Annotated in this window: 97 protein-coding genes and 11 pseudogenes (1 of these 108 running past the window's edge); 51 read left to right on the top strand and 57 right to left on the bottom strand. The window is 65.4% G+C overall.

What is annotated here, in order from left to right; translation table 11 throughout:
- A protein-coding gene (locus tag AB0J29_RS12475) for an ABC transporter permease (protein WP_364783650.1) crosses the window boundary here: on the bottom strand, window positions 1-104 show its 5' portion. 673 nt of this gene lie to the left of the window's left edge; only the first 104 of its 777 coding nucleotides appear in the window; the start codon lies at window positions 102-104; the stop codon falls past the left edge of the window.
- 222 nt (window positions 105-326) lie between these two features.
- Entirely contained in the window at window positions 327-1,367 is a 1,041-nt protein-coding gene (locus tag AB0J29_RS12470; protein WP_364783647.1) for a LacI family DNA-binding transcriptional regulator, read from the bottom strand.
- Between the two features lie 176 nt (window positions 1,368-1,543).
- On the opposite strand from AB0J29_RS12470, the gene AB0J29_RS12465 reads away from it, so the two are divergent.
- The 3 genes from AB0J29_RS12465 to AB0J29_RS12455 are packed head-to-tail and all read left to right on the top strand — an operon-like array spanning window position 1,544 to window position 4,763.
- Complete coding sequence (locus tag AB0J29_RS12465; protein WP_364783644.1) at window positions 1,544-2,707, top strand: Gfo/Idh/MocA family oxidoreductase; 1,164 nt, start codon at window positions 1,544-1,546, stop codon at window positions 2,705-2,707.
- Window positions 2,704-3,894: a dihydrodipicolinate synthase family protein gene (locus AB0J29_RS12460; RefSeq protein WP_364783641.1), complete on the top strand. Its 1,191-nt coding sequence runs from the start codon at window positions 2,704-2,706 to the stop codon at window positions 3,892-3,894. The genes AB0J29_RS12465 and AB0J29_RS12460 overlap by 4 nt, the downstream gene beginning before the upstream one ends.
- On the top strand, window positions 3,891-4,763 hold the full coding sequence (locus AB0J29_RS12455; protein WP_364783638.1) for a sugar phosphate isomerase/epimerase family protein: 873 nt from the start codon (window positions 3,891-3,893) through the stop codon (window positions 4,761-4,763). Before AB0J29_RS12460 ends, AB0J29_RS12455 begins: the two co-directional genes overlap by 4 nt.
- A 116-nt stretch (window positions 4,764-4,879) precedes the next feature.
- Here the strand turns inward: AB0J29_RS12455 and AB0J29_RS12450 are convergent, their stop codons facing one another.
- The 3 genes from AB0J29_RS12450 to AB0J29_RS12440 are packed head-to-tail and all read right to left on the bottom strand — an operon-like array spanning window position 4,880 to window position 7,524.
- Entirely contained in the window at window positions 4,880-5,743 is an 864-nt protein-coding gene (locus AB0J29_RS12450) for a hypothetical protein (protein WP_364783635.1), read from the bottom strand.
- On the bottom strand, window positions 5,740-6,540 hold the full coding sequence (locus AB0J29_RS12445; RefSeq protein ID WP_364783632.1) for a MerR family transcriptional regulator: 801 nt from the start codon (window positions 6,538-6,540) through the stop codon (window positions 5,740-5,742). The genes AB0J29_RS12450 and AB0J29_RS12445 overlap by 4 nt, the downstream gene beginning before the upstream one ends.
- Before the next feature lie 33 nt (window positions 6,541-6,573).
- Window positions 6,574-7,524 (bottom strand): Lrp/AsnC family transcriptional regulator, encoded by a 951-nt coding sequence (locus AB0J29_RS12440; RefSeq protein ID WP_364783629.1) that lies wholly within the window; start codon window positions 7,522-7,524, stop codon window positions 6,574-6,576.
- A gap of 81 nt (window positions 7,525-7,605) precedes the next feature.
- On the opposite strand from AB0J29_RS12440, the gene AB0J29_RS12435 reads away from it, so the two are divergent.
- The 3 genes from AB0J29_RS12435 to AB0J29_RS12425 all read left to right on the top strand — a co-directional run bounded on the left by AB0J29_RS12435 (window position 7,606) and on the right by AB0J29_RS12425 (window position 11,061).
- A complete protein-coding gene (locus AB0J29_RS12435; protein ID WP_364783626.1) occupies window positions 7,606-8,250 on the top strand; it encodes a class I SAM-dependent methyltransferase in 645 nt (214 codons plus the stop codon).
- A 668-nt stretch (window positions 8,251-8,918) separates the two neighbouring features.
- Window positions 8,919-10,169, top strand: coding sequence for an alpha/beta hydrolase-fold protein (locus AB0J29_RS12430; protein WP_364783623.1), 1,251 nt, complete (start codon window positions 8,919-8,921; stop codon window positions 10,167-10,169).
- Window positions 10,170-10,437: 268 nt separating this feature from the next.
- Complete coding sequence (locus AB0J29_RS12425; RefSeq protein ID WP_364783620.1) at window positions 10,438-11,061, top strand: TetR/AcrR family transcriptional regulator; 624 nt, start codon at window positions 10,438-10,440, stop codon at window positions 11,059-11,061.
- Between the two features lie 42 nt (window positions 11,062-11,103).
- On the opposite strand, the pseudogene AB0J29_RS12420 reads toward AB0J29_RS12425, so the two are convergent.
- Together AB0J29_RS12420 and AB0J29_RS12415 are read right to left on the bottom strand one after the other, a co-directional pair.
- A pseudogene (locus tag AB0J29_RS12420) lies at window positions 11,104-11,259 on the bottom strand (hydroxylase); the annotation flags it as partial.
- Between the two features lie 315 nt (window positions 11,260-11,574).
- On the bottom strand, window positions 11,575-12,366 hold the full coding sequence (locus AB0J29_RS12415; protein ID WP_364783617.1) for an SDR family NAD(P)-dependent oxidoreductase: 792 nt from the start codon (window positions 12,364-12,366) through the stop codon (window positions 11,575-11,577).
- A 154-nt stretch (window positions 12,367-12,520) separates the two neighbouring features.
- Here AB0J29_RS12415 and AB0J29_RS12410 point away from each other — a divergent pair, with 154 nt between their 5' ends.
- A complete protein-coding gene (locus tag AB0J29_RS12410; protein WP_364783614.1) occupies window positions 12,521-13,321 on the top strand; it encodes an SDR family NAD(P)-dependent oxidoreductase in 801 nt (266 codons plus the stop codon).
- A 236-nt stretch (window positions 13,322-13,557) separates the two neighbouring features.
- Here the strand turns inward: AB0J29_RS12410 and AB0J29_RS12405 are convergent.
- The 6 genes and pseudogenes from AB0J29_RS12405 to AB0J29_RS12380 all read right to left on the bottom strand — a co-directional run.
- Window positions 13,558-13,723 (bottom strand): annotated as a pseudogene (locus tag AB0J29_RS12405) (LUD domain-containing protein); the annotation flags it as partial.
- 77 nt (window positions 13,724-13,800) lie between these two features.
- Complete coding sequence (locus AB0J29_RS12400) at window positions 13,801-15,333, bottom strand: fatty acyl-CoA synthetase (protein ID WP_364783611.1); 1,533 nt, start codon at window positions 15,331-15,333, stop codon at window positions 13,801-13,803.
- Window positions 15,334-15,595: 262 nt separating this feature from the next.
- Window positions 15,596-16,711, bottom strand: a complete 1,116-nt coding sequence (locus AB0J29_RS12395; protein WP_364783608.1) for a crosslink repair DNA glycosylase YcaQ family protein — start codon at window positions 16,709-16,711, stop codon at window positions 15,596-15,598.
- Window positions 16,712-16,801: 90 nt separating this feature from the next.
- Window positions 16,802-17,053, bottom strand: a complete 252-nt coding sequence (locus tag AB0J29_RS12390) for a RidA family protein (RefSeq protein WP_364783605.1) — start codon at window positions 17,051-17,053, stop codon at window positions 16,802-16,804.
- Window positions 17,029-17,205, bottom strand: a complete 177-nt coding sequence (locus tag AB0J29_RS12385; protein WP_364783602.1) for a hypothetical protein — start codon at window positions 17,203-17,205, stop codon at window positions 17,029-17,031. The genes AB0J29_RS12390 and AB0J29_RS12385 overlap by 25 nt, the downstream gene beginning before the upstream one ends.
- Entirely contained in the window at window positions 17,202-17,789 is a 588-nt protein-coding gene (locus AB0J29_RS12380; protein ID WP_364783599.1) for a DinB family protein, read from the bottom strand. The genes AB0J29_RS12385 and AB0J29_RS12380 overlap by 4 nt, the downstream gene beginning before the upstream one ends.
- 62 nt (window positions 17,790-17,851) lie before the next feature.
- Between AB0J29_RS12380 and AB0J29_RS12375 the strand changes: the two genes are divergently transcribed.
- A complete protein-coding gene (locus AB0J29_RS12375) occupies window positions 17,852-18,832 on the top strand; it encodes a YafY family protein (protein WP_364783595.1) in 981 nt (326 codons plus the stop codon).
- A 187-nt stretch (window positions 18,833-19,019) separates the two neighbouring features.
- Complete coding sequence (locus AB0J29_RS12370; RefSeq protein ID WP_364783592.1) at window positions 19,020-19,616, top strand: hypothetical protein; 597 nt, start codon at window positions 19,020-19,022, stop codon at window positions 19,614-19,616.
- 12 nt (window positions 19,617-19,628) lie between these two features.
- On the opposite strand, the gene AB0J29_RS12365 is transcribed toward AB0J29_RS12370, so the two are convergent.
- Window positions 19,629-20,375, bottom strand: a complete 747-nt coding sequence (locus tag AB0J29_RS12365; protein WP_364783589.1) for a transposase — start codon at window positions 20,373-20,375, stop codon at window positions 19,629-19,631.
- Between the two features lie 401 nt (window positions 20,376-20,776).
- Between AB0J29_RS12365 and AB0J29_RS12360 the strand changes: the two genes are divergently transcribed.
- From AB0J29_RS12360 to AB0J29_RS12335, 6 genes are all read left to right on the top strand, one after another.
- Window positions 20,777-21,169: a hypothetical protein gene (locus tag AB0J29_RS12360; RefSeq protein WP_364783586.1), complete on the top strand. Its 393-nt coding sequence runs from the start codon at window positions 20,777-20,779 to the stop codon at window positions 21,167-21,169.
- A 289-nt stretch (window positions 21,170-21,458) separates the two neighbouring features.
- On the top strand, window positions 21,459-21,908 hold the full coding sequence (locus tag AB0J29_RS12355) for a DUF4279 domain-containing protein (RefSeq protein WP_364783583.1): 450 nt from the start codon (window positions 21,459-21,461) through the stop codon (window positions 21,906-21,908).
- 252 nt (window positions 21,909-22,160) lie between these two features.
- Window positions 22,161-23,027, top strand: coding sequence for a sugar ABC transporter permease (locus AB0J29_RS12350; RefSeq protein ID WP_364783580.1), 867 nt, complete (start codon window positions 22,161-22,163; stop codon window positions 23,025-23,027).
- Window positions 23,017-23,895, top strand: a complete 879-nt coding sequence (locus tag AB0J29_RS12345; RefSeq protein ID WP_364783577.1) for a carbohydrate ABC transporter permease — start codon at window positions 23,017-23,019, stop codon at window positions 23,893-23,895. Before AB0J29_RS12350 ends, AB0J29_RS12345 begins: the two co-directional genes overlap by 11 nt.
- A 44-nt stretch (window positions 23,896-23,939) precedes the next feature.
- Window positions 23,940-25,193, top strand: a complete 1,254-nt coding sequence (locus AB0J29_RS12340) for a sugar ABC transporter substrate-binding protein (protein ID WP_364783574.1) — start codon at window positions 23,940-23,942, stop codon at window positions 25,191-25,193.
- A 588-nt stretch (window positions 25,194-25,781) separates the two neighbouring features.
- Window positions 25,782-27,596 carry an ATP-binding cassette domain-containing protein gene (locus tag AB0J29_RS12335; protein WP_364783571.1) on the top strand — a complete coding sequence of 605 codons (1,815 nt, stop codon included), beginning with the start codon at window positions 25,782-25,784 and terminating at the stop codon, window positions 27,594-27,596.
- 76 nt (window positions 27,597-27,672) lie between these two features.
- Here AB0J29_RS12335 and AB0J29_RS12330 read toward each other — a convergent pair whose 3' ends face one another.
- Window positions 27,673-29,265: an HD domain-containing phosphohydrolase gene (locus AB0J29_RS12330; RefSeq protein WP_364783568.1), complete on the bottom strand. Its 1,593-nt coding sequence runs from the start codon at window positions 29,263-29,265 to the stop codon at window positions 27,673-27,675.
- A gap of 274 nt (window positions 29,266-29,539) precedes the next feature.
- Between AB0J29_RS12330 and AB0J29_RS12325 the strand changes: the two genes are divergently transcribed.
- Together AB0J29_RS12325 and AB0J29_RS12320 are read left to right on the top strand one after the other, a co-directional pair.
- On the top strand, window positions 29,540-29,668 hold the full coding sequence (locus AB0J29_RS12325; RefSeq protein ID WP_364783565.1) for a hypothetical protein: 129 nt from the start codon (window positions 29,540-29,542) through the stop codon (window positions 29,666-29,668).
- 435 nt (window positions 29,669-30,103) lie between these two features.
- Window positions 30,104-31,048: an NADP-dependent oxidoreductase gene (locus AB0J29_RS12320; RefSeq protein ID WP_364783562.1), complete on the top strand. Its 945-nt coding sequence runs from the start codon at window positions 30,104-30,106 to the stop codon at window positions 31,046-31,048.
- Between the two features lie 100 nt (window positions 31,049-31,148).
- On the opposite strand, the gene AB0J29_RS12315 is transcribed toward AB0J29_RS12320, so the two are convergent.
- From AB0J29_RS12315 to AB0J29_RS12300, 4 genes are all read right to left on the bottom strand, one after another.
- Window positions 31,149-31,376 (bottom strand): hypothetical protein, encoded by a 228-nt coding sequence (locus tag AB0J29_RS12315; RefSeq protein ID WP_364783559.1) that lies wholly within the window; start codon window positions 31,374-31,376, stop codon window positions 31,149-31,151.
- Window positions 31,373-31,675, bottom strand: a complete 303-nt coding sequence (locus AB0J29_RS12310; RefSeq protein ID WP_364783556.1) for a hypothetical protein — start codon at window positions 31,673-31,675, stop codon at window positions 31,373-31,375. The genes AB0J29_RS12315 and AB0J29_RS12310 overlap by 4 nt, the downstream gene beginning before the upstream one ends.
- A 147-nt stretch (window positions 31,676-31,822) precedes the next feature.
- The gene (locus AB0J29_RS12305) at window positions 31,823-33,235 is read right to left on the bottom strand and encodes a carboxylesterase family protein (RefSeq protein ID WP_364783553.1); all 1,413 of its coding nucleotides are present in this window, start codon (window positions 33,233-33,235) and stop codon (window positions 31,823-31,825) included.
- A gap of 41 nt (window positions 33,236-33,276) precedes the next feature.
- The gene (locus tag AB0J29_RS12300) at window positions 33,277-34,179 is read right to left on the bottom strand and encodes an MBL fold metallo-hydrolase (RefSeq protein ID WP_364783550.1); all 903 of its coding nucleotides are present in this window, start codon (window positions 34,177-34,179) and stop codon (window positions 33,277-33,279) included.
- A gap of 130 nt (window positions 34,180-34,309) precedes the next feature.
- Between AB0J29_RS12300 and AB0J29_RS12295 the strand changes: the two genes are divergently transcribed.
- Complete coding sequence (locus AB0J29_RS12295; protein WP_364783547.1) at window positions 34,310-35,191, top strand: helix-turn-helix transcriptional regulator; 882 nt, start codon at window positions 34,310-34,312, stop codon at window positions 35,189-35,191.
- Between the two features lie 69 nt (window positions 35,192-35,260).
- Here AB0J29_RS12295 and AB0J29_RS12290 read toward each other — a convergent pair whose 3' ends face one another.
- Window positions 35,261-36,130: a LysR substrate-binding domain-containing protein gene (locus AB0J29_RS12290; protein ID WP_364783544.1), complete on the bottom strand. Its 870-nt coding sequence runs from the start codon at window positions 36,128-36,130 to the stop codon at window positions 35,261-35,263.
- An 80-nt stretch (window positions 36,131-36,210) separates the two neighbouring features.
- Between AB0J29_RS12290 and AB0J29_RS12285 the strand changes: the two genes are divergently transcribed.
- The gene (locus AB0J29_RS12285; RefSeq protein WP_364783541.1) at window positions 36,211-36,705 is read left to right on the top strand and encodes a cupin domain-containing protein; all 495 of its coding nucleotides are present in this window, start codon (window positions 36,211-36,213) and stop codon (window positions 36,703-36,705) included.
- Between the two features lie 60 nt (window positions 36,706-36,765).
- Window positions 36,766-37,128 (top strand): DoxX family protein, encoded by a 363-nt coding sequence (locus AB0J29_RS12280; protein WP_364783538.1) that lies wholly within the window; start codon window positions 36,766-36,768, stop codon window positions 37,126-37,128.
- Between the two features lie 153 nt (window positions 37,129-37,281).
- Here the strand turns inward: AB0J29_RS12280 and AB0J29_RS12275 are convergent, their stop codons facing one another.
- From AB0J29_RS12275 to AB0J29_RS12265, 3 genes are all read right to left on the bottom strand, one after another.
- Complete coding sequence (locus AB0J29_RS12275; protein ID WP_364783845.1) at window positions 37,282-48,069, bottom strand: amino acid adenylation domain-containing protein; 10,788 nt, start codon at window positions 48,067-48,069, stop codon at window positions 37,282-37,284.
- Between the two features lie 602 nt (window positions 48,070-48,671).
- The gene (locus AB0J29_RS12270; RefSeq protein ID WP_364783535.1) at window positions 48,672-49,061 is read right to left on the bottom strand and encodes a hypothetical protein; all 390 of its coding nucleotides are present in this window, start codon (window positions 49,059-49,061) and stop codon (window positions 48,672-48,674) included.
- A 3-nt stretch (window positions 49,062-49,064) separates the two neighbouring features.
- Window positions 49,065-49,718 carry a hypothetical protein gene (locus AB0J29_RS12265; protein ID WP_364783532.1) on the bottom strand — a complete coding sequence of 218 codons (654 nt, stop codon included), beginning with the start codon at window positions 49,716-49,718 and terminating at the stop codon, window positions 49,065-49,067.
- Between the two features lie 835 nt (window positions 49,719-50,553).
- On the opposite strand from AB0J29_RS12265, the gene AB0J29_RS12260 reads away from it, so the two are divergent.
- Entirely contained in the window at window positions 50,554-51,597 is a 1,044-nt protein-coding gene (locus tag AB0J29_RS12260) for a CPBP family intramembrane glutamic endopeptidase (RefSeq protein WP_364783529.1), read from the top strand.
- Here AB0J29_RS12260 and AB0J29_RS12255 read toward each other — a convergent pair.
- Together AB0J29_RS12255 and AB0J29_RS12250 are read right to left on the bottom strand one after the other, a co-directional pair.
- Window positions 51,569-51,997, bottom strand: coding sequence for a bifunctional DNA primase/polymerase (locus AB0J29_RS12255; protein WP_364783842.1), 429 nt, complete (start codon window positions 51,995-51,997; stop codon window positions 51,569-51,571). The genes AB0J29_RS12260 and AB0J29_RS12255 overlap by 29 nt on opposite strands.
- Window positions 51,998-52,062: 65 nt before the next feature.
- Entirely contained in the window at window positions 52,063-53,238 is a 1,176-nt protein-coding gene (locus tag AB0J29_RS12250; RefSeq protein ID WP_364783526.1) for an ROK family transcriptional regulator, read from the bottom strand.
- A 175-nt stretch (window positions 53,239-53,413) separates the two neighbouring features.
- On the opposite strand from AB0J29_RS12250, the gene AB0J29_RS12245 reads away from it, so the two are divergent.
- The 7 genes from AB0J29_RS12245 to AB0J29_RS12215 all read left to right on the top strand — a co-directional run bounded on the left by AB0J29_RS12245 (window position 53,414) and on the right by AB0J29_RS12215 (window position 61,293).
- A complete protein-coding gene (locus AB0J29_RS12245) occupies window positions 53,414-54,265 on the top strand; it encodes a sugar phosphate isomerase/epimerase family protein (RefSeq protein WP_364783523.1) in 852 nt (283 codons plus the stop codon).
- A 71-nt stretch (window positions 54,266-54,336) separates the two neighbouring features.
- A complete protein-coding gene (locus tag AB0J29_RS12240) occupies window positions 54,337-55,476 on the top strand; it encodes a Gfo/Idh/MocA family oxidoreductase (RefSeq protein WP_364783520.1) in 1,140 nt (379 codons plus the stop codon).
- A gap of 76 nt (window positions 55,477-55,552) precedes the next feature.
- Complete coding sequence (locus AB0J29_RS12235; RefSeq protein ID WP_364783517.1) at window positions 55,553-57,040, top strand: sugar ABC transporter ATP-binding protein; 1,488 nt, start codon at window positions 55,553-55,555, stop codon at window positions 57,038-57,040.
- A complete protein-coding gene (locus AB0J29_RS12230) occupies window positions 57,037-58,047 on the top strand; it encodes an ABC transporter permease (protein WP_364783514.1) in 1,011 nt (336 codons plus the stop codon). The genes AB0J29_RS12235 and AB0J29_RS12230 overlap by 4 nt, the downstream gene beginning before the upstream one ends.
- A complete protein-coding gene (locus AB0J29_RS12225; protein WP_364783511.1) occupies window positions 58,044-59,039 on the top strand; it encodes an ABC transporter permease in 996 nt (331 codons plus the stop codon). Before AB0J29_RS12230 ends, AB0J29_RS12225 begins: the two co-directional genes overlap by 4 nt.
- Window positions 59,040-59,072: 33 nt before the next feature.
- Complete coding sequence (locus AB0J29_RS12220; RefSeq protein WP_364783508.1) at window positions 59,073-60,254, top strand: substrate-binding domain-containing protein; 1,182 nt, start codon at window positions 59,073-59,075, stop codon at window positions 60,252-60,254.
- A 28-nt stretch (window positions 60,255-60,282) separates the two neighbouring features.
- On the top strand, window positions 60,283-61,293 hold the full coding sequence (locus AB0J29_RS12215; protein ID WP_364783505.1) for a sugar phosphate isomerase/epimerase family protein: 1,011 nt from the start codon (window positions 60,283-60,285) through the stop codon (window positions 61,291-61,293).
- Between the two features lie 298 nt (window positions 61,294-61,591).
- On the opposite strand, the gene AB0J29_RS12210 is transcribed toward AB0J29_RS12215, so the two are convergent.
- From AB0J29_RS12210 to AB0J29_RS12165, 10 genes are all read right to left on the bottom strand, one after another.
- Window positions 61,592-62,041: a VOC family protein gene (locus AB0J29_RS12210; RefSeq protein ID WP_364783502.1), complete on the bottom strand. Its 450-nt coding sequence runs from the start codon at window positions 62,039-62,041 to the stop codon at window positions 61,592-61,594.
- An 88-nt stretch (window positions 62,042-62,129) separates the two neighbouring features.
- Window positions 62,130-62,999, bottom strand: coding sequence for an ABC transporter substrate-binding protein (locus tag AB0J29_RS12205; protein ID WP_364783499.1), 870 nt, complete (start codon window positions 62,997-62,999; stop codon window positions 62,130-62,132).
- Between the two features lie 23 nt (window positions 63,000-63,022).
- Window positions 63,023-63,778 carry an SDR family oxidoreductase gene (locus AB0J29_RS12200; RefSeq protein ID WP_364783496.1) on the bottom strand — a complete coding sequence of 252 codons (756 nt, stop codon included), beginning with the start codon at window positions 63,776-63,778 and terminating at the stop codon, window positions 63,023-63,025.
- 575 nt (window positions 63,779-64,353) lie between these two features.
- Window positions 64,354-65,823, bottom strand: a complete 1,470-nt coding sequence (locus tag AB0J29_RS12195) for an NAD-dependent succinate-semialdehyde dehydrogenase (protein ID WP_364783493.1) — start codon at window positions 65,821-65,823, stop codon at window positions 64,354-64,356.
- 41 nt (window positions 65,824-65,864) lie between these two features.
- Window positions 65,865-67,055: an iron-containing alcohol dehydrogenase gene (locus AB0J29_RS12190; RefSeq protein WP_364783490.1), complete on the bottom strand. Its 1,191-nt coding sequence runs from the start codon at window positions 67,053-67,055 to the stop codon at window positions 65,865-65,867.
- The gene (locus tag AB0J29_RS12185; protein ID WP_364783487.1) at window positions 67,052-67,996 is read right to left on the bottom strand and encodes an NAD(P)-dependent oxidoreductase; all 945 of its coding nucleotides are present in this window, start codon (window positions 67,994-67,996) and stop codon (window positions 67,052-67,054) included. Before AB0J29_RS12185 ends, AB0J29_RS12190 begins: the two co-directional genes overlap by 4 nt.
- Window positions 67,993-69,480, bottom strand: coding sequence for an aldehyde dehydrogenase (locus tag AB0J29_RS12180; protein ID WP_364783484.1), 1,488 nt, complete (start codon window positions 69,478-69,480; stop codon window positions 67,993-67,995). The genes AB0J29_RS12185 and AB0J29_RS12180 overlap by 4 nt, the downstream gene beginning before the upstream one ends.
- Window positions 69,468-70,574 carry a mandelate racemase/muconate lactonizing enzyme family protein gene (locus tag AB0J29_RS12175; RefSeq protein ID WP_364783481.1) on the bottom strand — a complete coding sequence of 369 codons (1,107 nt, stop codon included), beginning with the start codon at window positions 70,572-70,574 and terminating at the stop codon, window positions 69,468-69,470. Before AB0J29_RS12175 ends, AB0J29_RS12180 begins: the two co-directional genes overlap by 13 nt.
- Entirely contained in the window at window positions 70,571-71,128 is a 558-nt protein-coding gene (fae, locus tag AB0J29_RS12170; protein ID WP_364783478.1) for a formaldehyde-activating enzyme, read from the bottom strand. Before fae ends, AB0J29_RS12175 begins: the two co-directional genes overlap by 4 nt.
- Window positions 71,129-71,165: 37 nt before the next feature.
- Window positions 71,166-72,572, bottom strand: a complete 1,407-nt coding sequence (locus tag AB0J29_RS12165) for an MFS transporter (protein WP_364783475.1) — start codon at window positions 72,570-72,572, stop codon at window positions 71,166-71,168.
- Between the two features lie 206 nt (window positions 72,573-72,778).
- On the opposite strand from AB0J29_RS12165, the gene AB0J29_RS12160 reads away from it, so the two are divergent.
- Both AB0J29_RS12160 and AB0J29_RS12155 read left to right on the top strand, forming a co-directional pair.
- On the top strand, window positions 72,779-73,612 hold the full coding sequence (locus AB0J29_RS12160; RefSeq protein WP_364783472.1) for an IclR family transcriptional regulator: 834 nt from the start codon (window positions 72,779-72,781) through the stop codon (window positions 73,610-73,612).
- Window positions 73,613-73,909: 297 nt separating this feature from the next.
- Window positions 73,910-74,773: a LysR family transcriptional regulator gene (locus AB0J29_RS12155; RefSeq protein ID WP_364783469.1), complete on the top strand. Its 864-nt coding sequence runs from the start codon at window positions 73,910-73,912 to the stop codon at window positions 74,771-74,773.
- Between the two features lie 9 nt (window positions 74,774-74,782).
- Here AB0J29_RS12155 and AB0J29_RS12150 read toward each other — a convergent pair whose 3' ends face one another.
- The 3 genes from AB0J29_RS12150 to AB0J29_RS12140 all read right to left on the bottom strand — a co-directional run bounded on the left by AB0J29_RS12150 (window position 74,783) and on the right by AB0J29_RS12140 (window position 76,380).
- Entirely contained in the window at window positions 74,783-75,028 is a 246-nt protein-coding gene (locus AB0J29_RS12150) for a hypothetical protein (RefSeq protein ID WP_364783466.1), read from the bottom strand.
- A gap of 168 nt (window positions 75,029-75,196) precedes the next feature.
- Window positions 75,197-76,036 carry a GNAT family protein gene (locus AB0J29_RS12145; RefSeq protein WP_364783463.1) on the bottom strand — a complete coding sequence of 280 codons (840 nt, stop codon included), beginning with the start codon at window positions 76,034-76,036 and terminating at the stop codon, window positions 75,197-75,199.
- 116 nt (window positions 76,037-76,152) lie between these two features.
- Window positions 76,153-76,380, bottom strand: a complete 228-nt coding sequence (locus AB0J29_RS12140; RefSeq protein ID WP_364783460.1) for a hypothetical protein — start codon at window positions 76,378-76,380, stop codon at window positions 76,153-76,155.
- Here AB0J29_RS12140 and AB0J29_RS12135 point away from each other — a divergent pair.
- Window positions 76,364-76,837: a TetR/AcrR family transcriptional regulator gene (locus AB0J29_RS12135; protein ID WP_364783457.1), complete on the top strand. Its 474-nt coding sequence runs from the start codon at window positions 76,364-76,366 to the stop codon at window positions 76,835-76,837. The genes AB0J29_RS12140 and AB0J29_RS12135 overlap by 17 nt on opposite strands.
- Window positions 76,838-77,164: 327 nt before the next feature.
- A complete protein-coding gene (locus tag AB0J29_RS12130) occupies window positions 77,165-77,515 on the top strand; it encodes a hypothetical protein (RefSeq protein ID WP_364783454.1) in 351 nt (116 codons plus the stop codon).
- A gap of 345 nt (window positions 77,516-77,860) precedes the next feature.
- Here AB0J29_RS12130 and AB0J29_RS12125 read toward each other — a convergent pair whose 3' ends face one another.
- Window positions 77,861-78,763 carry a LysR family transcriptional regulator gene (locus tag AB0J29_RS12125; RefSeq protein WP_364783451.1) on the bottom strand — a complete coding sequence of 301 codons (903 nt, stop codon included), beginning with the start codon at window positions 78,761-78,763 and terminating at the stop codon, window positions 77,861-77,863.
- 150 nt (window positions 78,764-78,913) lie between these two features.
- Here AB0J29_RS12125 and AB0J29_RS12120 point away from each other — a divergent pair, with 150 nt between their 5' ends.
- A complete protein-coding gene (locus AB0J29_RS12120) occupies window positions 78,914-79,225 on the top strand; it encodes an EthD family reductase (RefSeq protein WP_364783448.1) in 312 nt (103 codons plus the stop codon).
- Window positions 79,226-79,802: 577 nt separating this feature from the next.
- On the opposite strand, the gene AB0J29_RS12115 is transcribed toward AB0J29_RS12120, so the two are convergent.
- Window positions 79,803-80,870, bottom strand: coding sequence for a hypothetical protein (locus AB0J29_RS12115; protein WP_364783445.1), 1,068 nt, complete (start codon window positions 80,868-80,870; stop codon window positions 79,803-79,805).
- Window positions 80,871-81,205: 335 nt separating this feature from the next.
- Between AB0J29_RS12115 and AB0J29_RS12110 the strand changes: the two genes are divergently transcribed.
- Window positions 81,206-81,520: a recombinase family protein gene (locus tag AB0J29_RS12110; RefSeq protein ID WP_364783442.1), complete on the top strand. Its 315-nt coding sequence runs from the start codon at window positions 81,206-81,208 to the stop codon at window positions 81,518-81,520.
- Here AB0J29_RS12110 and AB0J29_RS12105 read toward each other — a convergent pair.
- Together AB0J29_RS12105 and AB0J29_RS12100 are read right to left on the bottom strand one after the other, a co-directional pair.
- Window positions 81,421-81,687 (bottom strand): hypothetical protein, encoded by a 267-nt coding sequence (locus tag AB0J29_RS12105; RefSeq protein ID WP_364783439.1) that lies wholly within the window; start codon window positions 81,685-81,687, stop codon window positions 81,421-81,423. The genes AB0J29_RS12110 and AB0J29_RS12105 overlap by 100 nt on opposite strands.
- Window positions 81,678-82,478, bottom strand: a complete 801-nt coding sequence (locus AB0J29_RS12100; protein WP_364783436.1) for a methyltransferase domain-containing protein — start codon at window positions 82,476-82,478, stop codon at window positions 81,678-81,680. Before AB0J29_RS12100 ends, AB0J29_RS12105 begins: the two co-directional genes overlap by 10 nt.
- 802 nt (window positions 82,479-83,280) lie before the next feature.
- On the opposite strand from AB0J29_RS12100, the pseudogene AB0J29_RS12095 reads away from it, so the two are divergent.
- Window positions 83,281-83,981 (top strand): annotated as a pseudogene (locus AB0J29_RS12095) (integrase core domain-containing protein); the annotation flags it as partial.
- 114 nt (window positions 83,982-84,095) lie between these two features.
- On the opposite strand, the gene AB0J29_RS12090 reads toward AB0J29_RS12095, so the two are convergent.
- The gene (locus AB0J29_RS12090; RefSeq protein WP_364783433.1) at window positions 84,096-85,166 is read right to left on the bottom strand and encodes an acyl-CoA dehydrogenase family protein; all 1,071 of its coding nucleotides are present in this window, start codon (window positions 85,164-85,166) and stop codon (window positions 84,096-84,098) included.
- Window positions 85,167-85,712: 546 nt separating this feature from the next.
- Between AB0J29_RS12090 and AB0J29_RS12085 the strand changes: the two genes are divergently transcribed.
- Window positions 85,713-86,165, top strand: coding sequence for a hypothetical protein (locus tag AB0J29_RS12085; protein ID WP_364783430.1), 453 nt, complete (start codon window positions 85,713-85,715; stop codon window positions 86,163-86,165).
- Window positions 86,162-86,905 carry a class I SAM-dependent methyltransferase gene (locus AB0J29_RS12080; protein ID WP_364783427.1) on the top strand — a complete coding sequence of 248 codons (744 nt, stop codon included), beginning with the start codon at window positions 86,162-86,164 and terminating at the stop codon, window positions 86,903-86,905. Before AB0J29_RS12085 ends, AB0J29_RS12080 begins: the two co-directional genes overlap by 4 nt.
- Here AB0J29_RS12080 and AB0J29_RS12075 read toward each other — a convergent pair.
- Complete coding sequence (locus AB0J29_RS12075) at window positions 86,851-87,504, bottom strand: FAD-dependent oxidoreductase (RefSeq protein WP_364783424.1); 654 nt, start codon at window positions 87,502-87,504, stop codon at window positions 86,851-86,853. The two genes, AB0J29_RS12080 and AB0J29_RS12075, sit on opposite strands and share 55 nt — an antisense overlap.
- A gap of 126 nt (window positions 87,505-87,630) precedes the next feature.
- On the bottom strand, window positions 87,631-88,485 hold the full coding sequence (locus AB0J29_RS12070) for a helix-turn-helix transcriptional regulator (protein ID WP_364783421.1): 855 nt from the start codon (window positions 88,483-88,485) through the stop codon (window positions 87,631-87,633).
- Between the two features lie 137 nt (window positions 88,486-88,622).
- On the opposite strand from AB0J29_RS12070, the gene AB0J29_RS12065 reads away from it, so the two are divergent.
- Window positions 88,623-89,543, top strand: coding sequence for an SDR family NAD(P)-dependent oxidoreductase (locus AB0J29_RS12065; protein ID WP_364783418.1), 921 nt, complete (start codon window positions 88,623-88,625; stop codon window positions 89,541-89,543).
- Between the two features lie 118 nt (window positions 89,544-89,661).
- Here the strand turns inward: AB0J29_RS12065 and AB0J29_RS12060 are convergent, their stop codons facing one another.
- From AB0J29_RS12060 to AB0J29_RS12045, 4 genes are all read right to left on the bottom strand, one after another.
- On the bottom strand, window positions 89,662-90,567 hold the full coding sequence (locus tag AB0J29_RS12060) for a proline iminopeptidase-family hydrolase (protein WP_364783415.1): 906 nt from the start codon (window positions 90,565-90,567) through the stop codon (window positions 89,662-89,664).
- 2 nt (window positions 90,568-90,569) lie between these two features.
- A complete protein-coding gene (locus AB0J29_RS12055; protein WP_364783412.1) occupies window positions 90,570-90,890 on the bottom strand; it encodes a hypothetical protein in 321 nt (106 codons plus the stop codon).
- Between the two features lie 848 nt (window positions 90,891-91,738).
- Entirely contained in the window at window positions 91,739-92,539 is an 801-nt protein-coding gene (locus tag AB0J29_RS12050) for an alpha/beta hydrolase (RefSeq protein ID WP_364783409.1), read from the bottom strand.
- An 81-nt stretch (window positions 92,540-92,620) separates the two neighbouring features.
- Complete coding sequence (locus AB0J29_RS12045) at window positions 92,621-93,445, bottom strand: alpha/beta hydrolase (RefSeq protein WP_364783406.1); 825 nt, start codon at window positions 93,443-93,445, stop codon at window positions 92,621-92,623.
- 165 nt (window positions 93,446-93,610) lie between these two features.
- Here AB0J29_RS12045 and AB0J29_RS12040 point away from each other — a divergent pair, with 165 nt between their 5' ends.
- The 3 genes and pseudogenes from AB0J29_RS12040 to AB0J29_RS12030 form a co-directional block, all read left to right on the top strand.
- Complete coding sequence (locus AB0J29_RS12040) at window positions 93,611-96,400, top strand: AAA family ATPase (protein ID WP_364783403.1); 2,790 nt, start codon at window positions 93,611-93,613, stop codon at window positions 96,398-96,400.
- 115 nt (window positions 96,401-96,515) lie between these two features.
- Window positions 96,516-96,794 (top strand): annotated as a pseudogene (locus AB0J29_RS12035) (transposase); the annotation flags it as partial.
- 207 nt (window positions 96,795-97,001) lie between these two features.
- Window positions 97,002-97,180, top strand: a pseudogene (locus tag AB0J29_RS12030) (transposase); the annotation flags it as partial.
- Between the two features lie 32 nt (window positions 97,181-97,212).
- Here AB0J29_RS12030 and AB0J29_RS12025 read toward each other — a convergent pair.
- Window positions 97,213-97,448: pseudogene (locus AB0J29_RS12025) on the bottom strand (transposase family protein); the annotation flags it as partial.
- Here AB0J29_RS12025 and AB0J29_RS12020 point away from each other — a divergent pair.
- Window positions 97,332-97,982 (top strand): hypothetical protein, encoded by a 651-nt coding sequence (locus AB0J29_RS12020; protein ID WP_364783864.1) that lies wholly within the window; start codon window positions 97,332-97,334, stop codon window positions 97,980-97,982. The pseudogene AB0J29_RS12025 and the gene AB0J29_RS12020 sit on opposite strands and share 117 nt — an antisense overlap.
- 318 nt (window positions 97,983-98,300) lie before the next feature.
- Window positions 98,301-98,738, top strand: coding sequence for a hypothetical protein (locus tag AB0J29_RS12015; RefSeq protein ID WP_364783400.1), 438 nt, complete (start codon window positions 98,301-98,303; stop codon window positions 98,736-98,738).
- Between the two features lie 482 nt (window positions 98,739-99,220).
- Here AB0J29_RS12015 and AB0J29_RS12010 read toward each other — a convergent pair whose 3' ends face one another.
- The gene (locus AB0J29_RS12010) at window positions 99,221-100,447 is read right to left on the bottom strand and encodes a cytochrome P450 (RefSeq protein WP_364783397.1); all 1,227 of its coding nucleotides are present in this window, start codon (window positions 100,445-100,447) and stop codon (window positions 99,221-99,223) included.
- A 288-nt stretch (window positions 100,448-100,735) separates the two neighbouring features.
- Between AB0J29_RS12010 and AB0J29_RS12005 the strand changes: the two genes are divergently transcribed.
- From AB0J29_RS12005 to AB0J29_RS11985, 5 genes and pseudogenes are all read left to right on the top strand, one after another.
- Window positions 100,736-101,107 carry a TauD/TfdA family dioxygenase gene (locus AB0J29_RS12005; protein ID WP_364783394.1) on the top strand — a complete coding sequence of 124 codons (372 nt, stop codon included), beginning with the start codon at window positions 100,736-100,738 and terminating at the stop codon, window positions 101,105-101,107.
- A pseudogene (locus AB0J29_RS12000) lies at window positions 101,104-101,196 on the top strand (hypothetical protein); the annotation flags it as partial. The gene AB0J29_RS12005 and the pseudogene AB0J29_RS12000, both read left to right, overlap by 4 nt.
- A gap of 171 nt (window positions 101,197-101,367) precedes the next feature.
- On the top strand, window positions 101,368-102,036 hold the full coding sequence (locus AB0J29_RS11995; RefSeq protein WP_364783839.1) for a DUF6875 domain-containing protein: 669 nt from the start codon (window positions 101,368-101,370) through the stop codon (window positions 102,034-102,036).
- 1 nt (window position 102,037) lies between these two features.
- Window positions 102,038-109,051 carry an amino acid adenylation domain-containing protein gene (locus AB0J29_RS11990; RefSeq protein WP_364783391.1) on the top strand — a complete coding sequence of 2,338 codons (7,014 nt, stop codon included), beginning with the start codon at window positions 102,038-102,040 and terminating at the stop codon, window positions 109,049-109,051.
- 254 nt (window positions 109,052-109,305) lie between these two features.
- Window positions 109,306-109,857: a transposase gene (locus AB0J29_RS11985; RefSeq protein WP_364783388.1), complete on the top strand. Its 552-nt coding sequence runs from the start codon at window positions 109,306-109,308 to the stop codon at window positions 109,855-109,857.
- Here AB0J29_RS11985 and AB0J29_RS11980 read toward each other — a convergent pair whose 3' ends face one another.
- Window positions 109,858-110,841 carry a DUF2332 domain-containing protein gene (locus AB0J29_RS11980; protein WP_364783385.1) on the bottom strand — a complete coding sequence of 328 codons (984 nt, stop codon included), beginning with the start codon at window positions 110,839-110,841 and terminating at the stop codon, window positions 109,858-109,860.
- A 268-nt stretch (window positions 110,842-111,109) separates the two neighbouring features.
- Window positions 111,110-111,535, bottom strand: coding sequence for a hypothetical protein (locus tag AB0J29_RS11975; protein ID WP_364783382.1), 426 nt, complete (start codon window positions 111,533-111,535; stop codon window positions 111,110-111,112).
- A 156-nt stretch (window positions 111,536-111,691) separates the two neighbouring features.
- On the opposite strand from AB0J29_RS11975, the pseudogene AB0J29_RS11970 reads away from it, so the two are divergent.
- Together AB0J29_RS11970 and AB0J29_RS11965 are read left to right on the top strand one after the other, a co-directional pair.
- Window positions 111,692-112,012: pseudogene (locus AB0J29_RS11970) on the top strand (integrase core domain-containing protein); the annotation flags it as partial.
- A pseudogene (locus tag AB0J29_RS11965) lies at window positions 112,006-112,222 on the top strand (transposase); the annotation flags it as partial. The pseudogenes AB0J29_RS11970 and AB0J29_RS11965, both read left to right, overlap by 7 nt.
- A gap of 54 nt (window positions 112,223-112,276) precedes the next feature.
- Here the strand turns inward: AB0J29_RS11965 and AB0J29_RS11960 are convergent.
- Together AB0J29_RS11960 and AB0J29_RS11955 are read right to left on the bottom strand one after the other, a co-directional pair.
- Window positions 112,277-112,573 carry a hypothetical protein gene (locus AB0J29_RS11960; RefSeq protein ID WP_364783379.1) on the bottom strand — a complete coding sequence of 99 codons (297 nt, stop codon included), beginning with the start codon at window positions 112,571-112,573 and terminating at the stop codon, window positions 112,277-112,279.
- A 141-nt stretch (window positions 112,574-112,714) separates the two neighbouring features.
- Window positions 112,715-113,023, bottom strand: a pseudogene (locus AB0J29_RS11955) (ATP-binding protein); the annotation flags it as partial.
- Window positions 113,024-113,187: 164 nt separating this feature from the next.
- Here AB0J29_RS11955 and AB0J29_RS11950 point away from each other — a divergent pair.
- A pseudogene (locus AB0J29_RS11950) lies at window positions 113,188-113,328 on the top strand (AAA family ATPase); the annotation flags it as partial.
- Between the two features lie 31 nt (window positions 113,329-113,359).
- Here the strand turns inward: AB0J29_RS11950 and AB0J29_RS11945 are convergent.
- Window positions 113,360-113,803, bottom strand: a complete 444-nt coding sequence (locus AB0J29_RS11945; protein WP_364783376.1) for a hypothetical protein — start codon at window positions 113,801-113,803, stop codon at window positions 113,360-113,362.
- A gap of 726 nt (window positions 113,804-114,529) precedes the next feature.
- Window positions 114,530-114,988 (bottom strand): hypothetical protein, encoded by a 459-nt coding sequence (locus AB0J29_RS11940; RefSeq protein WP_364783861.1) that lies wholly within the window; start codon window positions 114,986-114,988, stop codon window positions 114,530-114,532.
- Window positions 114,989-115,343: the final 355 nt, after the last annotated feature.

The following is a 115,343-nucleotide window of genomic DNA, read 5'->3' as shown; positions in this document are numbered from 1 at the left end:
GGCGGCAGAATGTAAGGCTCGACGAGCCCGAACTCGGTGACGGCCCACCATGCGACGACGAGCACCGCCACCAGGGTGAGCGGCCGCCAAATGGTCGACCACATGTTGGATAGAGATGGGAGCTTCCGGCGCCGAGTGCGAACGGGTTGCGTCGCTTTCGGTGCGGAGGAACTGGCCTCGACGGACGTGACTACCGCCATCTGGGGTCCTAAAGCTAGTAGTGGAGCGGGGTTCGCACTACACCCGCCGGGAATGCGCTTTCCGAAGCTGAGACCGAGGCTAGTGTGACCGGACCCACAGTGTCAAGGGTTTCGAATTGTCGCAGGTCAGACCTGTCGCAAAACGCTGCTGTCGCGCAGAATCACGCGGCCGGGCACGAATTCGTGGGTATGCGAGGCCGTGGCGGAGTCGTCGAGCGCGAGCCGAACGGCGCGCTCGCCGATATCGACCAGCGGCAGCGCTACCGTCGAAAGACCAGGTACATGGTCACGCAGCGTCGGGATATCGTCGAACCCGGCGACGCAGACATCGTCGGGGACCGCGAGGCCGAGCTCACGCCAAGCCGCGATCGCCCCTATCGCCATCACGTCGCTCACGGCGAAAACGCAGGGCACGACGTTGCTGGTCTGTCCGGGATGCAGGTCCAACGCGGCGGAAAGGCGACGAGCGGCGCTGAAACCACCGTCACGGGAGAAGTCCCCCGCGATCTCCATCAGCGGTGTCACGCTCTGCGCCGCGAGAGCCTCGACGAAGCCGTTGCGCCGGTCGACAGCGGTCCTGATATTGCCCGGCCCGCCGATGACGGCGAAATCCCGGTGCCCCTGCTCGAGCAGGGCATACGCCAATTGCGCTGACGATGCATGGTTTTCGGGCTCCACGGCGGCACCGAAGGACAGCGGCTGTCCTATCACGACAACCTTGCCGCTATTGTCCAGATACCGCGCGCATTCCTTCTCGAGATCGCGGTCGAGATCCCCGCTCTGGCGTGAACCCGCCAGGATGATCGCATCGGCGCGGTGCGAGATGAAGGTGCTCACGGATTCGCGTTCGATATCGAAATCACGTTGCGTACTGGCCAGCAGGACGAGTTTGCCCGCCCTGCGCGCCGCCGCCTGGACACCCTGCACGATCGAGGAGAAGTAGGGATCGGCTATATCGTGCACGACGAGTCCGATGAGTCCGGTCGAAGACCGCGCGAGGGCCTGGGCCTGGGCATTCGCCACATATCCCAATTCGGCGGCGGCGGCGCGAACCCGGTCGGCGACGCCTTCGCCGGGAACTCGTGACGATCCGTTGAGCACGCGTGACGCGGTTGCCTGGGAGACGCCCGCACGGGTCGCGACGTCTTGCAGTCTCACAGCCGCCATGGCTTCCTGCCTCGTTCTCTCGATACACGTGGGGGTTGACCGAACTTCGTGCCTAGCATAGCTTGGAAAGCGCATTCCGACGCTGACTTGTCCACTCGCCGTGTGCGGGTCCATCCACACCGTCCACGACCCATTCTGCGGTCGTCGGCCACGCAAATCAGAAGAGGCACAATCCAATGCCCGATTCCGTACCCCCGCGCACGCTCCGCATCGCCATGAACGGCGTCACCGGTCGCATGGGCTACCGCCAGCACCTGATGCGATCGATCCTGCCGATCCGCGACGGCGGTGGGTTGCTCCTCCCGGACGGCACCCGCGTTCTGGTGGAGCCGATCCTGGTCGGCCGCAATGCCGCCAAGCTCGCCGAACTCGCCGAACAACACGGCATCGCCGAATGGAGCACCGACGCCGCCGCCGTCATAGCCGATCCGTCCATCGATATCTACTTCGACGCACAGGTCACCTCACGTCGCGCCGAGGCACTCGCGGCGGCGATGAAGGCGGGTAAACACGTCTTCACCGAGAAGCCGACCGCCGAAACGCTGGCCGAGGCAGTCGAACTCGCCAGAGTGGCCGCGAACGCCGGCGTCACCGCCGGAGTCGTGCACGACAAGCTCTACCTGCCCGGCCTGGTGAAGTTGCGCAGGCTCGTCGACGAAGGCTTCTTCGGCCGGATCCTCTCGCTGCGCGGCGAATTCGGTTACTGGGTCTTCGAGGGCGACGGTCAACCCGCCCAGCGACCCAGCTGGAACTACCGGGCCGAAGACGGGGGCGGCATCGTCGTGGACATGTTCTGTCACTGGAACTACGTGCTCGAGGGCCTGCTCGGCAAGGTCGAGGCGGTAACCGCGAAGGCGACAACCCACATCCCCACTCGATGGGACGAACAGGGGAAGCCATATCCGGCCACCGCCGATGATGCTGCCTATGGGATCTTCGAGATGGAGAACGGCGTTGTCGCACAGATCAACTCGTCGTGGGCGGTACGTGTGTACCGCGATGAGCTCGTCGAGTTCCAGATCGACGGAACGCACGGCTCTGCCGTCGCCGGCTTGCGCAAATGCGTTGCGCAGCATCGCTCGCATACGCCCAAGCCGGTCTGGAATCCGGATCTCCCGGTCACCGAGCCGTTCCGTGATCAATGGTTGGAAGTGCCCGCGAACGCGGACTTGGACAACGGATTCAAGTTGCAGTGGGAGGAGTTCCTCACCGACGTGGTGAACGAACGGCCGCACCGCTACGGGCTGCTCTCCGCCGCACGCGGTGTTCAGCTGGCCGAACTGGGACTGCGCAGCTCCGCCGAAGGGCGTCGGATCGAGATCCCGGAGGTCACGCTGTGACCGCGACATCCACGGGTGTGTCGATCATGCTGCCCGTCGACGGCCGACTCGAACCGTACGCTCTCGGTGCCCCGGGCGCTTGGACGCGGCCAACGCAACCGATCACTTCGCGCGTGGCTTTCGCTGCTGCGCATGTGATTCCGCGTGTGACGGCGGACAACACACCCCGTGCGCCCGCAGCTGTCGACTGGGACGCCACGCTGGCCTACCGGCGCGAATTGTGGTCCTACGGGCTCGGTGTCGCCGATGCCATGGACACCGCACAGCGCGGAATGGGTCTCGATTGGCAAGCGACAGCGGAATTGATCCGGCGATCCGGCGCCGAGGCGGCATCGGTCGGTGGCAGGCTCGCCTGCGGAGCCGGAACCGATCAGCTCGATCTCGCCGGACTCCTCTCCGGATCGGCCGGACTCGACAGGATCGTCGATGCCTATCGCGAGCAGATCGACGTGGTGACCGACGCCGGAGCGCAGGTGATTCTGATGGCCTCGCGGGCACTCGTGCAGGTCGCCCGTTCGGCCGCCGACTACGTGTACGTCTACGAGAAATTGCTGGCCGGCGTGGATCGACCGGTGATCCTGCACTGGCTCGGCACCATGTTCGATCCTGCGCTGCACGGATATTGGGGCAGTCCCGATATCGATACCGCCACCGAGACGTTCCGCACGCTCATCGAGAACAACAGATCGAAGATCGACGGAGTCAAGGTCTCGCTCCTCGACGCAGCACACGAGATCGCACTGCGACGCGCGCTGCCCGACGGGGTAAGGCTGTATACGGGCGACGATTTCAACTATCCCGGGCTGATCATCGGTGACGCACAAGGGCATTCGGATGCACTGCTGGGTATATTCGCGGCGATCTACCCAGCCGCGTCGACCGCGCTACAGGAACTCGACACCGGGAATATTGCGCGCGCGTCGGAAATCCTCAGTACCACTCAGGAACTCGGGCGGCACATCTTCGCGGCACCGACGTACTACTACAAAACCGGTATCGCTTTCCTGTCCTGGCTCAATGGCAAGCAGCCCGGCTTCTCGATGGTCGCGGGCCTGTCCACCGGCCGTTCTGTGCCGCATATGGTCGAACTGTTCCGGCTTGCGGACAAAGCCGGACTGCTATCCGATCCGGAACTCGCGGCGCACCGCATGCGGGTCTACCTCGAACTGAACGGATTGAGCTCATGACTTCGGTTGCGGCACAGAAGACGCCATTCGATCTCGCCGATCCGTACCGGTCGCTGTCGCTGAATACGGCAACGACCAAAATGTGGACGCTCGCCGAGGCGGTAGATGGCGCTGCCCGCGCGGGGCTCGGTGCGGTGGGCCTGTGGCGCGATCGGGTCGACGAGGTCGGTGCCGCCACCGCGGCGAAGATCGTCGCCGATGCGGGGTTGCGTGTCTCCAGTCTGTGCCGCGGCGGCTTCCTGACCGAGCCGGGCGACGGGCAAGCAGCGCTCGCGGACAACCGCCGTGCCATCGACGACGCGGCGACACTGGCCACGCGGGAACTGGTGATGGTGGTGGGCGGTATGCCGGACCGGGACCTCGCCGCCGCGCGGGAGCGGGTGGACGAGCGGCTCGCACTGCTGGTCCCGTATGCGGCCGAGCGCGGTGTCCGCCTTGCCCTGGAGCCGCTGCACCCGATGTTCTGTGCCGACCGTGCGGTGATCTCCACACTGGCACAGGCATTGTCGATGGCGCAGCCGTATCCGGCGGAGACCGTGGGTGTCGTGGTCGACACCTTCCATATCTGGTGGGATCCAACCTTGGAAGAACAGATCGCACAGGCCGGTGCATCCGGACGGATCAGCTCGTATCAGGTGTGTGACTGGCTGAACCCGATGACCGCCGATCCGCTGCTGTCGCGGGGCATGATGGGCGACGGCGTCATCGACTTCGCGACTATCGGCCAGTGGGTTCGCACCGCCGGTTACCGCGGCGACGTCGAGGTCGAAATTTTCAATGCCGCACTGTGGTCGAGCGACGGCCACGAAGTGATCGAGACGATGAAGCAGCGCTACCGAGATCTGGTCCTTCCGTCCCTCGTGGACTGAACCGCACAGAGCAGCCCGGCCCAGGAGCGAACGGTCCAACCGGAATCGGGCGATCTGCTGAACCCCCGGACTCACCGGGGATTCATATCGGAGCCGACGACCCGGTTGATGGACGTCTAATTCCGCTTATTCGACATTGCCCGCACGTCTATTTGTCGTGTGCCCCGGATAGCATCCGCAAGCTTCGACGGCTCATCCACATAGAGGAATATCGTGGTGATCGACCCTGAGCTGCGCCATTTCTCGAGCAAGGCGGGCACAGCAGCATCGCTTCGCTGGTTCAGTGCAAGCTCGATGTTCGTGCCCTCATGATTCGGGAGGTGCAGACTGCTGCCCTCGATCTCGGGTTGCGTTCGAGAGTACCGGCGGATGCTCACGACACGCGATATGTCGCTGACCGGAACCTTGACGACGACTTTCCCGGAGCGACGAAGGACGAGGACGCCCTCCGACAGGTAGTGCGGATGTACGACGTCGTTGGCGACGAACGCGGCAAGCAGTACGAGAGACCACAGAGATATCGCTGCCAGAACGATTTTCAGCCAAAACCACGGAAGCACCAGATGCAGGACCACCACCTCGATCAGTGTGGCGGCCCCGAAAGCGGCGGGCATCGTGAGCACACCCGCCGACGCCGTGAATACCAGCCCACGATCCGGATCAGTCTTGCCCCGTATCCACATCCACACCGACCGATACGCCCCGAACTCTGACCGAGCGACTCGATAGATCGGCGACTCGGACAAAGCAGCGTGGACAGCGTCGCCGACACTGACATCATCACGCCGAACAGCGACTCGTACTCGCCATCCGAATAGGGCGACAGTGATCGCGAGGATCGGCAATTCCACAGCGAGCCATAATCCGACTGCCGTGCCCGTGATTATCACACCACTGCCGGCCAGGGCCATATTGGTGCCGATCATGGCCACTGTCAGCACCTGTGCCACACCCGCCAGCAGCCGAGTACTGACCGTCATGAAGTCACCGACCCAGGGTGCGTCGACAGGATCTCGAGAGTGCGCAACACCGCCTGGCGCTGAGCAACGTCAGGAACGCATTCGTCGAGCCGGAGACCACCGATTGTGTCGTAATCGGAAGCAGACAGAGCCGTCTCGAAAGGAAACGAGGTTCTCAGCTGACTGGCGAGCTCGCTCGCCGCGAGGTCGATCTGTTCGCCAGCATCCACGACCCGCTGCCCCTCGAGCTTTCCCCACGCCTTTATGAGCCGCCGATATGCGACACGCGTATCAGCGGCACTCAACATCTGGGCGAACCACGTGAAGACCTGGTCGGGCAGCTCGCTCGAAATCGCAAGGACCTCCAGGAGGTCCCGCTCGCGGTCGAGCGTTCGAATCTCCGCCGCACAGCGCGCTTCTGATCGGACCGCGTCGAACGCCGTAACCAAATCTGCCGGAAGGGCGGTCAGCTCCTCGCCCTGGACTGCCGATTCCAGCAATCGTGTCAACCGCTGTCGTTTCAGCTCGAGCACAGCGATCTCGCGCTCGCAGCTCGAAATAAGCGCATGCAGATCGTCACGTAGATCATCGGCGCCGGTGGTCGATTGCTTCTCGGTCAGAACCGTTGCTACGGAACCAAGTGGTAAACCGTTCTCGGCGAGCCAGCGAATACGCATCAGTCGTGCAAGGTCCTTCAGCGAGTAGTCGCGATAGCCGTTCGCGCTACGCGCGGGCTCCGCGAGTAGGCCGAGCCGGTGATAGTGCCGCACCGCACGAGGTGTCGTGCCGGCTGCTCTCGCGAGTTCGCTAGTTCTCATGCGACGAGTCAAAACTATGACGCTACGTCATGCTCAAGTCGTGCCGGTGCGTTTGAGGGTGCGGATCACCGGTGCTGTTTCCAGGTGGCCGATGGCGTCCAGCGGGCCGATCCGGTCGGTGAGGTACCGGTAGAGGTCACGGGAGTCCCGGCAGGCGATGGCGGCGAGCATGTTGGTCGGGCCGGTGGTGACGGCGGCGAACTGTACCTCGGGATGTCCGGCGAGTATCTGCCCGACCGAGGTCAGCGCCGAGGGCCGCACCGACAGCCATAGCCGGGCCAGCGCTCGGTAGCCGAGCGCCTCGGGTACCACGTCGACCTGGAACTCGAGCGTGCCGGTGCGCCGCAGATGCTCCATCCGCCGGCGCACGGTCGATTCCGACCACCCCGTGTGTGCCGCTAACTCGGCGTATCCGGCGCGGCCGTCGGTGGACAGTGCGGTCAGCAAGGCGTGGTCGGCCTCGCCCAGCACCAACGATTCCCGGTCCGGCTCCGGCGGATTCGGCCGCAGGCGGTCGGCTTGATGCGGGGTGAGCCAGGCCAGCCCGCCCCAGCCTTGTGGATTGACGAACCCGTGCAGCAGCCAGTGCCCGGACACGGCCAGAATCCGGTTGGCACGCGGCAGCTTCTCCACCAGCACCTCGGGTGTCGCGGCACGGGTAGCGCAAGAGATCTCGGTACCGCCGGAGAGGATGTGCACCCAGTAGGTGTCGGTGCGGCGGGCCAGCGCCTCGCCGATCGTCCGTGCCGCGTCCGGTGTGCACCGCATCCGCAGGACCCAGGTCGTATATCCCAGCCGGGTGCCGTCCACCGCGCCGACTACCCGCAGCACTCCGGCCGACCGCAGCCGCCGGTATCGGCGCGCGACGGTGTTCTCGGAGGTGCCGAGCACCTCGGCGATCCGGCTGAACGGCGCCCGCCCATCGATCTGCAGCGCGTGCGCCAGTCCCCGATCCAGATCGTCGAACATGACGGATTCCATCATCAGACCATATTGGATGACGGATTCAGCGAGAAGCGACTTACTCACTGGCGGTTGGTTATCCGGCCGAGTGACGCTGGAACCGTGAACCTCGATTTCGATGACCTGTACACAACCACCACGGTGCCCTGGGACCTCGGCGAGCCTCAACCGGCCGTCGTCGCGTTCGAGCGGGCGGGACGGATATCCGGCGCGGTGCTCGATGTCGGCTGCGGCCTTGGCGACAACGCCATCTACCTGGCCGGTCGGGGATATCGGGTGACCGCGATCGATGCCGCCGCGCCGGCGATCGAACAGGCGCGACGGCGTGCGGCGGCGCGCGGGGTGGACGTCGAATTCGCCGTCGCCGACGCTACCGGGCTCACCGACTTCGACAGCCGGTTCGACACCGTGCTGGACAGTGCGCTCTACCACTGCCTCACCGACGAGCAGCGCCCGCAATACATCGCGGCCGTGCATCGCGCCACGAAACCGGGCGCCCTGCTGAGCATGCTGTGCTTCTCCGACCAGACGATCGGCGGGTTACCTGCCCCGTTTCCCGTGTCCGAGCACAACATTCGCGACACGCTGAGCGCCGGTGGCTGGGCGATCACCGATCTGAGCCCCGGCGAGCTGACGGCGGTAACCGCCTCCGCCCGCGAGTTCGTGACGCAGTACCCGGACGCGGTGAGCGACGACAAGGGACGGGTGCTGATGCCGATCTGGATCGTCCAGGCACAGCGGGTCTGAACCTCGATCAACTGTGGTGTGACATACGGAGATCCAGGTTGAGTTGTTTTCGGGGTCGTCGCAGATCACCGGCGTAGACAGCTCCGGATGTCCTTATCTCGGCGGGTCGATGGTCCCGGTCGTCGATAACGACCGGATCGGACGGTGCCGAAAGTCCCGAGATCAAGAGACCCGCGTCCTGAACGTGTCCGACGTTGCTCCCTTCCTATCGATGGAACTATCGGCGATTCTCGACATAGACCAGTTCGCTTGCCGGGCTGGGAACCAGAACCGCCCCTGTCTCTATGGCCTGAAATGAACAGCGACGCAGGCGAGACCACGTCAGGAGTTCGGATGCCGATGGCGCGGAACTTTCTCCGGCCGTTCCGGTCTGCCGGAGTTTCGCCGCCGCGCACTCGCGGGCATGCCTGCCGATCGAATCCGCCCGACGCTGCAACCGAACTGGCGCCGCTTGCACAGGACCGTCCTCGTTTACCCGCACACCATCGCCCTGCCCGGCAGGTACACCCGGCTTATCTACGATCCGCACGCCGTTGGCGAACTCATCACCAATGTGATCCGCGAACCAGTCGTAGGACGCGTCGGCGGAATTGCCGACCGCGAGTACCCCGATCGTGGGCTTGTTCTGCCGCACGCCACTCGCCGGGGCCAGATCGACACCACGCGAGATGGCCGGAATGATGGTGTCACTATTGGACGGTTGGTTTCCCTGGACGCTGCGGATCACGGCGGCGATCCTGATCGTGGTCGCCACGGGGTGGCGGAATCGCCGATGGCGAGCGCGGTGGTTGCCGATTGCTGCGGGCACCGCGATAGCGGGGGCCGTTGGGGCGTGGGTCGCGGTCCCAGCGGCGCTGGCCTTGGCCGATCCCATACCGACCGAGGCGTGGGTCTGGTTCGCAGTGCTGCTGTTCGCGGCGTTCGTGCTGATCCTCGGCTGGCGCGGCGACCGGTGGTGGCGCCGCGGAGTTGCGCTGCTCGCCGTCATGCTTACCACCGTGACGTTGGTCAACGGCGTCAACGCCGCAATCGGCTATTACCCCACGATCCGCGACGCGTGGCGCACGGTATCCCATGCACCGATGCCGGCCGCGGTCGACCCCGCCCAGCTCGGCGCCGTGCCACCCGCAACGTCGTCTGGCCAGATCGTCGCCGTCAGTATTCCGGATACCCTCAGCCACTTCCGGCACCGCCGGGAATTCGTCTACCTGCCCCCGGCCTGGTTTCGCCAGCCTCGACCACACCTGCCGGTACTGGAACTGATCGGCGGAGTGTTCGCCGCCCCGGACGACTGGATCCGCGCGGGCCACGCGGTGGAAACCGCCAACGTCTACGCTCAGCAGCACAGCGGGCTCGCACCCATCCTCGCATTCACCGACGCCACCGGCGACGTCACCACCGACACCGAATGCGTCGGCGGCAACGCCGAAGACCACCTCGTCAAGGAGATCCCGGCCTACATCGTGTCCACCTTCGATGCCGCGCCGTCACCCCGCGACTGGAGTGTGGCCGGTTGGTCCATGGGCGGTACCTGCGCCGTCGACCTGGTCGTCGAGCACCCCGAGACCTTCGATCACTTCGTCGACATCTCCGGCGACCTCGGCCCGAACCTGGGCAGCAAGCAGGACACGATCAGCAAACTGTTCAATGGCGACTCCGCTGCGTGGGCCGCGCATGACCCGCTCACCGTGCTCGCCCACCGCGGCCCGTACCACGACGTGACGGGGCTGTTCATCTGCGGCACCGCCGAGCCGGCACACGTCCGCCAGGCCGGCCAACTCTCCACCGCTGCACGCCAAGCCGGTATCCCCACCGAACTTACGATCCTGCCGGGCGACCACACCTGGAAGTTCGCCGCTCGAGCCTTCGCTGCAGCCCTGCCTCGGCTTGCCGCCCAATTCGACCTGGAACCGCCGTAAATACCAACCTGCATCCGAAGATCGTCGAACGGGACACGCATTCGCATCACGGGGCGTTGTCGGGTTCACCACAGTGTCCGACAATCGCGGGTCGCGCGCGTTCCAGCTCGATGGCAGCATCCCACCGCCCAGCAACCCGCCGGACTGTCACACCAGTAAGTCTCCGGACTCACCGGGGCGATTCACGGTCTCCGGCGGCACGCTGTGGGGCAGCTGGTCGATCCGCCGAGCCCGGCTGGGCAACCGGCCGCGAGTGTTAGGGTTTCCCGTGAGTGCGCGCCGGACCACATTGCGTGATGAACAGAAGCGGTTGACCCGCACCCGGCTACTCGAGGCAGCCGAACGGCTCTTCGTCGAGCAGGGCTACGGTGCGGTTCGGATCGACGATATAACTGCCGCCGTCGGGTGCAGCCGTGCAACGTTTTATCTGCACTTCACCGGTAAGGGTGATGTACTGCGCAGCATCGGCGCCGAAGGGACCGCGCCCAGTAGTCAGCGGTTCTACCAGGACCTCGACCGGATACTCGAGTCCGGTTCTCGGACCGAGTTCGTCGGATGGGTCTCGCGTGCCATCGATTGGTTCCAGCACAATAAGGACCTGCTTCCGGCCTGGGACGAGGCGACTGTCCTGGAACCGGAATTCCGGGAAGTGGCCCGGCAGGGGCTGGTCGACACCGCCGCCGTCATGACGTCCTATCTGTCGCGCTGGCCCGAAGAGCGCCGTGACGAGGCGACGCTGCGGGTGGAACTGCTGATCGCCCAGCTGGAGCGTTTCTTCACGCGATGGGCGCAGGGCACCATCGAGGTCTCGGCCGCCAAGGCGGCCGAGGTGCTGGCCGACATCTGGTTCCCGGCGCTCCGAACTCCCGCGCCGAATGCCGGGCGTTCCTAGCTCGATCGCGGACGGCAACGAACATCCGCAAACCCAATTTCGGTCCCGGCGCACGATATTGCCGCCGGACCGCGCGAAGATGGTGTCCACCGCCGTGACGGCGCGCCATGCGCACCGAACCTGGTTGCGCCGCACCAGCGCCCGATCCTCGAAGCTGATGTCACGACCCGCGTCGACCAGGTCGTAGAGGCGGCTGATCCCGCCGACGCCACAGACCCAGCCGGTCGAGCCGCACGATGCGGCCGTCGCCATCACCGCCTCGGCGAAGTGACGCGGATGCGCGGCACAGCCGCCGAAGTCGCTCGGATTCCTCCGCGGTCGCGGCCAACCGCACTGCGAACTCCTCCATTCGACGCACCACGTCGTGCGGCATCCGCGTACCTCCCACCAGATTCGATGACAATGCGTCCGGCACTATCCGTTGCCGATGCCGCGACGGTAGGGGCCGAGCCGCGTTCTGCACACGGCGCGTTCCCACTGGGCGGAAGTTGCCTGGGGCGCCTCCGCGGTGGATCACATGTGGGTGCCGCCGTCGATGCGCACCTCGGTGCCGGTGATGAACCGGCCGTCGTCGGAGGCGAGCATCGCCACCAGCGCCGCGACGGTGTCCGGGCCCGCGAAGCCGTCACCGATGGCCGGCAGTAGTTTGGCGAACAGCGACATGTCCGCGTCTTCGGGTATGCCGGGACCCATGTTGGTGTGGCTGGTGCCGGACGCGTCGGTCATGCCGCTGGCGATGGATCCGGGGCACACCGACACCGCGCGCAACCCCCGCTTGGCGAATTCGAGGGCGATGGCGTGGGTGAACGATTGGATGCCGCCCTTGCTGGCAGCGTAGGCCGCCATGTACGGGTGCGCGAAGGTGGCAGAGGTCGAGCTGAAGTTCACCACCACTCCGTTCCCGGACTCCAGCAGGGCGGGCAGTGACTGCCGGGTCATCAGGAATGTTCCGGTCAGATTCACCCCGATGATCTGGTTCCAGACATCGAGCGACATCGACTCGGTATGGACCGAGCGCAGTACGCCGGCCGCGTTCACCAACACGTCCAGACCGCCCAGCAGGTCCACGGCCGAGGACACCGCTACTCGCACCGATTCCTCGTTCGCGATATCGACCGGCAGGGTGTGCAGCCGGTCGTGGTGCCCGGCCGCCGCTGCCAGCTCGACGGTAGCGCGCAGGCCGCCCTCATCGACGTCCGCCGCGACGACAGTGCCCGCTTCGGCCAGAATCCGGGCAACGGTCGCCTGCCCGATTCCGGATCCACCGCCGGTGATCAGCACCCGGCGTCCATCGAACCGTTCCATAAGGGGCCTCCTTGCTCCTGTGTCAACTGTTCACTCTTCTGTTCGGCAGGTTGTGCGCCCCTGGTTCCGACGAAGATTTGCACTTACTCGCTAGACTATATGTCTAGTGAGTAATACTGTGTCCACTGAATCTGTCCGAAGAACTGGAGTGGACATGACCGAAATGCGATTCGCGGGCAAGACAGCGGTGGTGACCGGCGCGGCATCTGGGATCGGAGCGGCCATCGCCGTGCGGCTGGTGGCCGAGGGTGCGAATGTGGTCGGCCTCGACATCGCCACGGCGGGCCTGGACAAGCTGGCCGCGGATTTGGGTGCAGCTTTCGTCCCGGCGCGAGCCGACGTCACCGACGAAGCACAGGTCGAAGCGAGCGTTGCGCTGGCCGTGCAACAGTTCGGGCAACTCGACCTGGCCTTCAATGTAGCCGGCGCCGCCCGCGTCGGCCAGATCACCGACCTCGCCCTGGAGGACTGGAACTACACCATCGACCTGGTGCAGAAGGGCGTCTTCCTGAGCACCAAGCACGAGGCCCGGCACATCCGCGCCAGCGGCCGCGGCGGCGCGATCGTGAACGTCGCCTCACTCAACGCGCACGTGCCGAGTTTCGCGGGCAGCCCGTACTCCACCGCAAAGGCCGGCGTGGAAATGTTCAGCAAGAACGCCGCGCTCGAGCTGGCCCGCTATGACATTCGGGTGAACGCGGTATTGCCCGGACTGGTGGACACACCACTGGTCGCGCCGGTGCTCAACTATCCGGCTGCGCGGGCGATGTACCTCGAGCGGATTCCGATGGGTGCGCCCGCGACACCGGAGCAGGTAGCCGGGCCCTGCCTGTACCTGGCCTCCGAGGACGCCTCGTATATCACTGGGACGAGCCTGATGGTGGACGGCGGCTGGGAGATCAGCAACTACCCGGACCTGACCCGACTGGCCAACGACGAAAACGGCTGGGTCTAGTACCGACGCCGTGCAACTGAGCCGTTATCCCGCCGGTGCCGACCCGTCGTGTGCGGCTCTCGCGCGCGGCACCGCGCCTGACCCCGCGACCTACTGCTCTCGTGTTCGAATGCAATCCGAACTCGACTCCTGCGGGTCAGGCCGGTTGTTCGTTCGCTACCAGTCGATCACACCGAATCGACACGGCCGCTTCCCGGGCGTGTTCGCCCTGGTCAACGGCCTGGCGAAGTCACGGCTTGCCATCGTGGCAGCATCTTCTCGATGCCCATCACGGTGATCAGGATTTCGGGCAGAGTCAGAACACATCCGGCCATTGCCCTCGGATTCCACGACCAGCGCCGAACCGGTCTCGGCGACACCGAAATTCGCGCTGTTGACCGCGCCGCGGGTGATGAGGAACTTCTCCCACAGGGGGAATTACGTTCTAGCACTTCTGTTTTCGGGGCCGACACTCTTTCGAGTGGCGGCCTCGAAATCGTCTATGGCGTTGTGAATGGTTTCCGTAGTTCGCGTTTGAGTAGTTTGCCGCTCTGATTCCGGGGCAGTGAGCCGAGGAATTGGATCTTCTTGGGAACTTTGAACGGCGCTATCAGATCCTTGGTGTGCCCTATCAATTCGTCCGCGCTTGCCGTGTGCCCGTCGCGGAGCACCACGACGGCGGTGACGGCCTCGATCCATTTCTCATCGTGTGTGCCGATGACCGCGACCTCGGCGACAGCCGGGTGGGTGTACAGAGCGTCTTCGACCTCGCGGGAGGCGACCAGGATGCCGCCGGTATTGATGACGTCCTTGATCCGGTCGACCACGGTGATGAACCCCTGCGCATCGCGCGTGACGAGGTCGCCGGAGTGAAACCAGCCGTCGCGGAACGCTTCTGCGGTCGCCTCCGGATTGTCCCAATAGCCCCGGCACAGCTGCGGTGATCGGTAGAGGACTTCGCCGGACTCGCCGTCGGCAACGTCGTGGCCCTCGGTATCGACGACTCTGGTCTCCACGAAGAACACCGGGTGCCCGCACGACGAGGGCCGATCGGCATGTTCCTCGGGGCGCAGCACGGTGGCCAGGGGGCCGATTTCGGATTGCCCGAAACAGTTGTAGAAACCCAGATCGGGGTAGCGTTCCCGAAGTCTGTTCAGCACCGTCACCGGCATGATCGAGGCACCGTACTGGGCTTTGCGCAGCGAGGACAGGTCGCGGAGGGCGAGATCGGGGTGATTCGACAGTGGCACCCACACCGTGGGAGCGAGGAACAGCGATCCGATTCGGTCGTCCTCGATCCGGCGCAGAATTTCCGGAATATCCGGTGCGGCCATCAGATTCACGGTCGCGCCCACTGATAGGTAGGGGAGTGTGAACACATGCATGCCGGCCGAGTGATATAGGGGCATGGCGATGAGGGGATTGTCGTCGGCGGTGAGGTCCAGCGCGATGACCGAGGAGACGTATTCGTGGATAAGCGCCTCATGGGTCATCATGGCGCCCTTGGGTTTCGACGTCGTACCCGAGGTGTAGAGCAACTGGACCAGGTCGGATCCGGTCGCATGCTGCGCCGGATCGGGCACCGCCCCGGTCGCGGAGACCGCGAGCAGGGCGTCCTCGGTGTCGCGCAGCGTTACCACGTGCTCGAGCGCGGTGAGATCGGCCCGCACCGCATCGAGATTCGAGGTGAGAGCCGGGTCGACCAGTACCGCGCGGGCACCGGACTGGGACAGCATGTAGGTGAGCTCGTCGCCGCGCAGCGCGTAGTTCACCGGTACGTGCACCAAACCCGCACGGGCACAGGCCAGAAAGCCGATCACATAGGCGTCGGAATTGGTGCCGTAGGCCGCGACCCGATCACCGGCGGCCAGGCCCAGCGCGAGCAGATGGGCAGCCGCCCGGCTCACCGCGGCGTCGAGTTCGCGGTAGGTGTGTGACCTGCCTTCGAACGTTACGGCGGCACGGTCGGGGACCTTCGTCGCCGAGCGGCGCAGGACACCGTCGATGGTGTTGGTGCGGGGATCGAGAATCATGCACGTCAGACTATCGGACATCAAACTATTTCGAAAGGCATTGCCCTTCCGAATGTTCACCGATGATTTCTTTTCTGCCACCGCATTTCGGATGCAAATAGCGCAACACTTTCCCCGGTCGATGCGAATAGCGCAACTCGTCTGCGCGTCTCCGTCGCAGCTGCATCGAAATCGTTCACCGCCCGGGCCGTGCTGGACACCCCCGCGGACCTGATCAGCGTCAAGATCGGCATCAACATCGTCAACTTGCTGTGAAGTCCGATCAATCGGTTATCCGGACCGACAGCGCGTTCAGCCCCCTTGCACGCGCGACGTGCAGAGCTTCCGCCTCCAGCTGTTTCAGTGGCATGCGGGCGCTGCCGGGGAACGCAGTGACAACGATCTCTTGGTCGAGGATCTGCCACACTCCGACGACTCGGCCGTTCACCACGACGATCGGGGAGATCCACCCGGCGGCGCGGCTCACCAATCCCCGATGCCTGGCCGGGATCAACACGTCGTCCGTGGTCCCAGGCCCGAGAATGTACTGATCGAAACCGCCGAGCAGCCGTAGGCCCTTCCATGCGGCGATGTCAGCGAGCTCGTCGACGTGTTCGGTCAACATCAACGCCTTGCGCCCTTCGACGTCGACTTCGGTCACTTTGTCGCCTATGTCTGCGAACCACCGACGCAATCTCGGCTTGCTCGTACTACCACGGGACAACCAGCGGTCGAACACCTCGGCAGTCGCAGGACTATAGGCACCCAGGTATGCCGAAATCACCACCGGTGCAGCCTCATCGGGCGCAGGCATCGTTCCCCAGGTCGGGTACTGGCTCGCTGGCGAAGTGAACGTGATCTGGTTACCCTGCGGCGCACCGTGGCACAGCACACCCCGCCATGCCAGCGGCTTGAGCACCTGACCCCACCCCGACCGCAGCGACTCCTCCATGCTCTTGAATCCCGTGTCCGCCATGAGCCGGGTGACCAGCTGGTCGCGGGTCAGCACCGCGCCGTCGAGAATGCCCGCCACCTTCTCGGTCAACGCGTCGACTTGTCGCGGTGTGACGCCGGAGACCCGCTGCCAGGAGGGTTTGAGCCAGAAGCCCGTAGTCTCCATGAGTGACAGGTAGGCAGGTGCCTGGCTCGGCGGCAGCAGATGCAGGGCTCCCCGCATGGCCCAGGTCTTCATCAGCGACCGATCGGCGAAGTCTCGATCGACGCTGTCCGGGGCGGGTGTCGACTGCCGTAACGCGACGGCCAGCTCGGCGGCATTCCACACCTGCGCCTGCACACCGCACAGCCTGCCGACGATCGCGCTTGCCCCCTGTGTCGTTCGTGGGTCGAGGTATTGGCGCCGCATCCGCCATGCATAAACGTGATCCCAGCTGACCTTCACACCGCTTCCTCTCCGGGGCCGAGGCTACGGACTCCCTATCTTCACAGGGTCCGGCGAGATGACCCCGCCGGACGGCGCTCGTGGCTGCGCTCACCTCACCACGACCGCGATCGCGGACACTTCGACCAGCGCACCGGGCACTCCGAGGCCGGACACCATCACAGCGGTGACCAGCGGCGGCGTGACGGTGGCGAGACCTTCCGCAGCGGCACGGTAGCCCGCGGCCACGTCGACACCGTCGACGAGCAGCACGAACACCTGCACCAGATGCTCGACCCCTACTCCAGCCGCCGCGAGCGCAGTCGCGAGGTTGGTCATCACCTGACGGGTCTGGGCGGCCACATCATCGCCGCCCACGAGCCTGCCAGCGGCGTCGACGGCATTCTGCCCACCGACATATACACCGTGGTGGCACCAGGCGGGACGATGGCGACATGGCTGAAGGCATCGGATTTGACCAGCCCCTCGGGGCGCAGCAGCGTGTGGCGGCTCATCGGGTTGCTCCGTTCGTGGCGGCTTTCGTGTGCAGGTAGAGGTCGCGCAGCAGGCAGACCTCGGACAGGTGGTGGATCAGCTCGCGGTGGATGTGCAGCACCAGATCGACCATGGGCAACTCGGGGAAGGGCTCCTTCGCGCCGATCGGGACCCGGAGTTCAGCCTCGCCGAGGCCGCGCACCCCGGCCAGCCAGACGTCGAGCTGGGCCTCGAGTTGGTCGAGCGCAGTGGCCGCATTGGGCGCGTACTCCCAGGTCTCGTACGACGCCGCCGGTGCGCCGAAATGCGAGGCGTTACGCGCCGCGAGCACGCCGACGATGACATGACCGAGTCGCCAGGCGATTGTGGTGAAGGCCGCTGGGACCGGCTGGGGGAAGGCGTAGTCGATCGTGAAGTCCCCAGCACCGAACGGCATGGGCATCGTCGAGCTGCCGCGTGGCCGCACGCTCCAGGCGTCCGGCACCGGCGACCAGAAGTACTCGTCGTCGGTGAGGCCGTCGAGCCGGGCTCGGATCTGATGGTTCCAATGGAACTCCCACTGCTCGCGCAGCGTCCGGTTCCAGTCGAGTTCGTGTGCATCCATGGAGCTACCCTGACACGCCTAGCGGACAGAATCGGTCCGCTATTTCTGGCAGGGTGGGGGACATGGCAAGCGGCGACAAGCGGGGCACGACGGGGCGGGTGCTCACCCTGCTCGGGCTACTACAACGCCAGGTCCGGACCGGTCCCGAACTCGCCGACCGGCTCGGGGTCACGCCGCGCACGGTACGACGCGATATCGAGCGGCTGCGCGCGCTCGGCTATCCGGTGCGTGCCGGCCAAGGGGTCGGCGGCGGCTACCAGCTCGGCGCGGGGCAGGACCTGCCCCCGCTACTGTTCGACGACGAGGAGGCGATCGTGACCGCGGTCTCGCTACTCGCCGGCGCGGGTGGCGCGGTCGCCAGCGCAGGCGACGCAGCACTGCGGGCGCTGACCAAGCTCGACCGGGTGCTGCCCGCCCGCTTGCGGCACGAGGTGCGAGCGCTCTCCGGCTCGGTCGAATCCTTCGACGGCGGCCGTACGCCGGTCGCCCCCGAGGTGCTCATGACGCTGGCCAGAGCCTGCCGCGATGAGGTCGAGGCCGGCTTCGACTACCCGTGCGGGAACGAGGTGCGACGGCGGCAGGTCGAGCCCTACCGTCTGGTCGCCTCCGACCGGCGCTGGTACCTGCTCGCCTACGACCTCGATCGCGACGACTGGCGCAGCTTCCGCGTCGACAAGATGACCGAGGTGTCGGCACGGACCTGGCGCTTCCGCCCGCGCCCGGCGCCCGACGCGGCGACGTACGTGCAGGAGGGTGTGGCGAGCCGGGTCTACCCGCACCAGGCGCGCTTCCTCGTGCACGCCTCGGCCGACACCGTTCGTGCGCAGATTTCAGCGTCAGCGGCCGCCGTACGACCGCGAGGGAAGCAGCGCTGCGAGGTACTCAGTGGCGCCGAAAACCTCGACGCTGTGCTCATGCACATACTCCTACTGGGGCACGACTTCGAGGTACTCGACCCGCCAGAGCTCGGGAGGCGCTGTCGCGCGCTGGCACAGCGACTGCTGTTGGCCGGTGCAACAATGCGGGACATGGAGGACTCATGAGCCGCGACCATCGCCAAGATAGGTGCAGCACAAGGCAATGCAGTATCGCGCCACCGGCTTGGGCCCGACCACGATCGCAATAGCAACCACGAGCGACCACCACTGATCCGCTCATCGGCATAGTCCAGTCCTGGGCACCATCACCACACGGTCCGCAGCCGCAAAGCGGCGAGACCGACCGGAAGGGATGAAGACCGTGATACAGCGCCGCTACAGCAGCGACACAGCCGATCAATGGGCAGGATGGTCGTACTACGGTGCGGCCCACCGATACGACATCCACGGCACACCCGAGGCCACCTCGGCCTGCACACAGGCAATGGACCGGCTCGAAACAGCCGCTGATGAGGCACGGTTGCGCGAACTCGCCTACGACGACGGCGACCGCTGCGCTTTCATCCGGTTGATCGAGATCATGGTGGACGCAGACCGCGTCGATGACCTACGGCTCCTGGCACGCGGCGGTGATGACCGCGCGCTCACGACACTCATGGAATATCTGGTCCGAACCAACAGCATCGACCGGCTGCGCGCGCAGGCACCCGAGTTCGCCAGCGCCCGACTCTGGCTGGCGCAACTACACTTCCACCGTGGTGAGGACGAGGCCGGGCTCGCCGAGCTAGAAGCCATGGAAAGCGATCCCGACAACGGCTTGTACGCCCACTCCGAACGAATAGCGCAGTTGATCCGGCTGGACCGGATAGCTGAAGTCCGCACGATGGCCGAGGCCGGCGACCGGACAGCCAAGCGACATCTGCGGCGGATATCCGCCGCACCGGATTGACCAACAAGCCGATCATGGGTCACCATCACCAACACGGCCCGCGACCAGAACAACACGGTCCCATACCCGCGGTGGCAACGACGTATCGTCGGGCAGTTTCCGATCGATATCGAGTTCTTTGGCGATCGTGCGTAATCCCTTGCCCTGGGCATGTAGCCGATGGACCGCGTCGTAGCGTTCGGCGGCGCGGGCGCGCAGCCGCGTGCACTTGCCGCGATCGCTGTCGGGCGGTCGTTTCGCATCCTCGGCGGTCTCGCCGAGGCCGACCACAGCGGCAGGTTGGGTAGTTTCAACGGAATCGACAGTCGCAGCGAAGGATTCGGTGAGGCAGCTGCGGTGTTTGATGACCGTCTTCTCCACCGCCTGGCCCAGGTTGTTCCAGAGGTGCCACCTGTCCGCGCATTGGGTAGCCTGCGGTGCGCCACGGCGAGCGCCCTCGGCATAGGCGCCGGCCCGATCTCGAGTAATCACCTCGATTTCCGGATGCCCTGCCAGCCAGGCGGCCAGCGAATCGGCCTCGCGGCCGTCGAGGATATCGATCGGCCGGTGGATAGCCATGTCCAGCAGGATCGTTGCATACCTGCGGCCGCGTTTGACGGCGAAATCGTCGACGCCCAAGATCTTTACGGGACCGACCGGCGGATCCGGCAACCCACGGATCAGCCGCAACAAGCTGTCCCGGCTGGCCAGGAGTCCCAACCGGCTCGCCAGCCGCGCACCAGCCCGCCCGGCCAGGGCCACTCCGATCGCGGTCAGCATCGACGTCAACTGGTTCGTCCGCCGTGGGCCGTCGAGGCGGCGACGGCCGCCTCCACGACCACGGCATCGCCTTCGGAACAGACGTCGCCGATCACCAAATCCCCCAAGTGCGGCAACAACTTTCGAACCAGATCAACGCACGCCCACCACCATCACCCATGCAGAACCAGATCCGACGCCAACACGCCGAACAGCGCGATCACACTGTTTGCGCCAGAACCCCGCCGAGGGACCGCAGCGTTGCCAGTTGTGGGACCGCCGACGACAGCCCGTAAGCGATCACACGCCGACCCGTTCGGTAAGCGCGATCAGGGGCAGATGAGTGTGTTTTAGGTCATTTGTCCGATGCCGATGCCGCCCACTCGGCATGGCTGGTAGTTTCTGGCGGTATGCTGCGCCGATTGACAGCCCTGTTGGGCATCACCAGCCCGTTGTTCGCGATTGTCGTCGGTGTTGCCGCACCGCAGGCCGCCGCGGCGGATACGGTCGTGCTGGCTCCGTGGGTCTCGTGCACCGGCTTCTGGTGCCGCAACGAAACTGACGACACCTATCGCGTGGACGTGATTCTCGACTGCGGTCGAGAAAGCGAGCGCGTAATCCGTGCCTATCTTCCGGCCCGCAGGACTTCGGTCGTGGGCGGTGATTGTGGTAGCCACCGCAAGCGCTGTCCGAACGACCGCGACCGCTGGTGCGACGAGGACAATCCGATCCTCGGGATTCGGTACGGCAATGTGGCGGTCGACAACGGGCCGATTCCGCCGTGGCCCTTCGGCGGCACGGGCTCTTCGTACTGAACGTGGAATAGCGCGTTCAGTTTGGGGGACAAGGTATCTGCGAGGACGGCCAGGACCAGGGCGCAGCCGGTGTCGAGGGTCAGGGTGGCGAGGTCGTGGCCGCGGGTGTGACCGCGGTTGAGGATACAGTGCCTCAACAGATTTCCGCAGATCAGAACGCTAGAAAGCCAAAATGAGCAGCCTGTTCACAGGCACTTAGCTCCCGGAAGGACACACGAGATCAAGAGCCTTCCTTGACTACCTGATAAATGGATTCGCGTTCTTCAGAGCAGTCTGCGAGGGTGACCGCGTGTCAGAGGACGTAGAGGTGCAGCCGCAGCCAGAAGACAGGAAATGGTCAGCAGGGTCGGTTCGCCTCGCAAGTCAGACGGTTACTGCGAGCGAGATCTCCGCTCGTCTGGGGATTGTGGCGGACAAGCAGTTTGAACAAGGCAGCCTGATGAGTCCCCGGAATTCGGCTAGTGCTCGACGCAAGAACAGTCTCTGGCTCCGGCATAGCGGGCTGCCCAATGACAGCGACCTCGCCGACCACGTCCGCGCGCTGGTCGACCTGCTGGACGAATGTCGCGAGGGGCTGGCCAGCCTGTCCGGCGATTGCGAAATGGAGCTGTTCCTGGGCTTCGGCAGCGACCACGGTCAGGGCGGCTGCGCGCTGCCGGCGGACCTGCTTGCCGATGTCGCCGCGTTGGGACTTGACATCGTGCTCGACCTGTATCCGCCCGGGCCACCGGAGGATTGATAGGCCGGGCACTGATCGTCGTTCACGCCAACAGGCTGATCCGTTCTGCCCGACGCGAGTCAGGATTCCGGGGCCGTGCCAGTGGCGTCTTCCGCTAATCGGCTACCTAGCAATCGCATCTCTCCCGATGACGATCAAATACGAGAGCCTGTCATGCTTTTCGACTCGGCTTGGCCGGGAGCTGAGAAATCCGCGGCACCTTCCGTGGGGCGTGCCGCACCGAAATCGGTTGCCCGGGTAGGTTCGCACAGCATGAAACGACGTGCACTTCGTCGTGCCCTGACCAGTTATGCACTGTTGCTCCCGAGCCTGGTGGGAGTCGGCTGTTTTCTGCTGCTGCCGATAGTGGTGGTGGCCTGGCTGAGCGTGTACAGCTGGAATCTGCTGGGGCCCATGCACTTCGTGGGCCTGCAGAACTGGCGCTCGGTGCTGACGGACCCGGTGTTCGGGCACGCGCTGCTGGTGACGCTGGTGCTGGCGGTGATCGTGGTCCCGGCCCAGACGCTGCTCGGTTTCGCGGTCGCCGCGCCGCTGGCCCGGCGCCGCGGCGGGACGGCGCTGCGGGTGATCTACGCGCTGCCGTGGATGTGCGCGCCGGTCGCGGTGGGTGTGGTGTGGCAGTGGCTGTTCGCGCCAACCGGCGGCGCGATCAACGCCGTGCTCGGGCACCGCACCGAGTGGCTCGCCGATCCGGTGCTTGCGCTGCCTTCCGTTGCGGTGGTGAGTATCTGGTCGAACTTCGGGTATGTCGCGCTGTTCTTCGTCGCCGGTCTGCGGGCGATTCCGCAGGAAATCCTGGACGCAGGTGCGCTCGACGGGGCGAGCGGGTGGCGGCGCACGCGCTGGCTGCTGCTGCCGATGCTGCGCCCGACCATGTTCTTCGTGCTCGCCACCGGGATCATCACCGCGTTCCAGACCTTCGACACGGTGTACGCACTGACCAGGGGCGGGCCCGGCAACCGCACGGATGTCGTTGCGATGCGGATCTTTTCCGAGGCGTTCGTTGCGGCCAGGCCCGGCCGCGCGGCGGCGATGGCGATGACAATGTTCGCGGTGATGCTCGTGATAACGCTCGTGCAGCACCGCTACTTCCGGAACCGGACGGCCTATGAGTACTGATACCGCATACCGCGGCACCGCGGCGGATTTCGTACGGAAGCCGCGACACACCACCGCCCTGCTGCGCGGGGGCATCGTCTATCTGCTGCTCGTCGCCGGGGCGCTGCTGACCGTGGCACCGCTGGTGCTCAGCGCCCTGACCTCGATCAAGACACCCGAACAGTTCGCGAGCGGATCGCCACTAACGCTGCCGAATCCGGTGACGGGCCAGAACTTCGACACCGTGCTGCACCAGGGCCTGGGCCGGGCGGTGCTGGTGACTGCGCTGATGACAGCGTTCATCACCGGCGGCCAGCTGATCACCTCCATCCTCGCCGCCTATGCGTTCGCCCGCACCGAATTCCCCGGCCGCGACGTGCTGTTCTGGATCTACCTGGGGACCATGATGGTGCCCTCGATGGTCACGCTGATACCGCTGTATCTGATGTTCGCGAAGCTGGGCTGGCTGAATACCTTCTGGGCGTTGATACTCCCGTTCGTGTTCGCCTCTCCGTACGCGATCTTCCTTCTGCGCCAGTACTTCCGGTCGATACCAAGCGAATTGCTCGGGGCGGCACGACTGGACGGCGCGAATACACTCGACATCCTGGTCCACGTGGTGGTGCCGATGAGTCGACCGATCCTGGCCACCCTGACGCTGATCACAGTCGTCACCCAGTGGAACAACTTCATGTGGCCGCTGGTGGCCAGCAGTGGCCGGACCTGGCAGGTGCTGACCGCGTCGACCGCGACGCTACAGACCGAATATAATGCGCAGTGGACTCTGGTGATGGCCGCGACAACCTTGGCAATCGTGCCGCTGGTGCTGCTGTTCATCGTGTTCCAGCGTCAGGTGCTGCGGTCGATCGCCTGGACCGGTCTCAAATGAGGCCCGCACAACGGCGTTTCACGGCCCCGAATACTTCCACCTCGGTGCTGCTGGCCATCGTGCTCAGCGTCGTGTTGCTGATCGCGGCGGCGCTGTGGCTCGGCCGCATTGGCAACGAATCGGGCCGCACCGTGCTGCATATGCGTATCTGGGACCAGAGTTTCGTCCCGGCCTATCGGGCCTCGCTCGATGCGTTCGAGCGGGCGAACCCCGATCTCGAGGTGCGGATCACGGTGGTGCCGTGGGCCTCCTACCAGCAGAAACTGCGGCTGGACGTGGCCGGCGGCACCGCGGACGACGTATTCTGGACAAACCTGTACGAGGACTACGCCGACACGGGCCGGCTACTGGACATCGGCCGGCTCCTTGGATTCGACGCCGCGCGAGCCTGGGATCCCTCGGCGGTGTCGCAGTACACGCGCCATGGGCATCTGTGGGCGGTACCGCAATTCGTCGACGGCGGTACGGCCGTGTACTACAACCGGGATCTACTCTCCGCCGCGCACGTCGATCCGGCCGAGCTGTCCACGGCGCGGTGGGGGCCGGGCGCGGATACCTTCGAACCACTGCTGCGCCGGCTCGCCGCGGTCTCGCCGTGGGCATTCAACGCTGGCAACGATTTCCAATCGATCGAGTTACCCTTCCTCGGATCGGCCGGCGGGCGGCTGCAAGGCCCGGACGAACAGTTCGTCTTCGACAGCCCACAGGGCGCCGAGGCGTTCGGCTATCTCGTGCGCCTGATCACGGACCGGCTTGCTCCGTCGGCGGCAGATACCAACGGCAACACCGACTTCGCCCGAAACACCTTCCTGCAGGGGAAGCTGGCGCTGTTTCAGTCGGGCACCTTCAACCTCGCCACGATCGCGCAGCAGGCGAAGTTCCGGTGGGGCGTGGCGATGATCCCGCAGGGCCCGGCGGGGCGGGTCAGCACCGACAACGCGATCGGTGTTTCCGCCAGCGCGGCCACCCGGCATCCGGACGCGGTGCGCCGACTGCTGGCCTGGCTCGGCAGCGCCGTTGGCAACCGCTACCTCGCGCGGGACGGCGCGAGCATTCCGGCTGTCGTTACCGAGCAGCAGGAATACCGGGACTTCTGGTCCCACAGAGGAATCGACGTCGCCCCGTTCTTCGATGTGCTGCGCGGACCCCGCATCGCCAGCGGCGGCGGGTCCGGATTCCCCGCGGCCCTCGACGCCATCAATCCCATACTGTCCGAGATGTACCTGGGCCGTACTCCGGTTCTCCAGGCCCTGTCCAGAGCGGTTGCCGCGGGTAACGCCGCCATGAGCACCCAGTAATGTCCGGACGCAGACCGTGACCGCTGAAGTTATTGCGGCACAGAATGATTCGGATGCACATCCGCGGCAGGCGGCGCCGGTCCGCACGAGCAAGTGCTCGATTTGCTTGGGCACGAACAGCGCTGAAACAACACCGGGCCCGATCCGCTATCCGCGAACCGAATCGGACATCGACCACGGTCCCATTCGCATCAGTCGTCACCGTCACCCGTCTGCGCGCTGTGGCGCGACCGGTGATCTGCGCCCGCGCCTGTCGAACCCGCGCGACTTCCCGCAGCTGCCAACGCATTCGGTTGAGCACCTCCCGCCATCTCTGCCTTGGCATGTTCGTTACTCACCCAACCTCCGTTCACACCGGCCCGGCGCGTTCACCGCGCCCGAACAGCCTTGCCCGGCGCGCCGGATCGGTCAGCACATCACGCACGAGACGTCCGATATCACTGTCCGGCAACGTACGAACTTCGATGGTGCACCCACCAGCTCGCCCAGACCGAGCGAGACGGCCCCTTGCCGCCCTGGGCCACCGCGTGGTCCCGCGCCCGGTGAGGCGATCAATTCCTGGTTTGCGCGATTTGAGGCAAACGCCTCATGCGACCACGGAGGCGGCGGACCGATGATCAGGGCATGACAAAGCGAGTTCAGGAATCACGGAGATCACCGGTCATGACCGAATTGACATTCGAACCACCGACCGTCGAGCGATTCGGTACGCGCACTTCAGATCACACACCTGGAGTGCCGGGCGGCGGGCGGGTCGATGCGGTCAACGTAAGCCGGCATGTCGGGGCGCGGCAGATTCTCCAGAAGCTGTCGTTGTCGGTCGAACCAGGCGAGTTGGTCGCCATTGCCGGCTGCAGTGGAGCAGGAAAGAGCACATTGCTGGAGATCCTCGCGGGACTGCGACCACCGTCTGTGGGAGAGGTTCGGCATGACGGCATCGTTCGCGGGGCCCGAGTCAGCGCCGATTCCCGTATCGGCTACGTGCCCCAGGAGGACATCATCCACCTCGAGATGCCTCTGCGCCGCACGCTGCGCTACGCTGCGCGGCTACGGCTGCCCGCAGGCACATCGGCGGCCGAGGCGGACCGGGTAGTCGACGAGACCATGCACGACCTCGACCTGACTGATCGGGCCGAAGTGCCGGTCCGTGCGCTCTCCGGCGGCCAGCGCAAGCGGGCCAGTATCGCAGTGGAGCTATTGACTCGGCCACACCTTTTCTTCCTCGACGAACCCACCTCGGGGCTCGATCCGTCGACCGCAGCCTACGTGATGCGTCTGCTGCGCCGACTCAGCCAGCGTGGGGTCACAGTCGTCCTCACGACGCATGAGCCGGTCGGCATCGACCGGTGCGACCGGGTGGTATTCCTGGCGCGCGACGGCCATCTGGCCTTCACTGGCAGCCCGACCGAGGCTCGGCGCTACTTCGGCGTGGAGGATCTCGCCGAGGTGTACGACCGGCTGGCGCATGAGCACACCCCTCAGATTTGGGCAGAGCGATTCGCGGACAGTGGTGGGAAGTCGAAAGCCCGGCCTGGCTCGGCTCCATTGCCCATCTCTGCCACCCGTTCAGACGTCAAGGGCGCGGGCACGGTCCGGCAATGGTGGCTACTTACACGACGCAATGTTGATGTTCTCCTTCGCAACCGCCTGACCCTGGCGGTTCTGCTCGGCTCACCGGTGCTGGTCACTGCCATGATGGCGACGCTGTTCAAGCGCGGCGCGTTCGATCCGCGTAGCGAAGCCGACCTCGGCCCGGCCCAGATCGTGTTCTGGATCGCATTCGCAGGCTTCTTCTTCGGCCTTACCTACGGCCTGCTCCAGATCGTCGGGGAGATGGCGGTCTTCCGGCGGGAGCGCCTGGCCGGGCTCAGCGTGGGCGCCTACGTGGCATCCAAGGTGACAGCGCTGCTTCCGGTGCTGGCTGGAGTGAGCGCGGTGCTCCTCGGTGTGCTGCGGGCGCTCGGTCGGCTCCCCGCCATCGGCTGGGACGTGTCCGCCTTCCTGTTTGTGACGATTGTGATCGAGGCGACCTCGGCACTGGCCCTCGGATTGCTCGCCTCGGCTGCGGTCTCCAACGCCGCACAGGCCGCCCTCGCCCTGCCGATGCTCTGCTTCCCTCAGGTTCTGTTCGGTGGCGCCATAGTCCCCGTGGACGAGGTGGCCCTCCCTGGACGCCTGATGAGTCTCGGCCTATCCAACCGCCACGCCTTCGAAGCGCTGGGTCGCGACCTGGATCTCGACCGGTACACCGCCACGCTGCCGGCCATGTCCGCCTACGGCGGCACCTTCCACGGAGGCACTGGCGCCAGTCTTATCGCGCTCGCCTCGTTTGCCGTCAGCCTCATGCTGGCCACGGTATGGGTCTTGGACCGGCGGTCCCGGCCCGGCGCATCCCAGCGATGAAGTCCCCGTGCAGTCGGTCCCGCCAGATGTCTGAACAGATGCCGGCGGGCCCCGGGCGCGCGGCACCGACGATGCTTCAATTTCCCACGGCCGCGTTGACCGGGAAGCTCACCAGACCCCGATCGATCGCGGCGAGGCTGGCCTGCGTGCGGTTATTGACGCCGAGCTTGGCGTAGACACGTTCGACGTGGTTGCGGGCCGTTTTCTCGGCGATGAACAGTTCGGCGGCGATGTCTCGGTTCGACCGGCCCTGCGCGACGAGTCGCAGGATCTGAACCTCGCGGTCGGTCAGCCCGGCCGGCCATGGCGTCCGGCGCGATATCTGCGGACCGGCCACCGCAAGCACGGCCGCAACCGACTCGGCGTCGAAGCGTCCGGCGCGCGCCTCGGTTCGCAACTGATCGGCAGCGCCGCGAGAATCGAGCGGCGGCCGGTGGGGACACGGCTCGAGCAGTCGCTGATAAGCCTCCGCCGTTGCAAGCAGCCGGTCCTGCGCGGTCAACTCCGCACCGGCGATCCCTCGGGGAAAGCCGGACCCGTCGATCCGTTCCCGGTGTTTCATCGCGACGGGCACCACCGACTCCAAGCCGTTGACTCGGCTCAGTATCCGGCCGGTCAGATCCGGATACATCCGTACCCGTTCCCATTCAGCCGTACTGAGCGGCCCCTTCTTCTCCCAGATCTGGTTGGACACTCCCATTTTGCCGAGGCCGTGCACTAGGCCGGCACGGTAGAGATGCGTGATGTCCGACGGCGACATGCCCAGGTGTCGGGCTGCCCCGGCCACCAGATTCGCGACGCCACGCGAATGCCCCAGAGTGAACGGAGATTTGAGATCGACGAAATCGGCCATGGCCTCGAGTAACTCGTCGCTCTCCTCGGCCGTCAGGGTTCGGTCACGATCCGGTGCTTGGGCCAAAGCTTCGGTCCAGACGTCGATTTCGAGCAACCCGTCCACGATCGCCGCCGCGTTACGATCGAACACCGCCGCCACGGCTGGGCTGAACTGACTGCCGCGCCGAGAACGGAGAACATCCTTCGCGTGCTCGAGCCCACCTGCACGCAGGTGCACCTCGACGACGTCTGCGACGTGAGCGATGTGGATCTCGACTGGGATATCCTCTCCGCGAGAACCATTGGGCAACCCCCGGCCGTCCCAGCGTTCGAAGACGTAGGCCAGCGCCTTTCCGACCTGCCCGTCCAAGCCCATCCGATCGGAGAGAACCCCGGCGGAACTGCAATGCGACTGGATCAGTGTGGCGATCTGGCTGCGAGCCGTGACCAGAAAGGCAGTGGCACGGATGCCGCGCTCCCAGCCTGGCAATCCACGTCCAACATGACTCATCATCAGCCGCAGAAACGGCAGGCCGGTCATGTCCACCGAGTACGTGTCGGCCCGGAAGGCTATGTCGTCGCCGAAGAGCGCCGAGAGTTCGTGCGAGTCGGCGTGACAACCGATCCACCCAACCAGATTGGCGTAGTACACGGTCGCTCGCTGTTGCTGGTCGAGCCCCATCCGCTCGGCGATCCGTGTCGCGATCAAGGACGACCGAAGCATGTGTTCCATCGGCTGACCCAGACCGAGGTCGATCGCAAGCGATATCGCGGCCAGCAGTTTGGCTCTGCTCAGACCCTTTCCCGAGCTGGGCAGCGTCCCGTACGGGTGCATCTTCCCATTGTCCACCCGAACAACGGCCATCTCGGCGCAAGAGACGGAACACCGGCCTCATGACCCCCACGGGCCCCAGCACGCGCGGATCGGCAAGAGTCCAAGGTCTCCAAGATCGAGGGTAAGTCGGACTGCCAGGTTCGGTACACAACAGGAAGTACTGAGCCGCAGCAAGTCTCGCGGCAGAAGGCGTAATCCGCGCTGTCATCGTCTATCGGCCACCACGTTCTGACCGCGGTCACCTCCGGCGGCTGCGGCCGTCGCCGATTGGAAGGTGGTGCTGACCGTCACCAAGTTCGGCGTTGTGATTCGCAGCGATGTGTGGCGGTTTTTTCGCGCCGATGGTGACATCCGCGACACCGAAAGGGCCCTCAGGATCGGCGTGGGCGATGCACTGCGGTAGCCGGGGTAGTACGGCGACCGGCTCCGTGGCCGGGTGCGCGTCGGGCGGTGAAGCGGACGGACCCGCGCACGTAACTCCCGCCCATCGGTCAGCGTGTCCGCTCGCCATGTCTTCGCCGGTATGCCATCGTGGCCGGGCAGCTGGGTGAGATCGTCCGGCGGGTGTGGGACAGACGACTGCGGACAATCATCGGAAAGGTCGCGCCCCTTGACGACGCCGTCGCCGCCTTCGATCCGACCGAGCGGGTCCAGGGAAAGACGATCATCCGCGTTCGTCCGTAAGGACTCCGGGACGCGATCGCTTGGCGGCGGATCGGCACGACGGAGCCTGGCGCTCCCCGAGCAACAAGATATGGCCCGCTAGTCGAGTCATCGCGGAACGTAACGCACACCCACAGTGCCGTGTAGGCGAGGGCTGATATAGAGAGGTATTCAAATGAAAGCGATCGTGGTGACGGACCAGGTCGCCGGAACAGCTGGGATGAAGCTGGTGGAGCGACCCGAGCCACATGTGGCGAGGCTCGCCAGCCTCTCGGGCGCGAGCTACGGCGATGTAGTCGTTGAAGTTCATGCGTCGGGATTCACCTGGGATGAGCTGGAGTGGCCCTCGACCTGGACCGACCGCCTCGGCCGTGACCGGACACCGTCGATCCCCGGGCACGAGCTGGCCGGAGTGGTCAGCGCTCTCGGCTATGGCACGACGGGGCTGTCGGTGGGACAGCGGGTGTTCGGCCTCACGGACTGGACTCGCGATGGCACGCTGGCGGAGTACACAGTCGTCGAGGCACGCAACCTCGCGCCGCTCCCGGGTGACGTTGACTTCACGGCGGGCGCGGGCGTCGTGATGCCGGGCCTGACCGCGTGGCAGGGATTGTTCGAGCATGGCCGCCTCCGGGCGGGGCAGAGCGTCCTCGTGCACGGTGCGGCCGGCGCGGTCGGTTCGATGGCGACGCAGCTCGCCCGCGAGGCCGGCGCCTACGTCATCGGCACCGGACGCGCTGCCGGCCGTCAGACGGCGCTCGACTTCGGCGCGCAGGAGTTCGTCGACCTCGAGAACGACTCGCTGGAAGACGTCGGCGGTGTCGATCTGGTGTTCGATGTCTTCGGCGGAGACATCGGGAGGCGGTCCGCGGGTCTGGTTCGAGCCGGAGGAACGCTGGTGACCGTCGCCGGGCCGCCCGAGGTGCGTCCCGTCCACGGCCTGGCGGTCGACTTCGTTGTTGTGCCCGATCGCGCCCAACTGAGTGAGATCGTCCAGCGGGTGCGTGACGGACGGCTGCGCACGAATATCGGCAACATCGCGACCCTCGACGGTGCCGTCGCCGCCTTCAACCCAACCGAGCGGGCCAAGGGGAAGACGATCATCCGCGTTCGTCCGTAAGGAATCGGCGACGCGATCGCCGGGCAGCAGATCGGCATAGCGACTCTCGCCCTGAGCTTGTTCCGCACCTGAAATCCGTTGCGTAATTGTAGGATTCGGTTTACGGAGTCGGTGGTGCGCCATGCCGGTCGCCGGGTGCCGGGATGGGCACCTCTTCTGTCGTCAGCACTGCCCGAACGGTGCCCAGCCGCGCCGAGCGGCCGGAGAGCGCACCGTCGCCGGAAGCCGCGAGGACGCGCAGCCGAGTAGTCGTGCGGAGGCCGAGCAGATGCAGGGCTCGCGAGCGTTCGGCAGTGCCGGCTCTCTCCGACAGCGCCAGCTCGATCAACGCGGGTCACCCAGCTCCGGCAGCCGGACCCTGGTGAGGTCGAGCAAGACGGCGGTGGCGATCGCGAAGCGTTCCAGCAGGATGTCATCCAGTGGTGTGGGCTCGCCCGCGCGGGCCACCCAGACCACCGCGTCGCCATCGAGCCGGCACGTGGCCGCTCCGGCGGGTGGTCGCCCGGACGCATCGACGCCCTGCCGGCCCGGCTCCGCCCGCACTGACAGCCCCTGACCGGGGACGTGCACGCCGACGGGGCATTCGGCGAGCTGGGCCGGCCGGGGGACGTGGGAACGGCATCGCACCCAGCACACCAATGTGTTTCGTGGTCGGTTGCGGAGTGGGCTGTGCGAGCGGCGGATGCAGGCCCAGCGAAGCCGGGAAATGCTGCTCTACCGATGCCGGCATCCCGAGCGTCCGTGGTGGCTGATCGGCAAGACGTGCGCTTCGGATCATCCCCGGTCTGTGAAGCGGTGGGTTTGCGGTGGTGCCCAGCCGGGGTCGCCGGTGTGGGCGAACTGTACCCACGCACCGTGCATGCGCGCGGCGAGCATGGGAGGGGCTTCGGCCGGGCCGAGTAGGCCGCGGGGGCCATGTAGCGCCGGTAGGTTCAGGCAGTCGAATACGAATGGGAGTTCCACGGTGTGTGCCGCGCCGAGTCGGCCGTTCAAAGCGGCGGATTGCCAGTCGAATTCGTAGGTGTAGGTGGGGGCCGTCCGGCGGGTGGCGTGGGCGTCGGCGAGGTGTCGGCTGCCGGTCCCGAACAGGGCATCGCCCAACAGTGTCGAATGCAGTTCCTCCGGAGTCGCTTGTGGGTATCGGGCACGGTACCGCGCGATGAGTGCCTCGGGATCGGTGTCGATGCGGGCGGCGGTGGCGTATACCTCGGCCTCTGTCGGCGAATTGCGTTGCGGCACAAGGTAGAGGTTGGCCTCGCGGGTGTTCGTCCCGACGATCAGCGGCACCTCGGCCCCGGCTCCGGCAGCCACGGTTTCGGCCGGTTGCCGGTCGAGGACCAGGCTGAACGGGCTGAATCCGGCGAGTGGGTCGGACCTGGTTTCGGTGCGCAGGTCCAGGCCGGTCAGCTTCGGCGCCAGTGCGACGAGACGTTCGTCCGGGATATCGGCGAAATCCTTTGCTGTTGGTCCGATTCCGAGGGCATCGGCGGCTGCGTGCGTGACTCGTGCGGCTTGTTCGGGAGAGAACGCGCCGAAGCCGTTGCCGCTCTGCACAATGGCGCGATGGAACAGCTTCGCCGCCTCGGGAACGGCGAGTAATCCACCGACGATAGTGGCCCCCGCGGACTGACCGAACAGGGTGACGTTGTCGGGGTCGCCGCCGAACTGGGTGATGTTGCGCTGCACCCACTGCAGGGCCGCGATGATGTCGAGCATTCCGCGGTTGGCCGGTGCGCCGGGCAGATCGAGGAATCCGGGGGCCCCCAGGCGATAATTGACGGTCACCAGGACGACGCCGTCACGTGCGAAAGCTGTTCCGTCATAGAGCGATGCACGGCTGGATCCGCTGACGAACCCGCCACCGTGCACGAACACCATGACCGGGCTGTTGCGGGCCTGCTGGGGTGCCCAGACGGTCACCGTCAGGTAGTCCGCGCCGGGGATCCAGCCGGGGCCGAAATACGGTGACATGTCGAGTTTTCCGAAGCCGTCGCGGCGCGGCTGGGGCGCGGTGGGCCCGGGCCGAGTGGCGTCACGAACACCGGGCCAGGGCTGGTGCGGTCCGGGCGCGGCGAATCGGGCGGATCCGATCGGCGGTGCGGCGTAGGGGATGTCGAGGAAGACGTGCGCGGTGTCGGTGCGGCCGCGGACGGCGCCTTCGGTGGTGGTGACAATCGGGTCGGACATATGAGGTTTCCTGGTGTCTCGGATCGGATCTGTCGTGTGTGTCAGAGGCGCGTGAAGGGTGCCCATTCCTTGATGGCGAATGTGCCTGCGTCGCGGATGATTTCGGCGCCGCCGTGCCCGCCGAGATGCGCGGGCAGCACGAGCGCGTTCGTGTCGGCTGCCCAGCCCAGTAGCCGACGGCGGGTGGTCCGGGCCTGCGCCGGGTCTTCGCAGAAGCAGCTGTTGGTGTCGGGTTCGACGAACTGCAAGGCGGTGTGTAGCAGATCACCGACGAATACGGCACGGTCGGTGCCGGATTGCAGGGTGAGTACCGATGATCCGGGGGTGTGCCCGGGCGCCAGATCCAGCGTCAGGTTCGAGTCGATGCGATAGCTGTCGTCCCACAGTACGGTGTGGCCCGCTTGGTATACCGGGGCGATGCTGTCTTCGAAGACGTTCTGGTTACCGCGGCCCAGGGTCGACCGGTGCTCGTTGGCGGGATTCCAGAAGTCGAAGTCGCGTCGGGGCATGAGGTAGGTGGCATTGGGGAACGTCGGGACCCAATGGCGATCGTGGAGGTAGGTGTTCCAGCCGACGTGGTCCACGTGCAGATGGGTGTTGATCACCAGGTCGACGTCTTCCGGCCGCACTCCGGCCCGGGCGAGGTTGCCGAGGAAGTCGGTGTTCAGGTGACCCCAGACGGGCGCATACGGTCGCTCCTTGTGATTGCCGACGCCGGTGTCGACCAGGATCGTCACGCCTTCGCTGCGCAACAACCAGGTCTGCACGGCCGAGACGCACTCGTTGGTATCCGAATCGACGAAATCCGGTGTGAGCCAGGACTTATGGCGTTGCCAGGCGTCCTCGGGACTGTCGGGGAAGAAGGTCTCCGGTGTCATTTCGACCGAACCGTAGTACTCCATGATCCGGGTGATCGTGACATCACCCAGCACGATCTCGTGCATGTTGCGCTCCTGGGGTTCTCGCTGCTTTCTGCCTCAGCGTGCTGCCCTGATGCGACGGGGTACCAGCCCTGCTTGTGCGTATCCCTCGTAGGGTCAGGCTCCCGGCTGGCCGAAGGTGCAGACTGGGCTCATGAGTGGTGGTGCCGTGCAGTTGGGGGAATTCCTGCGGGCGCGGCGTGCGCGCCTGCGCCCGGAGGACGTCGGTCTACCCGAGTTTCCCGGACGGCGGCGGGTGACCGGTCTGCGTCGGGAAGAGCTGGCGCAGCTGGCCGGGGTGAGCGTGTCCTATTACACGCGGCTGGAACAGGGCCAGTCCGGCAATGCCTCCGCCGCCATTCTCGACGCACTCGCCAGCGCGCTGCAGCTCGACGAGCACGAGCATGAGCACCTGCGCCGACTCGCGACGCGACGCCCGCGAGCCGAACAGCCGCCACAGGAGCGACTGCATCCACTGACGCGAGATCTGATGTGCGCCTTCGAAACAGCACCTGCAGTGGTTCTCGGCCGACGAACCGACATCCTGGCCTGGAATGCGTTGGGGCATGCGCTACTTGCCGGGCATATCGACCGCGCCGCGCCGGATCGCCCCGCGGACCGACCCAATCAGGCTCGAATGTTGTTCCTGGACTCGCACACCCGCGATCTGTACGCTGACTGGCCGCGCAAGGCCCGCGCTGTAGTCGGCAATCTCCGGCTCGTCGCGGGCAGGCACCCCGATGACACGCTCCTGGCCGCTCTGATCGGCGAATTGTCCATGAAGAGCCCGGAATTCGTGAAGCTGTGGAGCGACCACCGAGTCAAACCGTGCGAAGCCGACGCCTACGACCTACATCACCCACTGGTCGGCCCGCTCACCGTCACACAACAAATCCTCATCCCCGCACGCTCACCCGAACATTCGGTCGTAGTCGTCACGACGCCGCAGGGATCCAGCGCGGCGGACTCCCTCGCGCTCCTCGCACAATCCATTCCGGCCGAGGCCCGCCGGTCGCTGTTGCCGGTGCAACGCTGACGAGCTCGCCGATCGCCGCCAACCTCCGCTGATGACGAATATCCGATAATCAGCGTAAGACGTTTTGTGTCAAGCGGTTTCGGCTGGGGGGTCGAGGTATGCGGCCGTTGCTATCTGCACGAACGATCGGATCAAGGGGTTGGTGTCGCCCTCGTTCCAAACCACCACCACCCTGCTCGGCGCCATATCGATCAGCGGGACCGCGGCCAGTCCCTCGGGCACAGTGTGCCCGAGAGGAGTTATGCCGACGGTGCCGGTCCAGAGCACGGCCTGCACACATTCCTGGACGACTCGCACTATCGGGCCTTCACGTGGCTCGCCTCCGTTCCAATAGGTCTGCCAGACGGGGTCGGTGCCGTCGGGGAACTGGAACCAGCGACGGCCGGCCAGATCGGCCAGCTTCAGCTGGTCGCGGCGGGCCAGCGGATCGTCGGCACGTAGTACCGCCCCGACCGGGTCGGCACGCAGCTCACGCGCGGTCAGGGCGGTGTCGTTGAACGGTGCGCGGGTGACAGCGACGTCGACAAGTCCGGCTTTCAGCCCGCACGTGGGGTCGGTGAGGTCGGTATCGCGGATGCGGATGTCGACCTCGGGGTGCTTGCGGCTGTAGGCGTTGGCCAGCCTGGTGATGCCCGGGTCGGTGCCGTCTCCCAGGATGCCGATGGTGAGGTTCGTGTTTCCGGCCGCGGCGGCCACCCTCGTGCTGACGCGGTCGGCCCTATCGAGCAGCAGGCGTGCCTCGTCGAGCAGCACCGCCCCGACCCGGGTGAGACCGACGCCGGTGGGCGACCGGTCGAAAAGAGCTGCGCCGACTTCGGCCTCCAGCTGCTGGATGGCGCGGCTCAGCGGCGGTTGGCTCATGTGCAGTCGGGCGGCGGCGCGACCGAAGTGGCGTTCCTCGGCGACAGCTACGAAGTAACGCAGCGTACGTAGCTCCACGCTGGCACGATACCCTTCCGGTATCGGCATCGCAGAACAGGTCTTGGACACCCCTGACATCCGGGCGGTGCAATCGATACATGACCGACGAAGCAAAGAACGACGAAAAGAACTCCGGTGCAACAGTTTCGGTAGTGCGGCCCGGCGAGGGTGAGTCGATCATGTTGGGTGCCACGCGAATGCGCGTTCTCGAGGACGGCAGCAACACCGGGCACCGTCTCGGGATCGCCGAATCCGTCTTGGCCCCATACACTCCGGGACCGCCGCAGCACCAGCATGCCCAGCACGACGAAGGGTTTTACATCATCTCCGGCACGGTGCGTTTCACCGTCGGCGACACCGATTACGACGCGGCAGCGGGCACGCTGGTGATGGTCCCACCCGGGGCTCCGCACACATTCGCCAACATCACCGGCCAACCGGCCGTCATGCTCAGCACCTTCACACCCGACCTGTATGTGCAGTACTTCCGCGACCTACAGGACATGATCGCCGGCGGCCGGGAACTGACACCGCAGGTGAACGTCGAAGTCATGAGCCACTACGCGACCGAGCCCGCCACCGACTTCGCCTGAACCCAGCGGGTCGAGCTGCGTTTTCGCCCCGGCCCGCGCATGTCACCGCTGGATGGAATTGTGAACATCGCTTTCTTGATCGTTGCCGGCCTGCTCGCCCTCTTCTACCTCTATGCAGGCGCACTGAAGATCACCCGAAGCCGGGATCGACTCCGGCCCATGATGGCCTGGGTGGACCGCATACCACTACCCGCCGTCCGGGTCGTCGGCGTGCTCGAAGTTCTCGGCGCGCTCGGGCTGATCCTTCCACCGCTGACCGGCCTCGCGCCCTGGCTCGCCATGGGCGCGGCCACCGGTTTCGTACTGCTACAACTCGGTGCGATCCCGGTCCATCTGACCGGCAAAGACCGACAAATCGGCCTCAACATCACACTGCTTCTCGCAGCAGCCGTGACCGTGTGGCTGGCGCCCGGCCGGGTGTGATCTCCAGCCAGGACGCGACCCCTTTATGCGTTTCGTCCAGACCTGAATGGTGCTCCAACGCACGCTATTCCGATGTGCGGACGTCTGCGTGTTGCGCCAACTGCGTGGGGTTGCTCTGCTCCGCGCAGTCCGGGACTGCTTGGGAGACACGCCCTAGCGTTCCTCGAAGGCGATATTGGCGAAGAGCATTTCCTCGAATCTGATCTTCATCTTCTCCGCCGCCACCGCGTCGATGACGTCCGTCGCGTATTCGAGCAGACCGAACCAGGACTGTGGTCCGCCGCTGCCGTTCGTTACTTCTGACAATATCAGCGACACGTCGAAATCCGCGGGAGTCCTGGTGGCAACCGGTTCCCATTCTGCTTGCAGTCCAACACCTTTCGGGTCGGGAGCCGGAATGTTCTGGAATGCCAGGCGCACCCTCAGCCGGTCCCGAATTCCGAGATGCTCGGTGACGAACTCGAAGGGTATGTCCTGGTTGTCCAGGGCCGCCAGCGTGGTTCGCCGAACCTGGGCCAACAGCGCCGGAAAGGTGGGCGCGCTGGTGAGATCGCTACGTAGGACGAGGAAGTTCGTGAATCGCCCGATGGCCGCTTCCATCCCCGGCTCGGTTCGGCCCGCTGTGGGCGCGCACACGGCGAGGTCGTACCCCAGTCCGAATTCGCCGAGCATGAGCACGAATGCGGTGTGCACGACCATGTAGACACTGACGTGGTGCGCGACGGCGAATGCTTCGAGTCGACGACAATTGTCCTCATCGAAGCCGATATATACCTGGCCGGCGTACGGCTGCGGCGCATCGGCGGGCCGGCGCAGGGGCGGCGGCACCTCTGGCAGACCGGCGAGAGTTGTTGTCCAGTACGCGAGTTGCTGGTCGATCGGTGCGGTAGTGCCGAGATCCTCGACCAACCGGCGTTGCCAGATCGCGTGCGCGGCGTACTGGATGGGCAGTGGTTGCCAATCCGGTTGTGCGCCTATGCTGCGAGCTCGCACGGCCGAGGCGAGATCATGGATCAGCGGCGCGGCCGACCAGCCATCCGCAGCGATATGGTGCAGCATGATCAGCAGGAGGTCGGTTTTGTCGTCGCCCCGGTAGAGGCGTACCCGCAGCGGGACCTCGGTGCGTACGTCGAATGGTCTGGTGGTGCACGCCAACAGTTCTGCCGCACCGTCCGCAGTCGTGGATGTGGCGAAATCGATGGTGCCGCACGGGAGTACTTGCTGGTGACCGGGAAATACGGTACGCAGAATCTCGTGGCGGTCAACCAGGTCGGTGAGAGCGTGAGCCATCGCCGTCGAGTTGGTCGCTCCGGGTAGCCGCAACGCGAAGATGTACGCGCGACCGGGGCCGAGCGCTGTGCGCTCATGTTCGTTCAGCTCGAGCAGTCGCCGTTGCGGAAACGATAGCGGCACAACATCGGGATGGCGAATGCCGACCCGACTCCGCAGACCATCACGACGTGCCGGAATAGCGGCGATAGCGGCCACGGTTCGCGCCTCGAAAACCTCCTGCACCGAGACGTTTTCGCCGAGTACCTCTCGGATCCGAGCACGCAGCCGGACCGCACCGAGCGAATCACCGCCCATGGTGAAGAAGTCGTCGTCGGCACCGATCGCGGACAGACCGAGAACCTCGCCGAATACTCCCGCGATCGCCTGCTCGCGCTCGGTACGCGGCGCCCGACCGGTCGAGCGGGCAGCGAAATCGGGGTCGGGCAAGGCGTCCACGTCGAGCTTGCCGTTGGGGGTCAGCGGCCAAGCATCGATCGTGGTGATCGCCGCGGGGACCATATGTTCCGGCAGTTCGAGGGCAACCCGCTGAGACAATTCCGCGACAGTGGCGGCGCCGCTGCGCCGGACATAGACGAGCAGTCGGCCATCACGAACGATCGCCTTCGCCTCTCCGACGCCATTCGCACGGGAAACAACCGCTTCGATCTCACCCAGCTCGATCCGGAATCCGCGCAATTGCACCTGCTCATCCGCACGCCCAAGATATTCGAGCCGGCGCCCGCGCCACCGGCCGACATCACCGGATCGGTACATACGTTCGCCCGGCGGGCCGAATGAGCTGGCTACGAACCGGGTCGCGGTCAGGCCCGGCCTATCTCGATAGCCGCGCGCGACTTGCGGTCCAGTCACGTAGATCTCGCCGTGAGCACCGAGCGGCGTAGTTCGTAGCCGACTGTCGAGAAGGTGGATCCCCACCCCGGGTAGTCCGTGCCCAATGGCACCGGTCATCGACTCTTGTGTGTCGAACTCTCGAATCGTCACGTGCACAGTCGTTTCGGTGATCCCATACATGTTGACCAGCCGTGGCTGCCGCTTCGAATGTCGTGCGTACCAGTTGATCAGTTTGCGCGTGTCCAGTGCCTCCCCACCGAGCACTATGTATCGCAGACAGACGTCGTGCTCCGGTGCGGCCGCGTCCGCGTCGATCAGTTGATAGAACGCCGACGGTGTCTGACTCAGTACCGTAACCCGTTCGCGGGCGAGTAATTCCAGAAATCGGTCGGGTGAACGCGAGGTCATTTGATCGACGATCACCGCCGTGCCGCCGGACGATAGTGCACCCCATAGTTCCCAGACCGCGAAATCGAAGGCGTAGGAATGAAATACCGTCCACACGTCGTCGGGGCCGACGTCGAACGCCGGGAGTGCGTTCGTAAGCAAACGCACGACGTTTCGGTGCGTCACCGCGACCCCCTTCGGGGTGCCGGTGGAGCCGGAGGTATAGATGACGTAGGCGAGGTCATCGGGGTACGGAGACGATCTCGGCGGATGTGCGGGGAATCTGTCGGTGCTGTCGCCGAATTCGACCAGTACGACCGGGATATCACCCAGGGGTAGTTCAGGTCGGAGTTGGGCAGTGGTCAGCACACAGCCTGGGCTGGCGTCGGCTAGTACGAACTCGAGGCGAGCCGCCGGGTAGGCCGGATCAATGGGCAGGTAGGCGGCGCCCGCGCGCAGCACCGCAAGGAGGGCGACCGGCATGTCCGCGGTGCGTTCGACGGCGACGCCAACCACTGATCCTGGGCCTATGCCGTGCTGGATCAAACGCCGGGCCGTGCGGTCGGCACGGTCGGAGAGTTGCGCGTAGGTCACAGTGGCAGCAGCGGCACGCACCGCGATCGCGTCCGGGTGCGCACGACATTGTGCGTCGATGAGATCGACAAGGGAGGTAACCGGCGGCTCGACACCGGGGCGATGCGACTGACGAAGGATCTTCTCGTGTTCTCCGTCGAGGAATACATCGACGTTGCCGACGGTGGCGGTCGGGGCGTCGACGATGCTCGTCAGCACGCCGAGCAGCCTGTTTGCGATCAATTGCACCGTCTCTTTGTCGAAACAGTCGCGCGCATAGGAGATTTCGCCCTGCATCGCACCGGCACCGACGTCGGTGATCGCGACGGTGAGGTCGAACTTCTCGGTGTGGTTGGGCAGCGCGAGCGTGACCGCTTGCAGCCCGGGTAGCTCGAAGGTCGCGTCGAGCAGATTCTGGAAGGCGAGCGCGACCTGGAACAGTGGGGACCGAGATGAGAGCCGTTGTGGTGCAAGGGCATCCACGACCTGTTCGAACGGCACGTCCGAGTTCGCGAAAGCCGCCAGGTCGGTGTCACGTTGCCGGGCAAGTAGCACGGTGAACGATTCGACCGGATCGATGCGCGTCCGCAATACCACCGTATTGACGAACATCCCGATCAGGTAGTCTATTTCGGCTTCGCCTCGCCCGGCGACGGGTGTGCCGATGGCGATATCGTCCGCTCCGGACAGTCGTGCCAGCAGTATCGCCAACGCGGTATGGACAACCATGAAGACCGACGCGTCGTGTTCGCGGGCGAGGGCGCGCAACCTGTTCGCGAGCTCCGTGTCTATGGTGAAGTGCACGGAGGCGCCCGCATAGGACGGGACGCGCGGACGGACTCGATCGCCGGGGAATGCGGATTCCTCCGGCAGCCCGGCCAGTGCGTCGCGCCAGTATTCGAGCTGAGCGGCGGCGAGGGAATCGGGATCTTTCCCACTGCCGAGCGATTCCCGGTGCCACAGGGAGTAATCGGCGTACTGCACCGGAAGCGGGGCCCAGCCCGGCTCCGCGCCGACGGTTCGAGCAGCGTAGGCCAGCATCATGTCCCGGGTGAGTGGTCGCATGGACCAGCCATCGGCACTGATGTGATGTGCCACGAAGAGCAGCACGTACTCACGGTTGGCATCGGGCGCGTGGACCTCCAACAGGGCCACACGCCATGGCGTCTCGGCGGTCACATCGAATCCGGTCGCAACGATCTCCGCGATTCGCGCGGCCATCGCGTCCATCGGGACAGATTCCGGCACGAGATCCACGACCACCGTGTCGACCGGCAGGACCACCTGCATCCCGACGCCGGCACCGTCCGCCGGATATACGGTGCGCAGCACCTCGTGCCGCGACACTACATCGGCCACCGCCGCCCGCAGTGCGGCCACGTCGAGTTCCCCGGTGAGCCGCACCGCGACGGGAATGTGGTACGCCGCCGAGGTGGTGTCGAGATGGTTGAGCAGCCACATCCGCTGCTGCGCTGGCGATAACGGGATCTCCGACGGTCGCGGACCGGCCACCAACCGCCTGTGGTTTCCCGCGCCGATTCGGCGTGCTACCAGAACTGCGAGCGCCGCCACCGTCGACGCCTCGAAGAGCAGGCGGACCGGTAACCGGGTATCGCACGCGGCGCCGATGCGTGCCATCACGCGGGTGGCTACCAGCGAGTTGCCGCCGAGCGCAAAGAAGTCGTCATCGGCGCCGACTCGCTCGACATCGAGTACGTCGGCGAACACATCGGCGATGAGCCGCTCGACCGGGGTTGTCGGCGCTCGGAATGCCGATGGCTGGAATTCCGGTTCCGGCAGTGCCGTGCGGTCGAGTTTGCCGACGGGCGTCAGCGGAATCTCGTCGAGCAGGATGACCGCCGCAGGGACCATATGCGACGGCAACGTGCGTGCCGCGTAGGCGATCAGTGCTGCGGGTGTGGGTGAGCGGTCCGGAGCGGCAAGCACATACGACACCAGGAGCGTTGTCTCCGTGTTTGTTTCATGGCTCAGTGTGATTACGAACCCGACATCCTCGTGCCCGCCGAGCACGGCGTCGATCTCGCCGAGTTCGATACGGAAGCCCCGGATCTTCACCTGAAAGTCCACGCGGCCGACGAACTCGAGTTCCCGATTCGCCGCCGGCTCGTCATCGCCGGTCCGTTCGTCCTGGACCGCGCGCCACCGGACCAGGTCACCGGTCCGGTACATGCGCGAGCCGGGCGCACCCCAAGGATTGGCCACGAAGCAGTTCGCGCTCGCACCGGCCCGATTGTGGTAGCCGCGCGCCAGGGCCGCGCCTGCCAGATACAGCTCACCCATCACACCGGGCGGAACCGGACACAGCCGCGAGTCGAGCACATACGCCGACACACCCCGCACCGGCGCGCCGATCGTAATTCGTTGTCCAGAAACTAATTCCGAGTACGACGAGATAATCGTGGTCTCGGTGGGGCCGTAGCCGTTGAAGTAGCGGCGACCCGGCTGCCAGTTACTGAGCAGTTCCGGTGTGGTGACATCGCCACCCACCGAGAGCATTTTCAGCTCTGGCAGCCCGGTTGGATCAACCGTGGCGAGTACTGCCGGGGTAATGATCGCGTGGGTTACCGATTCGGCACCGAGTAGCTCACCCAGTTCATGGCCACCGACAACCTCGGGCGGCACGATCACCAATGTCGCGCCGACCGCGAACGTGCACAGCCACTCCAGCACGGATGGATCGAAGCTCGGCGAGCAGATATGGAGAAACCGATGGTCCGCTGTCAGGGAATACAGCTCCACCGCATGATCGACCAACCCGCCGAGTCCAGCGTGGGTGATGGTGACACCTTTCGGCAGACCGGTCGAACCCGATGTGTAGATCACGTACGCCGGATTCGAATCGCGCAGCGGCATAACGCGATCGGCATCGGTGACGGGGGCCGCGGACTGCCGCGCGAGCAACGTCTTGGTCGAAGGATCATCGAGGGTCAGCCAGTCCAGCGTGCCGGGCAGCGAATCCACCCACTCTCCGGTCGTAATTCCCACGACCGCATCGGAATCGGTGACCATGTGACGCACCCGATCCACTGGATAGGACGGATCGACCGGTACGTGCGCGCCACCCGCTTTCGCCACTGCCATAACGGCGGCGACCATTTCATAGGAGCGTGGGAGAGCGACGGCGACCAGCTTTTCCGGACCGACACCGCAATCGATCAGTACCCGCGCCAGACGTGCGGAATAGTCGTCGAGCTCGCCATAGGTCACCGAACGATCGTCGTATCGCACTGCTACCCGATGCCTGCCGAGGCCGACTCCGCGTGTCAGTAGTTCCGGCAGCAGAGCGGCGGCAGGCTCGGTGCCGTCGGTTCGAGTGAGCCGTTCGTACTCAGCCTCGGACAGGAGCATCGCATCGCCTACCGGCCGATCGGGTGCGCCGGTCACGGCCCGCAGCAGCCGCGCGAACCGCTGCGCGAATTCCGCGACGGTGCTCTCGTCGAACAGGTCACGCGCGAACACGAAGGCCGCTACCAGTCCGATGGGGTCTCCGCTCTCGGCGACCTTTTCCCGAACGCTCAGCGACAGATCGAATTTCGCGGGTTCGGCGGTCGGGTCGATGACCGTGAGCCTTACCCCTGGCAGTTCGAGGACCGGTTCGCTGATATTCTCCAGCGTCAACATGACCTGGAACAGCGGGTGCCTGCCAGGCGAGCGCGGCGGATCGATCGCCTCGACCAGCCATTCGAACGGGGTATCGGCGTGCGCGAATGCATCCAGATCGGTTTTCCGTGCCGCACAAAGCAATTGCGTGAAATCGGCATCCAGGCGCACCCGTGTCCGCAGCACAAGCGTGTTGACGAACATACCAACGAGGTCGTCGAGTTCGGCTGCGCCGCGTCCCGCGACCGGCGTCCCGATCGCGATGTCCTCCGTGCCCGATATTCGGGCCAGGAAGACCGCGAACGCCGCGTGCAGCACCATGAACAGGGTGGCGCCATGCTCTTGGGCGAGCCGCAGCGACGCCGCATGCACCGTCGCGGGAATCACGAATTCCACCCGACCGCCGTCGAAGGACGCCGCGGCGGGCCGTGGTCGGTCGGCGGGCAGGTCGATTTGATCCGGCAGCCCGTCCAGGGTGTGCAACCAATGCGAAAACTGTTGTCCGGAACGCGATTCCGAGTCTTCACGAGTGCCGATCACCTTGTGCTGCCATACCGCGAAATCGGCGTACTGCACGGCGAGCGGCATCCACTGTGGTGCCCCGCCAAGGGTGCGTGCGGTGTATGCGAGCATCAGGTCGCGGGTGAGCGGTCCGAGCGACCAGCCGTCCATGCCGATGTGGTGCGTAACGAACACCAGCACGTACTCGGCATCTGTGAGCTGGAACAGACGGATGCGGAAGGACACCTCCGTAGCCACGTCGAAACCGCAGGCTACGATTCGCCGCATCTCATCGTTCATCTGATCGGCTTCGATCCGAATCGGCGACAGCTCGATGGGCACGTCGTGCGGTGCCAGTACCTGCTGCGCAGGTCCTTGCGTGTGCGAATCTCCTTCGAGCAGTGGATAAACGGTGCGCAGGACGTCGTGGCGCACGACGACGTCGGCGACGGCTCGCCGCAACGCGACGATGTCGAGCATGCCGGACATCCGCAGTGCAATCGGGATGTTGTAAGCCGCCGAAGAAGGATCGAACTGGTTCAGCAACCACATCCGCTGCTGCGCGAACGACAATGGAATGCGATCCGGGCGCGGACCGCCGATCAGTGGCAACCGCTCTCGTGGTTGCGCCGTCCGCTCGATCGCCACCGAAAGTTCGGCCACCGTCGGCGCGTCGAACACCATGCGAACCGGCACGCGCCTGTCGACCGCGTCTGAAAGGCGGGCCGCGACCTGCGTAGCGACCAGCGAGTTGACTCCCAGCATGAAGAAGTCATCGTCGACGCCGACCCGCTCGATTCCGATCACCTCAGCGACGATCTCGACGATCGTCGCTTCCAGCGGAGTCGACGGTGGGCGGAACGCGGTGGGCGCGAATGACGGTTGCGGCAATGCCTTTCGGTCCAACTTGCCATTCACATTGAGCGGCATGGCATCCAAAGCCACGTAGGTATCCGGCACCATATACAACGGCAGCACTGCCGACAGGGCGGAGCGCACCTGTGCTGTGTCGATGGTGATCGTCCGGTCATCGGAAACGAGGTATGCGACGAGCCGGTCGCCCACGCGCGCGCTCGATACAGCGACAACCGCCGCCTGACCGATCTGCGGCAGCGCCAGCAGCGCCGACTCGATCTCGGCGGGCTCGACCCGCTGACCGCGCAGCTTCATCTGGAAATCAGTGCGTCCCAGGTAGTCGAGCACCCCCGTCCCGTCGAGCTCGCGCCATACCACCAGGTCTCCGGTGCGGTACAGGCGTTCGCCGGCATTGAAGGGATCGGCGACGAACCGGTCGGAGGTCAGTGCGAAGCTGCCCACATAGCCGCGCGCCAACTGGCGTCCCGCCAGATACAACTCGCCCGCGACTCCGACCGGTACCGGCCGCAGTCGTGAATCCAACACGTAGACACCGGTATTCCACGCGGGTCGGCCGATCGGCACACCAACCGTGTCCGACGAGCCGGTCTGCCAATGCGTCGCGCTGACAGTCGCTTCGGTGGGCCCATAGAGGTTGTGCAGATTCGCCGCGCTTATCGCGCGAAAGGCCGCCACAGTACCCGGGGACAAAACTTCCCCGATGACGAAAATATGCCGCAGGGTTCGGCATTGCTCGGCCGTCGCAATGGTTCGGAATACATCGAGCATCGACGGGACGAAGTCGGTGACGGTGATCCGATGCCGAGAAATCAAGAACGCCAAACGGAATGGGTCTCGATAGTCCGCGCCGGACGCCAGAACCAGCCGGGCGCCGACCAGTAACGGGAGAAAAGATCCCCACAGCGATACATCGAAGGCATACGGCGTTTTGTGCAGCACGACATCGTTGGCTTCGAGACCGAACGTATCGAGCATCCACAGCATTTGATTGGTGAGCGCATCGTGAGTGACCGCGACACCCTTGGGCTTTCCGGTGGAACCGGAGGTATAGATCACGTAGGCGAGATTGTTGCCGCGCAGCGGCATTCGCCGATCCCGATCGGTGATCGCGGTGCCGGGTCGACGGGACAGGTCGAGGGTGTCGATGTCCATGCGGCGAACGCGATCGGGTAAGTCCACGCGATCCGTCGAACAGGTGAGGACGCGAACCGGATTTGCGCTGCGCAGAATCTGCCCGGTGCGTTCGGCGGGTAGGTCGGGGTCGATCGGCAGCCACGCGCCGCCCGCTTGCCATACCGCGTGCATAGCGATCACCGAGTGCAGGTTCCGCCGCAGACACAGTCCCACAAGCGATTCCGGCCCGATACCGTCCGCGATGAGGTGACGCGCCAATCTGTTCGATTGTTCGGCGAGCTCGGCGTAACTCAATACCTCGCCGTCGAATTCCACCGCGACCGCATGCGGGGTGCGTGCGGCTTGGGCACTCAACAGTGCTGGAAGGACGGTATCGGGGATGTCATAACCCGTTGCGTTCCAATCGATCAGCACCTGGGCACGTTTTCCGGGGGCGAGCAGCGGAAGCGCCCACACCGGCTCGTCGCCGGACGCGGCGAGGAATCGTGGGAGGAACTCGATGAAACGGCTGTGCTGTTCACGTGCCGCAGTGTCGGTGTGCACGTTCGGGTTGGTCTCGAAGTCGATCCGATACCGCTGCTCGGCGACCGATCGATAGATATTGACAGCGAGGTCATCGACAGCGCCCGTGGCCAGGACATGAACCCGTCCGACGGCGCGGTCGATCGTGACTGCGGCGTCCAACGGGAGGATATTGATCCGTGGGCCGAAGCTCCTGATCTCACGTCCCCGCGCCGCGCTATCGCGGCGAATGTCCTCGACACGGTAGCGCTGATGACGCAGTGCCCCGGTTACCGCCAACCGCACCGCCCGCAGCAGCTCGGACACTGTCGAGTCGTAGCCGATCGGCAGGCGCAGCGGAACAATGTTGGACACTGTGCCTGCGGAGCGGCGCATCCGTGCCGTCATGCGCGCGGCGACCGGAAGACTCAATGTCACCTCGCTCGTGCCGGTAACCTGTGCCAGGTAAGCCGCGAAGGCCGCGATCAAAACGGTGGAATCCGTTGCCCCCCAACGTTCGACCGCAACGTCGAGTCCCGAGTCGTGAGCTGACAATTCGGATCCGACAATGTTTGAGGCCGTCGGCAGCGCGGTCCGCCCGGCTGGACCAGCGCTCTGCTCGTAGCCGGCGAGTCTATCGATCCAATACGATCGGTCGGTATCGAAACGTGAACTGCGGCGATAGGTCAGCTCGGACTCGACCAACCCGCGCAGGTCACCGACGGTGGCCGGCGCGGGCGGCCGCCCTGCGGTGATCGCGGTGTATCGAGCTGCCGCACGCGTGATCAGGTTCATCGCGGCAAAGCCATCCATCACAATGTGATGCGATCGCATGTACCAGAACCACCGCGTGTCGCTCAGCCGCAATACCGCCATGCGGACCAGTCGGTCGGCGAGAATGTCCAGGCACCTCGCGGCCTCGGCTCGCATCCAATCATGCGCGGCAGTCTCCGGATTCGCCGCTGCGCGCAAGTCGATATGATCCAGCGAGTCCTCGAGTGACGGGTCCAATACTTGCCAGATCTGGCCGTCGTATTCGTCGAATCGTACGAACCCCGAACCCAACTCGAGTCCCGCATCAATGCTGGCCTGCCGCAATATCGGCATGTCCAGATCGGCGACGACATCGACATAAGACGCGATGTTCATGGGCATCGCTGGATTGAGTTGGCAAGCACTCCAAATATCGATCTGTGCCGCCGAGAGTGGAAACCTTTCCCCCATTGCCGCGACTACGCCTTCCTGCTCAGCGGCGCAAAGCACCCCCAATCGGAGCACCTTACGACCTTGATGAAGATCGACCGCACAGCAAGAATGCGGAAATTCACCGAAAATCACTCCGCAGCAATAGATCTGGGCCTGGCTTGCAACACCACCACCGATCACGCGTGCTGCCGGACCGCCCTACCGACCCAGGGGCCGCACGTTCATCCCGGCGCCGATCGCCTGACCGAAGACTACCGATTCGGCCCACCCCGGTCTTGCCCCATACTCTGGGGCCGCAGACGCTCAGGGCAGCAACCGAACCGGAAGCGGCCTCATTTGCAGAAGGGCGACGACAGCGGTTTTCCCGCACTGCTCGGCATTCTCGAGGGCGGTCCGGCCGGAACTCTCGCGGGCTAGCAAATCGCGCACGAGTGCGGCGTCGATACCGGCGGCGGCGAGTAAATTTCCCACCGCCTGTGCGAGCGGTGGAGATCCCGAAAACCGTTGGCGGAGTGCGTGTTCTGAGGGTGCCGACGGTCGCTGACAGGGTCGCGCAGACGGTCCGCGCAGGTATGCTCGCCGCCGAGCAGCGGCCGGAGGATCAGTGTTCGAAGTAGTCTTCAGTACTGATGTGCGGATTCGGTTCTGATTGAAGGGGACCTTGAACAGGCCGATCGTGCACAGGCTCTGCCCTGGTTTTGAACAATGTGGCGAGCAGTATCAGGGGTTGTCACGATCACGATGTGCGCGGTAAGCATCACCAACAGGGGGAGGGCGAAGCCCTCGTTGGTGAGAATGCCGTGGTCTCCTACACAGTAGAGGGTGTAGTTGGTGGAGGTGCCTTCGGAGTCGTGGAAGGTGTCGGAGACGACCATGGGTTCGGTGGCCGGGGATGAACAGAACAGGGGCGCGGTGAGTTTCGCTTCGCCAGGCCAGATGGCGACGGGCACGACGATGCTGAAGGCACCGACGAGGAGGCCGGTCGAGAGGGCTGTCACTACACGGGGCATCGGCTATACCTGCTGGGCTCGGAGGAAGACGCCGGTGCGGTCGAATTCGGCGACCACCTCCGAGCGGGCGGAGACCACGTTGGCGACGATGCGGATGTCGCGGCCGAAGCGGCTCACCACGATGGCGGTGACCTGTCCGTCGGGGATTTCGCTGCGCGTGCGGGCGGTGTCGACTATGTCCTCGATACGCGAGAGGCCGGGCACCTCGCTTATCGTGAAGTTCTCGCCGTCCAGGTCGTCGAAGGAGGAAACCCGCACGGGGCGTGGGGCACTCAGGTCGCCGAGGGTGAAAGCGTAGTCGTCCATCACGCGGGACAGACCGGGCGGCCGGACACGCAGGCGGACAGTGGGTTCGCGGGCGGTGAAATCGCTTCCGGCGAGGAAGTCGGTCACCTGGGCAGGCTGGTTGTTCAGGACGAGCCGGAACTGGGTGGAGTTCGGTGCCGTGAGGAGGATAACGTTCACATCCGGGTCGCTGGCGTCGATGCGCTGGGCCAGCGCGGCGATCGCGGCCTGCGGCAGGGCGCTCACCAATCCGCCGCCGCGTGTTCGAATCTGGTCCTCGAAATCCGCGCGGTCCACCGCCCCGATACATCCGCTGGTACCGCCCACCACAGCCAGGCACAGCAGGACACGGAACCAGTTGCCACGGTGCATGTCCCGAATGTTATGCGTTGCAAACCGGTTACGCTGGGTCGCTCCTCGAACGAATTTGCTCGCCGGTGTGCTGTCCTGCTGATACATCAACGGGTATGGAGCAGTTTCTGGTTACCACCAGCGTCGGAGCATCCGGGTGAAACACTGGTTCGCGTCCACACCCGAAACCCCACCCCTACGGCAGCGGATCATGACACACCGGCATCAGATTTACTGAGCCAACATCAGATTCCGTGCCCTTGGCATCAGACTGATTGAGTCAGCATCAGTTCGACTGAGCCAGGACACGCCAGCACCTGAGACGCGATAGCGTTCTGCATCAACAGGCTTCAGCCACTTCGGCTGGGCCTTTGTTGTTTCCTAGAGGCTTTCGGCGATTCACCGGAAGCCTTTCGTTGTTTTGGAGGGCTCATGTCAGCACAACTCGCCGCGCTCGTTCCACCGGCAACAGCGATCGCCACTGGCTGGTTCATCTTCTGGGTGCAGTTGCCGAGGCTGGTTACCTCCAGCGCGTTGCATTGCCAGACCTCGCAGCGCACTGCGCGACACGATCCGTCGGATAGCAGTCAAGCGTCTCGTCGCAGATCCCGCTCGATGTGCGACGGGTCAGCCGTGATTCGGAGTGCCGACCTCGCTCGGCGCCTACCGAATTCGGCGCTCCCGGTGCTACGCGGTGGGCAGGGCGGCGACACTCTCCGGCGTCCAGTGTGGTCGGTGGCGAGCACTAGGTTGCCGATGCATGCCCAGCCGGTCCTACTTTCGGAGGTTGCGTCTCGATTGTCGTGTCACCCAGGCTGAAGCGGGACCGTAACAACACATCGAAGGAGCCTGCTCATTGTCCAGGTCTGAAGGTTGGGATACTGCCTGCGCCGCAGGCGAGAGGTACGTGGCACAGGGCCAGGAGGTGAGCGACGATGCGACGAGCGTCGCGAGCGCTCGTCAGACCCCAGCAGCCGGATTGCCTACCCTCCTTCAGGGCGTGAAGACCAAGGGCGGATTGATTCTCACGGGTGGGCTGGCGGTGTTCTTCGCCGCAGTGGTCGGCCTGCTTCTCACCGGGCACGACTCGATCATGCCGTCCACGGACTCCGATGATCGGCTGCCGCTAGCGGGCGCGTTGTTGCCGGTCGCCGCGGGCTTGCTGCTGGTACGGCTTGTGCCGCCGCGCGCATCCAGGATCGCGCCAGAGGTTGTCGGAGACCGGGATGGGCTGATCCGAGAGACTGCGGTAGTCGCCGCGGTGGCGGTGCTGATGCCGTTGATATTGTTTGTGCTCATCGCCGCTGGCACGTCCAGCGACATCGTGCAGGGCGTATGGGCCCTCGGCAAGCCGGTATTCTTCCTGCTTCTGCCCTGGTTTGCATTCAGAGCGTTCCGCACGGCGTATGACGCATCGAAACCGCACAGGGTGCAACACTGGTGGTGGCCGCGGCAATGGTGGCGTTGGCTCGCACCGATTCCCGCGTTGCTGATCTTCGGCTACCTCAGTCTGGTCGGGCCGTTCTCTGGTCCGCTCCCGAGTGCGGAGGACTACCCGGATCCGGTGGCGCTTGTCATCGGTGCCACGGTGACCGTGTTCACCGCCAATATCTGCGAGGAAGTGTTCTACCGTGTCATGTTGCAGACTCGGCTGGAGGCCCTGTTCGGTCGCTGGCCGGGAATCGTGCTCGGCGCGTTGCTGTTTGCCTGGCTGCACCTTCCGACGCATGGACAGGGTTCGGCCGTACTGACCGGACTGCCTCTGACACTAGGGGCCATCGTGGCGTTCCAAGGTACCTACGCCCTGTTCGCTGGGTATCTTTGGGCGCGGTATCGCAATGCATGGGCGTTGGTGGCCGCGCACTCCATCATCAATACCTTTCCGTTGCTACTGATGTAGGCCCAAGAGCGCCGGACGAGGTGTGCGGCGTTGCATCGTGGGCGGTTTGCGGGGTCCGGGCGACGACATATTTGCCGTTCCCGCGGGAATCGATGCCCTCGCCGATGCGTGCGACCGTGCACCGCAAAGGCGGCTCGTGCGGGGCGCGGTAGTACGGGTGCCAGCCGCCGGGGGTGGCGATCGTCCATGTCGGCGGTGCGTGCCGGGGAAGATGGGCGGCGAGCCGAACAAGGGCCTCGGTGAGATCGTCAGCGGGTGGGGTCATGTGGGCCGCCTCGAGATCGATGACGTGCAGCCCGGCCGGGCCGGCGGCGATCGCGACGTTGTAGCGCGGGTTGTAGCCCCACCAGCGGTGGATGCGCGCTTGGTCGGTGCTGGCGAGTTCGGGCCCGCGTTCGATCGAGGGGATCGGCTGGACCCGGAATCGGTGCCGCCGCGCACCCTAGCGTGGGGCGTGGCTTCGGATCAGGCGAGTTGCCGGTCGACCGCCGAGGGATCCAGGATCTCCTGGATCACCATGACGGCGGCGCCGATGACGCCCGCCTGATCTCCGGTTTGCGAGTGGACGATTCGCAGATTCTCGGTAGCCAGGGGCAGTGATCGCCGGTAAATGGATTCGCGGATGCCCGCGAGCAGCAGCTCGCCCGCCTGCGCCAGGCTGCCGCTGATCACGATCAGTGCCGGATTGAACATGTTGACGCATGTCGCCAGCACGTCGCCGATAGTGCGGCCCGCCGCGCGCAGGATCTGGCCCGCAACGACATTGCCGCTGCGGACGATGTCGACGATTTCGGCGTTGGTTTCGACGTGGAGCCCTTTTTCGCGGAGGAGGGCGGCGATCGCGCCGCCGCCGGCGATCGCTTCGAGACAGCCGGTATTGCCGCAGCGGCACGGGACGTCGGGGGAGTTGTGCCCGGGGATGTGGCCGATGTCGCCCGCCGCGCCGGCTGTGCCGCGATGCAGCCGGTAGTTGCTGATCAGGCCCGCACCGATGCCCGTGGCGATCTTGACCAGGATCAGATGGTCCACGCCGGGGTAGGCCGTGCTGTGCTCGCCGAGCGCCATGAGGTTGACCTCGTTGTCGACGAGCACAGGGACGTCGAAGTCGGCGCGCACGCGACCGGGCACGTCGAACCCGTTCCAGCCCGGCATTATCGGAGGATTGGCCGGGCGGCCGGTGGCATGTTCGACCGGACCGGGCAGCCCGATGCCGACGCCCGCGACCTGCGACACGGGGATCTCCAGCTCGGCGAGCAGAGCCTGCCACTGCTCGACCAGGCTGGCCAGGACGGTATCGGGGCCGTCGGAGATATTGAGCGACAGCTTGTGCACGGCCAGCGGGGCGCCCGTGAGATCGTTGACCGCGACCACGGCGTGGGTCGCGCCGACCTCGGTGGTGAGCACCACGCGCGCGCGGGTGTTGAAGACGAACAGGTCGGCCGGCCGCCCGCCCGTTGATATGCCGCTGTCCGCTTCGGCCACGAGGCCGGCGTGCAGGAGCATGTCCAAGCGGGTGCGCACGGTGGACCGGGATAACCCGGTCGCGGAGGACAGTTCGGCGCGTGTGCGCGGTCTCCCGTCCCGCAGGAGTTGCAGCAGGTGTCCCGGTGAGGCTGCGTTGGTCGCGAGTGCTTCGGCCACCTGTCAAGTTAATCAGACCGGAAGAACTATGTGGGGTTGGCGACCATCTTGTATCCAATCACCAGCCAATAGATCTGATCCGCCAACAATTATGGGGCTGCAAGACGATGCTTTTGTGGAGCCGAATCAGACTTTTGCGTTGACCTTGTCATAAGTGACCACCTACGGTCTGTGCATGTGGGACATAGGAATCAATACCTGGGTGTGGGCCTCGCCGCTGACCGACCGTGACGTGGCCGAGTTGGCTCCGAGAATCCGCGATTGGGGCTTCGATGTCGTGGAGTTGCCCGTGGAATCTCCCGGCGACTGGGACCCGCACCGGACGGCGGATCTTTTCGCGGAGATCGGTCTGAAGGCATCGCTGTGCCTGGTCATGCCGCCGGGCAGAGACCTTCTCGACCCCGACTTGGTCGAGGAGACGCAGGATTACCTGCGGCGGGTCGTGGACGCGGCGCATATCGTCGGCAGTCCGGTGGCGGCCGGCCCGGCATACAGCTCGGTCGGCCGCACCTGGTGGATCGCGGACAGGCCGTCGCTGTACGCGCAGTTGCGGGCCGGTCTCGCCCCCGTCGTCGAGTACGCGGCGTCGAAGGATGTCCGCATCGCGGTGGAGCCGCTGAACCGGTACGAGACCAGCGTGCTCAACACGGTCGAGCAGGCGCTGGAGGCGTTGGACGGGCTGCCTGAGCGGGGGTGGGGTCTCGCGCTGGACACCTATCACATGAATATCGAGCAATCCTCCTCTGCCGCAGCAGTTTCGGCTGCGGGCGCGCACATCGCCCATGTGCAGGTAGCCGGGAACGACCGGGGTGCGCCGGGCCGGGATGGTCAGGACTGGGCCGCGTTCCTGCGCGTGCTGGCCGACACGGGCTATCGAGGTCCGCTGTGTGTCGAATCGTTCACGCCGGAGATTCCCGCGATCGCCACTGCTGCCCGTGCGTGGCGACCGGTGGCGGCGTCGCAAGACGCTCTCGCCACTGACAGCCTGCGGTTTCTACGCTCTGCCATCGCCCGGCTCGACGGCTGAGTGCCCGTTCCGCCGAGCCTACGCGCACGAATTGTCGCCGAGATTCATACTTTTGATTGACAGTCGACAAAATGACCCATACCGTTCGCCATATGAATGTGACGCACAGAACAGTGGTGGCCGGCAGTGGCAGCGTCGGTTCTCCCACGGTGCGAGCGGCGGTGGTGGGCGCGGGATTCATGGGCCGGGTGCACGCCGAGTCCGTGCGGCGCGCGGGCGGTGCAGTCGTCGCGGTCGCATCGAGCAGCCCGTTCACCGTCGAAGCGGCGGCCGAGACACTGGGCGCCGACCAGGGCTACCCCAGCGTGGAGGTGCTGCTGTCCGATGCGGAGATCGATGTGCTCCATGTCTGTGCGCCGAATGCCGTGCACGCCAGCGTGACTCGCGCCGCGCTGGCCGCCGGTGTGCACGTGATCTGCGAGAAGCCGCTCGCGACCGGAGAAGACGATGCGGCCGCTCTGGTCGCCGCCGCGGCCGGGAAGATCGCCACCGTGCCCTTCGTCTACCGGTTCCATCCGATGATCCGCGAGATGCGGGAGCGGCTGGCCGCCGGCGAGGCGGGGTTCCTGTCGACGATCAGCGGCGGCTACCTGCAGGACTGGCTGTCCGAATCGACCGATGACGACTGGCGGGTCGACGCCGAATTGGGCGGCCCGTCACGGGCCTTCGCCGATATCGGCTCGCACTGGTGCGATCTCATGGAATTCGTCACCGGTGATCGCATCGCGCGGTTGTCTGCGCAGACCGTGGTGGTCCACGAGCGGCGCGACACGACTACGGAAGACGTTGCGACGGTGCACTTCACGACCGTCTCCGGCGTAGTCGGCACCCTCCTCGTATCGCAGGTCGCCGCGGGCCGCAAGAATCGCCTGCACATCGAGGTGTCGGGCACGGAAACGAGTTTCGGCTTCGACCAGGAAGACCCGGAACGGCTGTGGGTGGGACGGCGGAAGGGCAATCTCATGCTGCTGCGCGATCCGGACACGCTCTCCGCCCCGGCCGCCCGGTACTCGCGGCTGCCCGCCGGACACTCGCAGGGGTATCAGGACTGCTTCGACGCCTTCGTCGCCGACACCTATCGCGCGATCCGCGGAGAGGAGTGCGCGGACGGGCTGCCCACCTTCGCGGACGGGCTGCGCGCTGTCCGCATTACCGACGCCGTGCTGCGATCGGCCGCCGACGGCGGCGAGTGGACCGAGGTGCTCCCATGAGCGAGCGCAGCGAGCGAACGATAAACACAGCCGAGCACTCGCTCGTGCCGGAGCCGAGCGCCAGCGAGGCGCAGGCATGAGCGAGGTGCTGGTCCGGTTGGAGGGAATCGCCAAGAGCTTCCTGGGCGTCCCGGTATTGCGCGGCGTAGACCTGGACCTGCGCGCGGGTGAGGTGCACGCGCTGATGGGGGAGAACGGCGCGGGCAAGTCGACACTGCTGAAAGTGCTGGCGGGCGTGCACCGGCCGGACTCCGGCCGGATTCTGATGGGGGACAACGAAGTCACCTTCTCCACACCCCGCGACGCGCAGGCGGCCGGCATCGCGATCATCCATCAGGAACTGAACCTGTTGCCCCACCGGACCGTTGCGCAGAACGTCTTCCTGGGGCGCGAACCCGTGAAGCGCGGCAGGGTCGACAGGCGAGCGATGGAGGCCGAGACTCGGCGGCTGCTCGAGTGGCTGGGGGAGGAAGGCATCGAACCGGCGGCCGAGGTGGCCGGACTGTCCGTGGCGCAGCGGCAGGTCGTGGAGATCGTGAAGGCGCTGTCTACCGACGCGGCGGTGCTCGCGATGGACGAGCCGACCGCCGCGCTGGCCGAGCAGGAGGTCGAGCTGCTGTACGACCTGGTGGCCCGGCTGCGGGAGCGCGGGATGGCGATCCTGTACGTGTCGCACCGGATGCGCGAGGTGTTCGACCTCAGCCAGCGCGTCACCGTGCTGAAAGACGGTGCGTTCGTGGCGTGTTCACCGACCGGCGAGCTGACCTCGGACCAACTCGTCCGGCAGATGGTCGGCCGCCCACTCGCAACGCTCTATCCGAAGCGGGCGGCCGAACCGGGGCATGTCCGCATCGCCCTGTGCGGTGCGGGCAACGGGCGGGTTCGCGACCTGACCTTCGAGGTGCGTGCGGGGGAGATCGTCGGGCTGGCCGGGTTGCAGGGATCGGGGCGGTCGGCCATCGCGCGGGCGATCTGGGGTCTGGAGCCGTTCACGAGCGGCGTCCTCGAGGTGGACGGCAAGCCGACGCGAATCTCGAACCCGCGCAGCGCGGTTCGCAATGGAATCGGATTCGTCACCGAGGACCGCAAGGGCGACGGGCTGGCGTTGCGGCAGTCGGTGCGCGACAATGCGCTGCTCGTGCGCCGCGCCGCGCTGCGGGGGGCGGCGGCGCGGCGGACGTCGGACCTGACGGAGCTGCTGAGTTCGGTCGCGGTCGCGGCGCGCGGCCCGCATCAGGAGGTGCGGTACCTATCCGGTGGCAATCAGCAGAAGATCGTACTCGGCAAATGGCTCGCGGTGCGGCCGCACATCCTGATCGTGGATGAGCCGACGCGAGGTATCGATGTCGGCGCCAAACAGGCTGTCTACCAACTACTTCGCGACTTGGCGGGTGACGGTGTGGCTGTCCTGATGATCTCCTCCGAACTGCCCGAGCTGATCGGCATGAGTGATCGGATCCTCGTCATGCATGAAGGAGCCCTGGCGGGCGAGTTGCCCGCCGGTGCGTCCGAAGAGGCCGTCATGGGACTGGCCACTGGCCACGGGATCGGAGAGGTCGCATGAGCACGGTGGCGGAGAAGATCCCGGTCGTGCGCCGCGCCTTCGTGCCACGGCGAAGATTCGTGGTCACGCCGACGGTGTCGGTGTATCTGGCGCTGGCGGCGCTGCTTGTGATCGGCAGCATCCTGGTGGGCATGCGGGGAGGGGTGCTGCTGGATGAGGGCGGCATCTTCAACATCCTCACGCGCAGCACGGTATTGGGCCTGGTCGCCGTCGGACAGACGATGGTCGTGATCACCGGATCACTGGACCTGTCGGTGGCCTACCTGATCGGACTGTGTTCGCTGGTGGCCGCGCAGACCATGGCGGGCCGGCCCTCGATGGTCGTGCCCGGCGTGGCGGCGGCCCTCGCGGTCGCGGCATCCGTTGGGCTGCTCAACGGATTGGTCATCACGGTGCTACGGGCGAACGCCTTCATCGCCACCCTGGGTGTCGCGCTGATTCTGCGCGGATATCTGCAGGAGAATTACACCGGCCCCGCAGGCAGCGTCCCACGCGCTTTCGAACACCTCGGATACGACCGGATCGGCCCCATCCCGCTCGCAGCATTGCTGATGCTGCTGAGCGCGGCCGGTGCGTGGTGGTACATGCGACGCACCCGGACCGGCTACCACATGTACGCCGTGGGTGGCGATATCGAGGTCGCTCGGATGTCCGGTGTCCGGGCGTCCCGCACCATCATCACCGCACATGTGTTGTGCGCGTTGATGGCCGGGCTGGCGGGGGTGTTCCTGGCCTCGCGCCTCGGCTCGGGTGCACCGTGGGTCGGCACCGACGCGGGCTACGACCTCGAGTCCATCGCCGCCACGGTGCTGGGCGGTGCGGCGCTGAGCGGCGGCCGCGGTGGTGTCATCGGCACTATCGGCGGTGTGCTCATCCTCGCGACCCTGGACACCATCTTCGATGACCTCGCCGTCGACCCCTTTTTCAAGAACGTCGTGCGCGGTGTCGTGCTGATCATCGCGGTGGCGCTGTACGCCCGCCGCATGCTTTCGAGGAAGGCATCATGAGCGTGCAGTGGCGCCCGAGACTTGCCGAAGGCACTGCGCCGGTGCTGACGATCCTCGTAATCCTGCTGGTGGCACTGGCACTCGCCGGTACCGCGTACACCGAGGCGGCCGGTTACCTGGCATTGCTGAAACGGGCTGCACCCCTGGTGATTCTGGCGATCGGACAGTATTTCGTGGTCGTATCCGGCGGCTTCGATCTCTCGGTTGGGTCGCTGGTGACCGCCGAGGTCGTGATCGCGGCCCGGCTGATCAACGGCGACGACGGCAACACCGCCCGGGTGATCGTGTTGTTGCTCGGTTTCGGCGTCCTCGTCGGCCTGGTGAATGGCCTCATCACAACCAGGCTGCTCGTACCGTCGTTCATCGTGACTCTCGGAATGCTGCTGGTCCTGGATGGCGCGGTATTCCTGTGGACCGGTGGCGCTCCGCGCGGTGACCTGTCGCCGTCGTTCCGGACACTCGGTCGTGGCAGCTTCGATTTCCCGCTGCTCGGGCAGGTGCCCTGGTCGGTGCTCATCCTGATCCTGGTGCTCGCCGGCGCGGTCGTGTTCATGCGCAGCGGCACCGGGCGAACGCTGGTGGCGGTGGGCGACAACGAGCAGACGGTCCGGCTCGCGGGCGGCCGAGTCGACCGCCTACGCCTGCTGGCGTTCGTACTGTCCGGATTGCTCGCCGCGCTGGCGGCGATCCTCCTGGGCGGATTCGCCGGAGTATCAGCGCAAATCGGGCGCGGTCTGGAGTTTCGGGCCATCACCGCCGTCGTGCTCGGCGGCGTGCTCCTCGGAGGAGGCCGCGGCTCGGTCGTCGCCGCTGCGGCGGGCGGGGTGTCGCTGGAAGCGATGTTCTCGCTGTTGCATCTGCTCGGTGTATCCGGCGGGCTCGAATCGGCCGTGCAAGGCGTGATCATCATCGCGGCCATCGCCTACGCCGCGCACGGCGCGAGCCTGCGACGCCTACTGCGATTCCGCAAACCGGAACCGGCCCTCACCTAGACCGATCTCACGCAGTAGCAAGGAGAAACATCAATGAGAACCACTTGGGCCATCGTGGCAGCGGCCGCCGTACTCGCACTGGCCGGGTGCTCCAGCGACCTACCCGACAAAGGCACGGGGAACACCTCCAAATCCGCGGCGAAGTCCGAGTTCTTCGACCGTGGCGAGTTCGATCGCCAGCTGGCCTTCCGCACCGCCCAGCCGGTCGGGCTGGACGGCGGCGACTCGCACGACAAGCCCTGGGAGCAGATGCTCGATCCCACGATGGTCGACACCGCGAAATACGCCAAGCCGGGCGGCAATTACAACCTGTGCTTCTCCAATGCCTCGGTGAACAACCCCTGGCGCCAGGTGGGTTTCAAAACCATGCGTGAAGAAGCCAAGCTCCACCCCGAGATCGGGAAACTCACCGTGCTGGACGCGGGAGCCAAGGACGACAAACAGATCAGCGACATCCAGTCGTTCGCGACCCAGGGGTGCAGCGCGCTGATCATCTCACCCAATACCACCGCGACGCTGACCCCGGCCGTGGAGGCGGCGTGCAACACCGGCGTTCCGGTCATCGTCTTCGACCGCGGCGTGAAGACCAATTGCCCGGTGACGTTCATCCATCCCATCGGCGGCTACGCCTTCGGTGCGGACGGCGCGGAGTTCCTGAAGCAGAAGGTGCCTTCTGGCGGAAAGATCCTCGCGCTGCGGATCCTTCCGGGCGTGGACGTGCTGGAGCAGCGGTGGGCCGCAGCCGATCAGGTCTTCGCGGGCAGCGGGCTCGACATCGTCGGCGTGGAGTTCACCGACGGTGACGCGGCCAAGACCAAGAGCATCGTGTCCAGCTATCTGCAGCGCCAGGGAAAGATCGACGGCATCTGGATGGACGCGGGCCAGACCGCGGTCGCCGCCGTCGAGGCGTTCCAGGACGCGGGCGTCGCGCTGCCCGCGATCGTCGGCGAGGACCAGCAGGACTTCCTGCGCATGTGGAACAAGGAGAAGCTGACCGCCGTCGCCCCCACCTATCCGGCCTACCAGTGGCGCACGCCCGTGATCGCGGCGCTGCGGATTCTGGAGGGCAAACAGGTTCCGCGGGAATGGGTGCTGCCGCAATTGAAGATCACCCAGGACACGCTGCCCAACTACATCAAGGCGGATATGCCCCCGCTGCATTACGCCATGTGCGGTTGCGAGGCCATGCCGGGCTATCCGGCTCCGTGGAAGTGACACAGGTAATCCCGGAGGAGTTGGACCTATGAGCCGACCGGTCACCTTGTTCACCGGGCAATGGGCGGATCTGCCGTTCGAGGAAGTGTGCCGCCTCGCCGCCGACTGGGGCTACGACGGACTGGAGATCGCATGCTCCGGCGACCATTTCGATGTCGGCCGGGCGATGACGGAGAGCGGATACATCAAAGAGAAGCTCGCTCAGCTGGAGCGCTACGGGCTGAACGTATACGCGATCTCCAATCACCTTGTGGGGCAGGCCGTCTGCGACGACCCGATCGACTTCCGGCACCAAGCGATTCTGCCGAACCGGATCTGGGGCGAGGGCGAACCCGAACGCGTCCGGCGACGCGCCGCGTCGGAAATGGCCGACACGGCGCGCGCCGCCGCGATGCTGGAGGTGGACACCGTTGTCGGATTCACGGGTTCGAAGATCTGGAAGTACGTGGCGATGTTTCCACCGGTCCCGGGGGAGGTGATCGATGACGGCTACACCGACTTCGCGCGGCGCTGGAACCCGATCCTCGATGCCTTCGACGACGTGGGCGTGCGCTTCGCCCACGAAGTGCACCCGTCCGAGATCGCCTACGACTACTGGACGACCGCGCGCACCCTGGAGGCGGTCGACCACCGTCCCGCGTTCGGACTCAACTGGGATCCCTCGCATTTCGTCTGGCAGGACCTCGATCCCGTCGCCTTCATCCTGGACTTCGCCGACCGCATTTACCACGTCGACTGCAAGGACACGGCGAAGCGATTCGACGGCCGCAACGGCCGCCTCGGCTCGCACCTGCCGTGGGCGCACCCCAGGCGCGGATGGGATTTCGTATCGACCGGCCACGGCGACGTGCCGTGGGAGCAATGCTTCCGGGCACTGAAGGCCATCGGATATTCCGGCCCCATCTCGGTGGAGTGGGAGGACGCCGGAATGGATCGCCTACGGGGCGCCCGAGAAGCCGTCGGGTTCGTGCGGAGTTTGCTGTTCGAGCCGCCGGAGTCGGCGTTCGACGCAGCGTTCGCCCGTACCGACGGAGCTTGATGAGGGGCGGTCGAACAGTCCACCCGTCAGACTGCGCAGGTGGACTGTTCGACCGAAACCTACAGGGCCACTGTGAGATTCATACTGTGGCCGCACAGCTCATGCGCGCCGAACGTCCGTCGCCACGCGGCGCATGCGCGGGCCACGGCTGCGCCGCGTAAGTGAGGGTGACCAGCTACGACGTGATCGTGTTGGGCGCCGGCTCGCCGGGTGAACACTGCGCAGGCGAGTTGGCCGACGGGGGAGCGCGGGTCGCCGTCGTCGAACGCCAGTTGGTCGGCGTCGACCGTTGCCGTCTTTACGGCGTCGGGGGAGACGGTAACCACGGTGACCAGTCCCCCTCTGGGTCGGTCGTTTGCCCCACCTCGATCAGATAGCCGTCGGGATCGCGGATGTAGCAACGAATCTCGTACTGGTGCTGCTTCGGCGGTGTCAGGAATTGAGCACCGCGGGCACTCCATTCGGTGTACACGGCCTGGATGTCTGCGACCCGGAGGTTGAGGAAGCTGCTGACTCGGTCGGGGTCGCGTGGCGTCTCCAGGGTGACTGCGGGCTTGTCGTCGGTCGGGCCTCCACCGACATTGATGATGACAAAGCTGTTGGCCAGTGCGACATAGGTGGGTCCGCCGGAGAAGACCACCCTGCCGCCGAGTACTTCGGTGTAGAAACGCCGAGAACGCTCGACGTCGTCCGATACGATGAAGTGGGCCAGCACAATTCCCTCTTCGGGCTGCATGAGTTCGGCCAACTTACACCTCCATTGGTTGGGGCCTCACACCCGCTTCCGACCGGGTCTGAAGCTGCCTTCTGATTTCGTGGATTCTGCGGTGGGCTTGTCAGGGTGTGGTGCGATAGAACTCGGCTGCTGTGAAGGTGGCGGGCACGGCGAGTTCGGCGGCGACTGCCGTGATCGCGTGGTCTGCGACGGTGAGATCGGCCCGGCCGTCGATCGTGAAATACGGTGCGATAAAGGTCTCGTAGTGGGCGCGGACCTCGGCCTCGGTGTGCCGCCCGAGAAAGGTCCGGAGGTACCGCACGGTGGTGTCGGGATCGTTGTGGATAACTTGCACGGCGCGTCGGTGAGCTCGTACAACGGCCTGGACAGCGGGACCATCGGGCTGGACGTGGGTCGGGTCGACGGCAACACCCACGGTGGGGATCTGGAAGTGGTCGCCGACCCAGGCCACCATCCGCCAGCCGCATTCGGCGGCTATCGCCTCCGGGGCCATGGTGCTGCCGACGAACGCGGCATCGATCTCGCCGTCGCGCAATCGACGCAGGTCCATGCCGTAGTCGCCGGGTGGCCGGACGACGCAGTGGACGTCGTGGTCCGGGTCGAGACCCGCTCCGCGCAACACGATGCGGGCGAAACATCCTGGCGCGGTGTGCGGTTCGTGTACCGCAAGACGTCGACCGGCCAGATCGGTCAGGGAGCTCACGTCCGGGTGGGCGAGGAACCAGAACAGTGGGCGCTGGGTGTTGACGGTGAGCGCGACCCAGGGGATGCCGTCGGTCAGCCGGGACAGCAGCGCCCGGCCGAGCCCGATGGTGGCGCCGCGACGCAGCCGCTGCTCGTCCCAGGCGCACCCGTCCCGCAGTGCGACGTGCACGTTCTCGTCGGCGTAGAAATCCTCCTGGTCGGCGATGTAGGCGGCCAGTTCCTCGTGCAGGCCGCGCCCGACGAAGGCGAGATCGATGGTGTGCATGACCTTTCCCTCCGAACCTTCGCTCAGTACATGGCCATTCCGCCGTTGACCGCGGCGGTGGTGCCGGTCATGAAGGAGCTTTCTTCGCCCGCATAGAAGGCGACCGCGCTGGCGACGTCGGCCGGGAGCGCCAGGCGACCGAGGGGGGTGGCGGCCACCTGCCGCCGCGTCAGCTCCTCGTCGAGCACCTGCGACATCCTGGTCTCGGCTACGGGACCGGGCTCGACGACGTTGACGGTGACGCCCGCCGGGCCCAGTTCCTGCGCGAGGTAGCGGGCGAACTGTGTGAGCGCGGCCTTGGCCGTGCCCAGTGCGATCATGCCCGCGCGGGGTCTGCGGCTCAGGCCGGTGCCGAGATAGATCAGCCGTCCCCAGCCCTGATCGGTCATCGCGGGCAGGACGGCCTTGGTGACGACGAAAGCCGCGCGCATCTCGTCGTCGAGCTTGCCGCCCAGTTCTGCCCAGGTCATCTCCTGGAATGGTTTGATCGCGTACGGGGTGAGTGCGTTGTGCACCAGAATGTCGACGTCGCCCCACGCCGCCCGGACGCGTTCGATCAGGGTGTCGACGGCCGCCGCTTCACGCACGTCGGCCGGTACGGCCATGGCCTGGCCGCCCGCGGCTTCGATGTCCGCCACGACTTCGTCGGCGGCGGCCGCGCTGTGCAGGTAGTTGACCACCACGCGCAGTCCGCGCGTGGCCAGCAGGCGCGCGGTGGCCGCGCCGATTCCGCTGCTCGACCCGGTCACGAGAGCCACCCGTCCGGTTGCCTCGGTCATGAATCTGCCTCCCTGTCGCCGCCCCGGGCGAGCTTGTCTTCCAATTCCTCAGGAGGCAGTTCGTCGAACCTCCTGAGAACCTCACCCGTCGCAGGATTCGTCGTTGTGATAGCCATAATCCACAGTAGGGCCGCCGCATATCGCCAGCAATTCACCTATTTCGCCCTCGCCCGCCCCGCAGAGAGGCGCGCTCATTATCGGCAGCCATACCTTCCAGGTCAGCGGCAGGCATGCGAATATGGCGATATCGGAAGAAGCGGCCGACGTCAGAAGCCGATTTCTGCCCCCGCGCCACACGGTTTGAGTCGCCTTTTTGTCGCCTGTCAGCGAAAGCGAGGCACACGTGATGCAGCTGCCACCAGTACCGCGATTAATGCCTGCACTGCCTGTACCTCGAAACAAACCCCACCAGCAAACACGCAGTTGATCGACGGTCGAGCACCCTGTCCTCGGCATGAGCGCTCACTCGTTCCGACGAGCCACAACGTCTCCGCCGCCTGAGCGTCCGTGATCGGGCCGGTGGTGGTTATCGGAATCAGCGCGGGCGGTCCGGCACCCGCCCGCGCCCGCGGGGCTCACAGTTGTACTGCGAGGTACTTGGTTTCGAGGTACTCTTCGATGCCGGACGCGCCGCCCTCGCGGCCCAGGCCCGAGGCCTTCACCCCGCCGAACGGGCCGCCCGGATCCGAGACCAGGCCACGGTTCACCCCGACCATGCCGGTCTCGAGCCGCTCGGCGAAGCGCAGCGCCCGCGAGAGGTCGCGTGTGTACACGTATCCGGCCAGGCCGAATTCGGTGGCGTTGGCCCGCTCGAGGGCCTGCTCCTCGGTGCTGAAAGTGGTGACCGCCGCCACCGGTCCGAAGATCTCCTCGTGGGCGATCCTGGCGGTGCCGGGCACCTCGGTGAGCACGGTGGGGCGGTAGAAGTACCCGTTCCCGCCGAGTGCCTTGCCACCGACGCGGATCCGGGCGCCCCGGGCGACGGCGTCGTCCACCAGCTCAGTGACCTTGTCCAGCTGCTTGGCGTCGATGAGTGGTCCGACGGCGCTGGCCGGATCGAAGGCGTCACCAACGACCAGCTCCTCGAACCGCCGCACCAGCCGCTCGGTGAATTCCTCGGCGATAGCTTCGTGCACGAGGAATCGATTTGCCGCGACGCAGGATTCGCCCGCGTTGCGCATCTTCGCCAGCATCGCGCCGTCCACCGCCGCATCCAGCTCGGCGTCGTCGAACACGATGAACGGTCCGTTGCCGCCCAGCTCCATCGAGGTGCGCAGCACCCGATCCGCGGCCTGGCGCAACAGGATCGAGCCGACCCCGGTGGATCCGGTGAACGACACCTTGCGCAGCCGCGCATCGTCCATCAGCGCCCGCGATTGTGCCGCGGCGTCCAGCGTCGGCAGGTAGTTCACCACGCCCGCAGGCACGTCCAGCTCATGGCAGATCTGCATCAGCAGTGCCAGTGTCAGCGGTGTCTGCGGTGCGGGCTTGACCAGGCAGGTGCAGCCGGCCGCGAGCGCTGCGCCGATCTTGCGGGTGGCCATCGCCAGTGGGAAGTTCCACGGCGTGATCAGCAGCGACGGACCGACCGGCTGTTTGGCGGTCACGATGCGGTAGCCGCCGTTCGGCGCCGGGGCGTAGGACCCGGTCAGGTGCGCGGCCTGCTCGGAGAACCAGCGCAGGAACTCCGCGCCGTAGGCCACCTCGCCGCGCGCCTCGGCCAGTGGCTTGCCCATCTCCAGGCTGATCAGCGCCGCGAAATCCTCTGTGCGCTCGATGATCCGGTCGAAGACCCGGCGCAGCAGCTCCGCGCGATACCGCGATGTTGTTGCGCCCCAATCTCGCTGGGCCGCGTGCGCGGCGGCCAGCGCGTCCTGCGCATCGGCCACGCTCGCGTCGGCGACCTCTGTGATCGCCGAGCCATCGGCCGGATTGTGCACGGAATACCGTGCGCCCGTGGATGATTCGCGCCATCGGCCATTGATGTAGAGCTCGCGCGACAGCGCCTCGACCAGCGCTAGTGCGGACTTACGGTCGTGAACCATCACCGTTCTCCTTCCGGTGCTCGACGTTGTGAGCTCAGCCATCACGCCTCCCGCACGCGTTCGACGCTGGCCCGCAGCAGCTCGGTCAGCTGCGCGGGACTCGGCCGTAGCGGGGTGTTGTTGGTCACCGCGTCCTCGAGAGTCTTGGTGACCAGCGTGTCGATCAGCTCCGCGCCCACACCCAGCTCGCCCAGGCTGGTCGGCAGGCCGACCGCGGCGGCGATCTCTTCGATCCGCCGGGCCGCCCGTTCGCCGTCGCCGTCCAGGTCCAGCACTCGCAGCAGGTCGGCGTACTTGGCCGGGGCCGCACCGGCGCCGAACGCCAGCGCCGGGCCCGCGATCGAGGCCAGGGCGACGCCGTGTGGGGTGCCGGTGGTGGCGGTGATCGAATGACCGATGCCGTGCACCAGGCCCAGGCCGCTGAGCGACAGCGCGCGCCCGGCCAGGTGCGCGCCGATCAGCATGCGGCTGCGTGCCTCGATGTCGGTGCCGTCGGCGACCGCGTCGGCCAGGGCCGCGGTGGTCAGCCGCAGCGATTCGGTGGCGTAGGCGCGCGAGAGCGAGGTGGCGCCCTGGGACAGCAGCGATTCCGCGCCGTGGATGATCGCGTCGAAACCGGCCGCAGCGGTGATCGCGGCGGGCAGGCCGACCGTCAGCTCGGCGTCCAGGACGATCAGCTCGGGGGTGGTCGCGGCGGTCCCGATGTACACCTTGCGGTGGTCGGCGCTTTCTATGACGCCGAAACCGTTGGTCTCCGCGCCGGTTCCGGCGGTGGTCGGGATCGCCGCAAGCGGGACCGTCGGTGCGTCGAATTCCTCGGAGCCGTTCAGTGATTCGGCCGACAGCGAGGTGTGGGTCAGCAGGGCGACGGCCTTCGCGGCATCCAGTGCCGAGCCGCCGCCGATCGCGACGAGGTAGTCGGCGCGGGCATCGCGCGCGACGGCGGTGGCCACGTCCAGCGAGGCGGTCGAGGGATTCGCCGGAATCTCGCTGTGGATGGTCACCCCGACCCCGGCCGCGCCGATCGCGGCGGCCAGATCGTCCACCATGCCGGTCTTGCGCAGCCCCGGATCGGTGACGATGAGGACCTGGCGGGCGTCGCGCTCGTGCAGCAGCCCGCCGAGGCGGGCCACCGAGCCGGCCCCGGCGATCACCCGCGGGAAGGTGGTGATGTCCCAATTCTCCGCGTGCACGGAATGCGGGTAGCCGCAATGATGTTCGCCCGTGCTCATGCCGCCACCTCCGCAGCCTTCGCCTGCCGCAACTCCAGTGCGGCGTACTCCTCGGCCAGCCGGACCGGGATCATCTCGCCTGCGTCGGGCCCGAACTTCGCCAGCGCGGTGCGGTAGATCTGCTCTACGTGCGCGGACAGCGGCGTCGGCACCCCGACGTCGCGGCCCAGATCGATGGACAGCCCCAGGTCTTTGCAGGCCAGCTTCATCGCGAACGACTCGTCGTAGTCGCCGCCGAATACCGAGGGCAGGTCATTGGCCAGGAACGAGCTCGCCGCGGGGCTGGCCAGCAGCGAAGTGTGCAGCACGCCTAGATCCACCCCGGCCTTGACCCCGACGGTGAGTACCTCGGCGGTGGCGACCAGATGCGAGAACCACAGCTGGTTGATCATCAGCTTCACGGTGTATCCGGCGCCGAGCCCGCCCACGTGCAGCACCCGCTCGGGATCGCCCATCACGTCGAACAGCGGCCGCACCCGCGCCAGCACCGTGGCCTCGCCGCCGACAAAGATCTGCAGCATCCCGGACGCGGCGCCCTTGGCCATCCCGGAGACCGGCGCGTCGAGCCGGGACACCCCGCGCTCGGCGAGCAGCTCGTCCACGACGCGGGCCGCGGCGGGGGTGGAGGTGGACATGTCCACCCACACCGCGTCGGGCCGCAGCAGTGGGGCCATCTCCCGGATGACCGCCTCCACCTGGGGCGGCCCGGGCAGCATGGTGATCACCACGTCACAGGCGGCGGCCAGCGCGGCGATCGAGTCGGCGCGCTCGGCGCCGAGATCGACCAAGCGCTGCTCGGCCACGGCGTTCAGGTCGTGCACCAGCAGGCGATGCCCGGCGGCGATGAGATTGGCGGACATGTGCCCGCCCATATGGCCCAGGCCGATGAAGCCGATGAGCGGGGCTGGGTTCTGCGTCATATCAGTCATTTCCGAGTTCATTCCCAGTTGAGCCAGGTGGTCTTGAGTGCGGTGTAGGCGTCGATGGCGTGCAGCGATTTGTCGCGCCCGAGGCCGGTGTCCTTGAAGCCGCCGAACGGGGTGATCACACTCGACTCGTCGAAGGTGTTGACCCACACCGTCCCCGCCCGCAGCTGCCGCGAAACCCGGTGGGCGGCGGCCAAATCCGCGGTCCACACCGCGGCGGCCAGGCCGTAGCGGGTGTCGTTGGCCAGCGCCACACCCTGTTCCTCGGTGTCGAACGTGGTCACGGTCAGCACCGGTCCGAAGATCTCCTCCTGGGCGATCGCGGAGTCGTTGTCCACGTCGGCGAAGATCGTCGGCTGCACGTAGTAGCCGCCGGATTCGGTGCGCACCCGGTTACCGCCGGTCACCAGGCGTGCGGTGCGGCGGCCCTGCTCGATGTAGCCGACCACGGTGGCGAGCTGATTCGCGTCGGCGATGGCGCCGAATTGCGTGTTCTCGTCCAGCGGATCGCCCGGCACGAACGTCTTGGCCGCGAATTTGGTTATCCGCGTGACCAATTCGTCCGCGAGGGATTCGTGCACGATCAGGCGGGAGCCGGCGTTGCAAGTCTGCCCGACGTTGTAATAGATGCCCCAGGCCACGGCCTCGGCGATGCGCTGCAGGTCCCCGGCGCTCTCGAGCACCAGCTGCGGCGACTTGCCGCCCGCCTCGATGGCGACCGGCTTGCCGTTGGATTCGGCGGCGTACTGCTGGAACAGCCGCCCCACCCGGGTGGAGCCGGTGAAGGCGATCTTGTCCACGTCCGGGTGGCGGCCCAGGGCCTGGCCCGCGGTCTCGCCGAGCCCGGTGACGACGTTCAGCACGCCGTCCGGCAGGCCCGCCCGCTGGGCGGCCTCGGCCAGCACCAGCGCCGAATGCGGCGACTGCTCGGCCGGTTTGAGCACGAAGGTGTTGCCCGCGGCCAGGGCCGGGCCGATCTTCCACGCGGCGATCATCGACGGGTAGTTCCACGGCACTACCGCGCCGACCACGCCCAGCGGCTCGCGGGTGATCAGCGCCAGGCGCTTGGCGGGGGCGGGCGCGATCTGGTCGTAGGTCTTATCGATCGTCTCGGCGTACCAGCGGATGGTGTGCACGGTGCCGGGCGCGTCCACGGCGAGGGTGTTGGCGATCGGCTTGCCGACGTTCAGCGTCTCGGCCAGCGCCAGGCGCTCGGCGGCGAGCTCGATCTCCTCGGCGAAGCGCAGCAGGTGCGCTTTGCGCACGGCCGGATCCAGGCCCGACCAGCGCCCGTCCTCGAACGCCCGGCGCGCCGCGGCCACGGCGGCGTCGATGTCGGCGGCCTGCCCGGATGCGACCACGCCCTGCGGGTGCCCGTCGATCGGCGAGAACTTCTCGAAGGTCCCGCCGTCCGCGGCATCGGCGAACTTCCCGTCGATGAACAGTTGATTCGGCAGGTCGGCCCGCGCCGCCCGCTCATGCCAGTTCACAACGCCCATCTGCGGCATGCCTCCTCGTCGAGTTCGGCGCCGATGCCGGGGGCATCGGGCACACGTACGAATCCGTCGCTATCGATGTCGACCGGGCGGCGCAGCATGAAATCGCGCCGCTGCGGGGTCCAGCCCGGCGGGTCGTAGGGGAATTCGAAGTACGGTCCGCCTCCGACCCCGGCGGCGACGTGCAGATTGGCCAATACCCCGATGCCGTTGGTCCACGAGTGCGGGGTGAACCGGCGATTCTTCAGCATGGCCAGCTCGGCCAGAGTGCGCGCCCGCAGCATGCCCACCGCGAGCACCACGTCCATCTGATACACGTCCAGCGCGTCGTGCTCCAGGTAGTCCACGACCTCCGACACCGAGGAGATCATCTCCCCGGCCGCGACCCGCACCCCGGTCTCGGCGCGCAGCCGGCGCAGCCCGTCCCGGTCGGCATATGGGAGCGGCTCCTCCACCCAGAACACGTCCAGGTCCCGCAGCTGCTCGACCGCGCGGCGGGCGGCGACGAAGTCGTGCGGCGTCTGGGTGTCCCCGGCCATCCGCCAGGACTGGTTCAGATCGACCATGATCTGCATCGAATCGCCCACCGCCTCGCGGGCCGCGCGCACCGCCGCGAGCCCAGCGGCGAAGTTGTGCGGATCCACGCGGATCTTCATGGCCCGGAATCCGGCCTCGCGGATGGCCAGAGCGGACTCGGCGCGCTGCTCGGGGGTGCGCAGCTCACCGGTCGAGGCGTAGGCGGCCACCCGATGCTGGGCGCCGCCGAACAGCCTGGCCACCGGCATGTTGGCGGCCTTGCCGATGATGTCCCAGAACGCGACCTCGAGCGGCCAGAAGCGGCCGGCGTGGAAGTTGATCGTCTCGATCCGCTTGACCTGCTCGACGATATTGCACGGATCGGTGCCGATGAACAGCTCCTCGAAGGGCGCGAAACCGTCCATGGTGTCGCCGGATCCAATACCGACCAGTCCCTCGTCGGTCTCCACCTCGACGATGGTGGCGTCGAAATGCCTGCGCGGCACCGGATCCCACGCGGCGAAGAAGGGCGGGTCAAGCTCGAGCCGGAGCTTGCGGGTGCGAATTGCGGTGATTTTCATGGGATCTCCTCCGCGTGCGACTCGGTGCCGGGGGCGCCGCCGTCGGCCGGGGTGAAGAACGGGTTGGCGATCTGGCCGCGGGTCTTCAGGACGGTGTCGACATCGGGGTGGCAGAGCGCGCCGTTGGCCAGCGCGGTGGCGGTGGCCAGGCGGTTGTTGCGGTAGACCGCCTCGGCGTCGTCGGCCTTGGGGTTGACCCAGACCGCGACGATCAGGCGCAGGTCGGTGACCTCGTCTGGGGCGATGGTGCCCGCCGCGACCGCGTCGGCCACGCCGGCGGCGACACCGGCCTGCGCCGGGCCCCAGATCAGCTCGCCGTGCCGGTCATCGACGGGCGCGGCCTTGGAGACGAAGACGGTGAACGGCTGTACCGGCACACCGGGCCGCATGATCACGACGAAGCGTTCGTAGCCTGCCGACGGTGTGGCCAGGCTGGTGGTCCACGCCGTTTCGGCGGCGCTGCCGCGCGGACCGAGAACGGTATTGATATGCGCCGCGTTGACGCCGGGATCGATGAATGATTCGCCGAGTTCGACGCCGGTGTGCCGGGACATTCTTGTCACCTCCGAAGGTATTGCGGACAAAGGTGTTTCAGGCGACCTGGGGCTTGCGCGCCGAACTCGCCACGGGCTGTGCGGAATCGCCGGCGCGGATGACGCCGCGGGCGGCCTTGGAGCTGACCTCGACCAGGGAGCGGCCGGTGGTCTCCGGCGCCATGTACTGCGAGGCGATCGCGCCCGCGACGCACACCGCGCCCATCACCGCCATGGTGCCGCCGACGCTCCAGTGGTTCAGCGCGATCGGGAGCAGGAAGGTGCCGGTAGCCGCGCCGATCCGGCTGACCGAGCTGGAGAATCCGACGCCGCTGGTGCGCACCGCGGTCGGGAACAGCTCCATCGGGTACACGCCGCACAGGATCGAGGCCACGCCGTAGGCGAACAGGTAGACGAAGAACGAGATCGCCACGATCAGCCGCGGCAGCGAGGCGTCGAAGGCGACGATCAGCAGCGCGATACCGGTGATCCACAGCGGGATGATCAGCAGCCTGCGGCGGCCGACCCGCTCGATCAGGAACCAGCCCAGCACCGCACCGGCCAGCGCGACGAACGTGCCCAGCAGCGCCGAGGCGATCGGGTTGTTCATGTGCAGCGCCTTCAGCACGTCCGCCTGGAAGAAGATGATCGCGAAGTAGGGCAGCACCAGGCAGGTCCAGAACACCGAGACGAACACGGTGCGGCCGATGTAGTCGCGGGAGAAGATGGTCGAGAACTTCGCCTCCTCGGGCTGCTCGGACTGGAAGTCACCGGATTCCAGCGACCAATCCAGCTGCGCGAGCACGGATTCCGCCTCGTCGCGGCGACCCTGCGACAGCAGCCAGCGCGGCGACTCGGGCAGTCCGTGCCGCGCGATCAGGCACAGCGCCGCCGGGATCACCGCCGAGGCCAGCACCAGCCGCCACTGATCCGGGTAGGCGCGGGTGATCAGGTAGCCGATCAGGAAGGCCACCACATAGCCCACGTTCCAGGCGATTTGGAGGAACGAGGTGAGTCGGGCACGCAGCGAGGTGGGGGAGAACTCGGTGATCAGCGGCGAGCCGATGGCATAGTCGGCGCCGACCGCCAGGCCCATGACCAGGCCCAGCACGAACATCTGCCACGAGGCCTGCACGAAGAACATCAGCACCGAGGCGATCGCGAATCCGACCAGGTCGGCCAGGAACATCGCCCTGCGGCCGACTTTGTCGGTGAGCCAGCCGAAAGTGGTTGCGCCGACGAAGATTCCGATCAGCGTGGCGGATGAGATCAGGCCCGCCCACGTCGAGCTGACGTCCAGATCGTCCTTGAACGTCTGCAGCGCCATCGTCACGCCGATGACGGCGAAGATGTAGCCGTCGATGAACATTCCCCCCGCCGTCACAGCGGTCAGCCGTTTCAGGAACCGCCAGGCCTTCGGCCCGACGACGGGTTCGGCGGGGTTGTGAAGTTCGGCGCTCGTCATTGCAATGCTCTCTTCCTGCAACGTGCTACGGCGCACGGGAGAGACGCACTGTGAGCCGCAACACTTCGATCGACCGAAGGTATCGAAATATTTGACATATCGGCAACTGTGGTTGCACGATAATCAACATAGATACGGGTTCCCGGGCGGCGATCCGGGGAACCATGGGGTCCGCAAACGCCGCTCTTCGATCCAGGAGGTTCCTCATGGCCGATCAACGGACCTATGGCTCGGGCCTGATCCGCGATATCGAGCTGCTGGAAGTACTCGCCCGGCCCGAGGCCGCGGCCGGTCTGGGTGTGTCCCGGATCGCCGAGATCGCCGGGCGCGACAAGGCGCAGGTCTCGCGGGCGCTGGCGACGCTGGCCGAGGCGGGACTGGTCTCCCGCGACGAGGACACCAAGGCGTATCGGCCCGGCTGGCGGCTGTTCGCCCTGGCCACCCACGCCACCGAGACCCAGCTCGCGCACCTGGCTACGCCGTACCTGCGCAAGGTGGTCGCGGGCCTGAACGAGACCACCCACCTGTGCGTGCTGCGCGGCAACCGGGTGCTCACCCTGCACAGCGAGCTGGCCACGCACGCCTTCCGCGGCATCGGCTGGGAGGGTACATCGGTCGACCCCTACACCACCTCGGCCGGACGCACCCTGATGAGCGAATGGGACGAGGAGATGATCGTTCGCTGGTGGAACCTGTTCCCGCCGGACCGCCTCACACCGCCCCTCGCCACCACGATTCCCGTTGGCGTGCAGTCGAATACGGAATCGCTGACCCTGGACTTCCTGTTGGACCGCATCGCCGACATTCGCAAACACGGATACGCCTCCGTGGACGAGGAATTCGAACCAGGCCTCGTCGGTGTCTCCGCCCCCGTCTACGGCTTCCGCGGCGACATCATCGCCGCCCTCAACGTCTCGGCCCCCAAACAGCGCCTGGGCGGCCACCTCCGCGCCGCCGGCGAATTCACCCGCTCGATCGCCGACCAACTCTCGGCGACCCTGGGCGCGCCGATGCGGCGGGCCGCGCCGAAGGCCGGGTGAGTGTCCCGACGGCCCTGGACCCGGTGCCGGAGTTGGTGTCAGAATTCGCAGATAGACGGTGTCGGGATTCACGGATAGAGCCACTTCCCGCGTTGTTGGAGCGGCTGGCCATCCCGCGACCGCCGAACCTGGACGGGTTTACTTCACTCGACAGGACTGCCCGAAATCGACACAGTGACAATGAAATGGCTACCGCCGCAGCCTGAACGACGGGCGGTGCGGCCGGAGCAGCGCTCTCGCCCGTGCGGTCATCAGTGGCAGGGATGATTGCCATATATTCAGCATTAGAATCGCTGAATGGAGTTGAGGCAGGTCGAACACTTCCTCGCCGTCGCGCAGACTGGGAGCTTCACCGCCGCCGCCGCACAGGTGCACGTGGTGCAGTCCGCGCTGAGCGCCTCGATCCGCAAACTCGAGAACGAGCTCGGCTCGGCGCTGTTCGAGCGCACCACCCGCCGGGTCATGCTGACCGAAGCCGGGGATGCCCTGCTGCCGCTGGCCCAGCGGATCCTCGCCGACGTCGACGCCGCCCGCGACGAAGTCGCCGCGATCGCCGGACTCACCCGCGGACGTGTCGCCATCGGCACCATCCAGACCCTGACCGCCATCGACCTGCCGGCCCAGCTCGGCCGGTTCCGCCAGCGCTACCCCGGCATCCACCTCCATGTGCGCGACGGCACCGTGCCCGCCCTGGCCGCCGCGGTCACCAGCGGCGGGCTCGACCTGTCCTTCCTGGCCAGCGCCGAACCACTGGCCGACGGGCTGATCAGCTTCACCCGCTGGACGCAGCAACTCGTGCTGGTCTGCCCCGCCGGGCACCGGCTGGGAAAACGGCGCCGGATCCGACTGCCCGAACTCGAGAACGAACCGTTTCTGGTGTTCAGCCGCAGCGGCATCCACGCCCTGACCGAACGCCACTGCACCGCCGCGGGCGTGCGGCTCAACCCGGTCTGCGAAGCCACCCACGTGCCGCTGCTGGTCGAGCTGGTCGCGGCCGGGCTCGGTGTCACCGTCCTGCCCCGGCCGGTCGCCGAACGGTCCGGGCTGCCCTTCACCGAACTCGACCATCCTGGGTTTCAGCGTGAGATCCACCTCGCCGGCCGCGAGCAGACACCCTCGAACCCGGCCGCCCGCGCTCTGCTCGCACACCTGCTCGACTGAACAGGAAGCTCAGCCATGGACCCCGGCCCACAGCAGAGCGCAACCGACCAGCCCTACCCCGAGCCCCATGATCGTGCACCCGCCCACCGCGACGATCGCCGCCAGTACCAGCGCATAGACCCCGAACCGGCAAAAGAGTCGGGCCGCAGCCGCCGCATCACCGCCTGCCCCGCTGTCGCTTTCCAGCTCCGGCTCCGGCTCGATATCACCGAACGACCCAGCCATTAGCAGCCCCGGTCCGAAGCCCGCGACCATCCACAACACCAACTCATACCTTGCAGTATTCGGTCACAGGCACTACCACGTCCAACACTCATAATCGCTGTAATTCAGCAACCAAAACGATAAATGCCCACACCACGCCGCGTTCAGACGGCAGAAACCGTGGCCATGCGCGCGGAACCGTCACCGAAGACGGCCTGGTCACGATTCTGCCCGGACTCCGAACAGCGGCAAGCACTTATCCAGACCAGTCACTTCCACGGGGACGCTCCGATGGGCCTCCCATCGAGCACGCGTCAGCCGGAGCCGTCGTATCACCGCAGGTTTTCCTCGCACCGCATGCACTTCGAGCCCGTCGTGCTCGTACCCGAGTTTGCGGGAAACGCCGTGCGAACCCAGGTTGTCCTCGAACGCGCCCGACACCGCCGAGCCAGCCCCGAGCCGGGAGAAGGCCAATTCCAGAACCGCCGCCCGCATCTCCGTTCCGATGCCTTGGCCGTGGTGGGTTCGGCCGAGCCAGGATCCAGTGTTCACCTCGGAGCAGACCGCGAAGTCCTTCGCGCCGATCGACTGGGTACCGACCATCTCCCCGTCCCGAAGTACGACGAGGTTGAGTGTCCACGCGTCGACCTGCCAGTCGGCCCAGCATCGCCAATGCCACCGCAGCACCCGCTGTGCACGCTCGTCCGGTTCTGCATCCGTCCACGCCACGGTGAACGGCTGCACCGCCGGATCGTGCACTCCCTCAGCGGCCAAGCTGGCAAGTGCGCCCAGATCCTCCAAATCGGGCATCCGCAGTTCCAGGCGCGGTGTCCGCACCTGTAATCCGGCCAGAGGCCAATACGACATCAAGCTCATGCCCGCCATCATTGCCGCCAGACAACATTCGTGGCCACGAGGTTTCAACAGGCGGGCTCGATCGACTACCACGACGAAGGCCAACACCAGACCAGCAAATAGCAACTGCCGCAGCCATTTACGCATCGAACCAACGGCCATCAACTTGCGTTGGCGCCGGATGCCGCTCGGATGCACCACCACCCCCGCTACCGCCCGGCGCGTCGGAACAGGTCTCGAAGTAGTCCCGTGCTCACCCGACGGCGGCGGGCTCGGCGACAGACCACGCCCGCATTGCGCGACAGTCCGGCGTGGTTGGCTCAGGACAGGTCGGACATATCGAGCACGAAGCGGTATCGGACGTCGTTGCGGGCGAGTCGCTCGAGTGCTTCGTTGACCTGCTTCGAGGGGAAAAGTTCGATGTCGGCGGTGATGTTGTGGGCGGCGCAGAAGTCCAGCAGGGCTGCGGTCGCGGGACGGCCGCCGCTGCCGGCGGAGCTCAGTTTCTTGCGGCCCACGAGCAGGTCCACGGTGGCGGAGGCCCGCACCAACAAAGCGCAGCTGTATGCCTACTTCGGGAACAAGGAGGGGCTGTTCGACGCCATTTTCTTCGGCTCGCTGGAGCGGATCACGAACGTCGTTCCGATCGACGCGACCGATCTCGCGGATTGGGCCGTGCGACTGTACGACGAGTATCTGCACCGCCCCGATCTCATCCGCCTGGCCACCTGGGCGCGCCTGGAACGACGCCCCACCGGTCACCTGGTCGAGGAGGCACATCGCCTCGACGACCGCAAACTACGTGCCATCGCCGAAGCACAGGCCGCCGGCCTCGTGCGCCCCGGCGCCCCATTCGATGTGATGGCCATGGTCATCGCCATGTCGATGGCCTGGTCCCCGGTCAGCAACGTCTACTCCGCCACCGCCGACGAACCGGCCGAACTACACGAGCGGCGTCGCGGCCTACTCCGCGAAACCGTCACACGAGCCGTGATGACCCGCTGAAGCCGCCACGTCCGGGACAGAACCGGTACGCCGCCTATCGTGGAAACGGAAACCGGCTATCTGCTCCAACAATGTGACGCGCGGTCTTCGACCCCGGCGCCGGTAGTTGCGTATGCCGTCGTTCCCGCGAGCGATAGCCACTGGGCGACAAGCCATCTCGCGGAATGCTCGCAAATGCCGAGTTCAGCGGGCCTGGCTGTAGATGATGCGGGCGAGTCGTTTGCGGTGCAGTCAACAGACCCGCGGCGAGAACGATCACCGGCCGATCCAGTAGTCCGGCGGCGGCCTGGTCGTGCAGCTGTTCGGCGGTGATGGCGTCGTGGTCGGATGGCCAAGCCAATCGCCAATCACGATGTCCCGCAGCCCGAACCGGAAGCCGGACATCACCGCTGGTCAAGTCATTGTCGTTGTTTTCCGCACGATGACGGCTACCGCCTGGCGGCACGTATATACAACCAGCACCGGATGGGCGCAAAGATGGACCGGGTAACCGCCTCGTTGCAGCGTTCCCTGCGGCGGGAAGACACAGCCGCGTTCACGCGCGAGATGAACTACCCGAGCCGCTGGGATCGGTACTTCCAGGGATCTATGTCCCTCGCGGACCTGTACCGGTATCCGGGCCAGCACTACGACCACCACCGGAAACAGCTGACCGTCACCGGTGTCCGCGAACAATAGACCGGCTCGCCGAACACACTCTCTTGCCGCGACCCGCGCGTCCGTTCGGGCGGTTCGCCGGGACCGCGGCATCGTGGAGGATGGCTACCTCCTCTGATCTGGATGTCACCTTTGCCGGTGACGACCTCGTGCTCCGGCTGCCCGCGCTGGCTTACCTCGCTCGCTTCTCCGCGGTCTCACGCATCCACACCAAATCCGAACTGCGCCTGTACTTCTACTGGTGCAGCCACCACCAACTCACCCACTCGCGGTGCCGGGCGACAGACGGGGCGTATCCGGACCTGGCCGACTTCACCATCGATGACGCCGGGCGGCCGGCGTCCGTCTCGCGTGACCTGCTGCGCCTCAGTCCGGCAGCCAGTGCAGCTCGCGTGCCAGTGATTTGGCGACGGTGCGGATGCGGCGGTGTAGTGGTGACTGCACGCGCGGGAGGACCAGGTGGATCGTCAAGGTGGGTGCGCCCTGCAGCGGTCGCCACGTGAGACCGGCCGGTTGTGTCGTGACCGCGGCTTCACCGGCCGGAGCGAGGGTGAGCCCGTCGCGTAGGTCGTGCTGAGACATGTCGAAAGAGACTGGGGGCGTGTGGAATCGCGGGTGTGGTCGGGTGTCGCGGAACAGTGCGGACAGCTGATCGTGGATCACGGGGTTGGCCGTACGGTCGGGGAGTCGCAGCGGATACGCGGCCGCATCGGCGATCGCGATCTCCGGGTGTTCGGCCAGCCGATGATGCTGTGCCAATTGGACCCCGACGCGCTGACGCCGCAGCAGGAACCGGCGCACGCCACGACCCGGCTGTTCACCGCGGGTGATCCCCGCATCGATGCGGCCGTCGGCGACCGCGGGGGAGATCTCCGGTGTCGCCATCGGGACCGCGCCGACCTCGAGTCCCGGGCTGCTGCGAATGAGCCTGTCCACCAGGGCCGGTGCCGTCTCGGCCCCCGCGCTGAGGCTGTATCCGATGCGCAGCGTGCCCAGTTCACCGGCCCCCGCATTCCGGGCGGTGTCCCATGCTCGGTCCAGCGCCGCCAGCGCGGGCGGCGCGGACTCCGCCAAAGCCGCACCGGCCGTGGTCAATACGACGCTACGCGTGTTACGAACCAGCAGGCTCGTACCGAGTTCCGCCTCCAATCGGCGCATCCGGGCACTGAGTGCGGGCTGCGCGATGCCGATCCGTGCGGCCGCGCGGGTGAAGTTCAACTCCTGCGCCAGCACCAGAAAGTACCGCAGGCTCACCGTATCCGGCGCCACATGCCCTCCCTGCCGATTGATAACGATCCGTTCTGAGTCTATCCCGTCCCGGTCTTTCCCTCGACCACACATCAAGCCCTAACCTGCGCATATGACGATTCAACTGATCGCGGTACTGGACACCGCACTCACACACACCGGGAGGCAGTCATGCATAAGTTGGTAGTCCTATATCCCAAGCCCGTCGACCCTGACCACTTCCGCGACTACTACGAGACCAACCACCTTCCACTGGCCACGAAGATGCCCGGCCTGCTTGCGTGGCGCTACAGCTTCGACGTGACGGCGACCAACGGAGAAGCGCCGTATTTCGCGGTCTTCGAAGGCGACTTCGCTGACGCCGCCGCCTTGGCCGCGGCGCGGGCGTCGCAGCACGGCCAGCGGGCGGCCGCCGATGTCGTCAACTACGCCACCGGCGGTGCGGTCGTCATCGACTATCCGGTGCAGGACGGCACCGACTGAGGCAGGACGGTACGCTCCGGGACGCGTTCGGTCGGCCGTTGCGGCCAGGTCCCGGCTATCGGCGGAACGCTGTTCCCAGTTGCCGTTTCGTAGAGCGTCAAGGGTGGGCCGATGTCCTGGCCCGCGAAGACGAAGTTTTCCCAACCAAACTGGTCAACCTCGGGCAAGGGCATCGTCGCTGTCCAGGATGAATAAGCAACGCCCAATTCGTTAGCTCGAACGCACTACATTGCCGCGACCCGCGCGTTCGGAGTCGATGCCTGAGGGTGTCGGCAAACGATCGTCTGCCGACAAACTCGACACTCACTCCGAAACCTGCCGGAATCGTGTCGGAATGACGTGTCGGGAAACAATGCCGGAAAACCCTTTGTGACTCGCGGCGGAAGGTGGCGGTGTTTTAGCGGTGCCAAGTGGCGCCGATTACGAGGTGCTGTGGGCGGCCGTGCGGCAGGGGATGGCGCGGGCTATCGACGCTACGCCGAGCGCGGCACCGCGATCGGCGTAGCGTCGATCTTCGGCGATCCGGTTACCTACCGAAACGTTGCCTGATGCGGCGATCTACGCGTGCCGGCTCGGCTCAGAGGTGTCGAGTCCCCCACTGCACGAGCTTCTCAACAGGGATGTCCCATGCCCGTACCGCGGAGTTCGGGACGAACGTCGTGACTTCCGGAAGGTCCTCCAGGTCCGAGACCGTGGCGAGGAAGTGGAGATATCTGCCATCTTCGAGCCGGATCGAGAAGGGTTGCTCCCCATCGTCGGGCCCGGGTTCGAACAACAGCTCGGGCTCATCGGCGAGCCACGGTTCCAGCAGATCCTCGACTTGGGTGAAAGCGACTCCGGTGAGCCAGTCCCGTTGCGGCTGTCCCGTGACGTAATCGTCGATCACGGAGAAGCAGAGAGTCGACCAATCTTCGATATCGCTTGCCCGGCACTGCTCGGCCAGTCCGTCGAGGTCGAAATCATGCACCTCGGGATCCGGATCGCCCGCAGCCAAGCTGACGTAGCCGGCGTCGATATCCTGGCCGTCGGCCCCGAACGAACCCAAGGCGGAGTCCACCTCGTCGGCGAACCTGCGGTACTCGTCGAGTGTGAAGAATTCACACCAGTCGGGGACTGCGTCGCGCGTGGCGGGCGGGTCTGCACGCTCGGCTGCCCGGCAGGCGGCCAGCAGCGGGGTGGCCGACTTCTGCAGGGTGCCCCGTTCTCGGTCTCGGATCAGCTGACGCAGATAGAATTCCGGGAACACACCTGTCGTGAACTCTGCCGGGGTGTTGGAGCGGATGACCGGGGTGCGGTTGTACGGGTTGAGGTCGTCACCTGCACGATCCTGATAACCCCATCGGGCCGGCGCGACACGCAACAGGACTTCACCGATGTATCGCACCGTGCCGGTGGTGAACTCCGCATTGTCCTCGACGTCGATGGCGGCCGGGTCCGGATAGCGCGCGAGCACGATCGGTTCCAGTGCATCCAGGGAGTCGAGGGTGAAGTCGAAAGGAAAGTCCGCGGGCAGGTAGGAACGGCGCCACTGCTCCAGCGCACTCCCCATGCCGGCCAGCCATCTGTCCAGAAAGACGCGCGCCGGTTCGGTCATGTTCTTGCGGTCCTCGACCAGGTATGCCTCGGTTCGGTCATTCTCGTGCATGACCTACATCCTCGCGTGCTCTCGGCGGCTTCCCATCTGTGAATAGCGCGCTCGACTATCCCGCACGACTCACCTCGGGCGATGCGAGAGTGTGCTGGACCTGTCTCGTCCGAGTGTCGGTCGATGCGCCGACCGCGCCTGGCGAACACGCGGGTATCCGGTTCAGTGGTGAAGCGAATCCATCTCATGAGCAACGACGGAACCGCCTCCTCGCCTCATGCTCCTGTCTGTAATAGCCCGCTCACTCGGCCGCATGTGTCTCGTCAACGAACGTTCACGAGGCACCTTGTGCCGCTGAGCGTTTCCGCAGGCCAGATCTGTAAAGGTTGCCGTGTATGCGGCAATGTCAACCTGTCGGGGTTTCAGTTACGCTGCGCCGCATAAGAATCGGCTATGGGCGCGTCTCGACGCGCGATCAGCATCCCGAAGCACAACACGATGCGTTGACCGCGGCCGGATGCGAGAAGATCTTTGTCGACAACGCATCCGGCAAGCTCGCGACCCGGCCGGAACTGGACAAGGCGCTGCTGTCGGCCAACTGTGCCGGTGATCAGCTGGTGGCCCAGCCGCGGGTCGGGTCGAGTCGTTGCAGCCGAGAGGTGTTGAACAGCCGTTGGCCGAGGGCGCTCTTGCAGCCGTGGTGCTTGTAGGCGAAGAACCAGTGTCCGGCCAGCCACAGGATCAAGCCGATCGCGGCCACGACGGCTCCGCGCGCGAGACCACCGATCATGTAGCCGACCCCGGCGGCAATGAGCAGCACCCCTGACCATCGCGCGATGGTGTCGCCGAAAAGCCAGATCACGACCATCACGGCCATCGCGTGGCAGTGATGATGAATAGGGTCGCTGCTGCGAAGAACGGTTCGGTGGCAAGGTGGGTGAGCCACTGGTCGGCTGCTTCCCGGGTCAGGTATCCGGCATCGACGGCTCGATCGCTGACTCGTTTGAGTCCGAGTACTTTGTCGGCGGCAGCGACGTCTCGAAACACCGTGGTGATCGGCAGCACGTCTTCGATGCGGAAACCGCAGCCGACGGCAAGTCTTGGCAGCTGCCGACCGATGTGACTGTTGCGAACGGCGATATCAGTGACGAAACGCTTATATGCCCGTGCGATTTCGAGGTCGGGGTGGTCGATGACCAGCGTGTCCCAATCCGGCTCCGCGAGAACGGCAATGCCGTCCGGTCGCAGAATCCGCCGTATCTCTTCGAGCACCCTCGTCGGTTCTGCCACCTGTTGCAGCACCCGGTCGGTGTGTGCTCGGTCGGTGGTGTCGTCGGGAATGTCAAGGGTGTGGATGTCGCCGCGTCGAAGCTCGATCCGCGCACCGATCAAGGTTTCGGACTGTGCCTCGGTAAGGGCTGCAGCGTCGCTGTCGATGCCGATCACCCGACCGGTCGGGCCAGTCGCCGCAGCGAAACTGCCCAAGTCCGCACCTGGCCCGCAACCGAGATCGACAACGGTCTGGCCTGGCTGTATGTCCAACTGCTCCAGGGCAATCGACTTGTAATGGCGCCCTATGTCCGAGTCCGCCAGGCGACGGAGATAGTTGTTCGGGTGATGTTCCTCGAAGACCGTGGCATTCACCATTTCGAAGTTACCGTCTGCCACTACCGTCGCACCGGGCGACGAGAATCGCGGTCAGGTCCGACGGGCGGGAGTGTCGCTTGCTCCTCTGTCAAGCCGTCGAGGCCAGATGGTCGTTGACCATGGCGCGGAAGACCGCGTCGGAGATTCGGCGCTCGAGTACCCGTAGTGCCTTCATGCCCCCGTCGCCGGAGGCCCGAGGTGCGGTGGGACAGCAGACGGTCGGTATGGGTGAGCAACCCGTGCGCGGAACCGCCCGCCACCACCGGCGAACTCGACTAGGCGGAACGTGAAAACTGGCTCTGGCACATATTCCGTGATCGTCGGCCGCAGCCCGAGATGCACTACTGGACAAGTGATCACGTGGAACTGACGGTGGCATCTCTCGGCCGATGCCGCCACCAGTTCCACCTGATCGGCCGACCAACAGCGCAGAACGTGATCTGATGTGGAGGCGAATACTGTTGAGTGAGCGATCCTATGGGGGTGCGTCACGCGATGTGTGCCAGATCCAGAATTCGCGTGCCGTTGACAAAATAGACTTATTCAATCAGTAAATAACAGCAGCTCAGAGTGTTACAGCTTGTGCCGGAGGGGGTATCGACCAGTGCGCCAACCTCCTGCGACACCGAAAATTGCTGGTCATCGGCAAAGCAGTGGCGTGACGGTTCTGGTCCGGTTGTCGCAGGTTCGTGCCCCGGCGGGCGTGTCGAATATGGGAATGGGACGACCTGCGGTTTATCGGGCGGGCGACTGGTGATCGAAGCCGATTGCCATCTATTGGGAGTGACCCAGCGGTGATCATGAGACAACTCGAACCGTGTCCGGCATCGTCATCTCACGCCGCACGGTGACCCAGCATCTGTCGTCTGGGCCTGAACCGGCGTCAGTTCATCGACCCCACCGGCGAGCTCAACCGCACACCACGCACCATCGTGGCCCACCGGCCTGGGCGCATGGTGTATGTCGACGTGAAAAAGGTCGGCCGCATACCCGACGGTGGTGGCTGGCGTGTCCACGGCAAGGGCTCCGCGCAGGCCAAGGCCGTGGACCGGACCGAAAAACGCAGCACCAGGACCGGATACGCGTATCTGCACTCGGCGGCTACTCCGGAATCGCCTACACCGAAGCTCTGCTCGACGAAAAAGCATTCACCGCAATCGGATTCATGTTCCGAGCCCGAGCGTTCTTCGCCGCCGACGGCGTCGTCTCGATCGAACGCATCGTCACCGACAACGGAGCCATGCTACCGCGCACACGACTTCGCGAAGGTTCTGCTCGGAGCACGACACCAACGCATCACGCCCTACACGCCCCGTCACAACGGCAAGGTCGAGCGCTACAACCGGATCCTGGCCGAGGAATTCCTCTACGCCACGCGAATGGACCTCCGAACACCAGCGATCACACGCCCTCGAAATCTGGAACGTTCACTACAACTATCGACGACCACATTCGACCGCCGGAGGCCGGCCACCAGCATCCCGACTCCGCGGTGGCGTCACCAACGTCACGGCCTCATACACCTGGGGCGAGACGGCACGGTGGTCGCGTCCATCAGCGTCGGCGGGCGGGCCGAGGAGTTCGACGGTGACGCGGTCGCCGCGAAGATCGAGAAGGTGTGTGCCGCGGGGGCGCGGATCACGCGGATCGTGCAGGTGCTACCCCGGGGCTGAGCGGTCGCCGGCTTTCGTGGCGGGCCTCGAACGCATCACCCGCGAGCCCATCGACCAATAGTGCGCGTATTTCCGGGAGGGTCGTTGCGACCAGTGTGAACGTGGCCTCGCGCATCAGCCGTTGCGCGGGATGCCCGGTCTCGAGCGCCGCCGATCCGCTCGCCGCGACCAATGTCGCCGCGGACCGCAGCGCGACCGCTCGTGCCTTTGCCAGCACGTCTGGATCGGGCATGTTGTCCAATCCGGCATGTACGCTGTGCCATTGCTCGCGCAGCAGCGATGCGGGACCCGCGGAGATCTGTTCGAGCAGGTCGATCGCCCGCTCGGCTATCCCACAAGCCACCGCACCATTGAGTCGCGAGCCGATGGTCTGGGCGGTGCAGAAATCGCTGAGGGCCGCCACGCCGCTCACCCGGTCGTCGGGTAGCAGGTGGTTGTCGAACCGCAGCCGTACCGTCGCGGTGGCCTGGCCTGCGACCAGGCAGACCGGAGTGGCCGACAAAGTCTCGGCGGCCGTGGCTTCGATCAGGCCCGAGACCACCGTGTCCGCAGCGTCCGCGGTTTTCTCCCGCGCCGCCACCTGTAGCAGGTCCACGACTCCCCATCCGCTGGCAAACAGCGCATCACCGGTCAGCAGATATCCGCCGTCGATCCGAGTTGCCCACAGTTTCGCCGGTTGCACGATCGCGCCCGTGAATGCCGCGCCCGCACGCTTGCGACCGCTTACCAGGTCGGCGAAGAAGCTCTCGCGCAGATCCGCGTTCGCGGTGTTCGCCAGGCTGCGCACCGCCGAGTGATGCTGCATCCAGATGAACGCCGTCGACAGGCAGCCACCGGCGAGCACTTCGATGATCCGCGCGATGTCGGACAGATCGAGCCCGGCCACCGCCACGCCGTAGAGCCCTTCCGCGGCCAGTGCTTCCCAGTGCCGGGCGGGCACCATGCCGTCCAGATCGACCGCCACCGCGTCCGGATACAGCACCTCTTCGGCCACACGCTGCGCGCGTTCGATCAACGACCGCTCATTGTTCGTCATCGGAAACCGTCCTCGACTCGAAATATCGACCGACAGTACGAAAGTTACTGGAGGCGTGCAGGATACGGGCGGTTTCGTGGCAGAAGATCGCGCCGCTGTGGTCGGCCGGGTGGGTCAGGTTGCGGACCGGGCGACGCTTGCTTCTCCGGAGTCCTTGGGCGACTTTGCGTTCCATGCCGTTGATGACGCGTCGATGATCGAGCCTCTGCGCCGGAATCAGGTGCGTCGGAGTGGATTCGTCGAAAGACTAAGTGGTGGAACGGAATACGACTTCTTATCGGTCTAGCTCATCGAGCGGGCCGGTCCTGTCACACGTGTTGGGGGATAACTGCGCCAGATGCCGGGCGCGCTACGAGTTCCGTCCTGGAACCTGACTATGAGGTCAAATCGATTGAGCCGCAGCCAAGTTCATGCGTGCTCTCCCAAGATTCGGAGGCCCCACCCCTTGACTCGTGATCTGGCGCACACCAAACTCGAACTACTCCAGCAGTTCTGGAGACTTGTCGGCCGACATGCTGAGTTCTATGCGAATCGAGGTTTCGGGCTATGACGACGGGTTTCGTGGCCGTGATGGCTGAAACCGAGGTGCCTGCCGCAGATTTCGACATGACACATATCAAGGAGAACCTGCGCTGGGGCCACTTGTTCTGGCCGGGCTCCGCGGCGCTGACCGAGGAACAGATCGACGATCGAGTGGCCCGCTACCAGCGCTCGATCGAGCGCTTCCGGGCCGGCGGCCTGCGGTTATCCGCGCTTCGTAGTAGCCCCAGACGGTGTAGCTCCCCTGTCGGGAAGCTACACCGCAACAATCCGACCATGTTGCGTCCGGTGGCGGCCGGGCGGCTTACTGCTCGCGTTGACCGACCACGCTGTTCATGCATCGACGAATTGCGATACGGCCGTATAACTTTCGAGGAGCCAGCGATGAACATCTCGATCGGGCAGCCGACGATCCCGGCCTCGGGCAGCGGCACAGACTTTTCCGGCCGCTCACGATGACCGATTCCGGACACATCACGCGAGAAAACTGGGCAGATGAATTCTTCGACGAAGGTTTCCGCGAAACATTCACCATCCTAGGTAGATACGATGACACCGAGAGCGAGATCGAGGCGATTGTCACCTTGCTCCGATTGCCCCTCGGAGCGCGAATACTCGATGTCCCTTGCGGTTTCGGCCGTCACGCCGGACCACTCAGTCGGCGCGGCTATCGCGTCGTCGGTATAGATAACTCACCGAAACAACTCGACGACGCCCGCCGTCGATATCCTGACTGCACCTTCGTCCTGACAGATATGCGAACGCCACCCGCAGGTCCATACGACGCAATTCTGAATCTGTGGACCAGCTTCGGTTTCTTCGACACCCGCGAGGAAGACGTTGCCGCCCTCGCGGCCTGGGCCGACGTTCTCGTTCCCGGGGGCAAGCTCATCATGGAAATCGAAACTCTCGAATACTTCGAGCACCGTGTGCGCAGCGATAGCGAATTGATCAGTACGCAGCGGGTTCAACGGTCCGATCTCGTTGGTCATGCTCGATATGATTGGAACACCCAGGAACTCGACCTCCACTGGAAACGCCCTGGATGGTCTCGACTGGGGCGGCTCCACATGTATTCCCGCCAGCAACTCGAGACGGCAATCTACGAAGCCGGATTCGGCTACGTGGAATTCGCGGGCGACTTTCATGGCCGTCCGGTAGATCCGGATAGCAGAACCGTCATTGTCGCAACCAAGTAGCGCGGCACTAGGTGATATGCAAGGGATCCGGGGCTTGGGGGCGCCTGCGGAGGTAACCCATGCAATAGCCGCCAGCGAGAAGTCCGGGGTGCCCGCGGCGGTGTGTTGCCTGGGGCGAAATAGACTTTGATGCAGAGTATTCCGCTGCCCTTCATCGCCTCAGCTCCGTCGTTCGACAATCCGTCCGGCACACACGTTGACAACCTGGTCGTCAATTCTTCGATGTCGAGGCCCTCGACGCTGGCGCCGACGGCCCGTTGAGCGAGTGCGTCGGCGCTCATGGGACTCGTGCCCACTTCTAGCCCGCCTGACCGGGTGAATCCGCATCCGATGTCGTCGTAGACCTCGGCGCTTGCCACAGCGAGTTCGGTGAGCATCGGAGCTTCGTTGTAGAGGCCGACGAAGCCGGGGGCGTAGCCGGTCGATCCGAGCGAGGCGTCGGGTGCGGACCGCTCCAAAACAGAAACGTGGACGCCGTTGTACCCCAGTAATTCTCGGGCGAGGCAACAGCCGACAATCCCGGCTCCGACGATGACTACCTTGCGTGAGATGATCCACCGTCCTCTCGATGGCGAGACTGCACCTGACGCGGTTCTCATCGCGACCCGTGAGAGTGGTCGCGAATGGGTCCGATGGTCCGGGACATGGCAAAGGCGCCCTGGAAGACGAGATCGTTGGGCCTTCGACGCCGAGTGGGCACGGAATACCTGACGATCACGCCGGCATCAGGTGGTGACGGTCCAGCCGGTCACGCGGAGGAGATCGAGCTTTCCTGCGTCGGGGGTTGCGGCTGCTGCCGTGTAGGTCACCACGCGCAGGTCCGCGCCCGGAACGAGGAGGACGTCGCAGTCGAGCCGGAGGTCGCCGACTTCCGGGTGTTCGATGGTCTTTTGATCTGTCACGTGTTGAGCTGCGGTCCCGGTGGCCCAGTGTCGAGCGAACGCAGGGGAACTTTCGCGCAGGTTCTGCACGAGTTGACGGAGCCGGGTGTCGGCGGGATAGCGAATGACGGCTTCTTTGAGGTCGGCGACAATCGACGCCGCGAAGGCGTCTTCTCCGCGTTCGGACCGGAATGGACGCATCGAGGCGTGCGCGGCGCCGTTACCGAAGATGGCGAGCGCGAGATTCCGCTCGGGGGCGGGGATCTCGCCGGGATCGCCGTGCAGGGCTGTCCACATGCTGTTCCACCACACGAGGGTCCAGTCGGCGGTGAATACCCCGATCGGGATGTCGCCGAGTCGTGCGGCGAGCCGCTGAATGCTGGCAGGTACATGGGTGCTGATGGTCCCGTCCTGTGGCGGTAGCTGTCCGGCGCTGCGATACAGCTGATCGCGTTCGGCGCGGGAAAGCTGAAGCGCGCGCGCGAGAGCGGCGACCACTTGGGGCGAAGGGTTGACGGCGCGTCCCTGCTCCAGGCGGAGAATGTAGTCGACCGAGAGCGCAGCCAGCTGTGCGAGTTCCTCACGGCGAAGCCCTGGAACACGACGGCCGCCGGTGACGGTAAAGCCGGCGTCGGCTGGGGAGAGACGGTCGCGCCATGCGCGCAGAAGTTCGCCGAAGCCGGCGCCGGAGGAAGCCATGATTCCATTCTCACTATTCGGCACCGGACGAGCCTGGGTACTGCTGGTCCTAGTGACGGTCACAGTACTGGTTGACCCGGGCAGGAGCGACGAATGTTGGTGACGCCCCAAGCAATAGACCAGCCGAGGAGACTTTCATGCACACCATCGTTATGACCGGCGCAAGCCGCGGGATCGGGCGGATCGCCGCAGAGCAGATCCTGCGGCGATCGCCGGATGTGCACTTGGTCGTTGTCGCTCGGGGAACATCCGGGGCACAGCTGTCCGAGGAGCTCAGCGCGGGTGGACATAAGGTCTCGTCTGTCTCGGCCGACCTCGCCTCGCTCGAGAGTGTCCGGACCGCCGCAACCGAGATCCGGGATCGACTCGCCGGCGGTGACCTGCCGCCGCTGCGCGGCTTCGTAGGTAACGCCGGTATTCAGTACACGAACGCTCTCACCGCAGGGCCCGACGGGTTGGAGTCGACCTTCGCGATCAATGTGCTTGCCAACCACCTGTTCGTCCGTCTGCTCGAGGACCGCTTCACCGCGCCGGCCCGCATCGTAATCACCGTCAGCGACACTCACTTCGGCGATTTCCGGCACAACCTGGGAATGGTGCCCGGACCGGTCTGGCAATCCTCAGATGTTCTCGCCCGCATCGGTGCGTTTCCTCAGTCGGACACCGCGACCGCCGGTCGCACGGCGTACTCGACAAGCAAGCTTGCCGCGATCTATCTCGTCCACGAATACGCTCGTCGGCTGCCCACCGGGATCGACGCCGTCGCCTACAACCCAGGATTCGTCCCCGGCACCGACCTCGCCCGCAACGCCGACCCTGTGTCCCGGTTTGTGATGCGCCGCGTCTTGCCGACGATGATCCTGACCCCGTTGGCGACCAGTCGCAGGGCCGCGGGGCGGCTGCTCGCCGACGTCGTCCTCGGCACGACCGAGGCGCCGACCGGGTCCTATGTCGACCGTCAGCATGTGGCCCGGTCGTCGAAGGAGTCGTACGACCCGCAGCGCGAAGCCGAGGTTTGGGATACCGCCGAACGTGTCATCGCGGAATACGTCGACTGATCCGGAACTCCGCGCACACTCTCGTTGCCGACGAGAGTGTGCGCTGCAGGGCCTTCACCCGCGCACACTCCGTGTCGCCGGCTCGGTATCGGCGGTCCACAGCCGAGTAGTTCAGGTGCTACCGGATGTGGCGACAGTCCGGTTCAACCGATTGTGGTTGCGAGCGTGCTTCGATTCGAAGCATGTAGTCCCGAATGATCGAGACATACTCGCGGCGAAGTGGCTCATCTTCGAGGTATCCCATATGGGCTGCGCCGGACTGCGTGACATGTTCGGAGTCCGGGATTCGGCCGGCGATATCTGCGAGGTGCGAGGGGATGCACTCGTCGAATTCTCCGCCGAGTACCAGCGTAGGAACGCGAATCCGTTCGAGCTCGGCGAATATGTCCCAATCGTGCAGAACGCCGGTGACATGGTAATCCGCTTGTCCGATCATCGTTCGGAATGTCATCAAGTTCATAAGATCCGGCTCGAGGTTTACCGTCGAGGTGCGCACAACGCATGCTCGCATATATTCTTCTTGGGCAATGCGATAGTCGGGATCGTTCGTTGTTCCGCTGAGCTCACGTCCGTAGGTGCGCTCCAATACATTGCCCGGCAACTTCGCCAGCAGGTCGCGAACCTCGTTCTCGAACCGGGGTATGCTCGCCAATCCGTTGGCGCAGATCAGACTCGTCCACTCGGGTGCCCGCTGTGCGGCGAACTGAAGGCCGAGCATGGCACCCCAGGAGTGCCCGTAGACGTGCGGGCGTTCGAGGCGGAGGCCTTCGGTCACCGCGCCGAGTTCGTCGAGAAAGCGACTCACTGTCAGTAGTGCGGGGTCTTCGATCGGATCCGAACGCCCCACCCCGAGTTGGTCATACCAGATGACCTCACGTTCTCGGGCGACCGGCTCGAAAGCCTCGAACAGAGGATCGCTGGGGTAGCCCGGTCCGCCGTGGATGAGCAGAAGCGGCACGCCACCGCTGCCCATCCTGCGATACCAGACGTTGCCTCCCGGCACGGAGATCTTTCCTTCAGCCATAGCTATCGACCCTGGAGCTGAACGACGGATCCGGTGGTGCCGTTGACCGGCACGTTGTAGGTGTACTCCTCGATTCGGTCGATGAGAACCCCTTCGAACCGAAAGTACATTGCGGCGTGGATTTCGCTATGGGACCCGTCCTTCATAACCATGTGAAGTACATTCTGCTGGAGGACCTCGTTCGAATTCTGGAACTGCCGAGCAACGTCGTACCACAGCGAATCGACGGCAGTAACGAGTGGTTTCAGCTGTTCCAGTTTCTCGTCGATCGTCTGCTCGCCCTCGCCGTCGTAGTGCCATACGGTGGCTGTGCTGGTGCACATCGACCGCATGTTTTCGAAGTCGCACGCCTCCAGATATCGCAGACACTGAATCGCCGTCTCGCTGATGCTCTTTATCATGTCAATTTCTCCATGCGTTGCTCGATGTCGAACGCGAACCGGTGAAACGCCTTTATGTTTCATTGATTCGGCGTAGAGGCAATGGAATCGAGTGTATGGAGAAATCGTCAAAATGAAAGTCTTGACTTATCTTTCGATATCAAGCAGGAGGGTCGCGTCATGCGGAAGCTGTCCACTCGGATCCATACATCTCGCGGGCTGCTCGCAATTGCCTCCCGGTTATGTTCAGCCAGTGGTGTGGATCCGGCCTTGCCATGGTTGACCGCCTTGACGCGGAGCCGCTATCTGCTCGCCATCGGGTCTTCCGTGGGTATCTCGGGTGGTATGACCAGCCGAGGTTGTCGAGGTGGATGTAGACGATGATTCGCGTCTCGGCCGGGCAGACACGGTGTTCGGGTGTCGGTTGGGCAGGTTGGCGCCACCCGCGAGAAGAAGTCGATTCGGTAGGTCAGCATGGCGCCGATATCGTCCGACTAGGTCGATGGGGCTGTCGATGGGGCCAGGAATGCCGAATTCGACATCGACGCCGACGTTGCCGAGCCAGCGATGCCCGCGCCGACAACCAGAACGTTGGGCGGTAGCGGCAGTTGCTGTATCTCCTCGGTGGGCAAGGTAGTACGAGTCGAACTCGGCTACTTTTGGTCCGCCTGGATCTCATTTGCCAGACCAAAACTGCTCACTTGCCGAGAAACGAGCTGTGCCGCGTGGATGTCCACGCGGCACAGCTCGTTTCGAGATCGGGTTGGGATGGTGGTCCGGGCCGGGGATGGTCAGCCGACCGCCTGTACAGCGTCGACGATGACCTTGGCGACCGCGTCGGGCTCAGAGATGGTGAGTGCGTGCGAAGCGCCCGGCACCTCGACGGTCGCGCGGGCTCCGGCGCGTTCGGCCATGAAACGGTGTGCGGCGACCGGGATGTTGAAGTCCGCATCAGGGAAGATGAACCACGACGGCAGACTCTTCCAGTTGGGGGCGCCCGACTTGCCGTTCAGGGCCCGATCGTTCAGCGGACGCTGGGTGAGCGCGTCGATGGCCGCCTGGCTGTTCGGCACATCGGCGGCGAACTGGCGCTGGTACTTGGCGGGCTGGATGTAGAGGTCGGTGCTGCCATCGGGCAGTACCACCTTATCGAGGGTGTCGCCGAGCGTGCTGCCCGGGAACTTGCCGGACAGTTCGCCGATGGTCTCGCCCTCTTCGGGGGCGAAGGCGGCGACGTACACCAGTCCCTTGACCTTCGGATCCTGGATCTGGGAGATGACTTGGCCGCCGTAGGAGTGCCCGACCAAGATGACGGGCCCATTGATCGAGGCCACGACACTGCGGACGGAGTCGGCGTCGCCTTGGACGCTGCGGAGCGGGTTGCCCGCGGCGATGCTGCTGAGACCCTGCTTGTTGAGCTTGTCGATGACACCGTTCCAACTGCTGGATTCGGCGAAGGCGCCGTGGACCAAGACGATGGTCGGCTTGGCGGGGGCCGGGCCCGGGTCGGCGGTCGCGCAACCTGCGCTGGCGATGGTCGCGGTGAGGCCTACCGCGACGGCGGCGAGCTTGACGGCATTGGTGATACGCATGACAGTTCCTCGAGTTCGTGGTGTTGCAGATGATGCGGGGCACACTGCTCGGTGAAGGGGCTCAGCGCTGGACGAAGGGGGTCAGTGCTGGATGAATGCGAGCAGATCGGCTTCGAATGCGGTTCGGAAGTCGCCGTAGAGGCCGTGCGGTGCGCCCGGGTAGATCCGCAGCGTCGCATTCTTGATCAGCTCAGCCGATTTCACCGCTGAGTCGTGCAGCGGAACGATCTGGTCGTCATCGCCATGCGCCACGAGTACCGGAATGTTTACCCGTTTCAGGTCCTCGGTGAAATCGGTTTCGGAGAACTGGGCGATGCATTCGTAGGCGGCGCGTACTCCGACCTGCATGCTCAGCCGCCAGAACGCGCGGCGTGCGCCCTCCGAGACGGTGGCGTCGGGCCGGTTGAAACCGTAGAAGGCTTCGCTGAGCTCCCAGTAGAACTGCGAACGGTCGGTGGTGACACCGGTGCGGATGCCATCGAAAACCGCCATCGGGGTGCCGTCGGGGTTGGTATCGGACTGGACCATGACCGGGGGTACCGCGCCGAGCAGGACCGCCTTCGCGACCCGAGAGCTGCCGTGGCGGCCGAGGTAGCGGGCGACCTCACCGTCGCCGGTGGAATGTCCGACGAGAACGGCATCGTGCAGGTCGAGGTGCTCGATCAGTTCGGCGAGATCGTCGGCGTAGCGGTCCATGGTGTTGCCGTCCCAGGTCTGGCTGGATCGGCCGTGGCCGCGCCGGTCGTGAGCGATGGCGCGGTAGCCGTTCTCGGCGACCAGGCGGGCCTGGTCGTCCCAGGCATCGGCGCTGAGCGGCCAACCGTGGCTGAAGACGACCGGTTGGCCGTTGCCCCAGTCCTTGTAGAAGATCTGGGCGCCATCCGTGGTGGTGAAGGTGTTTGTCATGCCAATGAAATTACGAATCGGGGCACCCCCCGGGAATCAGTCGAACGACTGCATCAATGACTCCGTCGTACTGCAGCCTGGTGACTGAGTCGTGGGTCTCGAGTACTGCAGGTTACTTGCACCGTCGCGTTGTGAAACGGTGGATCCTCTGTCAGGATTCGGCGGGTGGGTAGCGAGATTGCGGAGTCGGGTTTCGATGTCGGTGACGTTCTGGCAGCCACCCCCACTGGCTCCCGGGGGCTGATCGGTCGCGATCGATATCTGGGGTTGCTGCGCGATCTACTCGACCGAGCCGTCGCTGGTAATGGATCGGCATTGGTGCTGCGCGGGGAAGCGGGTATCGGAAAAACGGCGCTACTGGCCGCGATCCGGGATACCGCTACCGAACGGAACCTGACCGTCTTGTCCGCGGTCGGTGTCGAGAACGAGGCCGGACTGCCCTTCGCCGCACTACATCAGCTCCTGCATCCGCTCATGCCCGAGGTTGCGAAACTGTCGGTAGCGCAACAGCACACCCTGCGTGCGGCGTTCGGTCAGGCGGACGGATCCACCGATCTGTATGCGGTGGCGTTGGCCGCGTTGCAGTTGGTCGGCGAGGCCGCCGCGCTGCGCCCGACCGTCTTGATCGTCGATGACCTGCAATGGCTCGACAGTTGTAGTGCTGATGTGCTGAGTTTTCTGGCGCGCCGGATCGGCAGCGATGCGGTGCTCGCGGTCGGCGCCGCCCGGTCCGGGCAGGAGGATCCGGCGCGCCGAGCAGGGCTGCCGGATCTCGTCGTCGAACCGCTCGACGAGCAGGCCGCCACGGTACTGCTCGAGGCACAAGCGCCCGCGCTGACGAGTACCGTGCGGTTGCGATTGCTTGGCCAGGCGGCGGGAAATCCGTTGGCGCTCACCGAGTTACCTCGGGCCCTACGTCAGAACAACGCGGAACGGGTGGCCGAGGAATTGCCGCTCACCGCCCGCCTGAAAGCCGCCTTCGCCGCCCGCTCCGCCGAACTCAGCGAGCCCGCAAGGGTGCTTCTCATCGTCCTCGCCGCCGATGTCACCTGCGATATCCGCCGGTTGCTCCAAGCGGCGACCGAGCTCGCCCGCACCACGGTCGGCACCGGGCACCTGCAGGAAGCCATCGATGTCGGCTTGGTCGAACTATCCGGCGCGACACTGCGATTCCGGCACCCCCTGATGCGATCGGCGACCTACGTCCGCGCGCCGCTGACCCAAAGACTCGGTGCGCACACCATCCTGGCCGATGTCCTTGCCGACTTCCCTGACAAGCAACTCTGGCATCGTGCCGCGGCTACCCTCGGCGCCGACGACACCCTCGCCGCACAACTCGAGCAGTACGCGGAACGATCCCGGGCCTGCGGCGCGACGATGGCGGCTGTTGCCGCTCTGCATCGAGCAGCCGAGCTCGCCGAGCGACCCGACCGGACCACCGCGTTGTTGCTGCACGCCGCGGAACTGGCGAGTGAAACCGGCGCTCGCCGCGAAGCTCGAGATCTCGTCGACCGGGCGAACCTCGGCGCGCTGGGGCCAATCGAGCGGGCACGACTGGCCAACGTGCAGGAAGTCATCGCATTCCACCGCTACGACGACCCCGAACTCCGGATCCGCGAGCTCGTCGATCTCGCCGCCGAGGTTCACGCAGCAGGCAAAACCGACCTGGCGGCGGAACTGCTGTGGCGTGCCGCATCGCGGTGCTTTTTCCAGGACGCCTCGACCGCTGCGCGCGATGCCATTGCCGCCCAACTCGATAACCTCGATCTGCCCGCACAAGACCCACGGGTGCTTGCCATCGATGCCTACAGCGTGCCATGGGATCGCGGTGCGGCCATCCTGGATCAGCTTGCGCAACTGAACCCAGACCGTGCCGACGCCGACTCCATGCGCTTCCTCGGTTACGCCGCGCTATTTCTCGGCGACTTCCGCCGCGGCTCAGCCTATATCGACAACGCCGCCGATATCGGCCGCAACCAGGGGCGACTCGGCCTGCTCTCCGGCATCCTCGGCGCCGGGAACTGGAGCAGAATCTGGCTGGGCGAGTGGGATAAGGTCCGCGCCGAAACCGAGGAGTCCCGGTCCTTCGCCGAGGAGACCGGTGAGGAGTTCTATCTGGTTGCCGGGCGGACCAACCTGGCCATGATCGCCGCACTGCGCGGCGAATCCGAACTCGCGCAGGATCATCTCCGGCAGATCGATGCCAGCCCGTTGGCGACCGGCATGCGGTGTATCCAAGTCGCCGCCCAACAGACCCGCGGCATGATCCACTTGCTCGCGGGCCGCGGCGACGACGCATTCACCGCCTTGCAGCGTGTTTATGATCCGGCGGACCCCGTCAGTCACCCCATGCGGCGCTGGTGGATCGCTCCCGAACTCGCCGACGCCGCCGTCGCAGCGGAAAAGGTCGATGCCGCAAGGCGATTGCTGGCCGAGCTGCCGAGCTTGGCGATGCGGCTACCCGCCCCGATGCTCTGCGTCGTCGATGAGTACAGCCGAGCGGTGCTCGCCGACGACGCCGACGCGGATGCCGCCTACGCCGCCGCACTCAACGGCCATGTCGGCTCCTGGCCCCTGTATCGCGCCCGGCTGCAAATGCATCACGGCCGCCGGTTGCGCCGCCTGCGCCGTATGTCGGAGGCACGTGAGCCACTGCGTGCGGCTCGCGATACCTTCGACGCCCTCGGCGCGGACCCGTGGGCCGAGGTCACCCGCAACGAACTTCGCGCGGCAGGCGAAACCAGTGGCCGCCGCACCCCCAACGCCCGTGACCAGCTCACCTCTCAGGAACTACAGATCGCGACCCTCGCGGCCGACGGTCTCACCAATCGTCAGATCGCCGAGAAACTGTACCTGTCCCACCGAACGGTCGGCTCTCACCTCTACCGCATCTACCCCCGCCTCGGCATTACCAGCCGCGTCGAACTCGCCGCGGCGATCACCGCAACCAGATGACGTCGGTCAACCGGCCGACGCTCCTTCGTGACCATGGGTGGAGTCGCCGTACGGGGGTGAGGTGATCGCCAGGTCGACGGCGCCCCAGCACGAAGTCGGCGATGAGGGCGGCGGTCGGCACGGCACGACCAGCTTGTTCGCGGCGTTCAACGTCGCCGACGACACCGTGATCGGCGAACTACACCGCCGGTATCGCGCGATCGAGTTCCGTAAGTTCCTCACCAGCATCGACAATGCCGTGGCCGCCGAACTCGACGTGCACGTGATCTGCGACAACTACGCCACCCACAAGACACCGCTGGTCCAGCAATAGCTCGCCGTGCATCCGCGTTTCCACATACATTTCACCCCGACCGGCTCGTCGTGGCTCAACCAGGTCGAACGCTGGTTCGCGCCTTGCTCACCCAGCAACTCCTGCGCCGGAGCCCACAAAAGCGTTGCCGCACTGGAGAAAGACGTTCGCAACCGGGTCGACCGATCGAACACCAACATCCCGGCTTCGACGAAGCGGGCGGTGAGTGTGCGGGTCATAGCGGTCAGTGTCTCGGCTGTGTAGTCACGGTATGGGCTATCTTCGGCGCAGGCAGCGCCGAAGCGGCCGGTTCCACGGGTGGTGAGCGTGGACGATTTCGCGTTTCGCCGCGGAAATCGTTATGGCACAGTGCTCATCGACGCGGTTACTCATGACCGGATTGATGTGTTGCCGATCGCCGGTCCGAAACGCTCGAGGCATGGCTGCGTGAACACGCCGGTGTCGAGGTCGTTGTCCGTGACGGCTCATGGCATTTGTGGCACGGGCTCGCCCGGGCCTGCAGTGGGATTCGCATCAGCACGCGGATCGCGGAATGCCGCGACAGCCGCACCGGTAGCGCGGTCAGGACCCGCACGGCTGCGCGGCCATCACGCCGGGAACCTGCTCCCGGAATGTCCTGTGGCACAGTGGTATCGGGCACACCAGCCGTCGAACACGCACACGGATGTGTACCAGCCTGCCATCGACGGGCACGTCGGCCAAGGTTCGCTGGCGGTAACTGTGGACCTTCTCCGACGCCGACAGTCCCGAAAACAACAGCCCGGCAACACCATTCATCTCAACCACTGCGGCATACTGCCGTCACTCAGGTCTCACGCGCCACCGGAAGTGCGCCAGAGCCGCTATTCCGACACTCCCACGCTCGGCGAGAATCTCAACCTGTTCGACGCGCTGGCGGGCGGCGTCACGCAGGTGCAGCGCCGAACCGCAACGCTCGGCGAGAATCTCAACTGCGTCGTCCTTGAGGTCGTGGTAGAGGTGCCCCAGCGCAGGCAGCGTCGAACCGCAACGGTTCGAAAACGCGTTCTATCATCGGTTCCGTCGACGGCTGATGAGCGAAAAGGAGTGGCCGAATTGGCTGATGAACAGGTGGACCCGACGGCGGACGAAGACGCGTACGACGTCAACTTGGAGGAGCCCGTCATCGACTCTGCTGTGCCGACCACTTGGCAGGAATTCGCCGAGGATGCCCGGTCAGGACAGTCCGCCGTAGTCATAGAGGGGTTCGGGAGCGTCACTCTCCCAGGGGCAGCCCGCCTCACCGAGTAGACATTGTCGCTCGTGTTGGATCGCCACGGCGCCCACATCGGGCGGGATTTCGATCTGCTGCACTTTCTCTGGGTAACGCGCTATTCGGCTACTTAAGACTGGTGTCAGGGCTTGATCCCGGCCGGGATCGAGTCCCAGGTGCCCGGTGGGAGGCTCCCTGATCGGCTGCCCCCGGCTTGTTTGGTGTGGCTCACTAATGGCTTGCGTCCCACCGGGTTACCGTGCGGGCGTGGCTGGAAAGGGGTCTGCCCTGGCTCGAAGTAGCGGTGCCCTTCCCGCACGGACACCCAGTTCGTTCGGACTTCTGGAAGGACACCCGTGACGGTCATCATCGGAATAGGCCCGCATAAACGCTCGGCCACCATCGAAATCATCGACCATTCCTCCACCGTGCTGGCGACCGGCCGATACAGCACAGACACCACCGGGTACAGCGAGATGCTCACCGCGGCAAGACAATTCCCGGAGCGGATCTGGGCGATCGAGGGCTGCAACGGCGTCGGCCGGCATCTGGCACACCGGCTGATCCACCACGGTGAGATTGTCATCGACGTGCCCGCCGAACTGTCGGCGCAGGTGCGGGTGTTCGCCACCGGCAACGGCGCAAAACCGGCCCGGTCGACGCCTATTCGGTTGCGCTGGCCGCACTACGGTCACCGAATCTGTGACGAGTGCAAGCAGATCCGGAACTCATCGCACTCGGACTGCTGGTCGATCGTCGCGATGAACTCGGCCGCACACGCACCGAACTGTTGAACCGGATCCACCGGCTGCTCATGGAGCTGGTTCCCGGGGGAGCCAAACGGTTTCTGTCTGCGATGCAGGCCCGCGCCGCATGACCGAGCCGTAGTGGTGCCCGCGACCGCCCAATGCCAGCGCGACCGCGCACAGCAGCTGGCCGGTTCAGCATGATCCCTGAACGCCACCACCGAAGCGGATGGCGACGCCGACGAGATCCGAGACGAGAACGGCACCTCATCGACCGCGACCAGCGCCACGCTCGAGACATGAAGCGCCCCCACGACGTACGAGCGTGGGGCGTCTGCGGGGGATCAGCCGATCGTCCTCAAACTTCAACCTGACCCTACAACGACTTCAAGCGCGCCCAGTTCGAGCGCTGAGAACGGGCATTCCGCGACCGCGCCGAGCCGGGCTTCGCCTATCGGCTCGACGCGGCTCGCCGTGCAGCCTGCGAACTTCGCCCCGGACGTGAGTGCTCCGCTCACCGGGGCGATCCCTCACTCGTAGGCGACCTCCCAGCGCTTGATCCCGTTGAGCCAGCCCGAGCGCAGCCGCACCGGTTCCTCGACCTGACGCAGATTCGGCATGACGTCGGCGATCGCGTTGAACATCAGGTCGATTTCCAGTCGGGCGAGGTTCGCGCCGACGCAGAAGTGCGTGCCGGTGCCGCCGAAACCGACATGGGGGTTCGGGTTTCGGAAGGTGTCGAACGTGAACGGGTTGTCGAACGACTCCGGATCGAAGTTGGCCGCGCTGTAGAACATGCCGATGCGCTGGCCCTTCTTGATCAGCTGGCCACCGAGCTCGGTATCGGTCAATGCGGTTCGCTGGAAGGCTGTCACCGGCGTTGCCCAGCGGACGATCTCGTCAGGTGCGGTGCGCGGGCGGTGCTCCTTGTAAAGCTCCCACTGCTCGGGGTGATCGACGAACGCCTTCATGCCATGGGTGATGGCATTGCGGGTGGTCTCGTTACCCGCAACCGCGAGCAGAATGACGAACCAGGCGAACTCATCCGACCCGAGCGCCTCGCCGTCGACATCCGCGTTCACCAACGTGGTGACGATGTCGTCCATTGGACATTTGCGCTTCTCCTCGGCCAGATTCCACGCGTAACCCATGACTTCGGCGGTGGCCATCTTATGGTCACCCTCGAAGTCAGGGTCGTCGTAGGAGATCATCTGGTTTGTCCAGTCGAAGATCTTCTTGCGATCCTCCTGGGGAACACCGATCAGCTCCGCGATGGCCTGCAGCGGCAGTTCGCAGGCGATCTGCTGAACGAAGTCGCCCCGCCCCTCTTTCTTTGCCTCGTGAACGATCCGTTCCGCACGCTCGGTGAGCGCATCGCGGAGAGAGTTGACAGCTCGGGGGGTGAAGCCCTTGGACACGATCCGTCGGTTCTTGGTGTGCCGCGGCGGATCCATGTTGAGCATGAGCCCCCGCAGCATCTCCACCTCTTCACGGGCGATGTCTCCGTTGAAGCGAATGATGGCGGTGTTCTCCTCCGACGAGAACACCTCAGGAGTCTTGGACATCTCCTTGATGTGATCCATCTTGGTGACGACCCAGTATCCGCCGTCGTCGAAACCGCTGACCCCCTTCTCCTGCTCGCACCACCAGACCGGCGCAGTGCGACGAAGCTCGGCGAACTCTTCGATCGGCAGGCGTTCGGCCAGCACGTCGGGGTCGGTGAAGTCGAATCCTGCGGGAATGGACGTCGGGATCATGAGTACCTCCTTTGCGGCCTGCCTCAATGCAGACCTCACAACTCGATTAGAACACGTTCTAGTTTAATCGTGCTGGACCTCAACGCCTTACGGCGTGGATCGGGTGGTCGGCCGTGGGCTCAGGGAGGGTTCCGGCGCCCGCTTCGAACTTGGTGAATCGACGCGCCACCGGCCAGCTCCGCCGCAACCCGGTCCGGATCGAGCTGGTCACCGCCCGGACTGACGATGGGGACGCCCGGCTGATACGCGATCAGAGTCCAGCAGATCTCGGCCGTAGGACAGATTGATATGCGGCGGGGAAATCGAGCGAAGGCGCGCGTATGCCGACCGCAGGGCGGGATCGCGGATCAGCAGCTGGCGACGAAGTACGGCATCAGCAGGGAGATTGCGGGCGGCGTACTCCCAAAGGCTGGGGTCCTAGCTGCGGCCTATGAAGGGCTGTCGGATCCGTTGAAGCAGTTGGTCGATGGCCTGCGCGCCGAACACACCTTTTGGGCGGGCTATCAGACGGCCGAAAACGATCCGCTGGACCGCTCGATTATGGACATGGTCAACAAGAAGGCGATGGTGTCGGTTCACCCGGTCGTTCGCATCCACCCGGAACCGGCGAGAAGATCCTGTTCGTCAGCCCCTCGCGCACGAGCCGCATCCTCGATATGATGGCGCTGGAGAGCAGAAGGGTGCTCGACCTGCTCTTCGAGCAGATCACCAGGCTCGAATACACCACCAGGCTTCGCTGGGCACCGGGGACCGTAGCGTTCTGGGACAACCAGTCCACGGCCCATATGGCGCGGCCGATGTCCACGCCGAGTACGGTTCACGGATCCTGCACAGGGTCACCATTGTCGGGGACATTCCGGTCGGCCCAGGCCGCTTTCCTCCTATGCCGTGGTCGGTCAGCCGTTCGGGAGCGGAGAACGGTGAACGCCATCGATGCAAATCTGTTCGACCCGAGTTCGTTCACCGATATCGCGAACGCTGCGCAGATGTTCGAACGATTCCCGCACTACGAGCAGGTGCTCAGGTGGATCGAAGGGTTCGTGCTCAAACCAGATAGACGGCTGCATCGGCCCGGCGCAGTCTGCCCTCGCCTCGCGCCGACAATCGAGCGAAACCTGGTCCGGCTCGTCACGGTCAAAACGACAGCAGCGACGCTGGCCGAGGCGGTCGAGAAGATCCCGCATCTGGCTGACCTGTATATCGAGCTGTTCGGCCAGTCCCAGGCATTGCTGCGCGGTGGCGTGCTACTGGCGATATTCCCCGATGTCGACCCCGATGATGCCGCGGAGTTCATCGACGGCGGTCACGCGGCCGTCCGCGTGGATTTCGTGCGTCGCGGCTTGATGCTCGGGGAGTTCCACACCTCCAGTTCCGTTGGCAGCGTGCACAATCCCACGTTCCCTGTGATGCAGTCGCCGGTGCCGATGTTCGCCGTGCGGGCGCTGACGGTGCACGACATCCTGTTCCTGGACCGGCCCGGCGAGCACCGCGCCGAGCTCCTGGGCCACTACCTCGACCTCCTCGGCGACCAGATTCCGACGCAGATCGCACGCCGCGTTGAGCGCACGCTCGAAACGATCGGGCACTGACATGACCGAGATAACCGTGGAGCATGAACCTCACTTGGCTGCGGCCTTCGCGGCGTCGGTGGCGCGCAACGGCGACCGGATCGCGGTCCAGTGTGGTCAGGATGCGCTGACCTACACCGAGCTCGCGGCACTGGCCGAGGGAGTGGCATTCGGCCTGACCGCAGCCCGGCACAGTCCGGGCACACAAACCGTTGCAGTGCTGCTGGATCGGTCGGTGCAGTTCGTGGCGACGCTGATCGGCGCGGTGAGCGCGGGCATGGCCTATGTTCCGATCGACCCGGCCGACCCGGATGAGTACATCCAGGACATACTCGACCAAGTGCGCCCGGCAGTGGTCGTCACTACCGACGACCGACTGACGCGGCACCCGCACGGGACGGCACAGTGGACGACCGTCGCCCAGCTCACCGCCGCTGGGGCCGGACCGGGCGCATCTGCTCAGCCGTGCCCGGATGATCCGGCCTACGTCATCTTCACCTCCGGATCGACTGGGAAGCCGAAAGGTGTTGTTGTCGGTCACCATTCGATGCTCAATTCCACCGAAGCGCGTCTTCGTGCCTACGGTGTGCCCGTTCGGATTCCGCTGCTGCACTCACCCGCCTTCGATGTCGCCTCCGGAGTTGTCTTCTACGCGCTTCTGGGCGGTGGAACGCTGGTCGTCGCCCGAACTCCATTGCATGACGTCGCGGCAACGGTCGACCTTGTGCGCGACGAGCACATCACCCACCTGGTGTACGCCGCGTCGCTGTATGCGCCTTTCCTGGAACGGATTTCGGCGGATCCGCCCACGATGCTGACGGCGGTGATGATCGGCAGCGAACGATGGAGTGAGGTGCTGATCGACCGCCACCAACGCCTCCTGCCCCACACCTCGCTCTACAACGAGTACGGGCCGACCGAGGCATGCGTATGGTCAAGCTACGCACTGGTCTATTCGGGCACTACCGGTCAACGGTTCGCGCTGACGATCGGCGACCCCATCCTCAACACTCGCTACGCGCTGCTGGATGACAGCGGCACGGAGGTCGACACCGTGCCGGGCGTAGAGGGCGAGCTCGCCATCATCGGGGTCAATGTGGCGATCGGCTATCTCGGCCGCTCGGACCTGACCGCGCAACGGTTCGTCCGGCTGGGCGACGGGACGCGGGCTTACCGGACCGGCGACCTCGTCGAGATCACCGGCAACGGCCAGTTCGCAATCCTCGGGCGCACAGATCGCCAGATCAAGATCCACGGCAACCGGGTCGAACCCAGTCATGTCGAGACCACGCTGATGACCCACCCCCGGGTGGAACAGGCGTACGTCACCGTCCGAACCGACCTGGAACGGGAGGCGATGTTGGTGGGATATCTGGTCCCGGTCCGCGACAGCACCGATGCTGTGACCTCGCAGAACGCACAAGCTCACCTGGCGGCCCGGCTGCCGCACTACATGGTCCCTACAGCCTGGGTCGTGCTGTCGACGCTACCGCGCACGCGCAACGGCAAGATCGATGAGCACCAGCTGCCCAGACCTACTGTGACGGTGACGGATTCGGTGCCGCCGACAGACGCAATCCAGAGCATCCTGCTCGATGCGCTGGCCGAGATCACCGGCACCGACGCGATCACGGTCTGCGCCGCGCTGCGTGAGGTTGGACTCGGCTCACTGTCCTACGTCCAGCTTTCGGCGGCGATCAGCCGCCGCTTCGATATCGAAATCCCGATGAGCGTACTGTTCGACGCCTACGATGTTCGCGAACTTGCCGAACACGTACGCTCGTCCGCGCCGACCAACAGGCCCGCCTTGGTTGTGGCAGGGCGCGACAGCGACCAGGCGCCATTGAGCGCCCAACAACGTCAGATCTGGATCCTGCACCACCTGTCACCGTCGGCGCGGGCCTACACCACGCAGTGGACCCTCACGCTGACCGGCGAGCTGCACGTGGACGCGTTGCAACGCGCCCTGTCCCACATCGTCGAGCGCCACGAGATACTGCGCACGAGCTTCCATGACGGACCACAGGGACCGTTCCAGCAGATCCACGCCCCGTGGTCGGTCCGGATCAATCAGATAGACCTTTCCGACATGGACCCGCAGGCACAGCCGATCGCGGTGGAGCGGCACAAGCGCGCTGTGCTGAGCACCGGGTTCGATATCGGGACTTTGCCTCTGGTGAGGTGGCAGCTGTACCGGCTATCGGAGACGAGCTGGCAACTGTTCCAGGTCGAGCACCACTTCGTGCACGACGGCTGGTCGGCGACGCTGTTCCTGGCCGAGATCCGCGACGCCTACGACGCCGAGCTGCGTTCGCAATCGAATCCGCGACCGGCGCTGAGTGTGCAGTACCGCGACTACGCCCGCTGGTGCGACCGTTGGCGCGACAGTGATCACTACCGCCGACAGCGGCAGTACTGGACCACCGCGCTGGCCGGATGCCCGAGCACCGGTGTTACCTTCGAACCGGACCGGCCCCGCCCGCCGCTGCAGACCTTCAATGGCGGCTGTGTCCGGGCCAGCATCGCACCAGAGGTCATCGCCACAGTGGACGCGGTGTGCGCACAGCATGGCGTGACACGATTCGCGGTATTCCTGAGCGCGTTCGCGCTGCTGGTGTGGCGTCACACCGGCGAGTCGGACATGGTGATCGGGTCGGCGCTGTCCAATCGCAGGCAGGTCGGAACCGCCGACCTGCTCGGCATGTTCGTCAATGCCCTGCCGCTTCGGTTGAGTGTCGAGGAGTCCGCCACCCCCGGCGATATCGTGCACGGCGTCATGGGAGTGCTGCTCGGCGCGCAGGACAACCAGGAGTACCCGCTCGTGGACCTGATCGAGCAACTGGACCTGCCACGCGACCCTGCCCGCAACGCGCTGTTCCAGCTGATGTTCGCCTTCCACGACAGCCCTCGGCCGCGCCTAGAACTCGAGAACCTGCGCTGTGAGCTGTGGATCGACCACAACGGTTCGGCGAAGAACGACATCAACGTCGTCTGCGTGCCCGAACCATCATCGGATGTGTTGTCCGGCAACAGGATAAACATCCTCTGGGAGTACAACAGCGACCTGTTCGACCACGCAACCGTGCTGGACCACGCCGAGCAGTTCGCGCACATCCTGGGCGCGCTCGTCGATCATTGGGACACCGCGCTCACCGAGTTCGACTTGCTCGGACCACAGCTGACCGAACGCATCATCACCGCCGGGACCGGCCCCCGTTCGGTGCCTGCGTTCGCCACGATCGTCGAAGGCATCGACCACAGCATCAAGCGCGCCCCAGACGCGGTCGCGGTGATCCACGGATCGGACACCACCACCTACCGTGCCCTCGACGAGATCGTGGCGCGCATCGAGGGCCTACTCGCCCAGGCGGGGGTCGGCGCCGGAGCGAGTGTCGCGGTGGCATGCGGCAAATCCGCGGAACTCATTGCCTCCTGGGTTGCTGTGCTGCGGCGCGGGGCCGCCTACCTCACCCTGGATGCGTCGCAGCCTCCGGCGTGGTTGGCGAACCTGCTGCGCGACAGCGAATCTGCGGCGGTGTTGTGCTCGGCGGATCAGGCCGACCTGTTCTGCGACTGCGAGGTGCCGGTCTTGTACGTGGACAAGGCAGCGTTGTATTCCCAGGCTGCGGCTCGGCCTCCGATCCGACCCGGCGCCCCCGCCTATCTCACCTACACCTCGGGGTCGACCGGCACGCCGAAGGCCGTCGTCACCACCCATGCCAACGCGGTCGCCGCAATGCACGCCCGCACAGTCGAATTCGGGTCAACACCACCACGAACCCTGGTCACGCTGCCGGTGATCTTCGACGTCGCGGGATCGATGATCGCATGGACGCTGTCGCTCGGCGGGACCGTCGTCTTACCGGTCGACACGACCGCCGAGCAGGACCCGGATGCGGTGCGAGCGCTGATCGACACGCACTCGATCACGCACCTGAACTTCGTCGCCTCGTTCTATCCGCTGCTGCTCGAGACAATCGACCGACCCTGGCAATCATCGCTGCGCGTGGTCGCGATCGGTGGCGAACCATGTACCAGCGAACTCGTGCGCCGCCACGCCCAGCTACTGCCGCAGGTGGCGCTGCACAACGAATACGGCCCCACCGAAGCGACGGTGTGGTGCTCGGTCGCACGCGTACATCCCCGCGAACACCCCGATGATCCCGCTCGCATCAGCGTGGGCCGCCCCATCGCCAACAGTTCGATGTACGTCCTGAACACCCGCGGCCAACTCGCACCCACGGGCGCACGCGGCGAACTGGTCATCGCCGGCGCAGGCATTTCCCTCGGCTATCTCGGGCGTCCCGACCTGACAAGTCAACGATTCGGGCCGATCGCGACTGGGCCGCTTGCCGGTACCCGGATATATCGAAGCGGCGACGCGGCACGCCTGCGCGCCGACGGCGAGTTCGAGATCCTCGGCAGGCTCGACGACCAAGTCAAGGTGCGCGGCTTCCGCATCGAGACCGGCGAGGTATCGCGTTGTCTGGCAACACATCCCGCCGTCCGATCAGCGTTCGTCGCGGTCGAGGATGTGGCAGGCACCCCACAGTTGGCGGCATTCGTAGCCGCACCGGGCCACGATCACACCCTCAGCGCCGCGCTACGGCGGTGGCTCGGCGACCGATTGCCCTCCTACATGGTTCCCTCGGCGTACGCGATCGTCGAGGATCTGCCGCGCACGCCCACCGGCAAGCTCGATCGCCTCCACATGCCAGCTCCGGCTGGCCCACTCGCCGTGACCGGGTCAACGGAACAGACCAGCCCCGCACAGAATGTCCTGCTCGAGCTGTGGCGCGGTGTCCTGGGACGGCGTGACATCACCGTCGACGACGACTTCTTCGCCGTGGGCGGCGACTCGCTGCTGGCGATCAGGACGGTGTCCCTGGCGCGCTCCCAGGGACTGGAACTGTCAGTGCCGACGATCCTGCGGGCCCGCACCATCCGTGCGATGACCCAACAGTTCCACGAACCCACCTCGATGACCCGGCAGCGTCGCCCCGGCGGCACCCGGCTCGCTCTCTCGGCGATCCAATGCTGGTTCTTCGCACGACAATTCCACGACCCGGATCACTTCCATCAGATCCGAATCTTCCAGGTCAGCCCACACGCACACGAGCACGACCTCATGGCGGCGATCGCATGGAGCGTGGCACGACACGACGCATTCCGCACCGTGTTCTCCCAGACCGGTGGCCACTGGCAAGCCCACCTGCTCGACAACGCTCGTGAACCGGCCGTATCGCTCATCACCCTGCTCGAGAGCGCCCCGGAAACATCGATGCGTGCCCACCTGGACTCGGTGTGCTCGCAACTATCGATCCGTGAACAGCGACTCTGGCATATCGCACTGTGCACCGATCCGGGATCGGGACGACGATGGCTGTGCCTCGTGATGCACCACCTCATCATCGACACCGTCTCGTGGGATGTCCTGACCCGCGATATCGAGACCGGCCATCGCAAGCTGTCGGCCGGTGAACAGCTCGACACCCACAACGCGGCTCCCGCAGCCGGGATGCCGAGCCGAATCCCGTTGCAGCCCAACGCCGCCGAATTCGTCCATTGGGAAGCGCTGCTCAATGCCAGCACCGGCGGCATCGCCACCACCACCGAGCGCGCGCCATTCGCGGCTCTGCACCACACCGAACGCACCTTGTCGCCGCTGGCGCGACGTTTCCTGGTCCGCGAGTTGCCGCTGCTCCGCAAACCCGGTGAGCGGCCGGTGCTGCTGGCCGCGTTCGCCCGCGGGATGATGCTCGCCTTCGGCCAACCGCTCTACGTTTTGCTCGAAGGGCACGGGCGCGACCACCTGCCCGAGGCGGACCAGATCATCGGCTGGCTGACCGCGCTGTACCCGGCGCTTCTGCCCGTCGGAGACCAGCCAGACCTGCTGACCGCCGCCGCCGACGTCGAGCGACGTCTGGGCGAAATCCCGGCCAACGGCATCAATTACGGTATCGCCCGCTATCTCGAGCCAACCTCGCCGCTCGGCGTGTTGGTAGCCAAGATCCAGGCGCCCTCGATCACCTTCAACTACCTGGGGCAACAATCCTCACCGTTGGCCACCGACGTGCTCGCGCCCGTGCCCGTCGAGACCGGCAGCGGGATCGGGCCTACCAATGTCTTGCCGACACCGTTCGGTATCACCGTGGTCGACACTGGTGACGTCATGCACGTGCGGTGTGCCCACGACCCCGCCCGAGTCGATTCCCCCTCGGCCGCAGTTGTATTGGACGCGATGATCGCGGCGATCGAGCAGGCCGCGAGGACGGTCCACCTCGGTGGTGACCAGGATCGGCCGAATCACTTCCTGGTGCCTCCGGTCGGCGGCACCATCAGCTGGGCCCATGCTTTGGCCTGCCAACCTGACTCCCCATGGCGGTGGGTCGGGCTTCCCCAGTCCGATCCCGGCCCCGACACCACGGTGGCTGTCCTGGCCGAGGAGTATTGCGCGCGGATCCGGCGAATCCAACCAGTAGGGCCGTACACGATCACTGGATGGTCCTTCGGCGCGGCAGTAGCGTTCGAGATGACACGACAGCTCGAGGACACCGGTGAGCGCATCGAGTTGACGATGATCGATCCGCCGATGATCGAAGACCAGTCCACCGCTGCGGCGGCGCTGGCCAGTCAACTGGCCCGATTGATGCCCTGGGCCACCGTGTCGGTGGCCGAGTCGGCAATCACTGCGACGGCGCATCTGGTTGCGGCCGAACGGGTATCCGCGCTGGTGCGGTGTCTGGCGAGCATGGACCTCGGGGCGGAGGAATTGGCGCTGCTCGAGCGGCAGGTCACGATGTTGCTAACCAACCATCGGGCGCTGGCGCAATGGCACCCGGTCGGCGAGGTGGCGGCCATCGATCTGGTCGTGTCAAAGGCCACGCATGTCGCGGGGCTGGTGGAATTTGAGCTCTGGTGCCGCCACACCCGCAGCAGCGTGCGGATGGAGGTGGTCGAGGGAGATCACCTCTCGATGATGTCCGGCCAGGGCCTCGACGCGCTGCGCGCAATCCTCTATCGCCGGGTCGGGTGAGCATGTACAGCGGATGCGGCATCGCGGGCGCACTCGAGTCGAACTTCGGATCCACTCACGGCAGGCTGGATCCATGCCGGTCTGCTGACCAGCATTCATCCTGCCCTCGAACGGGTCCTCGGCCCACGCATCGCCCATCCGGCAGTACTGGAGATCCTCTCGCGCTGCGGTGGTCCCGGAGGAATCAGAGCTGCGGGCAGAGGCAGCTCACCACGATCGCGACCAAACATGCCCCGCGAATGGGCGCGCGACTGGTGGAGGAAATCCTGGCCGCGCTGCCCGCGCAAACAGTCGCCGTTCCCGGTTCGAACGCTGCGGAGATCGTGCTGCCGAAGCTCGCCGATTCTCTGAAAGCAGTTCTGCTACAACGCAAGAGCATCGCTGAAAATATCGAGAGGATGCTCGATGATCACCCTCTTGCCAAGGTCCTGACTTCGATGCCCGGCGTCGGAGTCAGGACCGGAGTCCGTATCCTGCTCGAGGTCGGCGACGGCTCGGCCTTCGCCTCGGCCGCCCTCTCGCCTCCTACGCCGGCATCGCCCCGATCACCCACCCGATCCGGCAGCTCCATCCGCGGCGAGCACCCCGCTCGATCAGGCAACCACAAACTCAAACGAGCCCTGTTCCTGTCCGCGTTCGCCGCGCTACACGACCCGGCCAGCCGCGCCTACTACACGCGCAAACGCGACGAAGGAAAGAAGCACAACGCCGCCCTCATCTGCCTGGCCCGTCGCCGCTGCGACGTCCTCTACGCCATGTTCGAGAACAAGACGCCTTACAGGCCGCAATGCGATGCCGCCGCATAGTCATCGAACCGGGCCCGTGGTGAACCAATCGAGCGTTTGACCATGGGCCGCGGCATATCCCAGCGGAATCCCGTCCAACGCGACGACGAACCGCCCGGGGGTGTCCTGCGGCGGCACCGGGAGCCGGTCAGCCACAGATTCGACGACGAGGCTGCCCTCGTTGGACAGCCAATGGCAAGGCAAGCCCCGAACTGTGTGCTCGAACCGAATGCGCTCATCGACACTCGAATAGGCCAGAACAGCGCTATGAAAGACCACCACCGTCGCCCCCTTCGGCGCGGCATGAACCAGTTCGGCCACCTTCTCGTTCAGATCACCGGATACAACATCCGCTGGCCGAGACCGGGCAATCGCCACCGCTTCGCGCAACCGCCGCAGCCGATCCGGCTGTCCAGGCCACACCAGGCACTCGAGCCACCGCATTTCGTCAGCGTCGTTGACATCCAACGGGTTCAGATCGACCCCCGCCCGCGACACCACCTGGGGCAACCGATCCGGAATCGGCGCTGCTCCCGAGGTTGCACACCGCAGCACCACACCAGACTCGCCGCAGTCAGGATGCAGCTCGTTTCGATCGTCGTACTGATAGCTGAACAAGTCCGGATAAAGACACAGACCCGCCGACGCACCCACTTCGATCAGTGCCAAAGGACCAGGAAGTTGCGCGAACACCGGAACAAGCACCGCGGCCCTGCCGACCTCGTTGGTTTGCGTGCTTCGCGCTAGCACCACCTCGGCAACAGCATCCCAATGCAGCAGCATCCAGTCCCTGAACTCGGGAAACGATGTCTCGGCGACCCCCAGATAGCGAGACGCCGCGAGAACGAGATTCGGCTGCCTCTTCTCCTGCGGCAGCTGATCGATCAACGACAGCAGCCCCCGATCCGACGCGATCCCCAACGCCCACAGCTCATAACACGACGAACTGCCCCGAGCCTCGAACTCCCCGAAACGCCGATACCGGCCAGCTGTCCCCGAATCCACACAACCGTTCTACCCGAACACCACCCTCACCAGCACCCGGACCGAATTTTCCGGATCATCTACAACACGATCAGACCGCACCAGGCGCTCGACGGCCGAGTGCCCAGCGCGGCCTTCATCGGCTGCGACCAGCGGAGAAACGCTCGATAAGCGGCAACATCGTGCGTTCGGCGGGCCGAGATGATCTCGGCTCGTTGATCTTCCGGGAGTGCCACACGACCCGCGTCGAACCGCGCTCCATGCGGCATGACCGGACGTTCTGTAGAGCTCACGATCCCCAGTGGATCGCCCAAACTCCGTCATCGCCCGGGTGGATGCCCTCGAAATACACATGATGCACGTCGATGCCGCCGTACCACCCCGTCTGATGGCGAGTGCGACGTTCGGTTTCGGAAACGGCGGCCACGAGGTCACGCACCGTGAACCACTTGCCGTTCGGTGCTGGATGAGCGACAGCATCTCCGAACCCCCGCAAGTTCAGTACGGAAAGCTCCAGAACCACTCGGTCGAGCTCTTCCCCAGTCAATTCACGAAACTTCCCGCCCTCGAAAACCTCAGGTGCAAACGAGAGCTCGCTGATCTTCGCCGTCGCAGTCGCCCGCTGATTCGCGAGGTTCGCCGCGATATCCTTAGTTGGCTCCGTCAGCTCGATCGCCAACGTCCCGGACAACTCATTGAAGAACTTCAGTGACATGTGAGCAATCCTGGCATGGGGCACCGACCCTCGCACACCCAAAACCACACTGTAATCGGCATTACCGAGCACTCTCAGGTGATCTTGACACCTGCAGCATCAACCCCATGACCAGCGAGATCCTGCCAAGATCTTGACTCGAGACAGTTCTTCGGCACCTTGAAATATGAGCACCTTTTCCGCGGCGTGCTCGCCGATGGTGATGCTCTGGATATGGAGGTCCACCGCTTCCGGATCATCTACAACACGATCAGGCCGCACCAAGCGATCGACGACCGAACACCTAGTTCGGCGTTCGTTGGACCGTCGTCCAGTAGCGACGGCAACTCCGGCGGACACCGGTTCCACGCGCCGGGCTGTTGCGGGACTCGATGGAAGTCCAACGTCCGGAAATGCCGCTTATCGCTCGATTTTCCCTCCGCGCCTTCGCGACGCTCATGCGCCAGCTACGTGGGCGTGAACTGGAGCAGTGGATGAAAGCCGTTGACGCCGAGGACCTCCCGGCCCTGCACTCATTCGTCCGTGGCCTGCGCCGCGACCTCGATGCGGTCACCGCCGGCTTCACGCTGCCCTGGAACAGCGGACCAGTGGAAGGAAACGTCAGCCGCATCAAGATGATCAAAACGGCAGATGTTCGGCCGCGCGAAACTGGACCTTCTCCGGAAACGAATTCTGTTGAGCGACTGAGTAATCCGTGAAGGAATAGCTACCGGCACAATAGTTATTCCGCGATCAGGTTTGCTATCGGGCTCTTGACTTCCGGCGCAGATACTCGCCCAACGAGAGGTCCGGCTGCTTTCGGAACTCTTTGGGCCTGCGACCCCTCAGCCGCAGCTCGGCAACGTCTGACGTTTCGGTGTCGACCAGCCCGGTTGCTGCAAGCAGATCCTGGTGGGCCCGATGCCGATTGGCGCGGTGTACGCGTGCCCGCTTACGTGGCAGGTTCTTCCGCGACGCCTTATCGTTCTCGCCGTAGGTGTTGCGGCGGTCATTGGCGTAGCTCAGCTGCTTCTTCTCTTGCGGACTTCTCCTCATCACGCACCTACCGTATCGGGACTGTCGAACCATTTCCTGATGGCGATGGGCATACTGCGGCGACCGAGCAGACACACAAGCGCACCCAGTTGCTCGCTCCAGAACTGTTCACGAAAAATGGGACAGATCCCGAATGTTGAGCGGTCAGTGCTGAGCGAATTCTGAATAGCCGTGCGGTAGTGAGTTGTTGGATACTCGGTTGTCCTTGGCGAGGAGTACGCGGCGTTGTCTGGTGCGGTAGGAGTCGCCGGTGAGGGTGAGGACTTCGGCGTAGTGGACCAGGCGGTCGATCATGGCGGCGGCGACAACGTCGTCGGAGAAGGTTTCGCCCATCGCCCGAAGGGCAGGTTCGAGGTGACCATGATCGAGCCTGCTTCATAGCGGGAGGCCACGAGTTGGAAGAACAGGTTGGCTGCGTCCTGGTCGAAGGGGATGGTATCCGACCTCGTCCACCTATGCCGACGTCGGCATAGCTCGACGAACTGGGCTACCTGCCCTTGCCCGCAGAGGCGGCGTCGGCACTGTTTCAGGTTGTGTCGGCAAAATGGCTGACACCGCCGTTTGGTTCCACCGCTATCGACTGGCGCGACGCCGTCGTCGGCTCTGTGGCAACGGCAGCACTGCCATCGGTACTCGAAGCCTCCACTGCGCAAAACCTTTCGGCGACAGCGACACTGGAGAAACTCCTTCGGATCGAGGTCGACGACACCGAAGCCCGCCGCCTGGCGGGCCGGTTGCGGTTCGCCAGCCTGCCCACCCCGGCGTCACTGGCCAACTTCGACGTCGCGGCTAGGGCACCAGCAGATACCACTCCGCGAACGGGCCCTGGATTGGCCAAGTGTCGGCCATGATCTTGGCCGGACCCATCCCCACCCACAGGTCCACGGTCACGGTGTCGCCCGGCGCCGCATCGGTATGCACATACACATCTTGCGCCCGCGCACCCGCTGAGCCCACCCATCCCAGCATCACATGATTGCCGCACGGCCCGCGCTGATAACCCAGTGGTGTCACGTGGGCCAGCACGTGGCCAGGCAGATGCGGTGCGGCCTCCACCGCCACGCCGATCGTCCCAGCACAGAAATTCGCATCCCCGAAGGTGTAGAGCGTGGTGCCGAACGGCGCCCATTGCGGTAGCGGATCCGCCTGTGCCGGCGTCGCCTGTATTCCACACATCAACGCACCGATCCCTGCCGACACCACGACCCCTGCCGCTGCTCGCCGCACTGTCATCAGTCGATGTCCTTCCCGCGTAACAACACTCGCAGCCGTACCCCGCTCCAGCAATATAGCCAGGACGGATCCGCATGACGTCGCGGCGCAGGCCGAAAGTCGTTCCGTCAGTTAGCGTATCGAACCAGCTCGACCGTGTGGGAGGTTCAAGCTTTCTCGTAGCCGTCGGGAGCATGGCATTATCTCGCCGAGATCCCTTGGGTGATATCAGTTCTGCCCGATTCAGGCGGCGCCGGTGCAGTTTTGCCATCGCTTGCGCGTCGACCCTTGCAGTTAGCCCGGTTGTCTGTGAAGTCCCAGGAGATAGTTGACGTTTCGTCCTCGGGACATCGTTGACAGATCAGAGGAGAGCATCGATGGTTGCTGGCGGTGCCGGATGCCATTAGCGGATGGGGCAGCGGCAGGATCACCAGATGCGCGCCAGCCGCGGGATGTCACTGGCCGGGAATACTGTTGCTGTATGGGGATTTCGCCTCGGGTGCAGCTTCGCGACTGGGATGCCTGTGATTCATCGACGCACAACACCGTGCTCGGTTGGTGTGATCACCCGGAGGTGCCGGCGCATGCGTCACGGGGAATGGTGGCCGCGATGGTGTTCGGGTTCCCTGATGCGGTGACCAGCCCTCGCCGTCTCGCGGCCCATACTTGGGTGGCCCACTATGGCGACGAGCCGGTGGCGTTCGTCGGTGGTGACCTCGTCGCCGAATGGGTTACGCCCGAACAGTTCTACTCAGCCCAGCCCTCAGTGGAGATGCCGGGACCGCTGTTGACCTTATCGACGCTGGTGGCCTGCTGCGACTCGCCCGGTTTGTCTGGCCGCATCACCTCGTGCAGCTGTGACCAGACGGCCGGGTCGAGGTCGGCGAGATTGTCGGGCATGTCGCGGATCTCGGTGCGGTTGCGGTGAATCGCGGGCACCAGCATGTGGCGGAGACGGTCGTCGCCGAGCTGGACGATCAGTTCGGCGAAGTTGGTCTTGATCGGTGCGCCGTGAAGCCGTATGGGCGCGTGGAATGCATTGTCGGGCTGTGTTTGTCGCCGGTCAATGCTCGGGTGTCCGGGGTATCGCGGACTTGGACGCGACATTTTGGATGAGGCGCAGCAGGGCACGAGCAGCGGCCGGCGTGAGGTCAGGTGGATCCTTCGGGACGACGACTCCGAGTTCGGTTGGTCTTGCACTGTCATGCGATCGGCGTGTGGGCGTCGACTGGGCCGTCTCGACCGCGGAGCCGACCCGGCGAACGTTCCGCATAAGGCCCTCTTCTGATCGGCGTGGCGAGCGGGGCCCTGATACGCATCTGACGCGGCAGCTCGAGGAGTCGTGGCCGGAGTATTCCAGTGGTGCGTCGTTTCCAGGCGCACTGCGCTACCTCCGCTTGTTCCATGCAATGGCCGCCCCGCGTCCCGGCGCGGATCCGTCAGGCCCTATCAATGTGGTTTGAGCCCACCGCGATGATGGAACAGTGCTGGAGATATTTGATGAGGCTTTCGCGACGAGTCCGTGGTCCGTTCTTGGTGACTTGCGCAGCGAGGCTGGGGG

It is taken from the genome of Nocardia sp. NPDC049707 (assembly GCF_040674855.1).
Lineage (GTDB): Bacteria > Actinomycetota > Actinomycetes > Mycobacteriales > Mycobacteriaceae > Nocardia.
Note: the sequence above shows the minus strand (reverse complement) of the source record. Positions and strands in the feature narration are given on the sequence as shown.

What these genes read in the sequence shown, in the direction of transcription:
- AB0J29_RS12335 (WP_364783571.1), top strand. Translation starts at nt 25,782, where the DNA reads ATGCGACCACGGAGGCGGCGGACCGATGATCAGGGCATGACAAAGCGA.
- AB0J29_RS12365 (WP_364783589.1), bottom strand. Translation starts at nt 20,375, where the DNA reads ATGCTGACCGCGATCGGAGTGGCCCTGGCCGGGCGGGCTGGTGCGCGG.
- AB0J29_RS12160 (WP_364783472.1), top strand. Translation starts at nt 72,779, where the DNA reads ATGGCCGATCAACGGACCTATGGCTCGGGCCTGATCCGCGATATCGAG.
- AB0J29_RS12185 (WP_364783487.1), bottom strand. Translation starts at nt 67,996, where the DNA reads ATGAACTCGGAAATGACTGATATGACGCAGAACCCAGCCCCGCTCATC.
- AB0J29_RS12005 (WP_364783394.1), top strand. Translation starts at nt 100,736, where the DNA reads ATGCGGCGGGGAAATCGAGCGAAGGCGCGCGTATGCCGACCGCAGGGC.
- AB0J29_RS12470 (WP_364783647.1), bottom strand. Translation starts at nt 1,367, where the DNA reads ATGGCGGCTGTGAGACTGCAAGACGTCGCGACCCGTGCGGGCGTCTCC.
- AB0J29_RS12430 (WP_364783623.1), top strand. Translation starts at nt 8,919, where the DNA reads ATGGCCGGAATGATGGTGTCACTATTGGACGGTTGGTTTCCCTGGACG.
- AB0J29_RS12230 (WP_364783514.1), top strand. Translation starts at nt 57,037, where the DNA reads ATGAGCACGGTGGCGGAGAAGATCCCGGTCGTGCGCCGCGCCTTCGTG.
- AB0J29_RS12275 (WP_364783845.1), bottom strand. Translation starts at nt 48,069, where the DNA reads ATGGGGGAAAGGTTTCCACTCTCGGCGGCACAGATCGATATTTGGAGT.
- AB0J29_RS12380 (WP_364783599.1), bottom strand. Translation starts at nt 17,789, where the DNA reads ATGGATGCACACGAACTCGACTGGAACCGGACGCTGCGCGAGCAGTGG.
- AB0J29_RS12320 (WP_364783562.1), top strand. Translation starts at nt 30,104, where the DNA reads ATGAAAGCGATCGTGGTGACGGACCAGGTCGCCGGAACAGCTGGGATG.
- AB0J29_RS12060 (WP_364783415.1), bottom strand. Translation starts at nt 90,567, where the DNA reads ATGGCTGAAGGAAAGATCTCCGTGCCGGGAGGCAACGTCTGGTATCGC.
- AB0J29_RS12055 (WP_364783412.1), bottom strand. Translation starts at nt 90,890, where the DNA reads ATGTGCACCAGCACAGCCACCGTATGGCACTACGACGGCGAGGGCGAG.
- AB0J29_RS11945 (WP_364783376.1), bottom strand. Translation starts at nt 113,803, where the DNA reads ATGACAGTGCGGCGAGCAGCGGCAGGGGTCGTGGTGTCGGCAGGGATC.
- AB0J29_RS12450 (WP_364783635.1), bottom strand. Translation starts at nt 5,743, where the DNA reads ATGACGGTCAGTACTCGGCTGCTGGCGGGTGTGGCACAGGTGCTGACA.
- AB0J29_RS12050 (WP_364783409.1), bottom strand. Translation starts at nt 92,539, where the DNA reads ATGCGTATCACCAATGCCGTCAAGCTCGCCGCCGTCGCGGTAGGCCTC.
- AB0J29_RS12240 (WP_364783520.1), top strand. Translation starts at nt 54,337, where the DNA reads ATGACCCATACCGTTCGCCATATGAATGTGACGCACAGAACAGTGGTG.
- AB0J29_RS12155 (WP_364783469.1), top strand. Translation starts at nt 73,910, where the DNA reads ATGGAGTTGAGGCAGGTCGAACACTTCCTCGCCGTCGCGCAGACTGGG.
- AB0J29_RS12120 (WP_364783448.1), top strand. Translation starts at nt 78,914, where the DNA reads ATGCATAAGTTGGTAGTCCTATATCCCAAGCCCGTCGACCCTGACCAC.
- AB0J29_RS12285 (WP_364783541.1), top strand. Translation starts at nt 36,211, where the DNA reads ATGACCGACGAAGCAAAGAACGACGAAAAGAACTCCGGTGCAACAGTT.
- AB0J29_RS12105 (WP_364783439.1), bottom strand. Translation starts at nt 81,687, where the DNA reads ATGGCCGTGATGGTCGTGATCTGGCTTTTCGGCGACACCATCGCGCGA.
- AB0J29_RS12090 (WP_364783433.1), bottom strand. Translation starts at nt 85,166, where the DNA reads ATGACGAACAATGAGCGGTCGTTGATCGAACGCGCGCAGCGTGTGGCC.
- AB0J29_RS12345 (WP_364783577.1), top strand. Translation starts at nt 23,017, where the DNA reads ATGAGTACTGATACCGCATACCGCGGCACCGCGGCGGATTTCGTACGG.
- AB0J29_RS12400 (WP_364783611.1), bottom strand. Translation starts at nt 15,333, where the DNA reads ATGATTCTCGATCCCCGCACCAACACCATCGACGGTGTCCTGCGCCGC.
- AB0J29_RS11940 (WP_364783861.1), bottom strand. Translation starts at nt 114,988, where the DNA reads ATGACAGTGCAAGACCAACCGAACTCGGAGTCGTCGTCCCGAAGGATC.
- AB0J29_RS12115 (WP_364783445.1), bottom strand. Translation starts at nt 80,870, where the DNA reads ATGCACGAGAATGACCGAACCGAGGCATACCTGGTCGAGGACCGCAAG.
- AB0J29_RS12075 (WP_364783424.1), bottom strand. Translation starts at nt 87,504, where the DNA reads ATGAGAACCGCGTCAGGTGCAGTCTCGCCATCGAGAGGACGGTGGATC.
- AB0J29_RS12350 (WP_364783580.1), top strand. Translation starts at nt 22,161, where the DNA reads ATGAAACGACGTGCACTTCGTCGTGCCCTGACCAGTTATGCACTGTTG.
- AB0J29_RS12370 (WP_364783592.1), top strand. Translation starts at nt 19,020, where the DNA reads ATGAAGACCGTGATACAGCGCCGCTACAGCAGCGACACAGCCGATCAA.
- AB0J29_RS12445 (WP_364783632.1), bottom strand. Translation starts at nt 6,540, where the DNA reads ATGAGAACTAGCGAACTCGCGAGAGCAGCCGGCACGACACCTCGTGCG.
- AB0J29_RS12130 (WP_364783454.1), top strand. Translation starts at nt 77,165, where the DNA reads ATGGCCAAGCCAATCGCCAATCACGATGTCCCGCAGCCCGAACCGGAA.
- AB0J29_RS12270 (WP_364783535.1), bottom strand. Translation starts at nt 49,061, where the DNA reads ATGCCCCGTGTAGTGACAGCCCTCTCGACCGGCCTCCTCGTCGGTGCC.
- AB0J29_RS12045 (WP_364783406.1), bottom strand. Translation starts at nt 93,445, where the DNA reads ATGACAAACACCTTCACCACCACGGATGGCGCCCAGATCTTCTACAAG.
- AB0J29_RS12300 (WP_364783550.1), bottom strand. Translation starts at nt 34,179, where the DNA reads ATGCACGAGATCGTGCTGGGTGATGTCACGATCACCCGGATCATGGAG.
- AB0J29_RS12220 (WP_364783508.1), top strand. Translation starts at nt 59,073, where the DNA reads ATGAGAACCACTTGGGCCATCGTGGCAGCGGCCGCCGTACTCGCACTG.
- AB0J29_RS12305 (WP_364783553.1), bottom strand. Translation starts at nt 33,235, where the DNA reads ATGTCCGACCCGATTGTCACCACCACCGAAGGCGCCGTCCGCGGCCGC.
- AB0J29_RS12455 (WP_364783638.1), top strand. Translation starts at nt 3,891, where the DNA reads ATGACTTCGGTTGCGGCACAGAAGACGCCATTCGATCTCGCCGATCCG.
- AB0J29_RS12410 (WP_364783614.1), top strand. Translation starts at nt 12,521, where the DNA reads ATGACCGAAATGCGATTCGCGGGCAAGACAGCGGTGGTGACCGGCGCG.
- AB0J29_RS12065 (WP_364783418.1), top strand. Translation starts at nt 88,623, where the DNA reads ATGCACACCATCGTTATGACCGGCGCAAGCCGCGGGATCGGGCGGATC.
- AB0J29_RS12195 (WP_364783493.1), bottom strand. Translation starts at nt 65,823, where the DNA reads ATGGTTCACGACCGTAAGTCCGCACTAGCGCTGGTCGAGGCGCTGTCG.
- AB0J29_RS12200 (WP_364783496.1), bottom strand. Translation starts at nt 63,778, where the DNA reads ATGACCGAGGCAACCGGACGGGTGGCTCTCGTGACCGGGTCGAGCAGC.
- AB0J29_RS11975 (WP_364783382.1), bottom strand. Translation starts at nt 111,535, where the DNA reads ATGTCACTGAAGTTCTTCAATGAGTTGTCCGGGACGTTGGCGATCGAG.
- AB0J29_RS12085 (WP_364783430.1), top strand. Translation starts at nt 85,713, where the DNA reads ATGACGACGGGTTTCGTGGCCGTGATGGCTGAAACCGAGGTGCCTGCC.
- AB0J29_RS12010 (WP_364783397.1), bottom strand. Translation starts at nt 100,447, where the DNA reads ATGATCCCGACGTCCATTCCCGCAGGATTCGACTTCACCGACCCCGAC.
- AB0J29_RS12295 (WP_364783547.1), top strand. Translation starts at nt 34,310, where the DNA reads ATGAGTGGTGGTGCCGTGCAGTTGGGGGAATTCCTGCGGGCGCGGCGT.
- AB0J29_RS12375 (WP_364783595.1), top strand. Translation starts at nt 17,852, where the DNA reads ATGGCAAGCGGCGACAAGCGGGGCACGACGGGGCGGGTGCTCACCCTG.
- AB0J29_RS12440 (WP_364783629.1), bottom strand. Translation starts at nt 7,524, where the DNA reads ATGATGGAATCCGTCATGTTCGACGATCTGGATCGGGGACTGGCGCAC.
- AB0J29_RS12225 (WP_364783511.1), top strand. Translation starts at nt 58,044, where the DNA reads ATGAGCGTGCAGTGGCGCCCGAGACTTGCCGAAGGCACTGCGCCGGTG.
- AB0J29_RS12080 (WP_364783427.1), top strand. Translation starts at nt 86,162, where the DNA reads ATGACCGATTCCGGACACATCACGCGAGAAAACTGGGCAGATGAATTC.
- AB0J29_RS12415 (WP_364783617.1), bottom strand. Translation starts at nt 12,366, where the DNA reads ATGGAACGGTTCGATGGACGCCGGGTGCTGATCACCGGCGGTGGATCC.
- AB0J29_RS12165 (WP_364783475.1), bottom strand. Translation starts at nt 72,572, where the DNA reads ATGACGAGCGCCGAACTTCACAACCCCGCCGAACCCGTCGTCGGGCCG.
- AB0J29_RS12385 (WP_364783602.1), bottom strand. Translation starts at nt 17,205, where the DNA reads ATGAGCCGCCACACGCTGCTGCGCCCCGAGGGGCTGGTCAAATCCGAT.
- AB0J29_RS11990 (WP_364783391.1), top strand. Translation starts at nt 102,038, where the DNA reads ATGACCGAGATAACCGTGGAGCATGAACCTCACTTGGCTGCGGCCTTC.
- AB0J29_RS12265 (WP_364783532.1), bottom strand. Translation starts at nt 49,718, where the DNA reads ATGCACCGTGGCAACTGGTTCCGTGTCCTGCTGTGCCTGGCTGTGGTG.
- AB0J29_RS12245 (WP_364783523.1), top strand. Translation starts at nt 53,414, where the DNA reads ATGTGGGACATAGGAATCAATACCTGGGTGTGGGCCTCGCCGCTGACC.
- AB0J29_RS12110 (WP_364783442.1), top strand. Translation starts at nt 81,206, where the DNA reads ATGCGGCAATGTCAACCTGTCGGGGTTTCAGTTACGCTGCGCCGCATA.
- AB0J29_RS12235 (WP_364783517.1), top strand. Translation starts at nt 55,553, where the DNA reads ATGAGCGAGGTGCTGGTCCGGTTGGAGGGAATCGCCAAGAGCTTCCTG.
- AB0J29_RS12465 (WP_364783644.1), top strand. Translation starts at nt 1,544, where the DNA reads ATGCCCGATTCCGTACCCCCGCGCACGCTCCGCATCGCCATGAACGGC.
- AB0J29_RS12070 (WP_364783421.1), bottom strand. Translation starts at nt 88,485, where the DNA reads ATGGCTTCCTCCGGCGCCGGCTTCGGCGAACTTCTGCGCGCATGGCGC.
- AB0J29_RS12150 (WP_364783466.1), bottom strand. Translation starts at nt 75,028, where the DNA reads ATGGTCGCGGGCTTCGGACCGGGGCTGCTAATGGCTGGGTCGTTCGGT.
- fae (WP_364783478.1), bottom strand. Translation starts at nt 71,128, where the DNA reads ATGTCCCGGCACACCGGCGTCGAACTCGGCGAATCATTCATCGATCCC.
- AB0J29_RS12175 (WP_364783481.1), bottom strand. Translation starts at nt 70,574, where the DNA reads ATGAAAATCACCGCAATTCGCACCCGCAAGCTCCGGCTCGAGCTTGAC.
- AB0J29_RS12190 (WP_364783490.1), bottom strand. Translation starts at nt 67,055, where the DNA reads ATGAGCACGGGCGAACATCATTGCGGCTACCCGCATTCCGTGCACGCG.
- AB0J29_RS12215 (WP_364783505.1), top strand. Translation starts at nt 60,283, where the DNA reads ATGAGCCGACCGGTCACCTTGTTCACCGGGCAATGGGCGGATCTGCCG.
- AB0J29_RS12205 (WP_364783499.1), bottom strand. Translation starts at nt 62,999, where the DNA reads ATGCACACCATCGATCTCGCCTTCGTCGGGCGCGGCCTGCACGAGGAA.
- AB0J29_RS12180 (WP_364783484.1), bottom strand. Translation starts at nt 69,480, where the DNA reads ATGGGCGTTGTGAACTGGCATGAGCGGGCGGCGCGGGCCGACCTGCCG.
- AB0J29_RS12330 (WP_364783568.1), bottom strand. Translation starts at nt 29,265, where the DNA reads ATGCACCCGTACGGGACGCTGCCCAGCTCGGGAAAGGGTCTGAGCAGA.